Source organism: Pseudomonas sp. GW456-L13, from assembly GCF_017350115.1.
Classification (GTDB): Bacteria; Pseudomonadota; Gammaproteobacteria; order Pseudomonadales; family Pseudomonadaceae; genus Aquipseudomonas; species Aquipseudomonas jessenii.
In genome coordinates, this window is record NZ_JACNAS010000001.1 from 2,095,012 (window position 1) to 2,210,354 (window position 115,343).

Consider the following 115,343-nt stretch of genomic DNA (forward strand, 5'->3'; position numbering starts at 1 on the left):
CCGGTGCTTGCCGCCAGGTCGACAGGCCGACATCGCGATTGTCATAGCGGATCACCCGGAACCCCTGCTGGCACAGGGCGACAACCACTTCGTCCGGCCAGTGAATCAATTGCCCGCCCAGCCCCATCACCAGCAGCAATGCAGGATCCGACGCACGGCCAATGCTCTGGTACGCCAGGCTTACCTGGGCCAGATCCACCCGTTCGGTCGGAACATTGACATCGCAACGAGACGCCGCCAATGACGGCAGGCCGAATAAAAAGGCGGCCAAAAAAACAAATCTTGATAAGAAAACACGCATGAAGAAACACCGAAACGCAGAACCCCAGTAGAGCGCGAGTCTGATGAAGTTTGTTCAAGCGCGCTGCCACAGTTACGTGACAGTTTGATGAAGAGTGCCGGACGGTCATCAGACCAGACAGCGGCACGCGATAACTATGTACCACCATGCCGCTTCTCGAACGAACTTTAATGGCCCCGATTTTTCACCCATCGGAGTCCTTCTTCATGCACGAATCACCTGCCGCACCGCTGGCCGACTTCGGCCTCGTCTCCTCATTGGCCCAAGACACGGATGAAAACCTGTACCTGAGCGCCTCGGCGCGCTGGAACGACTGCCGCGATCAATGGCTGGCCCTCATGGCGCAAAACCCTCAAGCCACCTTGACCTCGAACTGGTGGCAGGCACGCGCACGCGGTACCGACGTTTCACGCCAGGCACAGGCCCTTCGCTTGTATCGCCAGCATTTCGAAGCGTCGTGCCAATTGGCATTTGCCCAAGGCACCTTGAATGCCGAGCAGCTCGGCGTACTGCTGGATCTCGTCAACCCGGCAGCGCAGACAACCTCCGCCGAGATCCTGATTTACGTCGAGACCCTGTCGCTCAGGGGCAACAGCGGTCTGACTGACGAACTGCCGGGTGCCCTGGTCATTACCCGCAATACCGACCAACCGGTCACCCAGTTGCTGTATCTGCCGTCTCGGCAAGCGCCCTGGATGACCTTTGAAAATCGCAACAGTCTGGAACGCTGGTTGACCCAGCAGCAACCTGAACCCGAGGGCAGCCGCGTCACGGTCGATTACACCGTATTGGACACCCCGCAGCTGACGAAAAGTGGGGAGTCCCTTTTAGCGGGATTGGCCGCAGCCCCTGCCGAGCGGCAACGCAACGACCGTGTTTTTGCCTCGCCCACCGACCTGCCCCTGCCGGATACAAGCAACGACATCGCCCCGTTCGGGCAACTGAGCCCCGACGTTCCCTTCAGCCTGCGCCACAGCGCTTTAGTGCAACAGCAAACGGCACTGCAAAACTTTCTGGGGCTGGACTTTGCAGGCACCACCGACGACCCGCGCATGCAGAGGCTGCAACAGCAATTCGACGCTCTGCGCGCCGCCGAACAGGCCAGCAGCGAGGCCGCAAGTGCCCTGTTAAGCGCCGACGATGCACCGCAACTGCTGGAACTGCGCCACTCGTCGGGCACACATTACAAGGCCCTGTACCAGGCGCGCCTGAGTGGCCTGCGTGCCGAAGCCGACCTGCAATTGAACCTGAATCAGATCAGCAGCGATGAATATCAGTGGCTGACGGCCGTGCTCGACGCGCCCGAAAAACCTCGACCGGTCGATGTGGTGGTCGCCCGACTGGTGTTGACCGCGACTGACAGCGAAGGCGACACCCTCCGCACGCAGACCCAGGAGCTCGACGGTGTACTGCTGTTTGCCCGGCCATCGGCATTGCTGCCGTCCGCCAGTGACAGCGTGTTGCTCTACTGGCCCGGACATTTCGGCGGCCTGCAACGGTTCGCCTCCCGCCTGGCACTGGAGCAGAAGATGTTCAGGCAGCCGGCCAACGAGGACACGCAAGCGCTGCAGCTTTTGCCGTTGGCCGGCAACCCGTTCGAGTACGCCCTGCAAACCCAGCTTCACAGTTGTGAACAGCATGCGACGCGGCTGATGACCGCCAACCCCGTGCCCTCCCATGCCGGCCAACGCGCGGCGGAACTGGAAAACCTGCGTGAACAGACGCTCGCCCGCCTGACCGTCCCCACTGTCTCCGCGCGGGAGCTGGCCTTCGCACAAATCGTCGAGCAAAACCGCAGCGCCACGCTGGCAACACGCTTGCCGTCCTCCCTCAGCGCACTGTCCGCGGCCGAACGCGATCGGCTCAAGGCGTTGTTCACCGCCTACATCGCGGCGATGAAGCGCTCCCATCAACTGCTTGAACGGGAACTGCCACTGCGCGAGTCATTCAGCAAAAAGGCCATCGACGCCCGCCTGCGTAAAGACTTCGCCCTGACGCAAACCGCTGAAGTGATGCTGGACATCCCCGACACCACCACGTGGCGCAAGGTGCTGATCGAGGGCGCAGCGCCGGGAACTCCGCAAAAGAATGTACTGACCGGCAGCGAACAGCGCAGCTTGTTGTCCCTCGCCGAACTGGCGCAAGGCAATATCGATCAGTCGATGTGGTATCGGGTGTCGTTGATGCGGGTCCAGATCAGCGGCGCCGACGAGGCGCAACGGCAGAAACTGAAAACCGGCATCACCCAGGACTACCTGCGCAACATGGTCACCGAGCTGGATCTGGCCGGGAAATACGAAAGGCTGATTCGCGAGACCTTCCTTGGCGCCCCTAGCGCCTCGGCCTTCAGCAATGAATTTCGTCGTGAATGCCTGAACGAACCGTGGCGGTTGATGCTCCAGTTGCACGGCGAATTCGCCCTGCTGGTCAAGGACATCGACGTCTCGGGCCAGCGCGTGCTGCAGATCGCCATCGACGCCAACAGTCGTGAAGCCTTTGCGGTCGACGGCAAGCGCATCGTGTTGTTGCCCGCGCACCTGACCGTTGGCGGCACGGACACGCCGGGCGAGGGGGCGAGCACCCTGGCCGGGGTGACCTTTATCGTCGAGCAGATCAGCGGCCTGACCCTGCTCTATCGGCCTGACTGCCCCGATGGGGTGTTTGTGCGTCAGTTCGACAGCCTTGAACAGGCGCGGACGTTCCTCTTCAACCAATGCCTGAACAGCACGATGGTCAACTACTTGGCCGGTCGCGCCCTGACCGGGGAATTTGCCTCGCACGTCAGCCGGATCAACCAGGCCCGGGTGAAAAACTTCGATGCCCTGATCGGCGTCGGCACCGCCTGGCCGGCCAGCACATCCCTGGCAGCGCATCTGCTCAATGTGCACATGGGCCGTTTGCTGGAGGCGCATCGGTCGACATCGCGCTCCAACGATGCCTTGTATCTTGAGCACGTCGCGCTGCACTCCGGGGCCATGTTCAATTACCTGAAAATGGCGCTGGGCGTCGTGCCTTTCATCGGTACCGCCATTGCCCTGTACGACGCCTGGAACAGCGCCAACCAGGCAGCGGCGGCCTTCCTGCGCGGTGATGTCGGCCATGGCCTGGCCGAGGTGGAAGCCGTGTTGCTGTCGTTGATCGACGCGGCCATGGATGTACTGCCCGTTGTTGGCGCCACTTCCAGTGCCGCGCGCGCCGCCACGCGCGGGCGACAATTGCGCGCCCTGACCAAACAACCGGGCGCCTTGCAGGTCTCGACCCCGCAGCAGGTCCGACGCACCCTCGAACGCTTCAGGGGCTATGAGTACGAACACGAGATTTCCTTCGCCGGCCTGCAACCGGGCACCGAAGGGATTTATCGCAACGTTTATCGCCACGCCGACGGCGACTTCATGGTCAGCCAAGGTCGTATCTATCGCATCGAATTGACCGACAACCCACCGCAATGGCGCTTGAGTGCAACCAGCACCCGAACCTACAAACAACCCATCGCCCTGGATGAAACCGGCAACTGGAAAACCCATTACGCGGTGTACGGCACCGTGACGGCAGGCGGCGGTGCCGGTGGCGGCGCGGTGCTCGGTCATATGGCTGACGGCCTCGACCCGCTCTGGCCCGCCGCCATTCGCCGCTGGCTGCCACGCTGGTGGACGGATCGGGCGTTGCGACGCCAGTTGACGCTGACCAACACTGCCGATGCCTACTCCCGGCGCATCGGGACCCAGACCCGTAATTCCAACGCCCTGCTGGAGCATTATTTCGGCCTTGATTTGAACCAGCGCCCCCCCCTGCGCGCCAATGCCGAAATCGCTTGCGTGAACGACATCGAGCTTGCACAGGCACAGTACCTGAACCTTAAAGAGCTGATGTTATTCAGCCATGGCCGAAGACGCACGCATATCGAAGACACTCAAAGCCGCTGCGCCTGGATTGTCGTCAATCGGACGGTGCGGCGGATCGGTTTTTACAAGGATCGACTGTTGGAACATCTCGACCGTATCGATCAGTTGGTTGCCCGTTCAGACGCCACGCCCTACAGCGATACAGCCGCACAGGTGCAATTGATGGCGCAACGCAAGGAAATACGAATCGAGTTTCTCAAGGACTTCGACCAGCTTCACACGCAGGTCGCAGAAGCCAATCGATGGAACGGCCAGATCACCAACCGTGTGCAAAAATCGAAGATGGCCCCGGATATCGCCAACGTTAACGAAAAATTCAGCGATGCCAATCATTACTACCTGAAAACAGCCCATGAACTGGAGATCATCACTCACTACCACGCCGTCACCGACCAGTCCTGGGTCTACTTCCACGTACAGTTGAAACAGGCCCGCAACAAGGTCGGGCGAGCGTTGCTGACCCAACATCAATTGCCTGAAGTACAGGCCACGTTTACCCAGCGCAACAAAGTGCTCGAAGATTGCCTGGCAACCTATGCCGAGTTTCGTCGCAACCTCGAATCCTGGTCGCTGGGCTATCCCCAGCATCTGGATCTTGCGCAAGTCACTGCGTTTCTCGACGACCTGGAAAAAGTCGAAGCGTTCGCTCGCAACGCCATCAAGACACGCCCATCCAACAGTGCAAAAGCGGGAAGCGCGGCGAAGCAACTGTTCGAGACTGAAGACAACCAGTTACTCATCGGCGTCGCCAGCACTGACGCCGTAACCCGACAACAGCGCTTCACCATCAAGGGTGTCGATGGTCACAGGGAAACCTGGTTACCCCGCTCCTCCAGCGGCAAGTACCACCTCAGTGAACCCGTGGCGGCAGCGCCAACGGAACTTGTGACCGATATCACGCCGTTGCTGGTGGAGGCCAGGAAAAGGCTCGGCACCGTGGACGCCTACAAAAGCAAAGTCGAAGGCCACGCCCGTCAGGACATGTTGCCGGTCGATCTGGAACACATGATGATCAGTGAAGCCGAGGAACTGAACATGCGAGCCCGGGCCATCGAACGCCTGTCGCCCACGGAGACGGTCGCGCTGCAATTGCGCAATCGCGCGAATGAATTGACCCGTGCCGGCCGCACGTTGCGTATTGAGCAGACCCTGAACAGCAAAACCCCGACCGAGGGCTATCTGGACTATCTGCTTGAACAACGTGTGGTGGACATCCGCAAGGAGGGCGGCCTGCGCGATCTGGGCAAACGCGCAGACGGACGAAGGGATTTCCTCCAGGAGTACGAGGTGCGCGACCTGCGCAGCGAACCGGCGCAAACCCTGTGGTACGCACACTTCCACTACACCTCGGCCAAGCCTCAGTTCAGCGACTTCGTCAAAGGCCATCTGAAACTGCCGGAACAACGCAACCTGGGCCTGCAATGGCAGAAGGACGTGGCCGCCAGTGGCGGTACGGTCGAGGCAATCTGGCGCGGAGACATTGGCAAACCGCTGGGCAACAAACACTTTTCCTCGCTGTAAAGTAACAACGGCGGAGCATGCCATGTGCTCCGCCGTGCTTGTGGTCGACAGCGGCATCAACATGAGACAAACTCAACCTTTTCGATTTATCGACAAGTTTTCCTCATGGAGCCTCCGGTGCTTGAAATCCGTCACCTCAAGACCCTGCACGCCTTGCGCGAAGCCGACAGCCTGGTGGATGCGGCCGATCGCCTGCACCTGACCCAGTCAGCCCTGTCCCACCAGTTCAAGGAGCTGGAGGAGCGCATGGGCATGCCGCTGTTCGTGCGCAAGACCAAACCGGTGCGCTTCACCAGCGCCGGTTTGCGCCTGCTGCAACTGGCCGACGCTACCCTGCCGCTGCTGCGCGCCGCCGAGCGTGACATCAGTCGCCTGGCCGGTGGCACCGCCGGTCGTCTGCACATGGCGATCGAGTGCCACAGTTGCTTCCAGTGGCTGATGCCGACCATCGACCAGTTCCGCGACGCCTGGCCGGAAGTCGAACTGGACCTGGCCTCGGGGTTTTCCTTCGCCCCGCTGCCTGCCCTGGCCCGTGGCGACCTGGACCTGGTGGTGACCTCCGATCCGGTGGACCTGGCCGGGATCACCTATGTCCCCCTGTTCACTTATGAAGCGATGCTCGCGGTGGCCAACCAGCACCGCCTGGCCAGCAAGGCTTATATCGTCCCCGAAGACCTGCTCCCGGAAACCTTGATCACCTACCCGGTGGAACGCGACCGGCTGGACATCTTCACCCGCTTCCTCGAACCCGCCGACATCGAACCGGCCCAGGTCCGCACCTCGGAACTGACAGTGATGATGATGCAACTGGTGGCCAGCGGTCGCGGCGTTTGCGGCATGCCCCATTGGGCACTGCATGAATACAGCTCGCGAGGCTATGTGAAAGCCAAGCGGCTGGGTGAGAAAGGTTTGTTCGCCACACTGTATGCGGCGATCCGCGCCGACATGCTCGATGCGCCGTACATGCGCGACTTCTTGCTGACGGCCAAGGACACGTCGTTTTCGACGCTGGATGGGGTCAGCGCCGTTCGCTAAAACAATCAGACGATGCGGTCTTTGTGGCGAGGGGGCTTGCCCCCGTTCGGCTGCGAAGCAGTCGCGAAAACTGCAAGCGCAATGTGTCTGAAGAAAGGCTGGGGGAGCGCTTCGCACTCCAACGGGGGCAAGCCCCCTCGCCACAAAAGCTCGCTCCTACAGGGGATCTATGTGATGGTTAGATCTCGCGCCACATGTGGATCTTGTCGAAGTAATCCTCGCCCACTCGCACGGCCATCGGCTCCAGGCCGAACTGGACGAAACCGCAGCGCTGGTAGAGGTTGAACGCGGCATCGTTGCCGGCGGTGATGGTCAACTGGATCAGGCGCAAACCCGCATGGTTCTGCGCCTCGGCCAATGCCGCCTGAACCAGTTGATAGCCGAGCCCACGCTGGCGGACCTTGGCGGTCACGTACATGCCAAACAGTGTCACCTTGTGCCGGGCCTTTTCCCGAGGCTCGAACGCGAGGCCGACAATGCCGGCCAACCGGCCCTCTTCGAACGCCCCGAGCACCACGTCCAGCTTGCCGGTCAGGCGCGACTCCCACCAACTCAGCGGCATCGCTGCCCGCTCACGCACGCTCGAGGTAAAGGCCTGCGGGTGCAGGTCGTAGGCTTCGAGCATCAGTGCCCGGTAGTCCAGGGCATGGCTGGCATCAAGTCGTTCGATCCACATCCTCAGGCCATCCGTTTTTGCTCAAGCATCAGCCGCAGCGCCAGCCCCGACAATACAAAGCCCATGAAGTAGCGCTGCATCGCCAGCCAGGTCGGATTGTTGACGAACCACGAGGCGATGCCCGCGGCAAACATGGCGATCAGCAGGTTGACGCAGAAACTGACGCTGATCTGGGTCAGGCCGAGGATGATGCTCTGGGTGAACACCGATCCGTGCTCCGGGGTGATGAACTGCGGAAACACCGACAGATAGAACACCGCGATTTTCGGGTTCAGGGCGCTGGTCAGAAAGCCCATGGTGATCAGCTTGCGCGACGAATCCGGGGGCAACTGCTGTGCCTCGAACGGCGAGCGCGCACCGGGTTTGACCGCCTGCCAGGCCAGCCACAACAGGTACAGCGCACCGGCCCACTTCAACACCTCATAAGCCATCGGCACCGCCAGGAACACTGCAGTCAAACCCGCAGCGGCGGCAAACAGGTGCACGAAGAATCCGGCGACCACCCCAAGCAGCGAGATCACCCCGGCCTTGCGCCCCTGGCAGATCGAACGGGAGATCAGGTAGATCATGTTCGGCCCCGGTGTCACTACCATCAGCAACGCGGCAGCAGCAAAAATCAGCAGGTCTTGAAGCGGGATCATGGGCGAGGTCCTTTGCGTGATGATCAGGCGATCGCGGTCAGCGATGCTCGATAAAACGGCAGAATCAGGTCCCGTGTCAATGGCGCCAGGCTGACATCGCCGTCGGTGGCCGGGTCGATCCAGAGCACCTCTTCGATCTCCGCCGCCGGGGTGACATCGCAATGAATATTCAGTTGAAAGAGCTCGGCGTGTACGACAAACCCCGGTTCGTTGGCGGCCGGTGCCGAAAAGTGACCGAGGTAAACGGCCTGCGCCGGGTCGATGTCCAGACCCAGCTCTTCTTCCAGCTCCCGGGCCAGGGCGTGGACCGGCAATTCATGGGGCTCGATCTTGCCACCCGGCTGCATGAACGCCGTGGTGCCGCGTTTGCGCACCAGCAACGTGCGGCCGTCAGGGCCGATCAACAGGGCGGCGGCGATGCGGATAATCCCGGAGGCAGGCATGGAAAACGTCGACATAAACAGAAGGCCCTTGACTCAAAAACGCTAAGGATCACATGTCCGCCCTGTAGGAGCGAGCTTGCTCGCGATGGTCGTAAACAAAAACGCGTAAAACCAGATGCCCATCGGCGCCCTCAGGTTTATCGCGAGCAAGCTCGCTCCTACAGTTTCCTTTATGCGGCTTCCTGGAAATCCATCTCCGGCGGCTGCCGACGGAAACCACCGGTCAATACCGCCAGGTACACCACGCCAATCGCCAGCCAGCTCAACCCCAGATAAACCGCCAGATGATCGAGGCTGACCATCAACCACAAATCCGCTGACAGGCCGATGAACGGAAACAACAGGAACAGCACGAATTCGCGCGGGCCCTTTTTCTCGCCACCGATCCAGTAATGGAAGATCACCGACAGGTTGACCAGACTGAATGCCAGGAACGCGCCGAAGTTGATGAACGAGGTCGAGGTGGTGACGTCCAGTTTCAGTGCCAGCAACGCCACCACCGCGCACAGCAGAATGCTGTTGATCGGCGTACCGAAGCGTTCGTGCAAGGTCCCGAAAAACGACTTCGGCAACACGCCGTCGCGGCCCATGGCGTACAGCAGCCGCGAACCGCTGGCCTGGGCTGACAGCCCCGAGGCGAACTGGCCGACGATCAGGCCGATCAAAAAGATCGACACGAACAGGTCACCACCGATGTTGCGGGCAATTTCATAGGCCGCCGAGTCGACGCTGTCGAACTGGAACGACGGATGAGCGATCTGCACGAAGTACGACACGCCGACGAAAATCAGCCCGCCGATCAGGGTGATCAGCATGATCGCCCGGGGAATGGTGCGGCGTGGATCGCGGGTTTCTTCGGTCAGGGTGCTGACCGCGTCGAAGCCCAGGAACGAGTAACAGGCGATGGCCGCGCCGCTCATGATCAACGGCATCTGCATGTCGCCATTGAAGAACGGCTTGATCGACCACAACGGCGTGCTTGCATCACCGCCGACGTAATGCACGCACAGCGCGACGAAGGCGATCAGCACCAGGAACTGCACCAGCATCAACAGGGCGTTGATGCCGTTGGCCAGTTTCAGGCCGACGATGTTGATCGCGCTGGTGATGCTGATGAACGCCAGTACCCAGACCCACTGCGGCACCGCCGGGAATGCAGAGTTGAGGTAGGCCGCGCCGATCAGCCAGATCGCCATGGGCAGGAACAGATAATCGAGCAGCACCGCCCAACCGGCGATGAACCCGAGTTTCGGGCTGATGGCCTTGCGCACGTAGCTGTAGGCCGAGCCGGCCACCGGGAACGCCGAAGCCATGCGCCCATAGCTCATGGCAGTGAAGAACATCGCCACCAGCGCCGCGAGGTACGCGGCCGGGACCATGCCGGCGGTGGATTGAGCGAGGATGCCAAAGGTGCCGAGCACAATGATCGGCGTCATGTAGGCGATGCCAAACAGCACCACCGACCCCAGTGACAGGGTGCGTTGCAAACGAGCCATGAGCGACTACTCCGGATTTTATTGGATTTATGGCAGAGCCGAGTTCGGCGCAGGATTTTCGGGTGTTGCGTTGTTGTTCTTGGGTGAATGGTCAAACAGGTGTGTCGTCTGTCAGGGCCTCATCGCGAGCAAGCTCGCTCCCACAGGATTTGTGTCGATTACAAAATCCGAATCCACTGGAGCCCACCCCTGTGGGAGCGAGCTTGCTCGCGATGGCGTCAGCCCAGCCAGCACAGGGCCCAGATCAGCGCACAGGAATCAGCAGCTCCCGCAGCCCACCCGCCTGCTCAACCACCTCCCCCGGCAACCTCAGCCGCTGATCGTCCAGATAGCGGTAATCCTGGCGCGCCACCGTCAGCTGGTTCAGGTCCAGTTCGACCGCAAACTGCCCTTCCTCGCGTCCGGCTTCGAACAACAAGGTGCCCAGCGGATCAACCAATGCGCTGCCGCCGGCAAACAACAAACCGCCATCGCCCTCTTCCACCCGGTTGACCATCAGCGCAAACGCCTGGTTTTCCTGGGCGCGGGCCATGATGGCGGTGCGATGGGTCGGACCGTAGGGGTCCATGTTGCCGTTGGTGACGATCAACAGTTCAGCCCCCAGTTGCGCCAGGGCGCGGGCGCTCTCGGGGAATTCGATGTCGTAGCAAATCAGCAGGCCCACACGCACGCCGTTCCACAGGCAGGTGGCGTAGCGATCGCCCGCCTCGTAGACACCGCGATCCGAGGCCCACAAGTGAGTCTTGCGGTACTTCAGCGCGATGCCTTCAGGAGTGATCAGCAGCGTGGTGTTGTAGAAGCGGCCGTTGTCGTTTTCGGCCATGCCGATGGCCACGGAGATATTGTGCTGGCGGGCGGCGGCGATTACCGCGCTGACGGACGGGCCGTCCAGCGGCTCGGCCACCTCGGCCACGGACTCGGCCGAAGGGAAGCCCATCAAGTGGCCTTCGGGGAACAGGATCAGCTGCGAATCGGCTGCGCATGCAGCCATTGCCGCCAGAGTGCGTTCGAGGTTGTAGGCCGTGTCGTTGTCACGGCCTGCCAATTGGGCGAGTTCGACCTTCATGGGTATTCCTTGCTATGCGCCGGGCGGCAGAAAGATTGCCCGGTCGGTGTCTGTGCGCCAGTATGCGCAGCAAGCAACCGGGCGGGGAATTACGCCGCCGGGGTAACACGATAGGGGTAGATGCATGACACTCTCGTTGGACGACATCGCCTGGCACCGCTCGGTGGGGCAACTGATCGACGCCCTGGACAAGCCCAATTTCTGGACCCAGCTTGTGCGCCTGCTGGACCAGTACGTGCCCTTCGACAGCTGGGTGGCGCTGCTTTTCAGCGCCGATCAGCGCCCCCAGGTGTTCGCCGAATGCCCCGGCGAAGACGGCAGCCCTGACCAGTTGTTCCAGGATTACCTGCGTGGCCTGTACCTGCTCGACCCCTTCTACATCGCCTGTCGCGAGCAGTCGCGCACCGGGCTGTATCGCCTGTCGGAAGTGGCCCCGGAGCACTTTGAGCTGACTGAGTATTACCAGCGCTACTTTCGTCTGAATGTGGTGGCCGACGAAATCCAGTTCAATTGCCAGCTCGAAGGCGACCGCACGCTGTGCCTGTCCCTGGGCAGCACCCAGCGTTTCAGCGGCCAGCAGATCGCCTTGCTGTCGTTGATCCAGCCGTGGGTGCTCGGCCTGTTGCGCCAGCGTCTACCCTATGAAATCAACGAAGTCGTAGCCTTGGCCCCCGCACCGCCGCAAGCTGATTGGCGGGTACAACTGGAAGCCTCGGTGCAGCAACTCAAAGGCGCGCAGTTGACGGCCCGGGAGCTGGATGTCGGGCGATTGATGCTCAGCGGTTGCTCCAGTAAAGAAATCGCCCGCAAGCTGGAAATCTCGGTCGAAACCGTGAAAGTCCACAAGAAACACATGTACAGCAAGCTGGGGATCAAATCCCAGTCCGAGCTGTTTTCGATTTTTCTCCAGGCACAAAATGCCTGAATGACCTGTGGAGCACTTTGCTTTTATGTGGGAGCGAGCTTGCCCGCGATAGCGGTTTCATATTCAGCATTGATGTTGACTGACCCGCCGCCATCGCGAGCAAGCTCGCTCCCACAGTGTTTTGTGTTTTGCCCAAATATTGAGTCCGAACCCAAGGAAACCGTATGAGCCTGTCACTCCTGAGCCGCTACGCCTTCTTTGCCGTCTGTGTGATCTTCACCCTCGCCAGCCTGCCTTTTCTTGACAATGACTGGCTCTGGCCGATTACCGCCGTCACCGCCGTCCTCAGTCTGATCGGCCTGTTGGATCTGCTGCAAAGCCCCCACGCGGTGCGCCGCAATTACCCGATCCTGGGCAATATCCGCTACCTGGTCGAAGGCATCCGCCCGGAAATCCGCCAGTACCTGCTCGAATCCGACAGCGACGCCCTGCCCTTCTCCCGGGCTCAGCGCTCGCTGGTCTACTCCCGGGCCAAGAATGAAACCGCCGACAAACCCTTCGGCACGCTGATTGATGTGTATCAGTCGGGTTTCGAATTCATCGGCCACTCCATGCGCCCCGCGCCCTTGAGCGACCCGAGCAGTTTCCGGGTGACGGTCGGCGGCCCGCAATGCACCCAGCCGTATTCGGCGTCGGTATTCAATATCTCGGCCATGAGTTTCGGCTCCCTCAGTGCCAACGCCATCCGTGCCTTGAACCAGGGTGCCAAGCTCGGCAATTTCGCCCATGACACCGGCGAAGGCAGCATCAGCCCCTATCACCGGGAAAACGGCGGCGACCTGACCTGGGAACTGGGCAGCGGTTACTTCGGCTGTCGCACCAGCGACGGCCGCTTCGACCCGGAACGCTTCGCGGCGCAAGCCCGGACGCCACAGGTACGGATGATCGAAATCAAGATGAGCCAGGGCGCCAAGCCCGGCCACGGCGGCATCCTGCCCAAACACAAGGTCACCAAAGAGATCGCCGAAACCCGCGGTATCCTGATGGGCGAGGACTGCGTGTCACCGTCGCGCCACACCGCGTTTTCCACGCCGATCGAAATGATGCATTTCATCGCGCAACTGCGCGAGTTGTCCGGCGGTAAACCGGTGGGCTTCAAGTTCTGCCTTGGCCATCCGTGGGAGTTCATGGGCATCGCCAAGGCCATGCTGGAAACCGGCATCCTCCCGGACTTCATCGTGGTGGACGGCAAGGAAGGCGGCACTGGCGCCGCGCCCGTGGAGTTCACCGACCACATCGGCGTGCCGATGCGCGAGGGCCTGTTGTTCGTGCACAACACTCTCGTTGGGCTGAACCTGCGGGACAAGATCAAACTCGGCGCCAGCGGCAAGATCGTCAGCGCCTTCGACATCGCCAGCGTGCTGGCCATCGGCGCCGACTGGGCCAACTCGGCGCGCGGCTTCATGTTCGCCATCGGCTGCATCCAGTCGCAGAGCTGCCACACCAACAAATGCCCGACTGGCGTCGCCACCCAGGACACCCTGCGCCAGCGCGCGCTGGTGGTACCGGACAAAGCCCAACGCGTGTTCAACTTCCACCGCAACACCCTCAAGGCCCTGGCGGAAATGCTCGCCGCCGCCGGCCTCGAACATCCATCGCAGTTGTCCGCCAAGCATCTGGTGCGACGTATGTCGGCGACCGAGATCAAGCTGTTCTCGCAGTTGCACGTGTTCCTCAAACCGGGTGAGTTGCTGACCGGCGAAGTGAACGGTGAGTTCTACTCGCGGATGTGGCAGATGGCCCGGGCCGATAGTTTCGAGCCCAGTGAAATAGCGGCGGCATGACCTCGCCACCCCGAGCAGAATCGCGCGTCACCAGCGCAGTGTTTTGCTCGGGGCCGGTTCCTTCATCACGATAAAACCGTAATCGCCGATCAGGTAAATCCGGTAGAACCGGCTTTCGACCAACGCCGGATAGCCCTGATAGCCGACCCGCGTCGCATTACGCCGCTCCTGCTCCGCCACCACGTTGGTGATGCCTGCTTTCGGCAGATTTTCGGCCAGCATGTAAAAGTCGGTATTGAGCAAGTAGTGCAGCACTGGCAGCTGTTTGAATGTGCCTGCCGCCGCCACCAACCAATAGTCGGAGTAACTCACCGAGAGGTAGATCCGCCTGGCCTCGCGCAGCGACTGATGGCTGGCGATGTCGTACGCAAGACCGGCCAGTGCCGTGGACGCAAAGGTTTTCTGCACCGTCAGCACCCGGCCATAAGCGAACGACAACGACAACATGGCCAGCAGGGGAATCATCAACAGCAGCGGCAACCGCTCATGGATCGACGCCAGCGCCAGATGCCCCAGGTAGAACAGCAACACCAGCAGCACGGCGAAGCCCATCAAGGTGCGGGCACCTTCGTTGAAGTCGCGGAAAAACAACGCGACACCGGACACCAGCAGCGTCACGACGGGCAAAGTCAGCAAACACATCAGGCCGATCAACAGCTTCTTCGGCCCGCTGTCCTGGCGCGCCGCTACGTTCAATCCCAACCGCACCGCCCCGGCTATCGCGAGCAACAGCAACCCGCCGGACACCCAGAGCCATCCGCCATGGAACAGCAGCACGACTTTTTCCAGGACCCGGCCAATGTTGATCTGGATCTGCAATGAGGGATGCGCCGTCCAATCGAGCAGCAATGTGCGATTGGAGCCCATGAATGGATAAGCACTGACGCTGTAGATCAACCCGCCGAGGATGACCTGAGCGGCTTTCCAGCCCAGCAGGTCACGCCATGGTACCGGGGTGGTTTTATCGTTGGCGGCCCTGAGCAACTCCAGGCAACACAGACCCAGGAACACATTCAGGCTGACTTGATACAGCCCCAGCGCTAAGGCAATCAGGAACGACGGCACCAGCCACTGCACGCCGCGCCAAGGGTGGCGAAAGGTGATCGCGTAGATCACCGCCACCAGGCTCAGGGTCGTGGTGGGACCGTCGTATTGATAAGACAGGTTCTGCAGAAAGAACGGGTTGTACCAGAGCGGCAACAGCACCAGGCAGCAAGCAACGGTGGGCCGACGGAAGTAATGGAACGTCAGGCTTGTCAGCGCCGACGCCATGGCCAGCGTGGCGATCAACAAGGGCAAGGGAAAGATGTTCGGCGCGGCATGGCTGAAGGTCAGCGCGTTGTAGAAAAGCTGGGCGAAGAGTCGGCCCTGTTCGGCCCAGGCCATGCCCGCCGCCAGCGAGCGCCAGTTGTCATCGATGTAGGGATAATCGGCGAGGATCAACGGCAGGACATACACCAGAGTGGCGGCCAGAAAAAACCGCCAGACCTGATGCCGGCTGAGCTCGCGAACGAAGACGTCGCTGAACCGCCCCATTCTAACGCCCGCCCCGGTCTTTACCGCCGACGATGTCCTTGATCACATAACGCGGCCGGTGCTTGGCCTCGATATAGATGCGACCGATATACTCGCCGAGGATGCCGATGCCGATCAGTTGCACTCCGCCGAGAAACAGGATCGCAGTCATCAGCGACGGATAACCGGGAACGCTGTTGCCGAAGAAAATCTTGTCCAGCACCATGTACACCGCATAGAGCACCGCGAACATCGAAATGCCGCCACCGACGTAAGTCCACAAGCGCAGCGGCACGGTACTGAACGAGGTCACGCCTTCCAGGGCCAGGTTCCACAGTTTCCAGACATTGAACTTGCTGCTCCCCACCACCCTTCCTGGCCGCTCGAACTCCACCACTACGGTGTTGAACCCGGCCCACGACAGCACGCCTTTCATGAATAACTGGTGCTCCGGCAAGGAACGGATCACATCGACCACCTTGCGATCCATCAGCCGGAAGTCCCCGACGTTTTCCTCGATGCGGGTGTAGGCGATGCGATTGAGCACACGGTAGAAAATCGATGCGCTGTGGCGCCTGAGGTAGCCGTCGGCGGCCCGGTTGCGGCGCTTGGCGAGTACCACGTCGGCACCCTTTTGCCATTGCTCGATCAACAACGGAATGACGTTGATCGGGTCCTGCAGGTCGACATCCATGGGAATCACGGCATCGCCGCTGGCATGCTCCAGGCCGGCAAACAGTGCCGGTTCCTTGCCGAAGTTGCGCGAGAAATTGATCAGCATGACCTGATCATCCGCCTGGGCAAGTGCCATAGCCTGTTCGGCCGTGTTGTCGGAGCTGCCGTCGTTGATGAATACGATCTCGACTTCGGTGTCGCCTAATCTCAACTCCCTTCGTACCGCCTGATAAAACAGGTTGATGGACTGCTCTTCGTTGAAGACCGGGACAATGAGCGAGATTTTCATTGATCACGTCCGCGAAACACCACGTATTTGGAATATAGAAAACCGAACACCAGGCTCAACGCCGAAAACAGGACCACCGTGAGCAAGCCGTGCAACCGCCAGAGGTCACCCAGATGGCCGATACCCAGGCTCAGTGCCCCCATGCCCAAAAGAAACAGCAGATAACCCGCGACCGTGGCACTGGCGGCGAAAGTAAATTGCGCGTTCATGTAGAAGGAAAATGACGCGGCCACGCAGAAGGCGGCCAGGTTGCTGATCGCCTGACTGAGGCCGGCTGCCACGCTCAACAGGAAAAAGATCTGCCAGTGAATCAGGGTGTTGGCGACCCCGATCACCGTGTAACTGGACAGCCCTTTCCACAACAGTCTCATGTGAGGCTCCCGTTTCAAGAACGTTGCACTTATTGATATTTGAGCCTGTTTACTGTCATAAATCGCAGGTCAAGCGGTCTTTCAGACCAGCGGTTGAGCCTTGGGGCAATGCCCGAGACATCCGGTAATATCCCGGTTTTGCAATTGCCCGCGAATCAGTCCACCCTGCGCGCCGCCGATTGGGCGCGTGGCCTTTGCGCCAGCGGCCAATCCCATTTTTACCCGCTGTTACGAGCCTGCTGTCATGACCTTAGCGCGCGATCACCGGATCGACTTTTTTCGTGGTCTGGCACTGATCTTCATCTTTTGGGATCACGTGCCCCACAACCCTTTGGGGCAAATCACCCTGCGTAACTTCGGTTTCAGCGATGCAGCCGAGGTCTTCGTGTTTCTGGCAGGTTTCGCATCCGTATTGGCGTACGGCAAAGTCCTGGCGCGCGAAGGCTTTCTGATCGCCTGCGTAAAAATCCTGCGCCGGGCGTGGGTGCTCTACGTGGTGCATATCTTCCTGCTGGCGATGCTGATGGGCATTGTGTTTTTCGCCAACAGCCACGTGGAAACACGGGATCTGGTGGAAGAAATGGGCATGCATCACTTCATCAGCAACCCGCAGCAGGCCCTGATCGATGAACTGCTGTTGCGCTTCAAGCCGAACCTGATGGACCCGTTGCCGCTGTACATCGTGCTGTTGGCGGGCTTGCCCCTGGTGCTGCCGCTGCTGGTGCGCAAGGCCTGGGTGGTGGTCTCGATGTCATTGGCGCTGTACCTGATGGTGCCGCTGGCTGGCTGGAACCTGGCGGCCATCAAGGACGGCGTGTGGTATTTCAACCCGGTCGCCTGGCAGCTGCTGTTCGTACTCGGCGGTGCCGCTGCGATTCACAGCCAGCGCCCGCGCCTGCCCCAGACCCGCCCATTGGTTCGCCAGCCGCTGTTTGTCGGTGCGGCGCTGTATGTCGTGGTCGCGGGTGTGTTGACCGTGCTGTGGCGTTGGCCGGACCTACACGATGCCGTGGTGCCGGCGAGCCTGCAAAACATCCTGTACCCCATCAGCAAGACCGACCTTTCCCCCGTGCGCCTGCTGCACTTCCTGGCACTGGCCTACGTCACGGCGAAACTGATTCCCGACAGCGGATGGACACAAAACTGGCTCGCGCAGCAAAGTTGCCGCATGGGCCGTTTCTCGCTGGAGATTTTCTGTCTGGGCGTGCTGTTGGCGCCATTGGCGGACATGGTCAATGCGTTGACCGACGATGCTTTTGCCATGCAGATCTTCACGGCGTTGGTGGGTGCCGGGTTGATGGCGTTGCTGGCGGCGTGGCTGGAGTTCAACAAGCGGTTGACTGGTCCAAAGCAGGTGGTAGTCGCTTGACTGATACCTGTGGCGAGGGGGCTTGTCGGATCGCCGCACCGCCCCGTTCGGCTGCGAAGCAGTCGCAAATCCGATATTTGCGGTGTGTCTGGCACAACTTTAGGGCCTGATCTAGGGACTGCTTTGCAGTCCAACGGGGGCAAGCCCCCTCGCCACAAAAGCCCCGGTTCGCAGATAAATGACTTTCAACAAAAAGCCCCGGCCAATCGACCGGGGCTTTGGCTTTTCAAGCGTTACAACTTACGAAACCGAACGCGCCGCACCTTGCGAAACATTGGTCGGTTGCAGCTTGAACACGTAGAACAGCACCGTCAGCAGCACCAGGAACGCAGGCCCCACATACAGCGCCACGCGGGTGTCCGGGAAGTACGCCATCAGGCCGACCACCAGCACCAGGAACGCCAGCGCCAGGTACGAACTGACCGGGTACAGCCACATGCGATATTTCAGGCCGGCCGCTTCGCTGGCGCTCAGGCCTTTGCGGAATTTCAGCTGGGCCAGCAGGATCATCACCCAGGTCCAGATCGCGCCGAAGGTGGCAATTGCCGTCACCCAGACAAACACCTTTTCCGGCACCAGATAGTTCAGCAGTACGCCCAACAGCAACGCGCCAATCGACAGCAGCAATGCACGACGCGGCACGCCGTTGTTCGAGGTCTTGGCAAAGCCCGCCGGAGCCTGGCCGTTCTGCGCCAGGCTGTAGAGCATGCGCCCGGTGCTGAAGATGCCACCGTTGCAGGACGATAGTGCCGCGGTGATCACCACGAAGTTGATGATGCCGGCGGCGGTCTTGATGCCCAGTCGCTCGAAAGTCATCACGAACGGGCTGCCCTGGGTGCCGATTTCGTTCCAAGGGTAGATCGACAGGATCACGAACAGCGCACCGACGTAGAACAGCAGGATGCGCCAGAACACCGAGCCGATCGCGTTCGGAATGGTCTTCTGCGGGTTCTTCGCTTCACCGGCGGTCAGGCCGATCATCTCCACGCCCAGGTAGGCGAACATCACCATTTGCAGCGACATCAACACACCCTGTACACCGTTAGGCATGAAGCCGCCGTGGGTCCACAGGTTGGAAATACCTAGGGCCACGCCGTCGTTGCCGAAACCGAAGGCGATGATGCCGATACCGCCGAGCACCATCGCAATGATGGTGACGATCTTGATCAAGGCAAACCAGAACTCGAACTCACCGAAGGCCTTGACCGCGATCAGGTTGATCGAGCCCATGCTGATCAACGCAGCGAGCGCCCAGATCCAGCGTGGTACATCGGGGAACCAGATACCCATGTACACCGCCACGGCAGTGATTTCCGCGACGCAGGTCACCAGCCACAGGAACCAGTAGTTCCAGCCGGTCAGGAAGCCCGCCAGCGGGCCGAGGTAGTCTTGGGCATAACGGCTGAACGAGCCGGCGACGGGATTGTGCACGGCCATCTCACCGAGAGCGCGCATGATCACCAGGATCGCCAGACCGCCAATGATGTAAGACAGCATGATGGCCGGACCGGCCATTTCAATGGCCTTGGCCGAGCCCAGGAACAGGCCGACGCCGATACAGGCACCGAGTGCCATCAGGCGAATATGCCGCTCGCCGAGTTCACGTTTGAGCGGACCGCCCTGAGCGGTCTCGCCTTGGGGCAGGTGATTGCCTACGGGCATGGGGGACAACCTCGTCTTGTTATTGGATATGACCACCGAGTGGCGAAGCGCTGACCGATAAGCCATCGCTTCCCGAACCGGTTCTGCTTCGTGGGCAGAGTCGTCTTGTAGGAAAAACCCGCAAGATCAGTGGGAAAAACGGCGCCGAGTATTGCACAACAATGGTGCATCGTCATGCCCCTGCCAAAGTCGTACTTACCCTCGAAAAGGCTCTACTTCAGCCATTACAGACCGCCCCCTTTCTCCAGGTGCGATCACAACTGTGGCGAGGGGGCTCGCCCCCGTTCGGCTGCGCAGCAGTCGCAAAACAGGAAAACGCTGTGTGCCAGACAACCACCAGTCGCAGGTTTTAGCGCTGCTTCGCAGCGCAACGGGGGCAAGCCCCCTCGCCACAAAAACAACAACAGCTTTCTCGCGCCGTCATTCCTTCACGGGTATCAGAGCTTTCACTCAACACATGCAGATCTACCCTGGACAACCGGGTACTAGCCTTGAAGGTGCAATTGATACCCTCAAGGGAAGCAATGGAATGCCAACTCAACCCAACTCCCACCGCTTGCGTCTGGGCCGATATTCCGAGAGCGGTCGGGCATATCTCGTCACCGCCGTTGTTCATGGTCGCCAACCGATCTTTTCGGATTGGCATTTGGGACGCTTACTTGTTTCAGAACTACGTCGAGCTCATGAAACCAACGTAGTGAACTCCATCGCATGGGTGGTCATGCCCGATCACTTTCATTGGCTGATGCAGTTGGAGGAAGGCAATCTTGGGCGTGTCATCGGAGCCATCAAGTCACGTTGCACCCGTGGAGTGAACGAAATCACTGGCCGCCGTGGCCCACTCTGGCAAACCGGCTACCACGACCGGGCCATTCGCGATGGAGAAGATCTTCTGCCGTTCGCTCGCTACATCGTTGCCAATCCACTCAGGGCGGGACTTGTGGATAAAATTGGCGACTACCCGCTCTGGGATGCGTGCTGGCTGTAAACGGACGCCCCTGCACCAAACACTTTGTGGCGAGGGGGCTTGCCCCCGTTGGACTGCGAAGCAGGCCCCTCAATCAGGCAACCCCTGTTGTATCAGACACACCGCAAATACCGGATTTGCGACTGCTTCGCAGCCGAACGGGGGCAAGCCCCCTCGCCACAAGTGCTTCAATCAGCCTGATTATCGGTGCGTCCGTGCATCATTTTGCCCTTCACATTTTCTTCACCCTCGCCAACCACCGTCTAAGCTTGAGTCAAGTCCGATCAATCTGCGTGAATGGATCAGTCGACTATGGGCGCTTTGTGGCAAACAGATTCGAGTAAAACCGTGGTTCCGAATGAAAGTGAGGATGAAGCGCCGTTACCTGAAAAACCCCGTCGTTCCAGACACGGATGGGGTGCGTTCTGGCTATTGCTGTTGATTATCGCGATTGTCGTGGGGCTGGCCGCCATGAGGGAGATGCGCACCTCGAAGTTCCAGGCCCAGGAAGTCAGCAAATACGCCGCGTCACTGAGCTATGAGCTCAAACCCGGCCCCAGCGATGCGATTCGCTATCCGGGGGAAGGTCCATTCGATCGGCGCCTGGGCTACAGCTCATTGGGTGAGTTCCTGCCGCGCCTGATCAAGCGCAATTTCATCGTTGAGGCGCAAACCCGCTTTTCTCCGGCGTTGCTGAAGTACAGCGACAAGGGCCTGTTCGTGCCTTATGCCGAGAAAATCCAGGCCGGGCTGTCGATCACCGACTGCCGCGCAGCGCCGCTGTACCAGTACCACTATCCGCAGCAGCTTTATTCAACCTTTGCCTCGATCCCGCCAGTGGTGGTCAACAGCCTGCTGTTCATCGAAAACCGCTTCCTGCTCGACCCCAGGCAACCGCTGGCCAACCCGGCGGTGGACTGGCCGCGGTTCGGCATGGCGGCGTGGTCCCAGCTGGCGAAGATGTTGCACGTGCCCGGCCAATCCGCCGGTGGCAGTACCCTGGCCACGCAGTTGGAGAAGTACCGGCATTCCCCCGATGGCTTGACAGTCAATGGCGCGGAAAAGATTCGCCAGATGGTTTCCGCCACCGTACGCGCCTATCAGGCCGGGCCACAAACCCTCGAAATCCGGCAGAACGTGGTTCGTGACTACCTCAACAGCGTGCCGTTGTCAGCTGTACCGGGCCACGGTGAAGTGCACGGCATGGCTGAAGGGTTGCGCGTGTGGTACGGCTCCGACTTCAAACAGGCCAACGAAGCACTGTCCAGCACCGCTACGGATCCAAAAACCATGGCGGAAAAAGGCCTGGCCCTGCGTGAAATGCTGTCGTTGATGATTGCCCAGCGCCGCCCGTCGCACTACCTGACCAAGGGTCACGATGAACTGGCCGACCTCACCGACAGCCATATACGCCTGCTGGCACAAAACCATGTGATCGACGCCGAGTTCGCCGCCGCCGCCCTGGCCAGCAAAGTGATCTACCGCGACTGGGCCACCCAGCCGACCATTCAACCGATTGAAACCAACAAGGGCATCAGTGTCGCGCGCAGCCGTCTGGCCGGCATGCTCAATCGCCCGCTGTATGATCTCGACCGCCTTGACCTCTCCGCCACCAGCACCCTGCAAGGCCAGCTGCAAAGCGAGGCCACCGAGTACCTGAAAAAACTGGCCGACCCTGAGTTTGCCACGCAAATCGGCCTGATCGGCGAACGCCTCCTGACCACCACCAGCACCACCCAGGTACGCTACAGCTTCACCTTGTTCGAACTGACCCCGGACGGCTCGCGGGTGCGGGTGCAGACCGACAGCACCGACCAGCCATTCGACATCAACGAAGGCAGCAAACTGGAACTGGGCTCCACCGCGAAAATGCGCGTGCTGACCACCTACCTGCAAATCATCGCCGAGTTGCACGACAAATACGCCGGCATGGCCGTTCCGGAACTGAAGAAAGTCGACGTGCCGGATCAGGATCGCCTGAGCCGCTGGGCGGTCGACTACCTGATCGAAAACAAGGACCGCGACCTGCAAAAAATGCTCGGCGCCGCCCTGGACCGCAAATACTCCGCCGGCCCCGGCGAGGCGTTTTTCACCGGGGGTGGCCTGCACACGTTCCACAACTTCCGCAAGGAAGACAACGGCCGGATACCGCCCCTGCGCGACGCTTTGCGCGAATCGATCAACCTGCCGTTCATTCGCCTGATGCGTGATCTGGTGCGCTACACCACCTACTCCGGCCCGAACAGCAGTGCCGAACTGCTCAAGGATGACCGCAACCCGCGGCGTCAGGAGTACCTGGCCGAATTCGCCGACCGCGAGGGCACTTCGTTCCTGCTCAAGTTCTGGAAGAAGTACAAGAACAAGGACACCCAGGACCGCCTCGACACCTTCCTCGACAGCATGCGCCCGACCCCGATCCGCATGGCCGCCGTGCACCGCTACCTGCTGCCGCAGGCCAGCCAGGAAAGCTTCAACGCCTTTGTGCGCTCGCACCTCAAAGGCGCCAAGCTCACGGAAAAGCTCACCGACGAACGTCTTGTGCGGCTCTACGAGGCCTACGGTCCAGGCTCCTACGACTTGCCGGACCAGGGCTTCATCGCCAAGGTCCACCCCCTGGACCTGTGGCTGATGGGCTACCTGCTCAATCACCCCGACGCCAAGTGGAGCGACATCGTCAAAGCCAGCCAGTTCGAGCGCCAGGAGGTCTATAGCTGGCTGTTCAAAAGCCGGCACAAGGGCGCCCGCGACAGTCGCATCCGCACCATGCTGGAGATCGAAGCGTTCCTCGACATCCACCAGCGCTGGCAGAAAGTCGGCTATCCGTTCGACCACCTGGTACCGTCGCTGGCCACCGCCATCGGCAGCTCCGGCGACCGTCCCGCAGCCCTGGCCGAATTGATCGGCACCATCCTCAACGATGGCGTGCGCATGCCGACCCTGCGCATTGACAGCCTGCATTTTGCCGCGAACACCCCCTTTGAAACCCAGCTGATCAATGACCCGGACGTCGGCAAACGGGTGATGCCGTCCGAAGTAGCCACCGCCATGCGCGAGGCCCTGTCGCAAGTGGTCGACGCCGGTACCGCCAAACGCGTGGCCGGCAGTTTCAAACTGCCCGACGGCAGCCCGCTTGCGATGGGAGGCAAGACCGGTACCGGTGACAACCGCATCGAGGCCATCGGGTCCGGTGGGCGAATCTTGAGTTCCAAATCGCTCAACCGCACGGCGACCTTCGTGTTCTACATAGGCGATCACCATTTCGGCACCCTGACGGCGTTCGTGCCAGGCCGCTCGGCGGAAAGCTTTACCTTCACCTCGGCGTTGCCGGTGCAGGTGCTCAAGGGCATGGCACCGATCCTCACGCCTTACCTGCAACCGGGCACCCACACGATGTGCCAGCCAACCGAGGTGGCGGCGAGCCGCTAAGCCCGACTCAACGAAATGGAACGATGGCGGTACATATGTATTTTTCACTCTTTGATTTTTGGAGAATCGAGTCGCACCCGGCACCTTTAACAACCAATCTTTGCGCTTTTTTTAGGCTACATGCTTACCTAGTCTGGTCGTCCCCGGTACTGATCAAAGGACGATCAAACAATGCCCATTACCCCCTCGGCGATTCAAGGATCAGACCCGATCGCCATCGCCCCATTCGATAAAAGCATCCACTTCCATCAGGTCAGAAAGGCGATTCCGTCCTGGCTGTTGAACACCTCCCCATCTCGTGTCGATGCGCTGAAATCTGTCAGGCTGACGCTGCCCGACTGGCACAGGACCGCGTCGACAACCGCTCACCGCAAGTTGAAAAAAGCCAACCAGCTTAACTGGACCTCGCAGAACACCGTGGATCAGGCCCTGCGCGATCTGCTGGATATTTCAGCCTTTGCCAAACCCCTGCTGCAGCAAAAACTGAGGGACCGCTTCGGCGTCGAAGACGATGTCGAGGAAACCTGGCTGCGCCTGTATGCCCCGGTTAAGACGGCCTGGTGGGTCCATGACTTTTCCGCAGGAACCACCAGTCGCACCATCTCGCTGCTGGATGCCGCGCTGCACAACTTTTCCCAAGACGAGGCGTTCACCCAAGATTCCGAATTCATCACCCGCCCCGACGCACGTGGGCATTTCAACGTCAAACAGCTCAAGCACAAACTGAGCATCGAGCAGTTCAAGTCCGTGTGTCGCGAACTGGACATCGGCGCCCGCTATCAACAGCACCTGCAAGACACTTTAAAGCCGAGCGACAAGGCAGCGAGCAATGTCCTGCGCCAAAAAGTCGTTCTCAGCCAGAAAAGCGCACTGAATGTCGCCGCGCAAATGGCCCTGATGAAGCACGACATCGACCAGGATGCCTATGACGTGGTGCAAGGCATGCTCGAGGATCGTTCACGGCTGAAGTGGAACGGCAAACCCGTCGACTATTACAACCTGGCGATGATGGACACGCGCCTGAGCGGCATCATCCTGATCGCGGCGGATACAGCCAGTGCCAGCGGCCCGGTCCCGGTGATTGCCTATGTGCCCCATGACCCGCAGCACCCGCTCAAGCAATACCCTTCGTCTCTGGAATTCATGGCGGAACTGACACGTCAGTTGCGCGATGGCGCATCGGTTAAAAGCTATCAACAGTTCTTCAGCCAGTTCGTGCCCCATGAGCAACGCGGGCATTTTTTTGCCGGATTGAACACGCGTCTCAGCATGGTGAAATGGCAACCGGTTGCCGCCGGTTCCAGCTTGCCGAGCTGGCGCGAAACGCCTGTGGATAAACCCGATCTGCATTTCAGTGTGTCGAGCATCAAGACCGACCGCGCGACGACCTTCAACAATGACCTGTGGGGCTACCGCTACCGGCAGACCCTCAACAAGATTTTCAACGATGCCCGGGAGATCGCCATCTCCACCGAATACGCCGACCGCATGGCCCGCTGGGCCTGGTGGGACAACCTGGAAAAAATGCTCTCGGACATCCTCACGATCGTCTTGCTGGTGGCGACCCCATTTGTGCCTGTCCTGGGCCCACTGATGCTGGCGTACACGGCCTATCAATTGACCGATGGCGTGGTCGAAGGCCTTGTCGACCTGGCCGAGGGACGCTTGGCCGAGGCCGGCGAGCAGACCCTCGGCGTCCTGGAAAGCGTGGTCCAGTTGGGCGTATTCGCGGCGGCAGGCGCCGTCGGCAATGTTGCACAGGCGAAGCTTTCGCCGTTTTTCGAAGGCCTGAAACCGGTGCAACTGGCAAACGGTGAGACGCGATTGTGGAACCCTGATCTCAACCCTTATCAACGCACCGACGTGGAATTACCCGCGGATGCCCGGCCTGATGATCAGGGCATTCACCAGCACCAAGGCCGGCGCATAGTGCGCCTGAACGATCAACACTTCGAAGTGCTGGAAGACCCGGTGACCGGGCAACAACGCATCCGCCATCCGCAGCGTTTCGATGCCTATGCACCGACCCTGCGCCACAATGGCCGTGGGGCCTGGGTCTGCGAAACCGAAAACCCGCGGGAATGGGAAGGTCCGAGCCTGATGCGCCGTCTCGGCCACAGCACCGATGGTTTCAACGACGAACAACTGGAGCAGATTCGCCAGATCAGCGGCACCGATGAAGCCGAGCTGCGCAGGGTGCACGTTGAAAGCGCCCCGCCGCCACCGCTGCTGACCGATACCCTGCAACGCCTGGCTTCACCGCCAATCGCGCCCGCCGCGGTACCCGCTGAAATCGCGCCGCTGTTCAGCGATTTCCCCGAGCTGCCGGCGACCGTTGCGGAACAAATCCATACGCGTGCCAGCGCCGCGGAACGTCAACGGATTACCCAGGAAAACCGCCTGCCTTTGCGCATGAGGACCCAGGCCCGAGAGCTGCAATTCGAAACACAAACAGTACGAGCGGCCCAGGGTCTGTACCCGAGCGCATCAATCACTCCCGACACCGAGCGCCTGGTGCTGGGCACCTTGCGCTTTAACACCGATACCTTCGGCGACCTGCGTCTCGAGATTCGTCAGGGCACATTCGATGGCGAGTTGCGTTACAGCGTCGGCCCCGAAGACGCCACGCGGGTGCGGGTGTTGATTCGCGATGATGCCGGGCAGTATCAGGTGCGTGATCGCGAGGATCAGCCGATCCATGAAGCCGATGACTTTTTCGAAGCCGTCCTGCAAGCCACGCAGGAGAATGGCCGAAACAGCCTGGGCTACAAACCGGGTGACGGCGACAGGTTCCGCCAATGGGTCATGGTCAAATCGGCCCAGCCCAGCGAACGCCGGACCGTACTCGCCGACCCGCCCGTTCGCCCGGTGGCCGAGCATGAAACGATGTTGCTGGTGCGTGGAGGCTGGCTCAGCAGGGAAGGCCTGACACTGCACGAACGCATCCAGGATCTTTATCCGCATTTCAGCGAGGCCGAGGTCGACAATTTCGCCACTGCCCTGACCAACCAGGGTGAACCGCTGAGGCTTCTGGAGGAACAGGAAAACGATCTCAACCAGCTGCGCAATCTCATCGATTTGTGGAGGGCGGAGTCCGCCGGGCTGGATGCCGATAATCCGATGCCTTTGCGCGGTGTTCGACAACACATTGCCGAGCGTTTACTCGCCTGTTTCGAACGAAAGAATACCGAGCTCGGCAGCCGTACCGAACTCCATGGCTATGCGTTGGATCTGTCTCGGGAGCTGCTTCCGATAGATCTGGAGTCCGAATGGCCGAAACGACCGCAACTGAAAAGGTTTCTGGACAAGGTCACCATCCTGAAACTCGATAACACACTGTTTTCCACCAAGGCGAATGGCTTGCTGAAAGATTTCCCCAACCTGCGCGAACTCAGCGCCAACCGATGCTACCTGACGCAACTGCCGGAAAACATCGGCGCCATGCATCGGCTCGAACGCCTGCGTTTGAGTGACAATCACATCGCGCTGGACGCCGCCGCCGTCGAGAAACTCAAACACCTGACCTACCTGGAAATTCTGCGTCTGGACAAAAATCCTCTGGGCAGGCCTGTCGATATCTCGCGCATGCCCCGGCTGAAGGTCGTCGGGCTGCGCAACACGGGCATTACCACCTGGCCCGAAGGTACGCTGAGCAAAACCAGGCCCCGCGGTTTTCTGCTGGATCTTCGGGATAACCCGATCAGCGTGATCCCCGAGGTGGTACCCGGCTCACCGCAGGCCTGGGTCGTGGCACGCACCCGGCTGGACGTCGGCAACCTGTCGGAAGCAAACCAGGTTCACTATCAGGCGGTTCGCCGCTCGGTGGCGCTGCCTCCGGAGCCCATCGTGCCCTACAACAGCCAGGCCGAGTGGGTGGTCAGCTCGGATTACAGCGCGAATCACTGGAGCGATGTTCCCAGCTGGGGCATGGACCGGACCAATCTCTGGTCGGAGCTGGCCGATGAGCCTCAGGCACAGGGTTTCCTGAACGTATTGCTCGATACCCGCCTGAGCCGCGACTTCCAGAACCCCGGCCCGGCCCGGGATCAACTGGTGCAGCGTGTCTGGCGCATGCTCGATGCCGTCTACGTCGACACGCCTCTGCGGGAGAAGCTGTTCACCATGGCCGTCGCGCCGGTGGATGGCGCCGACGCCGGTGCGCAGTTGTTCAATCACATGGGCATTGATGTGCTCGCCTATGAGGCCCACGCGTATTCCACCGACCCGGCGCAGCAGGAGCAGAAGCTGGTGACCCTGGCCAAAGGCGCGGCGCGGCTGGAACAGGTCAACGACATTGCCCGTGCCGATGTCGCCAGTCGTGGCGGCAACCCGGACGAAGTCGAGGTCTACCTGGCCTATCAGACCGGATTGGCAGAGCGCCTCGACCTGCCCTGGCAATCGAAGGGCATGTTGTTCCGGCCGGTGTCCGGCGTCACTGACGCGATGATCGATCAAGCTTTTGACACGGTGCTGGCACTGGGTGAAGGCGATGGACTGGTCGATCGAATGCTCGAACAGGACTTTTGGCAAAACCATTTGAACGAGCGCTATGCGACCGACATGGAAGCCAATAAACGTCGCTATCAGGGCCTGTCGGATCAACTGGACACTTTGCGCACGACCCAGCGCGAATGGGCTGAATCGACGTCGGATACTCAGCGAGCTGCCCTGCGCAGCCGGCTCAGGGAACTGATGAACGATCTGCCGGCGCCGGACACGGTGGTCTTTGCCGATGAGCCATTGAGCGATGGAATTTTCGATCGCCTGCTGGTCGACCTCGGTGATGCAGAGAAAGAACTGTCGAGGCGCTTGACCCGTCAAGCCATGAAGCGCGCCGGCCAGTAAAAAGCATAAACATGAGTGTCAGGCGGCATTGATGCTGGATGTGCCTGCCTCATCGCGAGCAAGCTCGCTCCCACAGGGGATCGGTGGTCACCACAAGATCTGTGTACGACACCCATCCACTGTGGGAGCTGGCCTGCCAGCGATGGCGGCAGTCCCGGGCCTCAGACTTCGGAATCCCAGATCACGGTGACCTTGCCCTGGTAATAGGGACCGACACCGGGCGACAGCATGAATTGCATCTGTCTCTCCGGTACTTCGAAGTGCAGAACACCCGGCGCCCTGTCGACGTAGAAGCCCGGCTGGAAATTCAGCGCATTAGTCGCTCCCGCTCGCAAACGCATCCGCCTGACGGGTTGTCCGCTCATGTCGGTCAGGCCATTGGGCAGGGTGACATAGACCTGCAGCTCCACCCCCCGCCTGGAAACGCGATCATCGAGCATGCAGTCGTATGAAAAGGTGCTCCACTCACACTCCATGTACATCTTGAAACGCGAGGAGGCCGAGATGTTGAAGGTCTGGTCACGGAACAACCGCACCGGTTTGCGCCCCGCCTGCAACCAGCTCTGCCAGCCACCGGCCGGTACCAATTGGACTTTCTCACCACCGGGCGGAATGTCGACCTTGAGGGTGTGTTGAACGTCGAGGTTGAAGTTCATGGTCAACACCGGACTGCTCGGCAGCATGACATCGCCGAAATCGAAGTCGCCGTTGGGACCGACCGTATAGGTCAGCGAGCCTGTGTAATTGCCTGCCAACATGCCCAATGGATTGGGCGTGACCAGTTCATAGGAAAAATCCAGATGGTCGTAGCGCAACCAGGGGACATCGAACTTCGCCTGTTTATTACACGCGGCCTGCTCCGGTGCTTTCCAGAAAAAACCATAGGAGGTGGGGCGGTAGTAACCCACACCGCTGTAAACACACGGCGACGGCGCGTACACCCAACTCTGCCCCCACAACAGGTTATGCGCATTCCGGGAGTCATCGTTGGTGTCCCCTGTCAACTTCCGAACATCCTCGGTCACATACTTGGAGCCCACCCCGGTAATCCGCATTCTTACCTGTTCCACCGCTCCGGATTCATGACGCACTGACAGCTCACGCCATTGCGCTGGCACCGTGATTGTTGCGCCCTGCCGCGGTGATGCATGGTTGGCCGGAATCGCGCGACTGGATTCGAATCGAATCGGAACTTGCAGGCTGAACGTCTTGTTTTCCTCACATTGCTCCGGATACAGCTGACAGTAGCCACTGGGTGGCGTGGTGTTCTTGAATTGGTTGATGTGCGGATACGCTGAATCGGGCTTGAACAAAGCTGTAATTGATACGTCTTGCGCCAACGCCTGGGGCATCAGCCACCACACCATTAAAAGGCTCCATAACCAAAAAATCCGTCTTGAAAACAAAACACCTGTGACATTCATCTGTATCCATCTCCGAAAAGCCGCCCTGCTCCCTGGGTGGCGATATCCACTCGACATTCAAACGCTGCAACACCCGTGTGCTCTCACACTTTTGGGCCCTGTCAAAAACAGATCAGGGTGCCGCGGCACTGAAAATCAATTGCACCGTTCCGTAGTAAGTGCCGGGTTTGTAACCACCCACCGGCTCTTTCGGCTGGACTTCCAAAGCAAAGCGCCCGCCTGCCATGGCCTGCGCCGCCGATACCACTTCGCGCGGCGTCGCCTCGTGGCTCAACTCCTGGCCATTGAAGGTGACCCGCAAGTAGATGTTCTGGTCCTCCCGCCCGTTGAACAGATAGGGCTCGGCGTCCAGCCGCGCTTCGATCGCACTGGTGTCGTGCTTGACGTCGAAATTCTTGCGCAACCCTTCGAGCTTCGACGTGTTGCGATTCCACGGCAGGGTCTGTTCCAGATGAATCCAGTTCGTCTCGGCCGGTAGCACGTAAAAGCCCAGGGTCGGAATATCCGCCCACACTTCGAACGTGCGCTCTTCCCGTGCCGCGAAAACCTGGGCACACGTCATCACGCCCACACAGAGGGCGATGGCCGATTGCTTGATCATGTCAGTTACCTGTTGCGAGAAAAAAAGCGGCGAGTCTTCCAGGGCGACCCGCCTTTGGCGGTGTTACTGGCTGGCAACGCGCAACGCTTTTTTGTCGGCGCCTTCAATCAGGTTGAAGCGGTATTCGCGACCGGGTTTCTTCTCGAACTCGAACGACTTGCCCGCCAGAACGTGATGCTTGGTGGTCGGCTCGCACTCGGTTTCATTCTTCAGCGAGCAATTGCGAAACTCATCGATCACCACCACGGTGTTGCCGTTGTTGCGCAGTCGATAAACACCGGCGCTGTCATCGATCACGCTGTCGAAACGGCTGTTCTTGGGACGGACAAAAAACACCGTGCCAAACCCGGTCATCACGTTGACCCCCGCCGACAGGTTCTCCTTGTAGGTTTCGCGCTCTTCACTGGACACCGCGAAGTCATCTTCCTTTTCCGGAACCACCGGCACGAAGCGCACGCGGAAATAACGCTCGGTGTCACGGGCGCCCATGTGCAGCAAACGCGTACCCTGCATGCCATTGGCCGGCACGATCAGCCGTGCGGGGCTGGCCATCAAGCCATCCCGACCGCTGCCATCCGCTTGCGTTGCGACCGGTATTTCGCGATGTGTGCCATCGGCGTCGTAGATGATTTCCAGGATGTTGACCTTGACGAACGCGGTGCTGTCGCCGCTGTTGAATACGCGTTTGAGGTAAGTGCTCTTGTCGCCGTCCAGATAGTCGTACACCGTTCCGACGTTGATCTGCGGACCGGCCTGAACCGCCAGAGAAAACCCGCTCAAACCCAACAGCAACCACAGACGTTTCATACCTTTGAACCTCATGACATTGAACACAACACAGGCGCGGTCCATCGATAGGCGGCCCATCAGATTTCCGAATCCCAGATCACGGTGACCTTGCCCTTGTAGTAAGGACCGGCACCCGGTTCGAGCATGAATGCCATTTGACTCTGGGGCACTTCAAAGTGCAGAACACCCGGCGCCCTGTCGACGTAGAAGCCCGGCTGGAAATTCAACGCATTGGCCGCGCCCGCTCGCAAACGCATGTGCCTGACGGGTTGCCCGCTCGTGTCGGTCAGGCCATTGGGCAGGGTGACAAAGACCTGCAGCTCCACCCCCCGCTTGGAGACGCGGTCATCGAGCATGCAGTCGTAGGCAGTGCTCCACTCACACTCCATGTGCATCTTGAAACGCGATGAGGCCGAGATGTTGAAGGTCTGGTCACGGAACAACCGCACGGGTTTTCGCCCCGCATGCAACCACCTCTGCCAGCCGCCAGCCGGGACCAGCTGAATTTTTTCACCGCCGGGGGGGATGTCGATTTTCAACACATGTTCAACGTCGAGAAGAAAATCAAGAACGATGACGTTGTCCTGAGGAATCATCACATCGCCCAAATCAAAATCCTGGCTTGGCCCAACTCGAAAAATATGCTGTCCGGTGTATTGCCCCGAAACCATGTCTTGGGGATTGGGAGTATCAAGCTCATAAGTAATGTCGAACGTTTCATATTTGAAGGGTTGTGGAATATCGAAAACAGCCTTCTTGGCGCAAATCTCGGCGCTAACCGGGTGCCGCCAGAAACTATTGAAACCAATGTCATTACCCGCCCCCATTAAACCGGTGCACGGTGGACCGGCATAACTCCAGGTACCGCCCTCAAACAGATAGTTATGGCCTAACCCGCCGGTCAGTTCGGGTGCCGGCAGAGGTAATTTGTAGGCCACGCCCATGCCGGCCACCCGGAACCTGACGGTTTGAGGGGGCGCCGTTGGGTGGCTGACGGTCACGTCTTGCCATTGCGAAGGAATGTTAAACATCGCCCCCAAACGCTTGTTGGTATGACCGCCCACAATGGTTGCATTCGAGTAAGAGAGAATAGGCAGGCGTAAGCTGAACAGGTTTTCAGCGTGGCATTGAGGTGGGTTATCCAAGCAAAAACCACTTAACGGCGTTCTATTTTCGAACTTATTGAATTGAGGGTTAGATGCATCAGGGTAAAACACTGCCCTGATTTGTTGGGTGACCGCTGCGGCTGAAGCAGGGAACAGCGCCACGACTACTCCAACAACAGCGGCTGCATATATGGCTGACCTTTTAACTTGTGAAATATCTAACATTTGACATGACCTCAAAAATCCCTTGAACCGGATATCCGTCATCCCGCCGTCTCAGCCGTGCGATTGGCGTCCGCCAAGGTGTCCGGCGAACAGCGCAAATCACCGATCATCAGCACGTTGTTTTCATTGCGGTGTTTGTCGGTATCGAGACGGAACTGGCAGAGCAACTGGTCGGCATATCGCACTTGCAGGGTCGGTGAACCCGCGTTCATTTCCATCGAGAAGAAACCGTCGACCTCGCTGACCCCACGGCTGGCGTGGTTGATCACGTGGTGGCCCTTGAGCGGCCGCCCCTGCGGATCGATCAGGCGCCCGAGCACGGTCAGGGTTTTCATCACCCGCACCTTGCGGTACTCCACACCGCCCTTGTTCAGGTGATAGCGAGTGCGCGCCGGTTCGATGCTGGCCGCCGGCACGTGATTGCCTTCGAAGTCGAAGCTCACCGAACTGTTTTTGTAGGCCGTGAGCGGAATGAAATTGCGCCCCGGCCGCAGCGCCGCGCTGCCACCACTGAGGTCGTCGGCGCGCAAGGCGATACCGTCGATGTCGGACTCGACGTCGACAATCATCCCGGCGCCGCGCCCTTGATGCTGGCTGGTCAACGCCATGCGCTGCGCGCCGACCACCAGGGTGCTGTCGAGGTTCAGGCCACCGGTGAATTTGTTGTTGAACGAAGAGCGTTGAATGAAACCGTCGCCGTTGATTTCGTCGGTACGAAAATTCGCCAGGCTCGACAGGCCGACGCCATAGGTGTCGGTGAGCGCAGTCACCGAGACGCTCTGCAACACGTGGTCTTGCAGGTCCTTGCGGTAACCGAGCGAGGCGTTGTTGTCGCGACCGCCCTCACGGGCGGTGCGGCTGCCGATGCTGCCGGAAATCTGCTGGCCCGGACCGCCGAGCGCCATGTTGATGCTCAGGTCGACCCCGCGATTGCGCGCATCGCCGCTGCTGTAGCTGCCCGGACGGTCGAACAACGACAGGCGCCAATTGGCATCGCTGCCAAACAGCTGGGTCCGTTGGGTCCAGCCGAGGTCGACGCCGACGCCCTCGACATTGCCCTCACTGTGGGACACCCGCGCGTTGAGCGAACTCTTGCGACTGATGCGGTGGTTCAGCGCCAGCGACGAGTTGCTGGTCTGGCCGGTGAACACATTGCGTTGGCGTACGCGGGTGCCGTCGGGCAGGGTGTCATAAGTGTTGGTGGTGTCGAGCCAGCTACGGTTGTGGCTGATCACCAGACTGCCAGAGCCGTAGTTGTACAGGCCTTGCAGATCGGCGCCGGTGCCGTGGTCTTCGGTCTGGTAAAGATTGGCGTAGACGTTGGTGCTGTTGCCCAGGGTCCAGTCAATGGAGCTGCCGTACTGGAGTTTTTCGCGCACCTGGCGTGCCGACAGTCCGAGAATCACCCGTGGGTGCAGCAGGTAATTGATCGAGGCGCCCGCCGTGGCATCGCCACTGCTCTGTTGATCCCAGTTGCTGAGCAGTTTGCTTTCCTGCCCGGCGAACAGGTTGTAGCGCCAGCGCTCATCGTGGTTGCGCCAGTTGTTCGGCTTATAGATCAGCTCCTGGGTGGTCGAGGTGATTTGACCATCTTCGATCAACCGCACTTCCACCTCGTAAATACCGCCCGGCAATGGCCGTGTGTCGAGGGTCTGCAACCCGGCTGGCACTGACTGTGTATTGATCAGCAGGCCATCGCGATAGATTTCCACGGAACCCTGACGGTTGGCCGTGACGTAAACCGGGTACACGCTGGGTTTCGGGCTGTCGATGGCCAGGCTGTCGGAACTGCCGTACATCACGCCGACGGCGGTGTCGGGGCTGGTACCGAACGAACGGGGCTGGCGAGTCAAGCCTTCGGAGTTGGGCGTGAAGTACCCCAGCCGGAAAAAACTGCCCTCCAGTTCGCGCTGGGTGAAGAGCTCATGCACGGCGTGATAGGTCTTGTCGTCCGGTCCACCCAGACGCGCCAGTTGCATGTTGAAGGTCTGGCTCCAGTTGCCCAGGCTGCCGCTGGCTTCCAGACCGAAACGACCGCCCAGGTCTTGATCCTGGCCGCCGTTGAGATTGAGTTGATTGCGCACCATCAGGCCGCTGCTGCCGCCTTCAGGCTGATCGTAGAAACGCTTGGCTTCGCTGTCGCGTTCGGCATTTTCGGTGACGATCGACAGCAATGAATTTTCCAGGTTGTAGTGCACCGCCAGCATCTGCTCCGGGCATTGACCGCTGCAGGCGCCCAGCGCCACGCCGGGTTTGAGGATATCCGCCCAAGTCTCGCGTTCGCTGGCGCCGAAGCGGCTTTCACTGGTGTCGGTGAAATCGAGCAACGTCACCCGGTCATCGCGGGACAATACAATCATCGCCTCGCCCAACGGTTGCTGATCGAGTTCGACCCGAACCGCCAACGGAACGTCGAAAAAATGTTCCTCGAACTCTGCCGGCAAGCCTTTGGCCTGGGCCAGCAAACTTCGCGGCGTATTATCAACGGAAGCGGGCGCCGCAAATGCACTGCTACATAACAGCAACGCAAGCGCTGCCGCGATGGGCGTCATCGGGAACATGAACGAATACTCTAATATCAAAGAAGTTGAAACCCGACCGGCAACTTTTAATATTGCCGGTCGGTCACGTTACTTATACAAGTAAGCGCTTATGACTCTTGATCAAGTTCAAAGAGCAACCGGAGGAACAGCGTCGAACATCATGGTGACGGCACCGGTGTAATCACCTGGTGCAAAGGTGGTGCCTTGTGCCTTGATGTTGAGTGGGGCACGGTAATTGACATTCGATTCGGTCTCGCCAACCACCATTTGCGGAGTCGTGGTGAGCACTACATTGTTGAGTGCCACTTGCAGGCCAATTTTGGATGCACCACTGATCAGCTCCGGCACACTTTCAAGGCTGGCATGCACCGAGCCGTTGTTGTTGCGTACGTCGAAGAAACCGTTGACCTCATCCATGGTGCCCTTGCTTGGAATGTAATCCATTCTCTGATCCTTGTTGACCAGATCCGGATCGACCGGTACCACGTAGAAACCGTTGGTCGGTACATGCGCGACAAGGTTGATGGAGTGACGGGCTTCACCCGCGGCAAATACGGCGGAAGAACTCAGAGCCAGAACAGCCAGAGGAGCAGCAAACGCGATTTTCTTGAACATCTTTCAGTACCTGTCTTTTAAAAGGATAAGCGCAGAAAGTTCAAGTTGAGCAAAACCGTCACGAGCAGCTATTTGCTCAGCTGAACTTTCAACGCCGAAAGATGATCGATCAATTTATCTGGAAAGTAAGCAGGAACGTTCCTGCAAGTGCGTAGCCAAAGTGCTATCACCCGAGAAAGAAAAAACCTGAAATAACTTAAAAATCAATGTCTGACTGTAAGAGAAATACTACAAACCGCACACTAACGGCAATGACAAGCAGAAACTAACGAAGTTACTTCTGTAAGACCAATACCACAAACCCCGCATTTAACAGGCCAAAACCCAACATTAGAGAGTTAACACTAATTTCAGGTTTTTCACCCGCACTGATTACCACTATTTTTGCGGTTTTGGCGGGGTCATCGGCTCGACGCTCGGAACGGCCACCGGTCAGGGGGGCTTGCTTTCTCGTTAAGATATATCTTAAGTTGTATCTAAACACGACGAGAGAAAGCAGAAATGAGAGACCATCATTCCCCCCACCGTGAACACGGCGACGGCCGCGACGGCTTCGAGAAACGCCCCGGACGTGAGCGCGGTGGTCGCGGCCCCCGGGTCTTCGCCCCCGGTGACCTGAAATTGCTGTTGCTGGCGCTGATCGCCGAACAGCCTTGCCACGGCTACGACCTGATCCGCCAGATCGAAGGCATGTTCGACGGTGCCTACAGCCCCAGCCCTGGTGTGATCTACCCGACCCTGACCTTTCTGGAAGAGAGCGAAATGATCCAGGGCGACGCCGAAGGCGGAAAAAAACGCTACAGCGTGACCGACGCCGGACGTCTGTCCCTGAAAGAGCAAGCCATCGCCCTTGAAGGTGTGCGGGTGCGCATCGATGTCAGCAAACGCTCGCTGCGCGGCCATGATCGCCCGCCCGAAATTCACGAAGCCGTGCATAACCTGCGCCACGCGCTGCAACTGCACCACGGCCGCTGGAGCAAGGAAGAAATCCGGCGCGTCGCTGTCCTGCTCAACGACACCGCCAAAGCCATCGTCGACGGCCCCGCCGTTCAACCCGTTCAGGAGAACGCCGAATGACTGAAGTTATCACCTCAACCATTCACCGTGTCATGCACGAAATCAAACGCCGTCGCCTGGAAGTGTTGCGCGTGGTCGACCTGACTCCGCGCATGCGCCGGATTACTTTGGGTGGCCCTGAATTGGCAGGCTTTGTCAGCCTCGGCACGGACGATCACGTCAAACTGTTGTTCCCGCAAAATGCCGAACAGGCCGCGGCGCTGGAAACCCTGGTGCTGGGCGCCGGCAAGGACAATGGTCCGCTGCCTGAGATGCGCGACTACACCCCGCGTCGCTACGATCTGGACGCCCTGGAACTGGACATCGACTTCGTACTGCACGGCGACGGCCCTGCCTCGACCTGGGCCGAACAGGCCAAACCGGGGCAGTTCCTGCACATCGGCGGGCCACGGGGTTCGATGATCGTTCCTGACATGTTCGACAGCTATCTGCTGATCGGCGACGAAACCGCCCTGCCCGCCATTGCCCGACGCCTCGAAGGCTTGGCAGCCAATCGACGCGCATTGGTGATTGTCGAAGTGGAAAACGGAAAGGAGCAGCAAGTGCTGGAGAGCGCTGCCGAGGTCAATGTGATCTGGGTGCTGCGCGAAGGCGGCAAAGATCATTTGTTGAGCACGGTGCGCCAGATCCAGGTGCCAACCGGCAGCCTGTACGCATGGGTGGCGACCGAGAGCAAAGTGTCGCGGCAGATTCGTCGGGTGCTGCTGGATGAGCACGGGCTGGACGAGCAGTTCGTCAAGGCGGTGGGTTACTGGAAACTGGGGGACAGTGACGAGGAGTGATCTGCTCGCTCAATCGCTGGTTGAAGACTTTGTGGCGAGGGGGCTTGCCCCCGTTCGGCTGCGAAGCAGTCGTAAAATCTGCTGATGCGGTGTTTCAGATAAATACTCATTGCAGCTTTTAGCACTGCTTCGCAGCGCAACGGGGGCAAGCCCCCTCACCACAATCAGCGTTCACTTCCGGGCGGTACGCCACCGATCCAGCCCAATCACCAGCAAGGCAATCACCACAAACCCCACCAACAATCCCCCGGCATTGATAAACACCTGTGGATAACCCAGCTTCTCGACATCAATGAACGGGTAGGGATAAACCGCCAGCAAATGCCCGCGCAGCAGCGAATAGGCGAAGTAGACCAGCGGATAGATCACCCACAACCCGATGTGTCCCACCCGCAGCCTGCCCTTGGGCACGCAACTCCACCAATACACCAGAAACAGCAGCGGCATGACGTCGTGCAACAGTTCGTCGGCCAGCCATTGCCAGCCCTCGGGATGCCACAAGTGGCGCAGCAGCAGGTTGTAAGCGAGGCTCACCACGGCGATGCTCACGGCAATGCCACTACTGACCCACGGCTGCAAGAACCAGCGACGCGCCGCCGACTCGCGGGATGTCACTGCACAGGTCAGCACGGTCGCCACCAAGGTGTTGCTCAGCACGGTGAAATAGCTGAAAAAACTCACCAGCCCACCGATCAGGCTGGCGCCCAGCGTCCAGCGCGAATGGAAAATCAGGTACATCTGGATGCTCAACCCCGCCCAGCCGAGCATGGCAGCCACGACCACAAAACGACGGTGTAACGCAGAAGGGTTGACCATGTTCAAAGCGGTCGTTTGGTGCGCATCAACTTCACATACAGGCGCTCGACCTTCTCCCGCGCCCACGGGGTTTTGCGCAGGAATGTCAGGCTCGACTTGATGCTCGGGTCGCTCTTGAAGCAGCGGATATCGATGCGCTCGGCCAGCCCCGACCACTCGTAGTGTTCAACCAGCGCGTTGAGGATCTGTTCCAGCGTCACGCCATGCAGCGGATCAGTGTTGTGTTCGGTCATGCCGGGCCTTCAGCGATGTTGGAATGGGAAAGCCGCGCACCTTAGCCGAGGGCTTCTTCGGGTGGAAGCGGTCTGTTAAATGTAGGTGATCTTGGAGTCCTGGAATCCTGTAGGAGCGAGCTTGCTCGCGAAAAACGCAACGACGCCGCTGGGTATCTGGTTTGACGCGTTATTGTTCACGACCATCGCGAGCAAGCTCGCTCCTACAAAGAGCTGACTGTTACAAAATCCGAAACGATGCATGTCATCAAAAGCCCTTTCTCTATTTGTAACGGAACATTATCCTTGCGCACGCTTTAGCTGAAACGCTTCTGCCAGTCACTTCTTCCGCTCATCCCCCAGAAAAAGATCAAGAATTTCTTCCCTATGCCTGATTTGCGATTTTCGAAAGACAGCGCTGTCTTTAAGACTGTCTCTTGCCACAACGCCCTCAAACTGATCGGCGGGTTCACCGCGTTCGGCCTCGCCACCTGTGTCCAGGCCGCTCCGGCATTCGATAGCGACTCACCGTGGATGCTCGGCGACTGGAACGGCACACGTACGGAGCTGGCGGAAAAAGGCTATGACTTCAAACTGGATTACACCGGCGAAATGGGCAGCAACCTTCACGGCGGCTACGACCACGACCGCACCGCGCGCTACAGCGACCAGTTCGGCCTGGGCACCCACCTGGACTTGCAGAAGATCCTCGGCTGGGACGATGCTGAATTTCAGCTAACCATCACCGAACGCAGCGGCAACAACATCAGCAACGACCGCATCAATGACCCGCGTGTCGGCGGCTTCACATCGGCCCAGGAAGTCTGGGGCCGCGGCCAGACCTGGCGCCTGACGCAGATGTGGTATCAGCAGAAGTTCTTCGATGAAAAGCTCGACATCAAGGTCGGCCGCTTCGGCGAAGGTGAAGACTTCAACAGCTTCCCCTGCGACTTCCAAAACCTGGCGTTCTGCGGCTCCCAGGTCGGCAACTGGGCCGGTGACATCTGGTACAACTGGCCGGTCAGCCAGTGGGCGCTGCGGGTCAAATATCACCTGACGCCAGAGTTGTACGCGCAGATCGGCGCGTATGAGCAGAACCCGTCGAACCTTGACCGCGACAACGGTTTCAAGCTCAGCGGCAGCGGCACCCAGGGCGCAGTCCTGCCGGTAGAGCTGGTGTGGACGCCGAAACTCAACGGCCTGCCGGGTGAATACCGCGCCGGTTACTACTACAGCAGCGCCAACGCCACCGACGTCTACAAGGACAGCAATGGCCAGCCTGCCGCCCTGAGTGGCGAAGCCTATCGCAGCGCGTCGAGCAAACACGGTGTGTGGCTGGGCCTTCAGCAGCAAGTCACCAGCCTCGCCAGCGACCACTCTCGCGGCTTGAGCCTGTTCGCCAACGGCACGATGCACGACAAGAAGACCAACGCCATCGACAACTACGTCCAGGCGGGTCTTGTCTACAAAGGCTTGCTCGACGCGCGCGCCAGGGACGACATCGGCTTTGCCATGGCCCGCGTCCACGTCAACCCGGCCTATCGCAAGAATGCCGAGGCGACCAACCAGGCCAATGTTGTTTTCGACTACGACAATCCGTCCTACCTGCCGCCTCAGGACACCGAATACAGCGCCGAACTCTATTACGGCGTGCACGTGACCAACTGGCTGACCGTGCGCCCGAACCTGCAATACATCCGCCATCCCGGTGGCGTGGACGAGGTCGATGACGCGCTGATCGGCGGGATCAAGGTCCAGTCGTCGTTCTAAAAAACACCACACCCCCCCCTGTAGGAGCGAGCTTGCTCGCGATGGACGTGAACGATAACGCTTGGAGCCTGACACCCCGCGGTGTTCTCAGGCTTCTCGCGAGCAAGCTCGCTCCTACAGGGACTGCGTCAGCCAAACCCGTTTTATATGAACCCTGCCCGCACAAGATCGTCATCTACAGTGAACTTGCGCGGGACTACTTGAAACGTCACGGAGAATCACACTATGAGCACTGATGGTGCCTTGAGCCGAAGCCGTCTATTGCCGACCCTGCTCGGCATATTGCTTCTGCTGATGGGCCTGGCCATGCTGGCCGGGGGGATCAAGCTGAGCATGCTTGGCGGCTCGCTGTATTACCTGCTGGCCGGTATCGGCATCGCGCTGAGCGGCGTCCTGCTGATCGCTGCCCGCCGCGCGGCGCTGGGCCTGTACGCACTGGTACTGTTCGCCAGCACCGTTTGGGCACTGTGGGAAGTTGGCCTCGACTGGTGGCAACTGGTGCCGCGCCTGGCGCTGTGGTTCGCCCTCGGTGTGGTGATGCTGCTGCCGTGGTTCCGTCGTCCATTGCTGATCAACGGCCCTGCCCCTATGGGTACTGGTGCCTTGAGCGTGGCCGTGGTCCTGGCCGGCGCCACCGCCGTGGCCAGCCAGTTCACCCATCCTGGCGAAACCTTCGGCGAACTGGGCCGCGACACCGCGGACATGACCAGCACCGCGCCGCAGATGCCCGAAGGCGACTGGCAGGCCTATGGCCGCAGCGAATTCGGTGACCGCTACTCGCCGCTCAAGCAGATCACCCCGGCCAACGTCGGCAAGCTGCAAGAAGCCTGGCGTATTCAGACCGGCGATCTGCCAACCGCTGATGACCCGGTGGAACTGACCAACGAAAACACCCCGCTCAAGGCCAACGGCATGCTCTATGCCTGCACCGCCCATAGCAAGGTGCTGGCGCTGGACCCGGACACCGGCAAGGAACTGTGGCGTTTCGACCCGCAGATCAAGAGCCCGGTGGGCTTCAAGGGCTTCGCCCACATGACCTGCCGTGGCGTGTCGTACTACGACGAAGCGGCCTACGCCAAGTCTGAAAGCGCTGCCTCCGCAGTGATTTCCGAGGCCGGCAAAGCCGTTGCCCAGGCTTGCCCGCGTCGTCTGTACCTGCCAACCGCCGATGCACGCCTGATTGCGCTCAACGCCGACACCGGCAAGATCTGCGAAGGTTTCGGTAAAAACGGTGTGGTTGACCTGACCCAAGGCATCGGCCCGTTCACCGCCGGCGGCTACTACTCCACCTCGCCAGCAGCGATCACTCGTGATCTGGTGATCATGGGCGGCCACGTCACCGACAACGAGTCGACCAACGAGCCATCCGGCGTGATCCGTGCCTTTGACGTACACGACGGTCATCTGGTGTGGAACTGGGACAGCAACAATCCCGACGCGACCGAACCGCTGCCAGAGGGCGAACACTACAGCCGCAACTCGGCCAACATGTGGTCGCTGGCCAGCGTCGACGAAAAACTCGGCATGGTCTACCTGCCACTGGGCAACCAGACCCCTGACCAGTGGGGTGCAGACCGCACTCCAGGCGCCGAGAAATTCAGCGCCGGCCTGGTCGCGCTGGATCTGGCCACCGGCAAGGTGCGCTGGAACTACCAGTTCACTCACCACGACCTGTGGGACATGGACGTCGGCAGCCAGCCAACCCTGCTGGACATGAAAACCGCCGACGGCGTGAAACCTGCGCTGATCGCCCCGACCAAACAGGGCAGCCTGTACGTCCTCGACCGTCGTGACGGCACGCCGATCATCCCGATCAAGGAGATTCCGGCTCCGCAAGGTGCCGTAAAAGGTGACCGCACCGCGCCGACCCAGGCTCGTTCGGACCTGAACCTGCTGGCCCCGGAACTGACCGAAAAAGCCATGTGGGGCGCCAGCCCGTTCGATCAGATGCTGTGCCGCATCCAGTTCAAGGAACTGCGCTACGAAGGCCAGTACACCCCGCCGTCGGAACAGGGCAGCCTGATCTATCCGGGTAACGTCGGCGTCTTCAACTGGGGCGGTGTTTCGGTCGACCCGGTTCGCCAGATGCTGTTCACCAGCCCGAACTACATGGCTTTCGTCTCGAAGATGGTGCCTCGTGCCGAAGTCGCAGCCGACAGCAAGCGCGAGAGCGAAACCGCGGGTGTGCAACCGAACACGGGCGCACCTTACGCGGTGATCATGCACCCGTTCATGTCGCCGTTAGGCGTACCGTGCCAGGCGCCGGCCTGGGGCTACGTGGCCGGCATCGACCTGACCACGAGCAAAGTCGTGTGGAAACGCAAGAACGGCACCAGCCGCGACAGCTCGCCATTGCCTATCGGCCTGCCACTCGGCGTGCCAAGCATGGGCGGCTCGATGGTCACCGCCGGCGGCGTCGGCTTCCTCAGCGGTACGCTGGACCAGTACTTGCGCGCCTATGACGTCAACACCGGCAACGAGCTGTGGAAATCGCGCCTGCCGGCTGGCGGTCAGGCTACACCGATGACCTACACCGGCAAGGACGGCAAGCAGTACGTGCTGTTGGTCGTCGGTGGTCACGGCTCACTGGGCACCAAAATGGGTGACTATGTGATTGCTTACAAACTGTCCGAGTAAGTTTTAGCGGCAGTCAGAACAAAGGCGACGTCCGTGAGGACGTCGCCTTTTTTGTTATCGCAGATTTCAAATCACCCCCGCCCCCTGTGGGAGCGAGCTTGCTCGCGATAGCGGTCTGACAGTCACTTCAAGGGTGTCTGTCCTTGCCTCATCGTCGGAACGCCGCCCGGAGCAAGCTCGCTCCCACAGGGGATAGTGTCGCCGCGAAATCCAGCTAACCTGTCTCTGCGCTGAACACACCTGCGAAACACCGCGTCGCAGAAAATGACCGTTGAAACCACCGCCAACCTGCCCCATCTAAGACCCATACCCATTGCGCAGGTGCCCCCATGAGCGACCAGCAGGAATTCCCCGAAGACCCGAGTGAATACGCCGATCCGGAAAACGCCCAGCAGCACAAACCTGGCAAAGGCCTGGCCCTGCCTGGCCAGAACCTGCCGGACAAGGTCTACGTCATCCCGATCCATAACCGACCGTTCTTCCCGGCCCAGGTGCTGCCGGTCATCGTCAACGAAGAACCGTGGGCCGAAACCCTCGATCTGGTCAGCAAATCCGATCACCACTCCCTGGCCCTGTTCTACATGGACACGCCCCAGGAAGACCCGCGCCACTTCGACACATCGGCCCTGCCGCTCTACGGCACGCTGGTCAAGGTGCACCACGCCAGCCGCGAAAACGGCAAGCTGCAGTTCGTCGCCCAAGGCCTGACCCGCGTACGCCTCAAGACCTGGCTCAAGCACCACCGCCCGCCGTACCTGGTGGAAGTCGAATACCCGCACCAGCCCACCGAGCCGACCGACGAGGTCAAGGCCTACGGCATGGCGCTGATCAATGCGATCAAGGAACTGCTGCCGCTCAACCCGCTGTACAGCGAAGAGCTGAAGAACTACCTCAACCGCTTCAGCCCCAACGATCCGTCGCCGCTGACCGACTTCGCCGCCGCGCTCACCTCGGCCACCGGCAGCGAGTTGCAGGAAGTGCTCGACTGCGTGCCGATGCTCAAGCGCATGGAAAAAGTCCTGCCGATGCTGCGCAAGGAAGTCGAAGTCGCGCGCCTGCAAAAAGAGATTTCCGCCGAAGTTAACCGAAAGATCGGCGAACATCAGCGCGAGTTTTTCCTCAAGGAACAACTCAAGGTTATCCAGCAGGAGCTGGGGTTGACCAAGGACGACCGCAGCGCCGACCTCGAACAGTTCGAGCAGCGGCTGGTGGGCAAAGTCCTGCCGACGCAGGTGCAGAAACGCCTCGAAGAAGAAATGAACAAGCTGTCGATCCTCGAGACCGGCTCGCCGGAATATGCGGTGACCCGCAATTACATCGACTGGGCGACCTCGGTGCCGTGGGGCGTGTACGGCGAGGACAAACTCGACCTCAAGCACGCGCGCAAGGTGCTGGACAAACACCACGCCGGCCTCGATGACATCAAGGACCGTATCCTCGAATTTCTCGCGGTCGGCGCCTACAAAGGCGAGATCAGCGGTTCCATCGTATTGCTGGTGGGCCCGCCGGGCGTGGGCAAGACCAGCGTCGGCAAATCCATCGCCGAATCCCTGGGCCGGCCGTTCTACCGCTTCAGCCTTGGCGGCATGCGCGACGAAGCCGAGATCAAGGGCCATCGCCGCACCTACATCGGCGCGCAGCCGGGCAAACTGGTGCAGGCGTTGAAAGACGTCGAAGTGATGAACCCGGTGATCATGCTCGACGAAATCGACAAGATGGGCCAGAGCTACCAGGGCGACCCGGCCTCGGCGCTGCTGGAAACCCTCGATCCGGAGCAGAACGTCGAGTTCCTCGACCACTACCTCGATCTGCGGATGGACCTGTCGAAAGTGCTGTTCGTCTGTACCGCCAACACCCTGGATTCGATCCCCGGCCCGCTGCTGGACCGGATGGAAGTGATCCGCCTGTCGGGTTACATCACCCAGGAAAAAGTCGCCATCGCCAAACGTCACCTGTGGCCCAAGCAGCTTGAGAAAGCCGGTGTGTCCAAGAGCAGCCTGAGCATCAGCGACAGCGCGCTCAAGGCGTTGATCGACGGTTATGCCCGTGAAGCCGGCGTACGGCAGCTGGAAAAAAACCTCGGCAAACTGGTGCGCAAAGCGGTGATGAAACTGCTCGACGAGCCGCAAGCCGTGATCAAGCTCGGGCCGAAAGACCTGGAGGCCTCTCTCGGCAAACCGGTGTTCCGCAACGAGCAGGTACTGGCGGGGGTCGGCGTGATCACAGGGCTGGCCTGGACCAGCATGGGCGGTGCAACCCTGCCGATCGAAGCCACGCGCATCCACACCCTCAACCGTGGGTTCAAGCTCACCGGGCAATTGGGTGATGTGATGAAAGAGTCGGCGGAAATCGCCTATAGCTATGTCAGCTCGCACCTGAAGTCCTATGGCGGCGATCCGAAATTCTTTGACGAAGCCTTCGTCCATCTGCACGTGCCGGAAGGCGCGACGCCAAAAGACGGCCCGAGCGCCGGCGTGACCATGGCCAGCGCCCTGCTGTCGCTGGCACGCAATCAGCCACCGAAAAAAGGCGTGGCCATGACCGGCGAACTGACGTTGACCGGGCATGTGCTGCCGATTGGCGGGGTACGGGAAAAAGTGATTGCGGCGCGGCGGCAGAAGATTTTCGAACTGATTCTGCCAGAGGCCAACCGCGGGAATTTCGAGGAGCTGCCGGAATACCTGAAGGAAGGCATTACCGTGCACTTCGCCAAGCGCTTTGCGGATGTGGCGAAGGTGTTGTTCTGATTAAACAGTGTGATTTCGAAATGGTCAGGCTCGTAACCTGACCATTTTTTCGAGGCCAGCAATAACTCAAAATACATAATTAATAGGTTTGTAATCCTATCAGAACAGAGAGTACATCCAGGCACTTCGGCTCTATATCCTCAAGGTTCAAATCATTCGTGCGAAAAGCACAAAGGAGAGAACCCCATGGATATCAAACAACGAAGAAATGGTGTCGACGAGCGCATTAATGACAATGTCAAATTTCGCCGTTGCTGCCCAAACAACCACTTGAATGCAACCCTTCAGAATCGTGAAGACTTCCGGTCCGAAGAATTTTTCGCCAGCGTCGGAAACAGGGAAATCCTCGCCATTTTCAAGGCCGGAGAAAAAAACACCCCGCGCGACCGGGCCTTTGACATTTACATGCCCAAGCATATCGAGACGGGAATCTACACACTGAACTCTCTGGACTATTTGATAGAAATTGCCTATACCGAAAACTTCCCTACCTACACCAGCCATTGGGCATTGGAAGGTGTCATGAACTTGACCGTGAGTAACGAAACACAACAGTACTCTGGCAACGTCGTTATGAAGTTCAAAGATCTGCATGGCATCGAATTTACATCAGAAAGCGATTTCTGTTTTTCTCTTGTGAGTTAACCGTTAAGCACTACCAGTAAATATTTTCTTTATCCCGAGCAGGTCGCTCTCACGAGGTTACCTCTACCCCCTGTGTGTGGCCCGCTCGCGATAGCGTCAACTCTTACACCCCCATTGCGGGCGACTGTCACACTTTGTCTCATCTCGGTTATGCTCGCCGTTCGTCGTGAACGCCGGAGCCACTAACCACATGTCCCCCATTCGCCTGCTTGTCCCCCTCGCCCTCGCCTTGCTGGCCGCGTGTGCCACGCAACCGAAACAAAACGTGACCGTGGAAAAACAAAGCGAATGTCCGGTGAAACTCAGCAACGGGCAAAACCTGATCCTGACCCTGCCGAGCAATCCGACCACGGGTTATCGCTGGGCGATCCAGGATTCGGCCGGCGGTGTGTTGCACGCCTTGGGCCCAGAGGTTTATCGAAATCCGGAAGATGCCGGCATCGTCGGCGCGGCCGGGGTCTCGACCTGGCGCTTTCAGGCTTTCGCGCCCGGCACCGGACGCTTGCGCCTGACCTCGCAACAGCCATGGGCGCCGGAAGTGCTGCCGGTGGATTCGTTCGACTGCGCGATCTCGGTCAACTGACCGTGGGCTGGCTGATTCTGGCGCTGATGGGCGCAGTGACCTTCCTTTATGGCCTGAGCGTGCATGCGTCCCTGCTGTGCCTGCTGGTCAAGCCGCTGCCGGTGCTGGCCCTGCTTGGCTGGTTGCATGACGCACCGCCAGGCGAATATCGGCGCTGGATCAGCCTGGGGTTGATTTTCTCCCTGGTCGGCGACGTGTTGCTGGCATGGCCGGGGGATTTGTTCGTGTTCGGCCTTGGGGCGTTTCTGGTTGCGCATCTGGCCTATCTGAAAGCGTATTTGAGCGATTGCCGGCGTCTGGCATTGCTGCCACTGGTGCTGGCCCTCGGCGTCGGCGCCGTCCTGTTGGGAATTCTGATTTCCAACGGCCTCGGGCCATTGTTGGTGCCTGTGATTGTCTATGGCACGGCGATCAGCGCCATGCTCTGGCGCGCCCTGGCCCGACTCGGGACCGATGTGCCCAAACGCTCGGCGCTACTGGCGGCGGCGGGCGCAGTGGCATTCGTGTTCTCCGACAGCGTGATCGGCATCAGCCGGTTTGTGGTGCCGTTCGACGCGGCGCCTTACGTGATCATCCTCAGCTATTGGCTGGGGCAATGGGGGATCACGGCATCGGCGTTCACTCAGAAACCGCGCTGACCCCATCGCGAGCAAGCTCGCTCCCACAGGTATTGCACAGCCCTTGTGGGAGCGAGCTTGCTCGCGATAGCAATATCACTGAACACACAGACTTTGCAGGCTGCTTGGCGGTTTATCAGACAACCCGCGCATCCCCGCGCCAACTTGGCTAAAATGCCGGCCTTTTCCACCTACACCGCTGGAACCGCCGTGAGCAAAGAACCCGATCGCCTTTTCGCCCAGCCTCTGGCCCAGGTGCCTGACTTCGCCTTCAACGAGGACGTGGTGCGGGTGTTCCCGGACATGATCAAGCGCTCGGTGCCGGGTTATCCGACCATCGTTGAAAACCTCGGCGTGCTCGCCGCGCAGTTCGCCCAGCCGGGCAGCGTGCTGTATGACCTGGGCTCGTCGCTCGGTGCCGTGACCCAGGCCTTGCGCCGGCACGTGCGCACCGATGGCTGCCGGGTGATCGCTGTGGATAACTCGGCGGCGATGGTCGAGCGCTGCCGCGAGTACCTCAACGGGCAGGATTCGATGTTCCAGGAGTTGCTGCCGGTGGAGGTGATCGAAGGCGACATCCTGGCGCTGGAGTTCCAGCCGGCCTCGGTGGTGGCGCTGAACTTCACCCTGCAGTTCATCGCCCGGGACCAACGCACAGCATTGCTGTCGCGCATCCGTCAGTCACTGTTGCCCGGCGGCGCCCTGATCCTCTCGGAAAAACTGCGTTTCGAAGACGAGCAGGAACACGCGTTGCTCACCGACCTGCATATCGCCTTCAAACGCGCCAACGGCTACAGCGAACTGGAAATCGCCCAGAAGCGCAGCGCCATCGAAAACGTCATGAAGCCCGACAGCCTCGAAGAACACCGCGAACGCCTGTTGGCCGCCGGGTTCTCGAAAGTCGTGCCGTGGTTCCAGTGTCTTAACTTTGCCTCGTTGATTGCCTTGCCATGATTGATCTGTCCCCCCTCGCCCGCCGCCTGGCCGGCACGCCGCTGGCCGAATGGGCCAACACTCTGCAAGCGCAACTCGACAAGAAAATGGAAAAGGGCCATGGCGACCTGGAACGCTGGCAAAGCGCGCTGGACGCCCTGCCGAAGATCCAGCCGAGCGAAGTCGATTTGCTCAATGGCTTGAAGCTCGATACCGATTGCAGCGACGAGACCCGTGCGCAAATGCGTACCGCGCTGATGGGCCTGTCGCCATGGCGCAAAGGGCCGTTCGACCTGTTCGGCGTGCACGTCGACACCGAATGGCGCTCGGACTGGAAGTGGTCACGGGTCGCCCCGCACCTGAACCTGAAAGGCAAGCGCATCCTCGATGTCGGCTGTGGCAACGGTTATTACATGTGGCGCATGCTTGGCGCCGGCGCGGACAGCGTGATCGGTGTCGACCCGAACTGGCTGTTCTTCTGCCAGTTCCAGGCGGTGCAACGCTACCTGTCCGAGCCGAACGCCTGGCACCTGCCCTTCCCGTTCGAAGACCTGCCGCCGAACCTCGAAGGGTTCGACACAGTGTTTTCCATGGGTGTGTTCTACCACCGCCGTTCGCCCATCGAACATTTGCTGGCGCTGAAGGATTGCCTGGTCAAGGGCGGTGAGCTGGTGCTGGAAACCCTGGTGGTCGAAGGCGACAAACATCAGGTGCTGGTGCCGGAGGACCGCTACGCGCAGATGCGCAACGTGTGGTTCCTGCCGTCGGTGCCGGCGCTGGAGTTGTGGTTGCGACGTGCCGGGTTCACAGACGTGAAGTGCGTGGACGTGAGCACCACCACGATCGAGGAACAGCGCGGGACGGAGTGGATGAAGTATCAGTCGCTCAGTGACTTCCTCGATCCGGAAGATCACAGCAAGACCATTGAAGGGTTGCCGGCGCCGATGCGGGCCGTAATCGTCGCCAGAAAGTAACGCAAGAACCTGTAGGAGCGAGCTTGCTCGCGATGGTGTGTCAGTCGACACCACTTAGCCTGACACTCCATCGCGAGCAAGCTCGCTCCTACAGGGGGGCCGGTGTTCAGTCTGAAGGTTTTGCGCGCCGGGCCTTGAAGAATTCACTGAGCACCGCCCCGCATTCCTCCGCCAACACCCCACCTTCATGCAGTACCCGATGATTCAGGAAGCCCTGGGTAAAGAACTGCCCCTGGCTCTGCACGATCCCCGCCTTGGGCTCCAGCGCGCCGTACACCACCCGGGCAATCCGCGAATGCACGATCAGGCCCGCGCACATGCTGCACGGCTCCAGCGTCACGTAAAGCGTACTGCCGGTTAGTCGGTAATTGCTGACGGCCTGGGCGGCGGCGCGGATTGCGACCATCTCGGCGTGGGCGCTGGGGTCGTTGCCACTGATCGGGCAGTTGAAGCCGCGACCGATGATTTCCCCATCCTGGACCAGTACCGCACCCACCGGCACTTCGCCGAGGGCCGCGCCTTGGGCCGCCAGTGCCAGGGCCTCACGCATGAATTCGCGATCACGACTGCGGTCGATGATGGCGGCGGGACGAATCTGACGCATCACGCCACCTCGATAGCGGCCATCAGGCCGGTTTCCATGTGGTCGATCACATGGCAGTGGAACATCCATACACCCGGATTATCCGCCACCAACGCTACCTGCGCGCGCTCGTTCTTGCCCAGCAGGTAGGTGTCGGTGAAATACGGAATGACCTTGTGCCGATTCGAGGCGATGACCTTGAAACTCATGCCGTGCAGGTGAATCGGGTGCTGATACTGGGTCATGTTTTTCAATTCGAAAATGTAGCTCTTGCCCTTTTCCAGTTTGGCGATCGGGCGGTCGGCACAGGTTTTGTCGGTGATGTCCCAGGCCTTGCCATTGATCTGCCACAGGCTTGGCGGCTTACCATTATCGACGTTCACCGACACCGAACCGACCCATTCGAAATTGAAGTTGAGTTTCTCGGCATTGGCCAGGTCCGGCTCGGCCACCGGGTTGGCGGGCAGCGCGGGCGGCCACTCGGTCGGGGCGTCGGTGTTGGCCACCGAACGCAGCGTACCCAAGCGCACCGGGCCGTTGCGCAGGGACAACTCTTCACCGGCCGGCGGCGCCTTGATCGCCAGGCAGATACGCATGCCGGGGCCGAGCCAGTATTCCTTGCCGAGCGGGCGCGGTTCGATGGGGTTGCCATCCAGCGCATAGATCTGCGCTTCGACGCCGGGAATATTCAGGCGATAGGTCAAGGTGTTATCGAGGTTGAGCAAACGTACACGGGTGATCTGCCCGGCCGGCAAATCAATCACCGCTTGCGGGATGCCGTTGATGGTCGACAGACGCCCCGCCGTGCCGCCACGGGCCGCTTCCCGGGGAATACTGAAGTCGACGAAAGCGCCCTGCTCATCGATGTGCCAGTTCTTCAGGCTCAAGGTTTTTTCGTACTTGAAGCCGGTGGGCTCACGCTCCTCGACAATCAGCGGGCCGACCAGGCCGCGACCGAGTTCCTCGCTGCTGCTCACATGGGGGTGATACCAGTAGCTGCCGGCATCAGGCACGCGGAATTTGTAATCGAAGTATTCGCCCGGCAGCACCGGCAACTGCGAGACGTAAGGCACACCGTCCATTTCCAGTGGCAGGCGGATGCCATGCCAGTGAATGGTGGTCGCGACCGGCAGGTGGTTGATGAAGCGCACCCGCAGCCATTCACCCTGGCGCACCCGCAACTCGGTGCCCGGCGCCGAAGGGCCGAAGGCCCAGGCCTCGGTCTTGTGCCCGGGCACCAGCTCGACATCCAGCGGTGCGGCAATCAGTTCATAGTCGTGACCGGCATCTGCGTCGGCCATCTTGCCCAGCCAGTAGCGCGACGCGCCCCCTGCACCGACACCAACGACAACAAGACCGGCCAGGCCACCGAGGATTTGGCGACGGGTAAACGACATGAACTCAACTACCTCACGTATCAACGACAGGCCCGGGGCCTGCAAAAGGCGAATACGATACACCTGCAACTGCGAAACGGTAAGGGTGACCTGTGGCCGCACATCAGCTGTGGGCATAACTATGTAGTGCACTTGCCTTGAAAAAACCGGCCATCCTCGACATCCCGTTTTCTCAAGGAAAGAGAGTGCATGAACCCGAACGAAACACGCCCGCTGCCCAATGCCGCCGACAAGGCCGCGCTCAAGGCGATCGCCACCACCGTGATCCAGACTTGCCCGAGCCTGCAAGACACGGCGCACGAAGTCGCCAGCGACTTACTGAAAAAATCCGGCATTACCGACCTCGATCCGGATCAGGTGTACTTCCACCGTTTCGACACAGCCCAAAGCAGTTCGAAAACGTTCACTGGTTGGGAGCATGTCAAAGCAACGCCGACGTCAACCACGACCCTGACACAGCTGGTGATCCAGCGCTTTCGCACCAGCGATCAGGACAACGCCGACCTGCTTGACGTCTATGCAGGCTTTTATACCGCCGGCCCGAACGCCGGGAGGTTCAACGAAACCAACGAAGTACGCCTGCACGGCAACGAGGTGTTGAAGGCGTTCTGGAACATCGATTTCAGCACACTCTATACCGACAAATTAACCGCGTTCTGGAAGCAGTCCGGCACCGACTTCCGAACCCTGGCCAAATGCAATTTTCTGATACAAGCCGTAAAGGCCAGGGACAAACGGCAGTTGAGCGACGATGACTTCCAGTTCGTCACGAACGCCGTAATGGGCCCGATTACCTGGCCCGTCGACCTGCAGATGCTGCGGGCTCAGCACCCTTGCACTGACATTGTTCGAGCTCTGGACGTCGACGGGTACCTTGCCACCAACATCCTGCGTTTCGTCGCACCCAAGGGGCGCCAGATCGTGTACCTGCCCGGTGAAAACGTCGCTTTCAAAGTGCTGGAAACCGCGACGGACATGCACTACTGGATGTTGCAGCAGATGAACGAAGAAGAGGCTCGCCGAGGCTTCATGACGCATTTTTCCTTGGCCGATCGTCAAACCATCGACAAGAACATCACCGATATCATGAACCGGCTGGTCAGCACCTGGGGCAAGTACGACCATCACCTGATCAATCAAAAAAACCAGATCATCACCGGCGACGCATTCAGTTGGTTGAGCAACTCGACCAAAAGCGCAATGTTTGCCGAAGCCGAACTCTCGCTGACGTCCAATGGCGATCTGCGCAAAAAACTGTGGATCGGTTACCTCAGCGCCGGTTTAAAAGTATTTGGCCCCATGGCGGTGGTCGGTTGGCCGATTGCCCTGCCGGTGGTCGGCGCCAGTATCGCCAGCCTGGGTTTGAACATCGATCAGGCGGTCAATGGCAAAACCGCCAAGGAACGCAAGGCCGGCGTTCTTGGCGCCGTGCTCAGCGGTATCGATTTGCTGTTCAACCTCCTGGTGCTCAAAGGTCCAGGATCGCTGGAGGAAATCGGCCCGGACATCGACGCCGCCGAAGCCAAAGAAATGGCTGATCTGATTGAATCAACCACACCTGCCGAAACCGCCGGGTCGAAGGTCGGAACCATCGAAGGAGAATCAGAGGCTGTCACGGGCTCGACTGAGGACAGGCCAGCGTCATCAGTGCCGGACACCTTCAGGATTAATGATGTGCTCAGCGATGACGCCCTGGTTCGTGAGTCTGGCAAGTTCCAGGGTACATATCGGCTCGCCTCGAATCCTTCGTCCGCCATCAAACTCAACGGCAACGCCTATTACGTGCGTTATGAAAACAGCCTCAACGGGCGTGGGTACTGGGCAATCATCGACCCGGCCAATCCCGACTCCTTCACGGATTCGATTCCAGTACGGTTTATGAATGATTCGGGGGAATGGGAAGTCGTTCCCAAATTGGGCCTCAGAGGCGGGATGCAAGCAGCGGACGCCGCCTCCCCCGCCGTCGAGGAGTGGTCACAACGGCCAGGCGTTCACGTGCCGGGCCTTGACGACCCTGAAATGCGGGCATGGGCGCTGGGTGGACCCGACGTACGCAGCCCGTTCAGACGGATCTGGTCAGTGGCAGACATCGACGTCCACAGCGTACTCATGTCCGATGCCGACCAAGAGGTCATCACCCTCAGCGAATTCGAGATGGCCCAGGAAGAACCTCGTCGCAACCTGGTCAGCGACGCCAGGGCCTGGTACGAGCTTCACCCTCCGACGCCGAGCCAACCGGCGCCCTCTGCACAAGCGTTTGCCACGCCTGGCGAACTGTTTGAAGCGGCCTACGCAGAAAAACCGGGGCTGGTCGTCGGCGAGAGCCGGGGCAGCATCGGCAGCAAACAGTTCCTGATCGAAAACATGCCAACGCTCGCGCAACAGGGCGTCAAGACCCTGTACTTGCAGGAGCTGCTGGCCAACGTCAATCAACTCGAATTGGACACCTTCGCGCGCACCGGTGAAATGCCCGTCGAGCTGGAAAACTACCTGAAAAAACTCGACATCAAGGCCGGCAACGACCCAACAGGCCAATTCAATCTGCTGGCGCTGGCCAAAGCCGCCAATGCCCAACAGATCCGGGTTCAGGCCCTCGACATGTCGACGACCTACAACATCAACAAAGAAGCGATTAACTGGGAATCCGATTACCAGATGGCCAGGAGTTTTTTTGCCAGCGAGGTCATCCGGTTCAACGAAGCATTGAAAGAACCGGGCAAATGGGTTGCCTTGGTCAATCAGGAAAACATGGCGACATTCAGAGGCTATCGCGGCATTAGCGAACAGACCGATGCCCTGAGCATTCGTATCGATGACGTAGCGCCGGGGCAAGCGCAACCCATCAACTCCGATCCGGGGTTGGCTGTGGAGCATGCGGACTATCCGGATTCCCCTGTTTTTTACGTATCTGATGGCATGGACTTCGACAGCGTCCATGCACTGATCAAAGGCGACTGGCGCGTGCAGATGCAAACCCCGTGGGCATACAGGACTCCGCAACAACTGCGAGCGCTGCTGCCTGAACCGGGGATGTTCACCTTCCAGCGCTACCGCAGCAGCGTCCTTGTGGTTTATCGCAATGCCAACAACGGGATGGCAGACAGCGTCATCAGATCCACGCCGGGTGGACGGCTGAATCTGGATACCCCGCTTCGGCCAGCCTACGAGTCCATGACAGTGGACAACCTCGAAGAACTCAAGCAAGCGTTGGTTGTAAAGGGCATGAAGCCCATGGGCTGGCCCGTCGAGCTGGCAAGTGAACTCGATTCACCCTTGTCAGGAACCTCTCAACCCATCGAAATACCGGACCACTGGCAAGCCAATGAACTGCTCGAGGGGCGGACACCCGTGAGTGAAGCCGGAAAATTCCAGGGCATCTATCAACTCGACTCCAACCCTTCCTCCGCGATCTTGCTCGATGACAGGGCCTATTACGTGCGCTACGAAGCCGATCCCAACGGAGGCGGCACCTGGGCCATCATCGACCCTGAAAATCCCAACGCGTTTTCAGGTTCACTCCCTGTGCGTCTCAATGCCGAGGGCGAATGGGAGCTGACACCCCGAGCCGGGCTCAGGGGCGGTGGAAACCGGCATCCGGGCGGGTCCCGCGTTCCGCCGTCTACATCTGCTCCGGCCTCTACGCCTGCTCCCGCCTCTGCGTCTGCCTCTGCTCAAGAGCCAACACAGGCCATCCTGCGCCGCCCGGCCACGCAATACGATGCAACTAACCGATTCAGTATCAGACTACTGGCGATGGGCGAGAGAGAAACCCATATCAAACTGGTCCGTCAGCCAGACGGAAGCTTTCGCGCAGAGTCCACTTACGCACGATACGTCGCGGCCCCGCGCGCCACGCTGTCACAAGACGCCCGTCAATTCTTTTCCCGCAGTGGATTTTTCGCTTCATTACCCCCTCGTCCGCAGCTTCCAGTCGTGACGCCATCAACCACTGCCGCAGAACTGCTCCCGAAGATATTTGAAGCGGCACCGGGCCTGGTCATCGGTGAAAGCCAGGACCGCATTGCCAGCATGCGGTTTCTCATCGAGAACATGCCGATCCTTGCCCAACAGGAAGTCAAGACGATCTATTTCCATCGCCTGCTCAACGATTTCAACCAGGTGGAACTCGATCAATTCTTCAAGACCGGGTCAATGCCCGATGATCTCAAGGCGTATTTGCAAAAGCTGAAAAGCGATCCCTCCGGCAGATTCACCCCGCTTGAAGTGGTCAAGGCGGCTCAACAAAATGGTATTCGGATTCAGGCAACCGACTGCCTGGCCAGTTACCGTTTCCCCGGCCCATCACTTCCCGACATGCATGAGCAAGCCATCAAGACCTACCTCACCCACACCATCATGGAGGCCGACAAAACGCTCAACGGAGCGGGCAGATGGGTGGTGCTGACGGATCAGGAAAACATCAACACCTTTCGTGGAATGTCCGGCATCAGCGAAATGCAGGGCGGTATTGGTTTGCGTATCGAAGAAGTGCTGCCGGAAGAAAGCCTGCTGATTGAAACGGATCGAGGCATTGAGGTAGGCCGCGGCTTTGCCACCCAACCCGAATTAACCGACGGAAACTTCGACACCCTGCACGCTGACTTGAGCTTGCAGATGCCACTGCCGTTGCTTGAAAAGACACCGGAAGCACTTGATCGACTGCTATATCGGCAAGGCATGTTCACTTTCGAGAAGTCAAACGGAAACTGGACACTGATCCATCGCAGCAGAGTCGGTCAACTGGCAAGAACACCGGTCGAGCGCACGGCTGACGGCAGCTACCTGATCAATCGCCCCGCATGGACCGACGTGAATCAGGTGCCTTATGCCAGCATCGACGAGCTGTCCTGGGGTCTTAGCCGTATGGGCATGAACCTCGAAGGGCGCTTGCCGGTGTAAATCAAGCTATTCGCGATGGCGGCGTGTCAGGCGCGGGAGATGTTGGATGTGCTGGCCTCATCGCGAGCAAGCTCGCTCCCACAGGGGATTTGGGGCGAACACAACTGAAACGCAAGAAGCCCCGGGTCTCACAACCCGGGGCTTCTTTTTGCCGCTATCGTTTTGAGCCTGCGTTCACAGGCTCATACGATCATTCCCACTCAATGGTCGCTGGCGGCTTGCTCGACACGTCGTAGGTGACGCGGGAGATGCCTTCGATTTCATTGATGATACGGCCGGAAACGGTTTCCAGCAGCTCGTAAGGCAGATGAGCCCAACGCGCGGTCATGAAGTCGATGGTTTCCACGGCACGCAGGGCCACAACCCAGGCGTAACGACGGCCATCACCCACCACGCCTACGGATTTCACCGGCTGGAACACCACGAACGCCTGGCTGACCTTGTGGTACCAGTCGGCCTTGCGCAGTTCTTCGATGAAGATGTGGTCGGCGCGACGCAGCAGGTCGGCGTATTCCTTCTTCACTTCACCGAGGATGCGCACGCCCAGGCCCGGGCCCGGGAACGGGTGACGGTAGACCATGTCGTACGGCAGGCCCAGTTCCAGGCCCAGACGACGGACCTCGTCCTTGAACAGCTCGCGCAGGGGTTCAACCAGCTTGAGGTTCATTTCTTCCGGCAGGCCACCCACGTTGTGGTGCGACTTGATCACGTGGGCCTTGCCGCTTTTCGCGCCAGCCGACTCGATCACGTCCGGGTAGATGGTGCCCTGGGCCAGGTACTTGATGTTGTCCAGCTTGCAGGATTCGGCATCGAACACGTCGATGAAGGTACGGCCGATGATCTTGCGCTTCTTCTCCGGGTCGGCTTCGCCGGCCAGGTTACCGAGGAACTGCTCTTCGGCGTTGGCGCGGATCACCTTGACACCCATGTTCTCGGCGAACATGGCCATCACTTGCTCGCCTTCGTGCAGGCGCAGCAGGCCGTTGTCGACGAACACGCAGGTCAGTTGGTCACCGATGGCTTTGTGCAGCAGCGCGGCAACCACGGACGAGTCCACACCGCCGGACAGGCCGAGCAGGACGTTGTCGGTGCCGACCTGGGCGCGAACCTGGGCGATGGCGTCTTCAGCGATTTTCGACGGGGTCCACAGGGCTTCACACTCGCAGATGTCGAGGATGAAGCGCGACAGGATGCGACCGCCCTGCTTGGTGTGGGTCACTTCCGGGTGGAACTGCACGCCGTAGTAACGACGCTCGTCGCTAAACATGCCGGCGATCGGGCAGCTCGGAGTGCTGGCCAGGATGTGGAAGTCTTCCGGCATGCGGGTGACCTTGTCACCGTGGCTCATCCACACGTCGAGGCCGAACAGGCCGTCAGCGTCGATGTGGTCTTCGATGCCGTCCAGCAGGCGGCTCTTGCCGACTACATCAACACGGGCATAACCGAACTCACGCAGCTCGGAACCTTCAACCTTGCCGCCCAGTTGCTCGGCCATGGTCTGCATGCCGTAGCAGATACCGAAGACCGGCACGCCCAGGTCGAAAACGGCTTGCGGGCAGCGAGGGCTGTTGGCTTCGTGAACCGACTCTGGGCCGCCGGCGAGGATGACGCCTTTAGGAGCGAATTCGCGGATCGCATCTTCGTCCATATCGAACGGGTGCAGCTCGCAGTACACGCCGATTTCACGCACGCGGCGGGCGATCAGCTGGGTGTACTGGGAACCGAAGTCGAGGATCAGGATGCGGTGAGCGTGAATGTCGAGGGCCATGATTCAGTCTCGTCTAAAAAATTCGGAAACAGTCGTGATTCAGAAACAACTCGGGGCTGAATAAAACAGCCCCGGTTGCTTAGCTTGTTGCTTGAAGGCTCAACCTACGCGGTAGTTTGGCGCTTCCTTGGTGATCTGCACGTCGTGAACGTGGGATTCGGCCATGCCGGCGCCGGTGATCCGCACGAACTCAGGCTTGGTGCGCATCTCATCGATGTCGGCACTGCCGGTGTAACCCATCGAGGAGCGCAGGCCGCCCATCAACTGGTGGATGATCGCGCTCAGAGTGCCCTTGTACGGAACACGCCCTTCGATGCCTTCCGGAACCAACTTCTCGGCGCCTGCCGAGGAGTCCTGGAAGTAACGGTCGGAGGAACCTTGAGCCTGGGACATGGCACCCAGCGAACCCATGCCGCGATAAGCCTTGTACGAACGGCCCTGGAACAGTTCGATCTCGCCCGGCGCTTCTTCGGTACCGGCGAACATCGAGCCCATCATCACGCAGGAAGCACCGGCCACGATGGCCTTGGACAGGTCACCGGAGAAACGGATGCCTCCGTCGGCGATCAACGGTACGCCAGTGCCTTCGAGGGCAGCGGCAACGTTGGCGATGGCGCTGATTTGCGGCACGCCGACACCGGCGACGATACGGGTGGTGCAGATCGAGCCAGGGCCGATACCGACCTTGACTGCGTCGGCGCCAGCTTCGGCCAGGGCCTTGGCGGCGGCGCCGGTGGCGATGTTGCCGCCGATGACCTGCACTTCAGGGAAGTTCTGCTTGACCCAGCGAACGCGGTCGATCACGCCCTTGGAGTGACCGTGAGCGGTGTCGACCACCACCACGTCAACGCCGGCGGCGACCAGTGCGGCAACGCGATCACCGGTGTCTTTACCGGTACCGACTGCAGCACCCACGCGCAGACGACCTTGATCGTCCTTGCTGGCCAGCGGGTAAGCCTTGGCTTTTTCGATGTCATTGACGGTCATCATGCCCTTGAGGGCGAATTTGTCGTCGACGATCAGCACGCGTTCGATGCGGTGCTTGTGCAGCAGTTCACGCACATCGTTCTTGTCGGCGCCTTCCTTGACCGTGACCAGACGCTCTTTAGGCGTCATCACTTCACGGACAGTGGCTTCCAGACGGTTCTCGAAACGCACGTCACGGGAGGTGACAATGCCGACCAGGTCGCCATTGTGCAGCACCGGAACGCCGGAGATGTTGTGCATGCGGGTCAATTCGAACAACTCGCGCACGGTGGCGTCGGCGACGATGGTGATCGGGTCTTTGACCACACCAGCTTCGTAACGCTTGACCTTGCGGACTTCGGCAGCTTGCTGCTCGATGGTCATGTTCTTGTGGATGATACCGATACCACCTTCCTGAGCCATGGCGATTGCCAGACGGGCTTCAGTGACGGTGTCCATGGCAGCGGAAACCAGTGGAATATTCAGCTCGATGCCACGGGTAAGGCGGGTCTTGAGACTGACTTCGTTAGGAAGCACCTCGGAATAACCGGGCACTAGGAGAATGTCGTCGAATGTCAGAGCTTCTTGGCTGATACGCAGCATCGCGGGGGCTCCCGAGCGGGAAAATGGAAGCGCGCCATTATAGTCAGACACCCCTTCGGGTTCAATGTAAAACTCTGTCTATTATTGGCATTACTGACATACGGGGATTATGGCGTTACGGATTGCTGCTTTTTTGTGGGAGCGAGCTTGCTCGCGATGGTCGTGAGCGATGACGCGTGCTTTCTGGAAACCAACGTCGCCTTCAAGTTCATCGCGAGCAAGCTCGCTCCTACAACTCGACTTTCACCCAACTGACCGGCTGATCCAGCCAATCGGCGAATTCATCGATAAAGCTCTGTTTGAACCCGGCTTCGGCCCAGTTATTGAAGATGAAACCGAGGTTGGAGAAGCCGCACTCCTGCAGGAACAGGAAGCCGTTGATGTCGTCTTCATGCCCGCATTCGGGGCAGGTGAAGTTGTCGGTACGCCCCGGCATCCAGTCTTCCAGGCTTTCGAACAGGGCTTCACCCACTTCCTTGCGGCACTCGGCGCAGCCCGCTTCGCCAAGAAAACCCTTGGCCGGCGTATAGATGCAGCGCTTGGTGATGATCTCCAGGCCATTGATCGACTCGCCGAACGGCAGCGCGTCCGGGTGCAGGACCACCTCACGGGCACCTTCGGCGATCGCATGGCCCATGCGATTGCCGGTGCGGCCGCACGTGGTCAGCTCTTCCTGGATGATGTTCTTGCGCACCAGCCAGCGCACAACGGCCCGGGCCCGGGGTTCGTGTACCGGCAGGGTGGAGATTTTCGGGACGATGATGCTTTGGGAATTCATGGGGTACAGGCCTGGAGCGCTGATAAAAGATCGGACGCGAATTACCTGTGGGAGCGAGCTTGCTCGCGATGGTCGTTAACGATAACGCGTACTTTCTGATTGAACGCGTCGCCCTCTAGTCCATCGCGAGCAAGCTCGCTCCTACAAGGATCAGTAGGCGAGCCTTTAGAAGGTATAGGCCCGCCGCAGCTGTTTTTACAGCTCGACAACAACCGCCTGCGAAGCACGGGTCGCCTTGGCGCGGGCGGCTTCGATCGATTCGTCGCGCGCCAGGGCCACGCCCATGCGGCGCTGGCCGTTGACTTCAGGCTTACCGAACAGGCGCAGCGCGGTATCCGGCTCGCTCAACGCAGCGCCCAGGTTGGCGAAAGCGGTCTGGGTCGACTGCCCTTCCACCAGGATCACCGCCGAGGCCGAAGGCCCGAACTGACGGATCAACGGGATCGGCAGACCGAGAATGGCCCGCGCGTGCAAGGCGAACTGCGACAGGTCCTGGGAAATCAGCGTGACCAGGCCGGTGTCATGCGGGCGCGGCGAGACTTCGCTGAACCACACCTGATCACCCTTGATGAACAGCTCGACGCCGAACAGACCACGGCCACCCAAGGCTTCGGTCACGGCTTTGGCGACACGCTCGGACTCAGCCAGAGCAACCGGGCTCATGGCTTGCGGCTGCCAGGATTCCTGGTAGTCGCCCTTCTCCTGACGGTGACCGACCGGCGCGCAGAAGGTGGTGCCGCCGACGTGGCGCACGGTCAGCAGGGTGATTTCGTAGTCGAAATCGATGAAGCCCTCGATGATCACCCGACCTTTACCGGCACGGCCACCTTCCTGGGCGTAGTCCCAGGCCTTCTGCACGTCATCGACGCTACGCAGCAGACTCTGGCCCTTGCCCGAAGAACTCATGACCGGCTTGACCACGCACGGGAACCCGAGGTCTTCAACAGCTTTGCTGTAATCCTCGAAGGTGTCGGCGAAGTGGTACGGCGAGGTTGGCAGGTCCAGCTCTTCAGCGGCCAGGCGACGGATGCCTTCACGGTTCATGGTCAGCTGCGCAGCACGGGCGGTCGGGATAACGGTGAAGCCTTCGGCCTCCAGTTCCACCAGGGTCGCGGTGGCGATGGCTTCGATTTCCGGCACGATGAAGTGCGGCTTTTCGGCTTCGATCACGGAACGCAGGGCAGCACCATCGAGCATGTTGATCACGTGGCTGCGGTGCGCCACCTGCATGGCCGGCGCATTCGCGTAGCGGTCCACGGCAATCACTTCAACGCCCAGGCGTTGCAGCTCGATCACCACTTCCTTGCCCAACTCGCCACAGCCACACATCAATACGCGGGTCGCGGTCGGCGACAATGGAGTTCCGATACGGGTCATCTGAAGGTCCTCAAGGAGCGGATCATCGAGGGAAGCACGCTTCCCATGGGGAGAAAGCGCGGCATTTTACATGAACTTCAGCTGACGACAGCCTGTTTGCGCAGGCGCCAGGCCATGATCAGCCATACGGCGGTGACCCCGGCGAATTTCGAGCCCAGGGCGGTGAGGATCACGCCCGGCGTCAGAGCGTCGATCATGCCGAAAAAGATAAAGGTATCGAGGGGAATGCTCAGGGCCGAACTTATCCACAGGCGATCATGCAGCGGGCGCCGGGTGATGCTGAACACCAGCCAGTCGATGCACTCGGAAACGGCGAACGCCGTGGCGCTGGCCAGGGCGATGGACGGATCGGAGGTGACATAGGACAACACCAGCGCCACCAGCATCGCTGCGAGGGCGCCATGCCCGAATCGGGCTTGCACCATATCGCGCAACACAAACACCAGCCCACCCCAGGCCGACCAGATGATGTCCAGGTGCGGGGCGGTGGAAAAGGCGTAATTGATCAGCACGACGCTGCTGATGTAGGCGATCAGGAAGAGCATGGGCGTGGAAGTACCTGTAATTTTGCCGCACAGGATACTGTAGGAGCGAGCCCGCTCGCGATGGTCGTTAACGATAACGCGGGACGTCTGGTTCCCGGCGGTGCTCTTGAGTCCATCGCGAGCAAGCTCGCTCCCACAGTCGAACGCATTCCCATGTGGGAGCGAGCTTGCTCGCGATGGTCGTTAACGATAACGCGGGAGGTCTGGTTCCCCGCGGTGTTCTTGAGTCCATCGCGAGCAAGCTCGCTCCTACAGTCAAACGCATTCCCATGTGGGAGCGAGCTTGCTCGCGATGGTCGTTAACGATAACGCGGGACGTCTGGCTCCCCGTGGTGTTCTTGAGTCCATCGCGAGCAAGCTCGCTCCTACAGTCGAACGCATTCCCATGTGGGAGCGAGCTTGCTCGCGATGGTCGTTAACGATAACGCGGGACGTCTGGCTCCCCGCGGTGCTCTTGAGTCCATCGCGAGCAAGCTCGCTCCTACAGTCAAACGCATTCCCATGTGGGAGCGAGCCCGCTCGCGATGGTCGTTAACGATAACGCGGGACGTCTGGCTCCCCGTGGTGTTCTTGAGTCCATCGCGAGCAAGCTCGCTCCTACAGTCGAACGCATTCCCATGTGGGAGCGAGCTTGCTCGCGATGGTCGTTAACGATAACGCGGGACGTCTGGCTCCCCGCGGTGTTCTTGAGTCCATCGCGAGCAGGCTGAACTGGCCTAATAATTCCGGACACCTCTTAAGGGCGATATGATTTCGCCAACTTGGAGGTTCCATGAACGAAAGAAAGGTCTATACACGCGAGTTCAAGCTGCATGCTGCCAGCATGGTGCTTGATGATAACTGCCCGGTTCCAGACGTTTGTGCATCGCTGGATATCGGGCCCACCGCTTTACGGCGTTGGGTCGATCAGGTTCGCAAGGAGCGCGAGGGGCAGCCAGTCAAAGGCACCAAGGCGATTACCGAAGATCAGCGCCAGATCCAGGAACTAAAGGCCAAGATCAAGCGCATGGAAATGGAAGCCGAGATCTTAAAAAAGGCTACCGCTCTCTTGATGTCGGATCCCGATCGTTTTCGATGATTGCGGAACTAAGAGAGTCGTTCCCGACAGCTGTCGTGTGTCGTGTTTTCGATGTGAAGCGCAGCAGCTTTTACGAGTGGCTTCAGCGGCGAGCCAAACCGCGGATCAGGCGCGAAGAGCTCAAGCTCAAAGTGGTTGAACTGCACAGCGAAAGCCGCGAAGCCATGGGCTCCAGAATGATCAGCAAGAACCTGAAGTCCCAAAACATCGCGATCGGAAGAGGCCTTGTCCGAGCGCTGATGAGGGAGGCCAACATTGTCAGTAAACAACGCCAGCCGCACCCATTCAGATCCAAGGGAGTGGAAGCGTTTGTCGCGCCCAATCGGCTCAAGCGCAACTTCAAACCGGCTGCAGTCGATCAGGTCTGGTGTGGCGACGTGACCAGCTTGATGGTGGGCGAGCGCTGGGTTCATCTGGCCATCGTCATCGATTTGTTTGCTCGCCGGGTCATCGGTTGGGCATTTTCGCTGGTCAATGACGCCAACTTGGTCAGCAAGGCGCTACGCATGGCGACAGAGGTTCGAACGTGCCCTGCGGGACTGATGTTTCACTCGGATCAGGGCTGTCAGTACACCAGCCGCAAGTTTCAGGAAGAACTGAAGCGTCGTGACATATTGCAAAGCATGAGCCATCGCGGGCAGTGCTGGGACAACGCTCCAACAGAGCGATTTTTCGGCACGCTGAAATCAGAATGGGTGCCTCGTAGTGGCTACAGCAAGATCGAGGAAGCCAAAACCGATATGGTGCGCTTCTTCATGTACTACAACCGCACCAGGCTCCACAGCTACAACAACTATCTGTCGCCAATAGCCATGGAGCAAAAAGCGGCATAAACACCGTAACCGGTGTCCGGGATTACTTGACCAGTTCAGGCTCGCTCCTACAGTCAAACGCATTCCCATGTGGGAGCGAGCTTGCTCGCGATAAAGTGCGAAGCACTTTCTGGGGGCAATTCAGTTATCGGATTTGGAAGGTAACATCCAGATCAACCCACTGGCCTTGGCCCGCTCATGACACAACCCCAACACCGTGCGGCGCTCGTCGTTGGTCATGCGGCTCCAGCGGGTAATCTCCTCCACCGTGCGTTGGCAACCGGTGCAGATGTCATCGTCGTCCAGCGCACAAATATTCACGCAGGGCGATGTAACCGGGCGTTCGCTGGCAGTCATTCTTCCTGCTCGGCCAGGTCGCGGGCATAGCGCTGCGAGTTGTGCACGTAGTGAGCAGCGCTGGCTTCCAGCATCCTGATTTGCGGCTCGGTCAATTCACGCACCACTTTGCCGGGCGACCCCATGACCAGCGATCCGTCCGGAATCTCCTTGCCTTCGCCGATCAGCGAGTTGGCGCCGATGATGCAGTTCTTGCCGATCTTCGCACCGTTGAGAATCACCGCGTTGATGCCGATCAGGCTGTAGTCGCCGACGGTGCAGCCGTGGAGCATGGCGTTGTGGCCGATGGTCACGCCGGTACCGATGGTCAGTGGGTAGCCCATGTCGGTGTGCATCACGGTGCCGTCCTGGACGTTGCTGTTCTTGCCGATCAGGATCAATTCATTGTCGCCGCGCAATACGGCGTTGAACCAGACGTTGGCGCCCTCTTCCAGCTTGACCTTGCCCACCAGCACGGCATTGGGTGCGACCCAGCTCTGTGGATGGGTTTCGACGCGGGCGTCGCCCAGGCGGTATTTCATTGTTGTATTCCTCAAGGCTCAGGCAGGCTTTTTTCAGCAAAACCAGTATTCAGGCCATTCGAACGATGGCTTCAGATACTGATAAAGCTTTTGGGAGGCTGATGCAGGCTGATTTTGGCGTCATACAGCAGGTTGATCAACTCGACGATCATGATCGCCGTCAGCCCCCAGATCTTGTATTCGCCATAGCGATAGCTCGGCACGTACCAGCTGCGGCCCTGATAGTCGATGCGGTGGGTATGTTCGCGAGGGTCTTTACGGAAGAACTCCAGAGGCACGCTGAACACCGCGGCGATCTCGGCGTCGTTGGCCCGGTATTCGACAAAATCCGGGATCACCCCGACATAGGGCGTGACCTTGATGCCATGCAGGCTGATCAGCGGGCTGAGCGGTCCGATCACCTCGACCAGCCCCGGCGGCAAGCCGATCTCTTCTTCGGCTTCACGCAGGGCGGTGAAAATCAGGTCGGGGTCTTCGGGATCACGGCGCCCGCCGGGGAAGGCAACTTCGCCGCCATGGGTCGACAGGCCGCTGGCACGCAGGGTCAACACCAGCTCGGGCTCGTCACTGCGGGTGATGGGCACCAGCACCGCGGCCTCGGGAAAACGACGATCGGTCTCCAGTGTGCGTGGAGTGTGGTTACTAACCCGATGCAGTAGCTCGTCCAGCATGAGTGTTCTCGATTTGTGCCTTACCCGGCATCATGCACCAATCGCTGCGGTCGCCCAACCCCCGCAACCGCCCCATGTCGCGAAACGACAACTTGCCGACCGGCACTGCCGCACGCCAAGATAGGCGCAGCATTCAGGAACCCCAGCATGAAATTTTGCAGCCAGTGCGGTAACCCGGTGACCCAGCGCATTCCCGAAGGCGATTCGCGCCTGCGCTTTGTCTGCGACAGTTGTCACGCCATTCACTACCAGAACCCCAACATCGTCGCCGGCTGCGTGGCGACCTGGGGCACCCAGGTATTGCTGTGCCGGCGGGCCATCGAGCCGCGACGCGGTTACTGGACCCTGCCCGCCGGTTTCATGGAGAACGGCGAGACCATCGAACAGGCTGCCATTCGCGAGACGGCCGAGGAAGCCTGCGCCCGGGTGCGCAACCTGAACATCTATACCCTGATCGACGTGCCGCACATCAGCCAGGTGCATGTGTTCTTCCGTGCCGAACTGGTGGACCTGGACTTTTGCGCCGGCCCCGAGAGCCTGGAAGTGCAACTATTCGACGAAGCGGACATTCCATGGGATGAGCTGGCTTTCCGCACGGTGGGCCGTACCTTAGAATGCTTCTTCGCTGACCGGCGGACCGAAATCTATCCCGTTCGGTCTGAATCGATCCCACCGCTTGCTCAGCCTGCCATTATCTGATGTCATCTCGGCATCACCGGGAGGCGCCGAAAGATTGTCCGAATGCGGCCCGAGCCAGCGGCAGCTCCTGCAAAAACTTCTATACATAAATAGTCGCGACACCTCCTGGGGAATCGTTTCAATGCGCTGGTTGCTTGCCCTGTTCTGTTTGTCGTTTGTCACGGTGTCCCAGGCTTCTGCCGTGGAAACCCTGGACGGCAAGGTCATCGAGAAAATCCTGATTCTCAAGTCTTCCCATCAATTGCAATTGATCAATGACGGCAAGCCGCTCAAAACCTATCGCATTTCCCTGGGCAAGCGTCCCAAGGGGCCGAAGCTGATGGAAGGCGACAAGCGCACCCCGGAAGGCTTCTACTGGGTCGACTGGCGCAAGATCAGCGACCGTTTCAACCTGGCGATGCACATTTCCTACCCGAACATCAGCGACTCCGCCCGCGCCCGTCGTGAAGGCGTCGAGCCCGGCGGCATGATCATGATCCACGGCACCCCGGACAGCGAGGACACCCCGGAAGACCTGTTCCACACCCTGGACTGGACCGACGGCTGCATCGCCATGCGCAACATGGACATGCGCGAAGTCTGGAACCTGGTGCCGGATGGCACGATGATCGAGATTCGCCCGTAAATCCCACGACCTTTGGTCGCCCCCGCAAAAAAAATCAAAAAAATTCCAGCCTTCGGCAGCTCCTGCAGGGTGAATACCATTTCCCCCTGTAGAAGCTGCCGAAGGCTGCGATCTTTGCTTTAAATCCTCCCGCCGCTAATACCACTTCAATCCAGCCTCTTTCCACTGCGCCCCATAAGGCCTGTTTACCGCACCTGCAGCCTGAGAGGTGCATTGACATGGTATTCAAGTGGTATTAGTTTTTTGTCCTACAGCGAACAAGTAACTTTCCTACAGACGCGTCGGACAATAATTAAATGAACGACCTTTCAGCCCTGCGCCCCGACGACACCCAACCCACGCCGTTGTACCTGCAACTGGCACGCAATCTGGAAGCGGCGATCCATGCCGGCCAGTGGAAAGCCGAACAGGCCATGCCGTCGGAGCGCAATCTGAGCGAGGCGCTGGGCATCTCCCGCGTCACTGCACGCAAGGCTCTGGAAGTGTTGTTCGAACAAGGCCTGATCCGCCGCAACCAGGGCTCCGGCACCTTCATCACGCCGCGCCTCGAACAACCGTTGTCGCGCCTTTCCGGTTTCAGTGAAATGCTCCGCCTCAAGGGTTTCGTGCCCGGATCGCAATGGCTGGAGCGGGAAATCACCCTGCCGACCCACGAAGAACTGATCCGCCTCGGCCTGTCGCCCAACGACAAAGTCGCGCGCCTCAAACGCCTGCGCAAGGCCGACGACACGGTGATGGCCATCGAGATGAGCACCCTGCCCGCCTCGATCATTCCCAAGCCGCAGGCGGTGGGCGATTCCCTCTACGAATACCTCGACGGCATCGGCAAACCGGTTGTCCGCGCCCTGCAGCACATCCAGGCGATCAACGCCTCGGACGAATTCGCAGCCCTGGTGGGCATCGCCCCCGGCACCGCCATGTTGCTGATGACCCGGGTCGGCTACCTGGAAGACAACACGCCCATCGAAGTCACCGACACCTATTGCCGTAACGACTACTACGACTTTGTCGCAGAGCTTCGCCGCTAGAACGCTGCACCGCGAAACCGCCCACCCAGAGAACCGATCATGTCCGAAGACAATATCCTCACCGCCCACGGCTGGGTTCGCGGCCGACTGGTCCATGAGCACGGCAAAGTCGTGTCGATCGAAGGCCAGCCCTGCGATCCGGCGGACAACGATCTGCCGTACCTGCTGCCGGGCTTCATCGACCTGCACGTTCACGGCGGCGGCGGCAAAGACATCATGGAAGGTGCGCCGGCCTTCGAAACCATTACCCGAACCCACGTGCGATTCGGCACTACGTCGTTGCTGGCCACCACCATGACGGCACCGAGCGAAGAGATATCCAGCGTGCTCCAGGCCGTCGGCGAATTCTGTGAGCTGCGGCCCCAAGGCTGCGCCCGGGTGCTTGGCGTACACCTCGAAGGCCCCTACATCAACCCGGGCAAACTCGGCGCGCAACCCAACTTCGCCCACACCGCGCTGATGGCCGAAGTCGAAGCGTACCTGGCGCTCGCACCGATCCGGGTGATCACCATTGCCCCGGAAATCGCCGGTCACGATACCTTGATCCGCGACCTCAGCAGCCGCGGCATTCGCATGCAGATCGGCCACACCCTGGGCAGTTATGAGGAAGGCGTGGCCGCGCTGGAGGCCGGCGCCAGCAGTTTCACCCACCTCTACAACGCCATGAGCCCACTGCATCACCGCGAACCCGGGATCGTCGGCGCTGCCCTGGCTCACGCCAAATACGCCGAACTGATCCCGGATTTGCTGCACGTGCACCCCGGCGCCATCCGCGTGGCCCTGCGTTCGATTCCTTGCCTGTATTGCGTCACCGACTCGACCGCCGCCGCCGGCATGCCCGATGGCGAGTACAAACTCGGCAGCCACACCGTGACCAAATGCCTCGGTGGCGTGCGCCTGCCCGACGGCACGCTGGCCGGCAGCACCCTGACCATGGATCAGGCTCTGCGCAACCTGGTGAAAATCGGCCTGCCCATCGCCGAAGCCTCGCAGCGCCTGTCGCAATTCCCCGCCGACTACCTCGGCATCACCGAACGCGGGCGCCTGCAACCGGGGGCCTGGGCCGACTGCGTGCGGCTGGATCGCTCACTGAAACTGACCGCCGTCATGGTCGAAGGAGAAGACATTGACTTCAAAAATGCTTGAAGAGGCGCTGTCCTCGTTCGAGGCCGTGCAAGCCCAATTACAGCAACTCGACCCGCAGATGATCGAGATCGCCGGGCGCCTGCGTCGTCAGCCGCCGCAAGTGGCCATGACCGTGGCGCGTGGCAGCTCCGACCATGCCGCCAGTTACTTCGCCTACCTGACCATGCAACTGCTGGGCATCCCGGTGGCGTCGCTGCCGATGTCGGTGGTGACCATGCAACAGGCACCGTTGAAGGTCAGCGGCCAGGTGGCATTCGCCTTTTCGCAATCGGGGCAAAGCCCGGACCTGGTCAACAGCCTGCGCCTGTTGCGCAAGCGCGGCGCCTTGAGCATTTCGCTGGTCAATGCCGAAGACTCGCCCCTGGAAGCCGCCTGCGAATTCAGCCTGCCGCTGTGTGCCGGCACCGAAAGCAGCGTCGCGGCGACCAAGAGCTTTATCGCTACCCTCAGCGCCAGCGCCCGGCTGATTGGCCACTGGAAAGAAGACACCGAACTGCTCGACGCCTGCCGCGCCTTGCCCGAAGGCCTGCGTGACGCCGCGCAACAGGACTGGAGCCAGGCCATCGACGCCTTGCGCGATTGTCAGCGGCTGATGGTGATCGGCCGTGGCGCCGGTTTCGCCATCGCCCAGGAAGCGGCGCTCAAGTTCAAGGAGACCTCGGCGATCCAGGCCGAAGCCTTCAGCAGCGCCGAAGTCCGTCACGGTCCGATGGCCTTGATTGGCGACAACTACCCGCTGCTGGTGTTTGCCCCACGGGGCGCCGAACAGGCCGGTTTGCTGAGCCTGGCCGCCGACATGCGCCAACGCGGCGCCCTTGTCCTGCTGGCCGCGCCGGATGACGTGCTTGAACGCGACCTGACGCTGACCCGCGCCGAACACCCGGCCCTCGACCCGATTCTCGCGATCCAGAGTTTCTACGTGATGGCCGCCGGCCTGGCCGTGGCCCGAGGCATGGACCCGGACCAGCCACGGCACCTGAGCAAAGTGACGCGTACACACTAACCACCCTTGTAGGAGCGAGCTTGCTCGCGATGGTCGTCAACGAAAACGCGCGTTTGCTGGATAAACGCGGCGTTCTTTAGTCCATCGCGAGCGAGCTCGCTCCTACAGAGGGGGGCGCGTTGATCCGAACCGAAGTTTTCCTGATGAGACCGAGCCATGCATAACAACAATAAAGAGCTGACTTTAAGCGCCCCGCTCAGCGGCCCGGTGCTCACGCTCGCCAAAGTCCCGGATGCGGTGTTTGCCAGCGGCGCCATGGGCGACGGGATCGCCATCGACCCGTTGAACGATACCCTTCATGCGCCGTGCGCGGGCGTGGTGGTGCATGTCGCCCGCACCGGCCATGCGGTGACCCTGCGTGCCGACAACGGTGCGGAGCTGCTGCTGCACCTGGGCCTTGATACCGTCGAACTGCAAGGCCAGGGCTTTTCGATGCTGGTCAAGGAAGGCGCGCGCGTCTCCAATGGCCAGCCGCTGCTGCGCTACGACCTGGACAAGGTCGCGCAACAGTGCAAAAGCCTGGTCAGCCTGCTGATCCTCACCAACAGCCAGGACTTTCAGGCACGGCCCATCACCCTCAAGTCGGTAAAGGTCGGCGAGCCGCTGCTACACATCATTCGCCGCCAGGGCGTGGGCGCGCAGGCGGACGTGGAGCTTGCTGGCGAAGAAGTGGTCGGCCACATCCGCATCGCCCATCGTGGCGGTCTGCACGCACGGCCGGCCGCGTTGATCCGTCAGACCGCGCAAGGATTCAAAAGCAAATCGCAGCTGCATTTCGCCGGCAAGTCGGCCACCTGCGACAGCCTGATCGGCCTGATGGGGCTGGCCATCGGCGAACAGGCAGAAGTCCAGGTCAGTTGCCAGGGCCCGGACGCCGAAGCCGCGCTGCAAGCCTTGCTGACCGCGTTATCCACAGCCCTGGCCGAAGACAGCCATGCCGCCGCGCCGACCACGATTGCCCAACGCAATCGCCCCGCCGAAGCCGGTGTATTGCACGGCGTCTGTGCGGCGCCCGGCCTGGTCGGCGGGCCGCTGTTCCACCTGAATGCGATCAGCCTGCCGGTGGATGCCGGCCATCATGATCCCCAGCAACAGCAGCAAGTACTGGACGCGGCACTGAGCCAGGTGCGCAGCGAAATCGAACGCACGCTGGTCCTGGCGAAAAAACACAAGGACACCGCTGAAGAGGCGATCTTCGCCGCACACCTGGCGCTGCTGGAAGACCCGGCCCTGCTGGACGCCGCCATACAAACCGTCGCCCAGGGCACGGCCGCGACCCACGCCTGGAGCCAGGCCATCGACGTGCAGTGCGAAGTCCTCCAGCAAACCGGCAGCACGCTGCTGGCCGAACGCGCCAACGACCTGCGCGACCTCAAGCAACGGGTGCTGCGCGCATTGCTCGGCGACACCTGGCATTACGACGTGCCGGCCGGCGCCATCGTCGCGGCGCATGAACTGACGCCCTCCGATTTACTGCAACTGAGCCAGCAAGGCGTCGCCGGACTGTGCATGGCCGAAGGTGGCGCGACCTCCCACGTGGCGATTCTGGCCCGGGGCAAAGGCCTGCCGTGCATGGTGGCGCTGGGTTCGACGCTGCTCGACCAGCAACAGGGGCAACCGGTGGTGCTGGACGCCGACGGCGGCCGCCTCGAACTGACACCCAGTGCCGAGCGCCTGGCCGACGTGCGCCAGCTGCAACAGCAACAGCAACAACGCCGGGCCGAACAACAGGCCCAGGCGCACACCCCCGCACTGACCACCGATGGCCTGCGCATCGAAGTCGCCGCCAATGTGGCATCCAGCACGGAAGCGGCAGACGCGTTGGCCAATGGCGCCGACGGCGTCGGCTTGCTGCGCACCGAGTTTCTCTTCGTCGACCGCCACACCGCGCCGGACGAACAGGAACAACACCACGCCTATCAAGCGGTGCTTGATGCCATGGGCGATAAGTCAGTGATCATCCGCACCATCGACGTCGGCGGCGACAAGCAACTGGACTACCTGCCACTGCCCGCCGAGGCCAATCCGGTGCTCGGCCTGCGCGGCATTCGCCTGGCCCAGGCGCGCCCTGAACTGCTCGACCAGCAATTGCGCGCGCTGCTGCACCTGCGCCCGTTGTCACGCTGCCGGATCCTGCTGCCGATGGTCACGGAAGTCGATGAGCTGCTGCACATCCACCAGCGCCTCGACGCCTTGTGCGGTGAACTCGGCCTGGCGCAACGCCCGGAACTGGGTGTGATGATCGAAGTTCCGGCCGCCGCGCTGCTGGCCGAGCAACTGGCCGAACACGCGGACTTCCTGTCCATCGGCACCAACGACCTGTCGCAATACACCCTGGCCATGGACCGCGACCACGCCGGGCTCGCCGCTCGCGTCGATGCGCTACACCCGGCACTGCTGCGGCTGATCGCCCAGACCTGCGCCGGTGCGGCGCAGCACAACCGCTGGGTGGGCGTGTGCGGCGCACTGGCGTCCGATCCATTGGCCACGCCGGTGTTGATCGGCCTGGGGGTCAGTGAGTTGTCGGTGAGCCCGGTACAGGTCGGCGAAATCAAGGACCGCGTGCGTCATCTCGACGCCAGCGAATGCCGGCGCATCAGCCAGGGCCTGCTCAAGCTGAGCAGCGCCAGTGCCGTGCGTCACGCCTGTCACCAGCATTGGCCTCTGAGCTGAAGAACAACAAGAATCCACGGAGAACCGCCATGTACCAACTTTTCATCGAAGGCCTGCAACGCCTCGGCCGCGCGCTGATGCTGCCGATCGCGATCCTGCCGATTGCCGGCCTGCTGCTGCGCCTGGGCGATACCGACCTACTGAACATCGCGATCATCCACGACGCCGGCCAGGTGATCTTCGCCAACCTGGCGATGATCTTCGCCATCGGCATTGCGGTCGGCTTCGCCAGGGACAACAACGGTACGGCGGGTCTGGCCGGGGTGATCGGTTACCTGGTGATGATCTCCACCCTCAAGGCGCTCGACCCGAGCATCAACATGGGCATGCTCGCCGGGATCGTCAGCGGACTGATGGCCGGCGCGCTGTACAACCGCTTCAAGGACATCAAGCTGCCGGAATACCTGGCGTTCTTCGGTGGCCGACGGTTCGTGCCGATTGTCACCGGGTTCGCCGCCGTGGGGCTGGGTGTGGTGTTCGGCTACATCTGGCCGCCGATCCAGCACGGCATCAACAGCTTCGGCACACTGATGATGGAAAGCGGCAGCTTCGGCGCGTTCGTCTTCGGCCTGTTCAACCGCCTGCTGATCGTCACCGGCCTGCACCACATCCTCAACAACATGGCGTGGTTCGTGTTCGGCAACTTCACCGACCCCACCACCGGGGCGCTGGTGACTGGCGACCTGTCGCGCTACTTCGCCGGCGATCCGAAGGGTGGCCAGTTCATGACCGGCATGTTCCCGATGATGATCTTCGGCCTGCCCGCCGCCTGCCTGGCGATGTACCGCAACGCCCTGCCGGCACGGCGCAAGGTGATGGGCGGGATCTTCCTGTCGATGGCGTTGACCGCGTTCCTGACCGGCGTCACCGAGCCGATTGAATTCGCCTTCATGTTCCTCGCGCCGTTGCTGTTTGTGCTGCATGCATTGCTGACCGGCCTGTCGATGGCCATCACCAATGCGCTGAACATCCACCTGGGGTTCACCTTCTCCGGCGGCTTCATCGACATGATCCTGGGCTGGGGCAAGTCCACCAACGGCTGGCTGGTGTTCCCGGTGGGCCTGGCGTATGCCGTGATCTATTACGTGGTGTTTGACTTCTGTATCCGCCGCTTCGACCTGAAGACACCGGGCCGCGAAACCAGCGCTGACGTCGAGCAGGTTGCCGTCGCCGACAATGAACGCGCCGGGGCATACATCAAGGCCTTGGGTGGTGCCGAAAACCTGATCACCGTCGGCGCCTGCACCACGCGCTTGCGCCTGGACATGGTGGATCGCAACAAAGCCTCGGATACCGACTTGAAAGCACTCGGTGCCATGGCCGTGGTGCGTCCGGGCAAGGGCGGGAGTTTGCAAGTGGTGGTGGGGCCAATGGCCGACGCGATTGCCGATGAAATTCGCCTGGCGATGCCTGCGCTAGGTCGCGCCATGGTGTCGTCGCCGGCTGCAGAAATCGACGCGCCGCCACCTGCCGCCATGGCGACACCCGAGGCCCAGCAATGGCTCAATGCCCTGGGCGGCGGCGACAATGTGCTGCAACTCGATTGCGTGGCCATGACCCGCATCCGCCTGCAACTGGCCGATGGCAAGGCGTTGTCGGAGTTCGATTTGAAAGCGTTGGGTTGCCAGGGTGTAAGTCAGCTGGATGGCGGTATCTGGCATCTGCTGATTGGCGACAAGGCGCCGACCTTGAGTGATGCACTGGAGGTGTTGGTCAATCGCAGCGAGGTCAGTGCCAAGGTTTAGATCCTCGGTGCCTGATAGGCCGCCATCGCGAGCAAGCTCGCTCCCACATTGGATCTGCATACACCGAACCACTGTGGGAGCGAGCTTGCTCGCGATGAGGCCCTCACTGACACCACAATAGTTTGGGCAACAAAAAAACCGCTGAAATCTCTTTCAGCGGGTTTTTCATTTCAGCACCGGAGAATCAGAAATCCTCCAGCCGCCACACTTCATAAGCCGGTGTCTCATAGGGATGGCTCTGTTTCAGAGCTGCCACTACCGAGCGAATCAACTCATCGGCCACCACCAGCTCAACCTTCCATTCCTCGACCTGTTCGACCTGCCCTGCCTCGCCAATGAACGGCTGGCTGCCGTCCAGTGGACGAAACTGGCCAGTGCCCAACACTTGCCATGCACAGTGGTCATAAGCACCGATTCGCCCACCACCGGCGGCGAATACGGCGCTTTTGACCACCTCGACATGACTGTCGGGAACAAAAAAGCTGAGCTTGTACACGGTGCTTAGTTCACCCACACACGAGCGTTACGGAACATACGCATCAACGGAGCATCTTCGTTCCAGTCATCCGAACGCCACGAGTTCTGCACGGCGCGGAACACTCGTTCCGGGTGCGGCATCATGATGGTCACGCGACCGTCGCGGCTGGTCAAACCGGTGATCCCGCGCGGCGAGCCGTTCGGGTTGGCCGGGTAGCTTTCGGTGACCTTGCCGTGGTTGTCGACGAAACGCATCGCCACGCAACCCGACAGATCGGCTTCCAGCAGTGCTTCTTCGCTGGCGAACTCGGCATGGCCTTCACCGTGAGCAATGGCGATCGGCATGCGCGAACCGGCCATGCCTTGCAGGAAGATCGAGTTCGACTCCTGGATCTGCACCATGGCAACACGGGCTTCGAACTGCTCGGAGCGGTTGCGCACGAAGTGCGGCCAGAACTCGCTGCCCGGGATCAGCTCGTGCAGGTTGGACATCATCTGGCAACCGTTGCACACGCCGAGGGTGAAGCTGTCGTTGCGTTCGAAGAAGCCCTGGAACGCATCGCGGGCACGGCTGTTGAACAGCGCGGATTTCGCCCAGCCTTCACCGGCACCCAATACGTCGCCGTAAGAGAAACCGCCGCAAGCGACCATGCCCTTGAACTCGTTCAGGTCGACCCGGCCGGCCAGAATGTCGCTCATGTGCACGTCGATCGCGTTGAAACCGGCGCGGTCGAACGCGGCAGCCATTTCCACCTGACCGTTGACGCCCTGCTCACGCAGTACGGCAACCTGTGGGCGAATGCCTTTCTTGATGTAAGGCGCGGCGATGTCCTGGTTGATGTCGTAGCTCAGCTTGACGCTCAGGCCCGGGTTTTCTTCTTCCAGCAGCACGTCGAACTCTTGCTCGGCGCAGTCGGCGTTGTCACGCAGACGCTGGATCTGGTAGCTGGTCTCGGCCCACTGGCGTTGCAGCAGACGACGCTGGCCTTCGAACACAGTGTCGCCGTTGAAGGTGATGCCGATCTCGCCATTGTTGATTGGCTGACCGATCACCGACACGCAGTCACCCAGGCCGGCAGCGCTGAACTGCGCGAGGATGTCCGGGGTCGCGTCCTGGCGAACCTGGATCACGGCACCCAGTTCTTCGTTGAACAGGATGGCGGCGATGTCGGCAGAGGTTTCTGCCAGACCGTCGAGGTTCAGGCTCAGGCCACAGTGACCGGCGAACGCCATCTCGACAACGCTGGTCAGCAGACCACCGTCGGAGCGGTCGTGGTAAGCCAGCAGGTGGCCGTCGGCGTTGAGGCCCTGGATCACCGCGAAGAAGGCTTTGAGGTCTTCGGCGTCATCGACGTCCGGAGCCTGCTTGCCGAGCTTGCCGTGAACCTGCGCCAGGATCGAGGCGCCCATGCGGTTCTGGCCGCGGCCCAGGTCGATCAGGATCAGGTCGGTGGTGCCCTTGTCCATGCGCAGTTGCGGGGTCAGGGTCTGACGGATGTCAGTCACTGGCGCGAAACCGGTCACGATCAGGGACATCGGCGAAGTCACGGACTTGTCCACGCCTTCATCGTTCCAGCGTGTAGCCATGGACATCGAGTCCTTGCCCACAGGAATGGTGATGCCCAGTTCAGGGCACAACTCCATGCCGACCGCTTTCACGGTGTCGTACAGGCGTGCATCTTCACCCGGGTGACCGGCAGCCGACATCCAGTTCGCCGACAGTTTGATGTCGGAGATCTTGCCGATGCGCGAGGCCGCGATGTTGGTCAGGGTTTCGCCGATGGCCATGCGGCCCGACGCCGGAGCGTCCAGCAGTGCCAGCGGAGTACGCTCGCCCATGGCCATGGCTTCACCGGTGTAGACGTCGAAGCTGGTGGCGGTGACGGCAACGTCGGCCACCGGAACCTGCCACGGGCCGACCATCTGGTCACGGGCCACGAGGCCGGTGATGGTGCGGTCGCCGATGGTGATCAGGAAGCTTTTGCTCGCCACGGCCGGGTGATGCAGGACGCGCTCGACGCAGTCGGCGATGCTCAGGGTCGACGGATCGAAATCGTCGCCCAGTTCGTTCTCGCGAACCACCGAACGGTGCATGCGCGGGGCTTTGCCCAGCAGCACTTCCAGCGGCATGTCCACCGGGCTGTTGCCGAAGTGGCTGTCGGTCACAGTCAGTTGTGGCTCGGCAGTGGCTTCGCCGACGACGGCAAACGGGCAACGCTCACGCTCGCAGATCGCCTTGAAGCGTTCGAAATCTGCCGGGCCGACGGCCAGAACGTAACGTTCCTGGGATTCGTTGGACCAGATTTCGTGCGGGGCCATGCCCGGCTCGTCGTTTGGAATGTTGCGCAGTTCGAAACGGCCACCGCGGTCGCCGTCGTTGACCAGTTCCGGGAAGGCGTTGGACAGACCGCCCGCACCCACGTCGTGGATGAAGCTGATCGGGTTCTTGTCGCCCAGTTGCCAGCAACGGTCGATGACTTCCTGGCAGCGACGTTCCATTTCCGGGTTTTCGCGCTGTACGGAAGCGAAGTCCAGGTCTGCCGAGCTGGTGCCGGTGGCCATGGAGGAAGCGGCGCCGCCGCCCAGGCCGATCAGCATCGCCGGGCCGCCGAGCACGATCAGCTTGGAGCCGACGACGATCTCGCCTTTCTTGACGTGTTCTTCACGGATGTTGCCCATGCCGCCAGCCAGCATGATCGGTTTGTGGTAGCCGCGAACTTCGTCACCGTGCGGGGTGGTGATCGACTGTTCGAAGGTACGGAAGTAGCCGGTCAGTGCCGGACGACCGAATTCGTTGTTGAACGCAGCGCCGCCCAGCGGGCCTTCGATCATGATGTCCAGCGCGGTGACGATGCGCTCGGGCTTGCCGTACGGCACTTCCCACGGCTGTTCGAAGCCCGGGATCTGCAGGTTCGACACGGTGAAACCGGTCAGGCCAGCCTTCGGCTTGGCACCGCGACCGGTGGCGCCTTCGTCACGGATCTCGCCACCGGAACCGGTGGATGCGCCCGGGAACGGGGCAATCGCGGTCGGGTGGTTGTGGGTTTCAACCTTCATCAGGATGTGCACCGGCTCCTGCACCGCGCCGTACTGGCGGGTCTCAGGGTCCGGGAAGAAGCGACCGGCCACGGAGCCGACGATCACCGAAGCGTTGTCCTTATAAGCCGACAGAACGCCTTCGCTATGCATCACGTAGGTGTTCTTGATCATGCCGAACAGGCTTTTTTCCTGGCTCTCGCCGTCGATGTCCCAACTGGCGTTGAAGATCTTGTGACGGCAGTGCTCGGAGTTCGCCTGGGCGAACATCATCAGTTCGATGTCATGCGGGTTGCGCTTCAAGCCGACGAAGGCGTTGACCAGATAGTCGATCTCGTCTTCGGCCAGGGCCAGGCCCAGCTCGGTGTTGGCTTTTTCCAGCGCGGCGCGGCCGCCACCCAACACGTCGATGGCGGTCAGGGGCTTCGGTTCGGCGTGGCTGAACAGGCCGGCGGCCTGCTCGAGGTTACCCAGGACGATCTGGGTCATGCGGTCGTGCAGACCGTCGGCGATCAGCTGGGCTTCAGCGTCGCTGAACTGGCCGGCCACGTAGAACGCGATGCCGCGCTCCAGGCGCTGGATTTTCGCCAGGCCACAGTTACGGGCGATGTCGCTGGCCTTGCTCGACCACGGCGAGATGGTGCCGAAACGCGGCAGCACCAGAAACAGACGACCGGTCGGTTCCTGTACCGGAACGCTTGGACCGTACTTCAGAAGGCGCGCGAGCACCTGCTGTTCGTCGCCGGTCAGGACGCCGGTAACTTCGGCGAAGTGAGCGAATTCAGCATACAGGCCGCTGACAGCCGGAACCTTCTGGCTCAGTTGCTCAAGGAGCTTGCTGTGGCGAAAGGCAGAAAGGGCAGGAGCGCCGCGCAGGATCAACATCTTCGGGACAGCCTCGGGAAGGGGTGTGCTTTGAGGCCGTGCATTCTAGCCTAAACAGCCCGCGACATCACCCGAAACGCTACGCACGGTTGCACTCGGGCGTCGATCTGTGTTTCTGCCTCGAAAGTCAGGTTAACCGGGCGTGCAGCAACAGCTTATTTTTACTGTAACAAAATGCAGGCAAGGCCCATTCCTGCGGGGTTTCGGCCGGTTTTGTGATCGCTAGCAGACAAGCCCCTCACTGTCGAGATATGGCGCTCGTGGTCCTTTGCGTATACTGCGCAGATGTTTTTCCCAACGGCTTTGCGTCCGCGGTACGCCAAATGGCTGATCGCAACCGGACTCTTCCTGATGCTCGGTGGCTGTGTTGATAAACCCAACACGCTCGAGCGCGTAAAGGAGGATGGTGTGCTGCGGGTGGTTACCCGAAACAGCCCCGCCACCTACTTTCAGGATCGCAACGGTGAGACCGGCTTCGAATACGAGCTGGTGAAGCGCTTCGCCGACGATCTGGGGGTCGAGCTCAAGATCGAGACCGCCGACAACCTCGATGACCTGTTCAACCAGGTCGGCAAGCCCAATGGCCCGGTGCTGGCGGCTGCCGGTCTGGTCAGCAGCGAAGAGCGCAAGAAGCAGGTGCGCTTCTCCCACTCCTACCTGGAAGTCACCCCGCAGATCATCTACCGCAACGGCCAGTCCCGGCCGACCGATGCGAAGGATCTGGTGGGCAAGAAGATCATGGTGCTCAAGGGCAGCACCCACGCCGAACAACTGGCGCAGCTGAAACAGAAGTTTCCCGGCATCGAATACGAAGAGTCTGACGCGGTCGAGGTCGTCGATCTCCTGCGCATGGTGGATGAAGGTCAGATCGACCTGACCCTGGTCGACTCCAACGAAGTGGCGATGAACCAGGTGTACTTCACCAACATCCGGGTCGCCTTCGACCTCGGCGACGCCAGCAACCAGAGCTGGGCCGTCGCCCCGGGCGACGACAACAGCCTGCTCAACGAAATCAACGATTACCTCGACAAGGTCAAGAAGAACGGCACCCTGCAACGCCTCAAGGACCGCTACTACGGGCATGTCGACGTCCTCGGCTACATGGGCGCCACCACGTTTGCCCAACACTTGCAGCAACGCCTGCCCAAGTACGAACAGCACTTCAAGGCCTACGCCAAGAAGGAGAAAGTCGACTGGCGCCTGCTGGCGGCCATCGGGTACCAGGAGTCGTTGTGGCAACCGACGGTCACGTCCAAGACCGGCGTGCGCGGCCTGATGATGCTGACCCAGAACACCGCGCAGGCCATGGGCGTGTCCAACCGCCTGGACCCCAGGCAGAGCATCATGGGCGGCGCCAAGTACCTGGCCTACATGAAAGACCAGCTCGACGACTCGATTCAGGAGCCGGACCGGACCTGGTTTGCCCTGGCGGCCTACAACGTCGGCAGCGGCCACCTGGATGACGCACGCAAACTGGCGGCCAAGGAAGGGTTGAACCCGGACAAATGGCTGGACGTAAAGAAGATCCTGCCGCGCCTGTCGGAAAAGAAGTGGTACAGCAAAACCCGTTACGGCTACGCCCGTGGCGGCGAACCGGTGCATTTCGTGGCGAACATCCGTCGCTACTACGACATCCTGACCTGGGTCACGCAGCCGCAGCTTGAAGGCGACCAGGTCGCCGAAGGCAAACTGCTTGTTCCGGGGATCGACAAGAGCAAGCCATCGCAGGAACCTGCCCCGCTCTGACAGCCACCCAAAATCAAATGTGGGAGCGAGCTTGCTCGCGATGAGGCCCTGTCAGTCACATCAATTGTGTCTGTCAGACCGCTATCGCGAGCAAGCTCGCTCCCACAGGGTTTTGTGTTGGTTTTAAGCCTTGGCAGCCGCCGTCAGAATCAGCGCCTTCATCTCCGAAACAGCCGACTTGAAGCCAACGAACAGCGCATGGGCCACCAGCGCATGGCCGATGTTCAGTTCGTTGATGCCCTTGATCGCCGCCACGGCTTCGACGTTGTGATAGTGCAGGCCATGACCGGCATTGACGATCAGGCCCTGGGCCAGACCGAAGGCCACGCCATCGGCTACACGCTTGAGTTCTTCGGCGACTTCGGTCGGCGTCTCGGCATCGGCATAACGCCCGGTGTGCAACTCGATGGCTGGCGCGCCGACACGACGGGAGGCTTCGATCTGGCGCTCATCGGCGTCAATGAACAGCGACACTTCGGAGCCGATCTTCGACAGACGCTCGACCGCCGCCTTGATCCGCGCCTCCTGCCCCGCCACATCCAGGCCACCTTCGGTGGTCAGCTCCTGACGGGTTTCCGGCACCAGGCAAATGTGCGCCGGGCGGATGCGCTCGGCGAACAACATCATTTCCTCGGTGACACCCATTTCGAAGTTCATGCGGGTTTGCAGCACGTCCTTGAGCAGCAGAACGTCGCGCTCCTGAATGTGCCGACGGTCTTCGCGCAGGTGCACGGTGATGCCGTCGGCGCCCGCCTCTTCCGCGTCCAGTGCAGCCTTGACCGGGTCCGGGTAACGGGTGCCCCGGGCCTGACGCAGGGTGGCAACGTGGTCGATGTTCACGCCAAGAAGAATACGGGTGCTGGTGGTCACGGAAGCGCTCCAGAAGAAGAGAAAGTTCGGTGCACAGCATACGGTGTGATCAGGGCTTGCGAAACAGCTCGCGACTGACAAGTGGACGACCACCCAGGTGAACGGCCAACGCCTGGCGCATCAAGCGCTTGGCGGCAGACAGAGCGCCGGGGGCAGACCAGTCGGCTTCAGCCATGGCCAGCAATTCGGTGCCGTTGAACAGGCCCGGTTGCAGCAGGTAGACACGTTCAAGCCCGGCATCCACTTGCAAACGGTAGAGGCCGTCCGGCGCGATGGGTTGATCATGAATATCAGTCGTCAGGGAAAAACCGTAGCCGAGGTCATCGAGCAAGCGCCACTCGAAGGAGCGCAGCAAGGGCTCCAGAGCACGACCTTCAGCCAGCGCCAGCAAAGTCGCAGCGTAGTGATCGAATACGCCGGGATGAGGATCTTCGGCGGGCAACAGGCGAATCAGCAATTCATTGAGGTAAAGACCGCTGAACAGCGCCTCGCCATTGAGCCAGGTGGAGATGCCAGCACTCTCCATGCGCCCGACATTCTTCAGCTCGCCCTTGCCCCGGAACTCGACTTCCAATGGCACGAACGGCCGCGCCAGTGTCCCGGCCTTGCCCCGTGCACTGCGCAACACCGCCCGCAGCCGACCTTGCGGCGTGAGGAAGTCCACCAGCGCGCTGTTTTCACGGTAGGCGCGGGAGTGCAGGACATAGGCGGGTTGGGCGGGCGCTTGGGACATGGAAATCGCAGTTCTCGATGAAGGAGCGCAGTTTTACATACAACCTGAAACCAATGTGGGAGCGAGCTTGCTCGCGATGAGGGCCTGATATTCAACATTAATGTTGACTGACAGACCGTTATCGCGAGCAAGCTCGCTCCCACAGGGGATCATTGTTGATCCGGAAAACGTATTACAGGTCGCCGTAACCCAACGAACGCAATGCACGCTCGTCATCGGACCAGCCACCCTTAACCTTGACCCACAGGTTGAGCATGATCTTGGAGTCGAACAGCAGCTCCATGTCCTTGCGCGCTTCGGTGCCGATGCGCTTGATGCGCTCGCCCTTGTCGCCAATGATGATTTTCTTCTGGCCATCGCGCTCGACGAGGATCAAGGCATGAATGTGCAGGGTCTTGCCCTGCTGCTTGAACTCTTCGATTTCAACGGTGATCTGGTACGGCAGCTCGGCGCCCAACTGGCGCATGATTTTCTCGCGCACCAGCTCGGCGGCGAGGAAACGGCTGCTGCGGTCGGTGATCTGGTCTTCCGGGAAGAAGTGATCGTTTTCCGGCAGGTGCTCGGCAATCACGCGTTCCAGTGCGTCGAGGTTGTGCCCGTGCTGCGCGGAAATCGGGATGATCTGCGCGTTCGGCAGCTGTTCCTGCAACCAGGACAGGTGCGGCATCAGCTCGGCCTTGTCTTCGATGCGGTCGGTCTTGTTCAACGCCACGATCAGCGGGCCGGTCACGTACTGGACGCGCTCGAGAACCATCTGGTCTTCTTCGGTCCACTTGGTGCGGTCGACCACGAAGATCACCACGTCGACGTCTTTCAGCGCCGCCGAAGCGGTCTTGTTCATGTAGCGGTTCAGGGCCTTTTCGCCGCCCTTGTGCATACCAGGGGTGTCGACGTAGATCGCCTGCACATCGCCCTCGGTCTTGATACCGAGCATGTTGTGACGGGTGGTTTGCGGTTTGCGCGAGGTGATCGCCAGCTTCTGACCCAGGATGTGGTTCAGCAACGTGGACTTGCCCACGTTCGGACGGCCGACGATGGCAACATAGCCACAGCGAGTTGCGTTTGTATCAGTCATTGCCATTCTCCACACCCAGGGCAATCAGTGCTGCGGCGGCCGCTACCTGTTCGGCAATACGACGACTCACACCCTGACCTCGGCTTTTTTCATTCAGTAAGATGATTTCGCATTCGACGAAGAACGTCCGGCAATGCGGCTCACCCTGGATATCCACCACTTCGTAACGCGGCAGCTCACAACCACGGGACTGCAGGAACTCTTGCAGGCGGGTCTTTGGATCTTTGTTGGTGTCGACCAGCGTCAGGCCTTCGAACTCGCCGGCCAGCCAGGCGAGCACACGCTCGCGGGCCATTTCCATGCCAGCATCGAGGTAGATCGCACCGATCAGCGCTTCGAGGGCATCGGCCAGAATCGACTCGCGACGGAAACCGCCGCTTTTCAGCTCGCCCGAGCCCAGGCGCAGGTATTCGCCCAGATCGAAACCACGGGCCAGTACGGCCAGGGTCTCACCTTTGACCAGACGTGCGCGCAAACGCGACAACTGGCCTTCGCGAGCCAGCGGGAAGCGCTCGAACAACGCCTCGCCGGCGACGAAGTTGAGAATGGCGTCACCGAGGAATTCCAGGCGTTCGTTGTTACGCCCGGCAAAGCTGCGGTGAGTCAGGGCCAGGACCATCAGTTCCTGATCCTTGAAGGTGTAGCCGAGCTGACGCTCTAGACGGCTTAAGGAGACGCTCACGGTTTACCCACGCTGAGTTCGTGGCTGGATTCCACCGCCATCGCCGTAAGTTGGCGCAGGCTTGGGACAATTAAAGCTGTGTTCAAAAATAACGTCCTGAATATCATTGTTTTCATGCCTCTGGCGCCCATTGTGCCGGCTCCAGAAATGCATTCGGCGCTGTGTTCAACAGCGCCGTGTCTGATTACTTGATCAGGCCAACCCGCGAGAAATTCGGCAGGTGGCTGAGTTTGGGTTCCGGCCAGCTCATCCAGACCGCAAAGGCCTTGCCGACGATATTCTTGTCGGGAACCATGCCCAGCAGATCCTTGGGAATGTTCGGATCATCCCAGTAGCGACTGTCGTTCGAGTTGTCGCGGTTGTCGCCCATCATGAAGTAGTGCCCGGCCGGCACGGTCCACGAATGGTCCGGCATTGCGCGGTAGCGGCTCATTTCCTTGCGGATCATGTGCTCGGCCACACCGAGTTTTTCCTTGTAGAGCTCAGCGCTGCCCAGCGTGCCCGGCTCGGAGCCGACCAGTTGCTCGGCAATCGATTGACCGTTGACGAACAGGCGCTTGTCGGCGGTGTAGCGAACCGTGTCGCCCGGCAAACCAACCACACGCTTGATGTAGTTGACGTTCGGGTCGCTCGGGTAGCGGAACACCATCACATCGCCGCGCTGCGGATCACCGACTTCGATGACTTTCTTGTCGATCACCGGCAAGCGGATCCCGTAGGAAAACTTGCTCACCAGGATGAAGTCGCCGACATCCAGGGTTGGCTTCATCGAACCGGAAGGAATCTGGAACGGTTCCACCAGGAACGAACGCAGCACCAGCACGATGAACAACACCGGGAAGAACGACTTGCCGTATTCAACCAGCAGCGGCTCTTTGTTCAGCTTCTCGACCACGACCATGTCAGGCTGGCTGACGCTGCCCTGATAGGAAGCGATGGCGGCACGCCGACGCGGGGCCAGGATCAACAGATCGAGCAACGCCAACAGGCCGCAGACGAACACGGCAATGACCAGCAACAGCGGGAAATTTAGCGACATAGGACCTAACTATCCAACCTGAGCACTGCAAGGAAGGCTTCCTGTGGAATCTCCACGTTGCCGACCTGCTTCATGCGTTTCTTACCGGCCTTTTGCTTCTCCAGCAGTTTCTTCTTACGGCTGACGTCACCACCGTAGCATTTGGCCAATACGTTCTTTCTGAGCGCCTTGACGGTTGTCCGCGCCACAATCTGCCCGCCAATGGCGGCCTGGATTGCCACGTCGAACATCTGCCGCGGAATCAGTTCTTTCATCTTCTCGGTCAACTGGCGACCTTTGTAGTGCGAGTTGTCACGGTGCACGATCAGCGCCAGGGCGTCGACCTTGTCACCGTTGATCAGCACGTCCAGTTTCACCAGGCTAGCCGATTGATAACGATCGAAATGGTAGTCCAGCGAAGCATAGCCGCGGCTGGTGGATTTCAGGCGGTCGAAGAAGTCCAGCACCACTTCGTTCATCGGCAGGTCGTAGGTCACTTGTACCTGGGAGCCGAGGAACAGCATGTCAACCTGCACACCACGTTTTTCGATGCACAGGGTAATGACGTTGCCCAGGTGCTCTTGCGGCACAAGAATATTGGCCCGCACGATCGGCTCACGCATGTCTTCGATCGAGGACAGGTCCGGGAGCTTCGACGGGTTATCGACGTAGATCGTCTCGCCGGTCTTGAGCAGCAGCTCGAAGATCACCGTCGGCGCCGTGGTGATCAAGTCCAGGTTGTACTCGCGCTCCAGGCGCTCCTGGATGATTTCCATGTGCAGCATGCCGAGGAAGCCGCAACGGAAGCCGAAGCCCAGTGCGTCAGAGCTTTCCGGCGTGTATTGCAGCGACGAGTCGTTCAGGGTGAGCTTTTGCAGCGCTTCGCGGAAATCTTCGAAGTCGTCGGAGCTGACCGGGAACAGACCGGCGTAAACCTGCGGCTGAATACGCTTGAAGCCTGGCAGTACATCAACGTCCGGCGTCGAGCTCAAGGTCAGGGTATCGCCCACTGGCGCACCGTGAATGTCCTTGATGCTGGCGATGATGAAGCCCACTTCACCGGCCTTGAGGTCAGCGGTAGGGGTGTGCTTCGGGTTGAATACACCGACGCTGTCTACCAGGTGGATCTTGCCGGTGGACTTGACCAGGATCTTGTCGCCCTTCTTCACACGACCGTGGCGCACGCGCACCAGGGAAACAACACCCAGGTAGTTGTCGAACCAGGAGTCGATGATCAACGCTTGCAGCGGATCTTCGTAGTTGCCGGTCGGTGCAGGAATGGTGGCGACCAGGCGCTCGAGCACTTCGTCGACGCCCAGGCCGGTCTTGGCCGAGCACTCGACCGCATCGGTGGCATCGATGCCGATGATTTTTTCGATTTCTTCTTTAACGCGGTCCGGATCGGCCTGTGGCAGGTCGATCTTGTTCAGCACCGGCATCACTTCCAGGCCCTGCTCGATGGCCGTGTAGCAGTTGGCAACCGACTGTGCTTCAACGCCTTGACCGGCATCGACTACCAGCAGCGCGCCTTCACAGGCAGCCAGCGAACGGCTCACCTCATAGGTGAAGTCAACGTGGCCGGGGGTATCAATGAAGTTCAGCTGGTAGTTGATACCGTCGCGAGCCTTGTAATACAAGGTGACGCTGTGCGCCTTGATGGTGATCCCGCGTTCACGCTCAAGGTCCATGGAGTCCAGGACCTGGGCTTCCATTTCGCGCTCGGCGAGGCCGCCACACATCTGGATGAAGCGATCGGCCAGCGTCGACTTGCCATGGTCAATGTGGGCGATGATGGAGAAATTGCGGATATGACTCAAATCACTCACGGATCAACACTCAAAAAGGCTGCAGGCATAGCCCGCCGAAAAATAGCCGGGAATTGTACCTGATCCACGACGCAAGCGTCACGTTCGCAGGTCAGACGGTGCCTACAAAAACGCCCCGGTCTTGCGACAAGGGCGTTTTTTAACGTCAAAGCGGTCGGAAAATGCCCGCCATCAGCCAGCTCGACGCAACAGCCAGAGCCCCGCCACGGCACAAACGCCCGCCGGCACCAGCACCGAAAGCAACGGCGGGAAGCCGAACACCTGGCTCGAAGGCCCCAGCAGATCCTGAACGATGCGGAAGGTGAAGCCCACCAGCACGCCGGTGAACACCCGTTGACCCAGGGTCACCGAGCGCAGCGGACCAAAGATGAAGGAAATCGCCATCAACACCAGAGCGGCAGTCACCAGCGGCTGCAACACCTTGACCCAAAATGCCAGCCAGTAGCGGCCATTGTTCAGCCCCTGGTCCGCCAGATAATGGATGTAACTCCACAGGCCACTGATCGACAGCGACTCGGGCACCATGATCACGGTGTTCAGCAACTGCGGACTCAACGCAACGTCCCAGCGCTCTTGCGGGGTCGAAACCACTTCGGTGCTCCGCTCGTGGAACAGCGTGGTCGTGACATCCGACAACTGCCAGTGATCGTTTTCGAAGTTGGCACGCTTGGCGAAACTCGCCGACAGCATGTGCCGCTCTTTGTCGAAGCGATAACGGGTCACGCCATACAGGATGCCGTTGGGTTGTACCGAGTTGACGTGAATGAACTCATCGCCCTGGCGGTGCCACAAGCCGTGCCTGGCGCTTTGTGCATCACCGCTGCCCTGGGCCAGCGAGCGATTGGCCTGCGCGGCGGTTTCAGCGGGCGGAGCGACGTACTCGCCGACCAGCACGCCGGCCAGCATCAATACCAGCATCGGCTTCATGACCGCCCAGACGATCCGGCCGATCGACACGCCGGCGGCGCGCATGATGGTCAACTCACTGTTGCTGGCCAGGCTGCCCAGACCGATCAGGCAGCCGATCAGCGCAGCCATCGGCAGCATTTCGTACATCCGGCGCGGAGCGGTCAACAACACATAACTCAGCACATCGACCAGGGTGTAGGTATCGCTGATTTCCCCCATCTCGTCGATGAAGGCAAACAGTGTCGCCAGACCAAGAATGATCCCGAGCACCGCCAGGATCGCCATGAACACACTGCTACCAATGTAGCGATCAAGCTTAACCACGGGCCACCTCCAGCGCGCTGCGGCGACTCGCCCTCTTCAAGCTCAAGGGTTCCCAGTAGAGCAAGCCCAGGCCGATGGACAGGAAAATCCCGTGCACCCACCACAAGCCAAACACCGCAGGGATCTTGCCCTTGTCGAGGGCACCGCGGGCGGCAATCAGAATGCTCAGGTAAGCCATATAAAGAAGAATCGCCGGCAGTAACTTGAGGAATCGGCCCTGACGCGGGTTGACCCGTGACAGCGGCACCGCCATCAAGGTCACGATGAACACCAGCAACGGCAGAGACATGCGCCATTGCAGCTCGGCGCGCATGCGAATGTCGTCACTGCCGATCAATGTACGGGTCGGCATTGCGTCACGGTCGGTGACTTCGTCACTGACTTCCGGTTTTGGCAGCAACACACCGTACTCGTCATACTTGATCGCCCGGTAGTCGGCCTGCCCCGGACTACCGTCATAGCGATAGCCGTTATCAAGAATCAGGTAGCGGTTGCCGTCCGGACGAATTTCCTGGCGCCCCTTTTCCGCCACCAGCACAGAAATCCCGCGATCCTTGTTATTGGAACTGATGTTTTTTTGCGAGATGAACACACCACCCAGATTGACGCGGTCATCGGACATGCTCTCGGTGTAGGTGACCCGGGTGCCGTCACGCAAAGCCTGGAAACGCCCTGGCTCCAGGGTATCGAATTCGGTCAGGGCATCCTGCTTGTTCAGCAGCAACTGAAACTGATTGGCCCCCTGTGGCGCCAGGCTCAGGCTCAGCCACGCCACGACGAGCGCAACCAGGGTGGCCGGGAACAGCGTCATGCAAAACAGCCGCTGCTGGCTCATGCCCGTGGCCGAGAGCACGGTCATTTCGCTTTCGAGGTACAGGCGACCGTAGGACAACAGGATCCCGAGAAACAGCCCCAGCGGCAGGATCAGCTGGAGGAAGCCCGGCAGGCGATAGCCCATGATCAGGAACAACGACCCCGGATCCAGCAGGCCCGAAGCCGCCTGGGCGAGGTATTTGATGAAGCGACCGCTCATGATGATGACCAGCAGCACGGCACTGACGGCGCTCAAGGTCAACAGGACTTCGCGGGATAGATAACGGAAGACGATCAAACCAGACACTCCAGAGTTGTCAGGCTAAGGCGGCCGAACAAGCAAACGTATCGGACAGCCCGCAAGGCAGAGCCGCCGAAAAAAGATGGCGCATTATCCTGTGATTGGATGCGCCTGTCACTGCGCAATGCATCCCCCCTTGTAGGAGCGAGCCTGCTCGCGATGGTCGTCAACGATAACGCGGGGAGCCTGACACCCTGCGTCAATCTTGGGTTCTTCGCGAGCAGGCTCGCTCCTACATTCGTGCGGTCGAGGGTTGTCAGCCGCCGGTAGCGAGGTTCAAACTGCGGCCTTTGTCGCCGGTCGATCCTGGCGCCTTTCTGTTTATAAGCAATCGACGCACATAAGGTGTCGGGCGCATGCGTGATAACCATCAATTCAGGGACCCGGACATGGAACTGGTTGTAAAAAGCGTCAACCCCGAAACGTTGAAGACCGCCACTCTCGTGGTCTCCGTTGGCGAAGGCCGCAAGCTCGGCGGTGTTGCCAAACAACTCGACGAACTGAGCGGCGGCGCGATCAGCACTGTGCTCAAGCGCGGCGACCTGACCGGCAAGGTCGGCCAAAGCCTGCTGCTGCACAGCCTGCCGAACCTCAAGGCCGAGCGTGTGCTGCTGGTGGGCGTTGGCAAGGACGACGAACTGGGTGACCGCCCGTTCCGCAAGATCATCGCCGGCATCCTCAACACCCTCAAAAGCCTGGGCGGCAGCGACGCGGTGCTGGCCCTGGATGAAGTGGTCGTCAAAGGCCGCGACAGTTATGGCAAGACCCGCCTGCTGGCCGAAACCCTGGTGGACGGCGAGTACAGCTTCGACCAGTTCAAGAGCCAGAAGGCCGAACCCCGCGCGCTGAAGAAAATCACCCTGCTGACCATCAAGGCCGCCCAGGCTGAAGTGCAACGCGCCGTGACCCACGCCACCGCCATCGCCAACGGCATGGCCTTCACCCGCAACCTGGGTAACCTGCCGCCGAACATCTGTCACCCGACCTTCCTCGGTGAGCAGGCCAAAGACCTGGGCAAAGAATTCAAGGACCTGAAAGTCGAAGTCCTCGACGAGAAGAAGATCAAGGCCCTGGGCATGGGCTCGTTCTACGCCGTCGGCCAGGGCAGCGCCCAGCCTCCGCGCCTGATCGTCATGCAATACAACGGTGGCAAGAAATCCGAGAAGCCGTACGCGCTGGTCGGCAAAGGCATCACCTTCGACACCGGCGGCATCAGCCTCAAGCCGGGTGCCGGCATGGATGAAATGAAGTACGACATGGGCGGCGCCGCCAGCGTGTTCGGTACCCTGCGTGCCGTGCTCGAGCTGAAGCTGCCGATCAACCTGGTGTGCATCCTGGCCTGCGCCGAAAACATGCCGAGCGGCAACGCTTCGCGCCCGGGGGACATCGTCACCACCATGAGCGGTCAGACCGTGGAAATCCTCAACACCGACGCCGAAGGCCGTCTGGTGCTGTGCGACGCCCTGACCTACTCCGAGCGCTTCAAGCCGCAAGCGGTCATCGACATCGCGACCCTGACCGGCGCCTGCGTGGTTGCCCTGGGTTCCCACACCTCGGGCCTGCTGGGCAACAATGACGAACTGATCGGCCAACTGCTGAGCGCCGGCAAGGCTGCCGACGACCGCGCCTGGCAACTGCCGCTGTTCGATGAGTACCAGGAACAGCTGGACAGCCCGTTCGCCGACATCGCCAACATTGGCGGCCCGAAAGCCGGCACCATCACTGCGGCCTGCTTCCTGTCGCGCTTCACCAAGAACCTGAACTGGGCGCACCTGGACATCGCCGGCACGGCCTGGACCAGCGGCGGCAAGGACAAGGGCGCCACTGGCCGTCCGGTTCCCCTGCTGACCCAATACCTGCTGGACCGCGCCAAAGCCTGAAACCGTTGATGGGCGGCGGCGTCACTTTTCGGTGGCGCCGCTTGCCGCTCTGGAACCGCAATGACCAAAGTCGACTTCTATATCCTGCCCAGCGCCGATCCTTCGGCACGCCTGGACTTTGCCTGCAAGCTCACCGAGAAAGCCTGGCGCATGGGCCACCGCATCTACCTGCATTGCAGCGACGCGGCCCAGCGTGACGATCTCGATGCGCGGCTGTGGACGTTCAAGGGCGAAAGCTTCGTGCCCCACGGCCCCGCCGACAGCGAGCCTGAGGGTTTGATTGTCCTGGGGTTGGGCGATGACTGCGGTCAACATCAGGATTTGCTGGTCAATCTCGACCTGAAAGTCCCGGCCTTCGCCAACAGGTTCGCCCGGGTGGCGGAAGTGGTGGTGGAGGATCCGACGATCAGAGCGGCCGCGCGGGAGAGTTTCCGTTTCTACCGCGAACAGGGCTATCCTCTGCAAGATCACCGTTTACAGCGACTCTGAGCCTTCCAATGGACACTCCAAAACCGCTGCAACAGTCCGCGCACCTGCTGGACGACCTTGAGTCGATCCGCCAATTGCTCGGAGATGACAACCTGCAACCGCCTCTGCTGACCGACACGGTCGAGGAAGGTGATCAGGAACAGATTCCCATGTTGTTCGACGCCGTGAGCGAGCCTTCGCCACCCGTCGTACCGACAACGCCTGCCCCGATCGTTGAACCCGTCACCGCGGCAACGTCGGCGCCCGCCCCCAGCAAGAACCCGGATGACTTGCTGCACCTGGACAGCGAATTGCGCGCCGCCGCGCAATTGATCATGCAAGACGTGATCGACGATTTCGCCCCGCACATCGAGACCGAAATCAAACGTCGCCTCAGTGCGCGACTGGAGCGCTTGTTGAACCAGTACAACGACTAACCACAACGCATATGGCTCTACTGTAGGAGCGAGCTTGCTCGCGAAGGACGTTAATGATTACGCGCGCTATCTGGATAAACGCGTCGCCCTCCAGTCTTTCGCGAGCAAGCTCGCTCCTACAGAAGAAGCAGCGTTCAGGTACTCAAGTAGCGTCCGATCAATGCGATCCCGCTGGCCAGCACCAGCCACGTCACCAGGCGCACAAACGCCTCGCGGGACAAGCGCATGGTCAGCCGTCGACCGAACCACAGCCCCAGCACCATCGCCGGCAACAGACAAACCGCCAGCACCAGCAACGGCAAATCGGCATACACACCGGCGATTGCAAACAGGCTCAAACGCACCACCGTACTGCAACTGATCAGCGCACTCTGGGTGGCCCGGGCTGCCTCCTTGGGCAACCGGCTGTTCAAATAGATCGCATAGAGAAAGCCGCCGCTGCCAAACAACGCGCCAAACATTCCGCCCACCGTCCCCATCGGCAGCGCCCACGCGGCGGACAACTGCGCCGGACGGACCTTTATCCACAGGCTGTAAATTGCATAAGCGCTGATAAACAGCCCCATCAGCAGCAGCAACAGGTCGGATTTCAGGTTCAGCAGGAATATCACGCCAAGTGTGCAGCCCACCGCCATGCACGGCAGCAACCGCAACAGCTCCGGCCTCGCCACATCTCGCCGTGACGGCAGCAGATTGCCGAATGCCGCGACAAAATCGAGCAACACCAGCAACGGCACGATCTTCGACAGTGGCATGAACAGAATCAGAATCGGCCCGGCGACCAGCGCGGTGCCGAAACCGGCGATGCCGAACACGATGTAGGCCAGGGCGATGCCCGCACCGATTACCAGCCAGTCCAGCGGGCCAAAGGGCCATTGGTTCAACAGTTCAAACACATTCATCCGAACATCTTCCTTGATCACATGAGGCGACTTTACCTCTGTGGGAGCGAGCTTGCTCGCGATGGCGATCTGTCTGGCACATCAATGCTGAATTTGCTGGCCCCATCGCGAGCAAGCTCGCCCCCACATAAATGCCCTCAATGGATTTGTGAGCAGTCGTGGAGATTGCCAGGCAAATGCCTTTAAACTGCGCCCCATGATTAAAGATCCCTTTGCAAGACTCGGCCTGGACCGCGAAGTCCTGACCGTCAGCCAGCTCAACGGCCGCGCGCGGGTGTTGCTTGAAGACGTGTTCAGCAACATCTGGGTCGAAGGCGAAATCTCCAACCTCGCCCGCCCGGCTTCCGGCCACGTCTATTTCACCCTCAAGGACAGCGGCGCCCAGGTCCGTTGTGCGTTGTTCCGGCAGAACGCAGCACGGGTTCGCCAGGCCTTGAAGGACGGCCTGGCGGTCAAGGTCCGTGGCAAGGTCTCGCTGTTCGAGGGACGCGGTGATTATCAGCTGATCCTCGACACCGTGGAGCCGGCCGGCGACGGCGCCTTGCGCCTGGCGTTCGATGCACTCAAGGAAAGGCTCAGCGCCGAAGGCCTGTTCAGTGCCGAGCGCAAGGTGCCGTTGCCGGCGCATCCGCAACGCATCGGCATCATCAGTTCGCCCACTGGGGCGGTGATCCGCGACATCATCAGCGTGTTCCGCCGTCGTGCACCGCAGGTGCAATTGACCCTGATCCCTACCGCCGTACAGGGCCGCGAAGCCACAGCGCAGATTGTCCGCGCCCTGAAACTGGCCGATGCCCGCGGTTTCGACGCACTGATCCTGGCCCGGGGCGGTGGCTCGCTGGAAGATCTCTGGTGCTTCAACGAAGAAGCCGTGGCCCGCGCCGTAGACGCTTGCGTGACGCCGATTGTCAGCGCGGTCGGCCATGAAACCGACGTGTCGATCAGCGACTTCGTGGCCGACGTACGCGCGCCCACCCCCTCCGCTGCCGCCGAATTGCTGGCACCGGATTCCAGCGACCTGGTGCGTCGGGTCGAAAGCCTGCACCGACGGCTGGTGATGCGCATGCGGGACCGCTTGATGCGCGACCGCCTGCGCCTGGAAGGCGTTTCCCGACGCCTGCGCCATCCCGGCGAGCGCCTGCGCCAGCAAGCGCAACGCCTGGATGACCTGGACATGCGCATGCGCCGCGCGTTCGAGCGCAGCCTCAACACCCGCCGCGAACGCTTGATCCGCCTGGAAACCCGTCTGGCTGCACAACATCCGGGCCGGCAACTGGCAATGCTTCGCCAGCGCCTCGACAGCCTGGCCGAACGCCTGCCGCGCGCGATCCGCGAAGGGCTGAAGAGCCGTCGCCTGCAGTTGCACAGCCAGATGCAGACACTGCATGTGGTCAGCCCGTTGGCGACCCTCGGCCGTGGCTACAGCATCTTGCTGGACGAGCGCGGCAACGCGATCCGCAACGCCGCGCAAACCCATACCGGCCAGCGCCTGAAGGCCAAACTGGGCGAAGGCGAACTGCAAGTGCGGGTCGAAGACAATCACCTGACGCCCGTCACCCTTTCTTTACTGGATTGATCCATGCCGCGTTTCTTTGCTCCGTTGCTGTTGCTGCTCCTGACCTTCAACGCCCATGCCGACAGCTACATTACTCGCCAGTTGAACAAACCGGTGCCGGGAGGCGTTGCGGTGGTGGACCTGGGCACGTCCGCCCAGGCGCCAAAAGCCACTTATCAAGGCAAACCGGTGCTGGTAGTGAAGGAACAGAACAACTGGCTGGCCATTGTCGGCCTGCCGCTGACGGTCAAGCCGGGGATTCAATCGATCAGCAGCGGCGGCCGTAATCTGAATTTTACGGTTGGCAACAAGAAATACCCGGAACAGCGCATCACCCTGAAGAACACCCAACAGGTCAATCCGGACCCGGAAAATCTCAAGCGCATCGAGCGTGAACTGGCTGAGCAGATTACTGCCTACCGCACGTTCAGCCCCAACACCCCGAGCAACCTGCTGCTGGACAAACCGGTGAACGGGCCGCTGTCGAGCAAGTTCGGCGTGCGGCGCTTTTTCAACGGTGAAGAACGCAATCCCCACTCAGGCCTGGACTTCGCCGTACCCGGCGGTACGCCAATCAAGACCCCAGCCGCCGGCAAGGTGATCCTGATCGGTAACTATTTCTTCAATGGCAACACAGTGTTCGTCGACCATGGCCAGGGCTTTATCAGCATGTTCTGCCACATGTCGAAAATCGACGTGAAGGTGGGGCAGCCACTGGCCCGTGGTGACGTGGTCGGCAAAGTCGGCGCGACCGGCCGCGCGACCGGACCGCATATGCACTGGAACATCAGCCTGAACGATGCGCGGGTCGATCCGGCTATCTTCATTGGTGCGTTTCAGCCCTGAATCCTAGCCGAGGCCGATGGCCTCTTCGCGGGCAAGCCCGCTCCCACAGGGATTGCGCTGTACCTGTGGGAGCGGGCTTGCTCGCGATGGCAATATCACAGACACCGAAAGCAGTCCGGCAGTGTCACATCATCAATTGCGCACCACTCAAACCTCGCGCAAACAACAAAACAATCACTGCCAATCGCAGCAATAAAATCTCGATAAATACCCGCTCACGAGTATTCCTCTCAATTTTTTTCGACTGCTTGCCATCTTTCCCCCCCAAGGTTAGGGTTGAAGGCATGAAAACCTCTCACACCCTCATTCAGCTCCGCCAACACCGCAGCCTGTGCCTCGTCAGTGCACGACTGCCGGGCTGAATCGTGGTGCCTCGTCCCAAGCGTTAGTCCAAGAACTTTTGATCCACCGGCAGGCCGCCTTTTTTCGGCCAACACAATAAGGATTTCCTGATGAGCATGCTCAAAGACCCGTCTTCGAAATACCGCGCGTTCCCGACCATCGACATTCCGGACCGCACCTGGCCGTCGAAAACCATCACCGCCGCGCCGATCTGGTGCAGCTCCGACCTGCGCGACGGCAACCAGTCGCTGATCGAACCGATGGACGCCGTCAAGAAGCTGCGTTTCTGGAAAACCCTGGTGCAGGTCGGTGTGAAGGAAATCGAAGCGTCGTTCCCGGCCGCCTCGCAAACCGACTTCGACTTCGTCCGCACCCTGATCGAAGGCAACCACATCCCGGACGACACCACCATCCAGGTGCTGACCCAGGGCCGTGAAGACCTGATCGAGCGCACCTTCGAATCCCTGCGCGGCGCGAAGAAAGCCATCGTTCACCTGTACAACGCGACCTCCCCTTCCTTCCGCCGCATTGTCTTCAACCAGGACAAGGACGGGGTCAAGGCCATCGCCGTGAACGCCGCCAAGCTGTTCGTCAAATACGCGGCCATGCAGCCGGATACCGAGTGGACCTTCGAATACTCGCCGGAAACCTTCAGCGCCACCGAAATGGAGTTCGCCAAGGAAGTCTGCGACGCGGTGATCGAAGTCTGGAACCCGACGCCCGAGCACAAGATGATCCTCAACCTGCCGGCCACGGTGGAATGCGCGACGCCGAACATCTATGCCGACCAGATCGAATGGTTTGGCCGTCACATCAACCGTCGTGACAGCGTGATCATCAGCCTGCACACCCACAACGACCGTGGCACCGGCGTTGCCGCCACCGAACTGGGCCTGATGGCTGGCGCCGACCGTGTCGAAGGCTGCCTGTTCGGCAACGGCGAGCGTACCGGTAACGTCGACCTCGTGACCGTGGCGTTGAACCTCTACACCCAGGGCGTGAACCCTGAGCTGGACTTCTCCGACATCGACGGCGTGCGCAAAGTCGTCGAAGAGTGCAACCAGATCCAGGTGCACCCGCGTCACCCGTACGTCGGCGACCTGGTGCATACCGCGTTCTCCGGCTCGCACCAGGATGCGATCCGCAAGGGCTTTGCCCAGCAGAAACCGGACGCACTGTGGGAAGTACCGTACCTGCCGATCGACCCGGCCGACATCGGCCGCAGCTACGAGGCGGTCATCCGCGTCAACAGCCAGTCGGGCAAGGGCGGTATCGCCTACCTGCTGGAACAGGAATACGGCATCAGCCTGCCGCGTCGCATGCAGATCGAGTTCAGCCAGGTCGTGCAGCGTGAAACCGACCGCCTGGGCCTGGAAATGACCGCCCAGCAGATCCACGCATTGCTGCACAGCGAGTACTTGCAGGCCAACACCCCGTACGCGCTGGTCAGCCATCGCCTGCAGGAAGAAAACGGTCACAGCGCCGTCGAAGTGGAAGTGGCCAGCCAAGGCCAGGGCGAGACTAACCTGCACTGGCGCGGCAAGGGCAACGGCGCCCTGGAGGCGCTGGTGGCCGGCTTGCCGGTACCGGTGGAAATCATGGATTACAACGAGCACGCCATCGGCGCTGGCACCAATGCCAAGGCTGCGGCCTACATTGAACTGCGAGTGAACGGCGAACGCGCGGTGCATGGCGTCGGCATCGACGAAAACATCACCACCGCCAGCTTCAAGGCCCTGTTCAGCGCACTGAACCGCTCGCTGAGCCAGCCGGAAGCGAAAGCGGCGTAACCCATCGCTGAAATGCAAAAGGCCTCAAGGTGCGAACCTTGGGGCCTTTTTGTTTGCCTGCCTGTTTTTGTGTTGCTTGTCCCGGCCCCATCGCGAGCAAGCTCGCTCCCACATTTGATCGGTGTGAACGCGGTCACTGTGGGAGCGAGCTTGCTCGCGATGAGGCCCTGTCAGACAGTAAAGATTTCAGGTGAACTCGAAGGTATCGGCATCCAGATTCGCCGGAAACCGCGTGCGATACGCCGCCAGTTCCGCCGCATCCAGCACCACCTTGAACACCCCGTCAGCCTCTCCGGCACTGAGCAGCGTCTCGCCCTGGAAATCCAGGACCTGGCTGTCACCGGTATACGCAAAACCTTTGCCATCCGTGCCAATACGGTTCACCGCCGCCACATAGCACAGGTTCTCGATCGCCCGCGCCGGCAGCAAACGGTTCCAGTGCTGGCGCCGCGCACCAGGCCAGTTGGCGGTGTACAGCAGCAGGTCGGTGTCCTGGGCGTCACGGCTCCACACCGGGAAGCGCAGGTCGTAGCAAATCAACGGCCGTACTCGCCAGCCCTTGAGCTCGAACTGCACCTGGCGCTCGCCGGGGGTGTAGTGGTTATGCTCACCGGCCATGCGGAACAGATGACGCTTGTCGTAATGCCACACCTCGCCATCCGGGCGTGCCCACAACAGGCGATTGCGATGACTGCCGTCGGCGGCCTGGACGATCACGCTACCGGTGATCACCGCATCAAGCCTCAAAGCCTGAGCCCGCAGCCATTTGCTGGTGGGGCCGTTTTCCGCTTCGGCGAGGGCTTCCGACTCCATGGAGAAACCGGTGGTGAACATCTCCGGCAGAATGATCAGGTCGGCGCCGCGAGCCTGCTCCAGCAACGGTTCGAAATGCTCAAGGTTGGCCTGGCGGTCGTGCCAGGCCAGGGACGTCTGGATCAGCGCAACGGTCAGTTTCGGCAATGCACTCAGATCACGCATAGTTTTTCCGCCGCTTCACGCAGGGTCTCCTCACGCTTGGCAAAGCACAGCCGCACCAGGCGCTGGCCGACCGGTGGCGTCTGGTAGAACACCGAGATCGGGATACTGGCCACGCCGTGCTCGCGAGTCATCCACAGGGCCATCTCGACGTCATTGAGGTCCGGGCGGATCTGCGAGTAATCGACCAACTGGAAATAGGTGCCGGTCACCCGGGTGAAACTGAAACGCGACGGCACCAGCAGATCGCAGAACAGATCACGCTTGGCCTGATAGAAAGCAGGCAGCTCTTCGACGTGCTCGGGATGCTCGGCCATAAAATCGGCCAAGGCGTATTGCAGCGGCGTCACACCACAGAAATTGACGTACTGGTGCACCTTGCGCAATTCCGCCGTCAGGGCCGGCGGTGCGATCACATAACCGGTTTTCCAGCCGGTGACGTGGTAGGTCTTGCCGAACGAACTGACCACGAATGCACGCTGATACAGCTCTTCATGGGCCAGCACGCTGACGTGAGGCACGCCGTCATACACCAGGTGCTCGTAGACTTCGTCGCTGATCACATAGATATCGCGATCACGGATTAATGTCGCCAACTGGTCGAGTTCGTCACGGCTGATCAACGCACCGCTAGGGTTGTGCGGGGTGTTGAGAATGATCATCCGCGTGCGCGGGCTCAGTGCCTGAGCAAGCTTCTCGAAGTCGATACTGAAATCGTTCAGGCCCAGTTGCACATGCACGCAACGGCCGCCTGCCAGCTCCACCGAAGGTTCGTAGCTGTCGTATGCCGGGTCAAACACAATGACTTCGTCACCGCTGTGGATAACCGCCTGAATGGCACAGAAAATCGCCTCGGTCGCGCCGGGGGTAACCGTCACTTCAGTATCCACATCCACCTGCACGCCATAACTGCGGGCGATCTTCGCCGCGATCTGCTGACGCAACACCGGCAGCCCGGTCATTGGCGAATACTGGTTATGGCCGCTGGCGATATGCCGGCCGACCGCATCGCACAGGGCCTGCGGGGCCGCGAAATCGGGAAAACCCTGGGACAGATTGAGCGCGCCGGTCTGAGCCGCGAGCTGAGACATCTGAGTGAAGATAGTGATGCCGACATTCGGCAGCTTGCTGGTGATCATCGGTGGTTCCCTGCTCTACACCCGGCTCTACGGCGGCGCGGGGGAGTCCGAGGATAGCCCAAACGGCAGGCATGAAAAAGGGCGCCTTATAGACGCCCTTCTTCAATTGATCACCGCCGTACCTTGTGGCGAGCGGGCTTGCCCGCGTTGGGTCGCGAAGCGACCCCAATCCTGCGATCTCGGTGTGTCTGGTAGACCGCACTTGCAGGTATTGCGGCTGCTGCGCAACCGAACGGGGGCAAGCCCCCTCGCCACAACAAGCCCACCCCAAAAGAGTGAGCAAGCGCTGAATCAGCGCTTGTCGCGACGCTTCTTGTCGGCCTTCTTGTGGTGCGACATCAAGCGACGCTTCTTGTTGACCTGACGGTCGGTGAGCGTGTTCTTGTTGCCTTCGTACGGGTTCTCGCCACCCTTGAACTCGATGCGGATCGGCGTACCGACCAGCTTCAGCACACGGCGGTAGGTGTTTTCCAGGTAACGCACGTAGGACTTCGGCACCTTCTCGATCTGGTTGCCGTGGATCACGATGATCGGCGGGTTCGCGCCACCGAGGTGGGCATAACGCAGCTTGATCCGGCGGCTGTTGACCATCGGCGGCTGGTGCTCGCTGACCGCGTCTTCCAGGATCTGGGTCAGGCGACTGGTCGGCCAACGGGTAACCGCGGACTTGAACGAGTTCTGTACCGACGCGTAGAGGTTGCCCACGCCGGTGCCGTGCAGTGCCGAGATAAAGTGAATATCGGCAAACTCGACGAAAAACAGACGACGCTGCAACTCGATCTTGACGAAGTCGCGCTCGCTCGGCGTCATGCCGTCCCACTTGTTGATCGCGATGACCAATGCACGACCGGCCTCAAGGGCAAAGCCCAGCAGGTTGAGGTCGTGATCCACCACGCCTTCACGGGCGTCCATCACGAAGATCACCACGTTGGCGTCTTTGATCGCTTGCAGGGTTTTGACCACGGAGAACTTTTCGACTTCTTCGTGGATCTTGCCGCGCTTGCGCACACCGGCGGTGTCGATCAGCGTGTACTTCTCGTCGTTACGCTCGAACGGGATGTAGATACTGTCGCGGGTGGTGCCGGGTTGGTCATAGACGATTACCCGGTCTTCCCCGAGCATGCGGTTGACCAGGGTCGACTTGCCGACGTTCGGACGGCCGATGATGGCGATCTTGATCCCGTCTTTTTCGCTTGGGCCAGGAATGCGCTTGGCTTCCTCGCCTTCGGCTACATCTTCTTCCTCGCCTTCTTCCAGCTCGTCTTCGTCTTTCGGGAAGTCACTCAGTGCGATTTCCAGCAACTGGGTGATACCACGGCCGTGGGCACCGGCGATCGGGATCGCGTGGCCCATGCCCAACGGGGCGAATTCGGCGCGGGCCATTTCCGGGTCGATATTGTCGACCTTGTTGGCCACCACATGGGAACGCTTGTTACGTTTGCGCAAATGCTCGGCGATCATCTGGTCGGCGGCGGTGAAACCGGCCTTGGCATCTACCAGGAACAGAACGACATCCGCTTCTTCAATGGCCAGCAGCGACTGCTCGGCCATCTTTTCGTCCATACCGTGCTCGTCACCGGAGATACCGCCGGTGTCGATCAGAATGTAGGAACGCCCTTGCCACTTGGCCTCACCGTACTGGCGATCACGGGTCAGACCGGACAAGTCGCCGACGATGGCGTCACGAGTCCTGGTCAGGCGGTTGAACAAGGTGGACTTGCCGACGTTCGGTCGGCCCACCAGGGCGATTACGGGAACCATGCGGCTCTCCACTTCGTTATTTCAGAAAATACAAAAGCCGCTGCGAGGCAGCGGCTGGTGCTCGGGGCAATCACCGTGTGTTTTTTTGCAGGAGCGAGCTTGCTCGCGAAAAACGCAAAGACACCGCGTTTATCCAGATTGCCAACGTAATCGTTGACGTCCATCGCGAGCAAGCTCGCTCCTACACTCTTACAAACGGTGAAGCAGCCTGGGGGGTTAACCCCAAGCATAGTCAAACCTTTACTTAATGGTCAGGGCTTCCAGTTTGCCGCTGTTGCCATATACATAAATCGTGTCACCCACCACCAGCGGACGGGCACGCAGGCCGTCGCTGTCGATGCGCTCGCGGCCGACGAAACGACCGTCCACCTGACTCAGCAGGTGCAGGTAACCTTCCAGGTCACCGACTGCAACGTAGCTGGAGAACACTTCCGGAGCCGACAGTTGACGGCGGGCCAGCGAGTCGTTGCTCCACAAGGCTGTGGTGGAACGCTCGTCGACGCCTTCAACGGTGCCCGAAGACAGGGTCACATAAACGGTACCGAAACCCTGGGCGACACCGGCATAGCTGGAAGCATCACGCTGCCAGAGCTGACGGCCGCTTTGCAGGTCCAGAGCAGCAACGCGCCCCTGATAGCTGGCGACATACAGCGTCTCGCCCGACAGCAGCAAGCCACCGTCGATGTCGACCACGCGCTCCAGCTCCGAACGACCTTGCGGGATCGCTACGCGCTGTTCCCACACCGGTACGCCGTTGGAGATGTCCACGGCAACCACTTTACCGGTCGACAGGCCAGCCACCGCGAGGCGGTTGGTCACGATCGGCGCACTGGTGCCACGCAGGGTCAGTACCGCAGGCGTGCTGTCATAGATCCAGCGACGGTCACCGGTGGAGGCATCCAGGCCGATCAGACGATCGTCCTGGGTCTGAACCACCACGACGTCACCGTTGTTGGCTGGCGGCGCCAGTACTTCGCTGGACACGCGAGCGCGCCACTTTTCTTCACCGTTGATCGCGTCCAGGGCAACGATTTCACCCTTGATCGTACCAATGGTGACCAGACCGTAACCTACGCCAACGGCGCCGGAAACAGGCAACTCGAGGTCTTTCTTCCATTTGACGTCGCCGGTGTTGCGGTCCATCGCCATCAACACGCCAGTGACGTCTGCGGCATAGATGGTATCGCCATCGATGGCCGGAACCAGCATGTTGTAGGTTTCGCCCTGACCGTCACCGATCGAACGACTCCACTGCTTGTGCAGAACCACTTCTTCCTTGAAGTCGACCAGTTCGGCCGGAGGCAGTTCTTTTTTGCTGTTGCTGCTGCAACCCGCGGCCAAAATGGCCAGGGCCAGCAATGCTGCATGTTTCCAACGAATCACGTCACGCATCCCCTTTGGCCAGGTCGTCCAGCTTGATTTGCAGGCCACCGACCGCCGCTTCATCCGACAGCGCCGCCTTGGCTTTTTGATACGCCGCGCTCGCCTCGTCGGTACGACCCAGCTGCACCAGCAGGTCACCCTTGAGCTCTTCGCGAGTGGCCAGGAATGCCTTGTCGGCATCGCCTTCGAGCAGCTTCAGTGCTTCGTCGGCCTTGTTCTGCGCGCCGAGTACCTGGGCCAGACGCTGACGGGCGATTTCGCCCAGCGCCGGGTTGGCCGGTTTGGCGACAATGGCCTTGAGCTCGGTGACCGCGTCGTCCAGCTTGCCGCTGTCGACCGCTACCTTGGCCACGAACAGGCTGCCGTACTGCGCATAGGCGCTGCCGCCGAACTCGCTGTTGAGCTTGCCGGCCAGGTCCGAAACACGGGCCGCATCAGGCTTGCCGTCAGGCGTCAGCGTGGTTTCGAGCAATTGCTGATAGAGAATCGAGGCGCCTTGCGACTGATTGCTCTGATACTTCTGGAACGCCTGCCAGCCGAACACGATGACCAGCGCCAACAGGCCGCCAGTGACCAGGGGCTTACCGTTGCGTGACCACCATTCCTTCAATTCCATCAAATGTTCGTCTTCGGTACTCGACACCCCAATACTCCTTAATCGCTAATTCGGCTGTTTAGACAGCTTCAACCCTGCACGACGCAGGTGGCCAGGTGTGCTGCAAGCGCATCCCAGGCAATGCTTTGTTGTTCGCCCTGGCCACGCAGGGGTTTGAAACCTACCACTTGCTGGGCCATTTCGTCGTCACCGAGGATCAGCGCGTACAGCGCGCCGCTCTTGTCGGCCTTCTTGAACTGGCTTTTGAAACTGCCGGCGCCGGCATTCACTTGCAGGCGCAGGTTGGGCAACTGGTCACGCACGCGCTCTGCGAGGGTCAGGCCGGCCAGTTCGGCGGCTTCACCGAAAGCGCAGAGGTAGACGTCGACCTGACGGGAGATCTCTTGCGGGATCTGCTCCAGGGTTTCGAGCAACAGCACCAGGCGTTCGATGCCCATGGCAAAGCCAACGCCAGCGGTCGGCTTGCCGCCCATCTGCTCCACCAGACCGTCGTAGCGGCCACCGGCACACACGGTGCCCTGGGCGCCAAGTTTGTCGGTGACCCATTCGAAAACGGTCTTGCTGTAGTAGTCCAGCCCGCGAACCAGCTTCGGGTTGATCACATAAGGAATACCGGCGGCGTCCAGACGAGCCTTGAGGCCCTCGAAATGCACGCGGGATTCTTCGTCGAGGTAGTCGGCCATTTTCGGCGCATCGACCAGAATCGCCTGCGTCTCGGCGTTCTTGGTGTCCAGGACCCGCAACGGGTTGGTCTTCAGGCGGCGCTGGCTGTCTTCGTCCAGCTTGTCCAGATGCCGGGACAGGAACTCGACCAGTGCCTCGCGATAACGACCGCGAGACTCGCTGGTGCCCAGGCTGTTGAGCTCGAGCTTGACCGCATCGCGGATGCCCAGTTCGCCCCACAGGCGCCAGGTCAGCACGATCAACTCGGCGTCGATGTCCGGACCGTCGAGGTTGAACACTTCGACACCGATCTGGTGGAACTGGCGATAACGGCCTTTTTGCGGACGCTCGTGGCGGAACATCGGACCGATGTACCAGAGTTTCTGAACCTGGCCGCCGCCGGTGATGCCGTGTTCCAGCACCGCGCGCACACAGGCTGCCGTGCCTTCAGGGCGCAGGGTCAGGGAGTCGCCGTTACGGTCGTCGAAGGTGTACATCTCTTTTTCGACGATGTCGGTCACTTCACCGATGGAACGCTTGAACAGTTCGGTGAACTCGACGATCGGCATGCGGATCTGCTTGTAACCGTAGTTATCCAGCAGACGCGAAACGGTGCCTTCAAAATGACGCCACAGGGGAGTCTGTTCGGGCAGGATGTCGTTCATGCCACGAATGGCTTGCAGAGACTTGCTCACTTAAATTCCTTAATTCGTTCGGCTCTTTTTAGCCGGGCTTAGCCGCGCGCAATAACGGCAGCTTCAGCTTCGACCTTTTCGGCCGCTTTCTGGCGGATCAAGCGTTCAAGCTCATCCACCAGATTGTCATTCGTCAGCTTCTGCGACGGCTTGCCGTCGATGTAAATCAGGTTCGGCGTGCCGCCGGTCAAGCCGATATGGGCTTCCTTGGCTTCGCCCGGGCCATTGACCACGCAACCGATAACCGCGACATCCAGCGGCACCAGCAAATCCTCGAGGCGCCCTTCCAGCTCGTTCATGGTCTTGACCACATCGAAGTTCTGCCGCGAGCAGCTCGGGCAGGCGATGAAGTTGATGCCACGGGAACGCAGGTGCAGGGATTTGAGAATGTCGTAGCCGACTTTCACTTCCTCGACCGGGTCGGCCGCCAACGAGATGCGGATAGTATCGCCAATCCCTTCGGCGAGCAGCATACCGAGGCCCACGGCAGATTTCACCGTGCCGGAACGCAAACCACCGGCTTCGGTGATGCCCAGGTGCAGCGGCTGGACGATTTCCTTGGCCAGCAAGCGGTAGGCTTCGACGGCCATGAACACATCGGAGGCTTTCACGCTGACCTTGAAGTCCTGGAAGTTCAGGCGCTCAAGGTGCTCGACGTGGCGCAAGGCAGACTCGACCAGCGCCGCCGGGGTCGGCTCGCCGTATTTCTTTTGCAGGTCTTTTTCCAGGGAACCGGCGTTCACGCCGATACGGATCGGGATCCCGCGGTCACGGGCGGCATCCACCACCGCACGAACGCGGTCTTCGCGACCGATGTTGCCCGGGTTGATCCGCAGGCAATCGACACCCAGTTCGGCTACGCGCAAAGCGATCCGGTAGTCGAAGTGAATGTCGGCAACCAAGGGTACTTTGACCAGTTGCTTGATCTTGCCGAAGGCTTCGGCGGCGTCCATGTCCGGTACGGAGACCCGCACAATATCGACGCCGGCCGCTTCCAGGCGATTGATCTGCGCGACGGTGGCCGCAACATCGTTGGTGTCGCTGTTGGTCATGCTCTGCACAGCGATAGGCGCATCGCCGCCCACAGGCACGTTACCGACCCAGATCTTGCGGGATTCGCGACGTTTGATTGGAGATTCGCCGTGCATGACTTATTGACCCAACTTCAGGCGAGCAGTCTCGCCACTGGTGAACGGAGCGACATCAACCGGCTGGCCGTTGTAGCTGACCTGAGCGCCACGGGCAAAGCCCAGACGCACGGCAAACGGTGGTTTGCCATTGATTGCCAGGCTGTCGCCTTTGCGTTTGAGACCGCTGAACAGCACCTTGCCGCTACCGTCGGTCACTTGTGTCCAGCAATCGGAAGTGAACTGCACCTGAACCTGGCCTTGACCGGCCACCGGCGCGGCTGCCGCTGGAGCCGGAGCGACAGGGGCTACCGGTGCAGTCGCCACCGGGGCCGGGACGGCAGGAGCTGCCGGAGCCGGAGCTGCCGGGGTCACCGGCGCTGCGACAACGGGCGCAGTGGTGTGCGCGGGTGCGGCTGGCGTGGTCGGCGCTACCGGGGCGGCTGGCGCAGTCGCCTGAGCCTGCTCTGGTGCTTCAGCCGGAGCGTCGGCCTGTGGCAGCGCGAGGGCGGTTACGCCTTCGCTCTGACCTTCCACGACGGCCTGGTCTTCCGGCTCGTCCAGCGGGTGAATCTGTGTCGTACCGTCGGCGCCTTCGACTTCTACGTGCTCTGGTGCCAGACCGATCAGGTCCTTGGTGCGCATCGAGGTCTGATCCTGCCACCAGACGAAACCGCCACCGATCACCGCGACCAGCAACAACAGACTGACGATTCGTAAAATGGTGTGGGAAACCCGGACCGGCTCTTCAATACGGCCCAGGCTGTGAACATTGCTGCCCTGGGAGTCGGTACCGGTGGATTGATCGAATTGCTGGACCAGAACGGCCTGGTCCATGCCGAGCAACTTGGCATAGGCGCGAATGTAACCACGGGCAAAAGTATGCCCGGGCAGCTTGTCGAAGGCGCCGGCTTCCAGATTGCTCAGGGAAGTGGTGGTGAGGTTGAGCTTGAGGGCCACTTCGGCCAGCGACCAGCCATTGCTTTCGCGGGCCTGGCGCAAAGTCTCACCGGGGTTTACGCGATTCGCTGCTACAACTTCGGGATGCGCCGCTTTCATCATTGCTCCGACAGGTATTGCTGATATTCCGGCGTACCGGGATAGAGTCTTTTTAGTTGCAGGCCTGCACTTGCGGCCTTGTCGCGGTCTTCGAACACTTTTGCCAGCCGAACGCCGAGCAATAGACTACGTGCATTTTGCTCCGAGAGCTGGCTAAAACGGTCGTAATAGTCACGCGCAGGCACATAATGCCTGTCTTCGTAAGACAACTCAGCCATTTCCAGCAATGCACGTGGTTGTTGGCGGTTCAGGCGCAGGGCTTTTTCCAGTTGCTGCCGGGACAGATCGCGCTGACCGAGCATCGCTGCGGTCATGCCCAGGTTCTCGAACACCCGCGAACGCTCAGGATACAGGGTATCGGCAGCGGCCTGTTCAAAGCGCTCGTAGGCTTCGTTGTAACGCTTCTGCTCGAACAGGAAACTGCCGTAGTTATTGAGGATTCGTGCATCGGCGGGACGGGAAGCCAGCGCCTTGCGAAAATGCTCGTCGGCAAGTTCCGGTTCCATCTCGGCCTGGAACACCAGCCCCAGCGCCGCGTTGGCATCAGGGTCGGAGCCATCCAGCTCCAATGCTTTCTTCAACGGAACCTTGGCGCGCTCGGTCATGCCTTGTTGCAAATACCCGATACCGAGTTGCACATAGGCCTCACGCGCTTCATCACGGCCCTTGCTGGTCTTCATCGGGTTGTAATCACCCGAAAGCACGCAGCCAGCACACAGGCTGGCCAACAGCAAAAGCAGCGCAAAGCGCAGGGACATAGAGATCCTCTCTTGGTTATTTCGCGGCGTCTTGCGCTACATCGTTGTCGGCGTTGAGTTCACGCACGGCGATATAACGTTCGCTGCGACGGGTGCGATCCAGCACCTGCCCTACCAGTTGACCACAGGCCGCATCGATGTCTTCACCACGGGTGGTGCGGACGGTGACGTTGAAACCGGCATGATGAAGCTGATCCTGGAAACGACGAATGGCGTTGTTGCTCGGGCGCTCGTAACCGGAGTGCGGGAACGGGTTGAACGGGATCAGGTTGATCTTGCACGGGATGTTCTTGAGCAGCTCGATCATCTCCACGGCGTGCTCGACCTTGTCGTTGATATCTTTGAGCAAGGTGTACTCGATGGTCAGCACGCGCTTTTCGCCGAGATTCGACATGTAGCGCTGGCACGACTCGAGGAGCATCTTAAGCGGATACTTCTTGTTGATCGGCACCAATTGGTTACGCAATGCGTCATTCGGTGCGTGCAGGGACAACGCCAGGGAGACGTCGATGTGCTTGGAGAGCTCATCGATCATCGGCACCACGCCGGAGGTCGACAGGGTCACACGGCGCTTGGAAATGCCGTAGCCCAGGTCGTCCATCATCAAATGCATGGCCGCGACGACGTTGTCGAAGTTCAGCAGCGGCTCACCCATGCCCATCATCACCACGTTGGTGATGGCACGGTCGACGGTTGCCGGGACGCTGCCAAAGGATTTGTTGGCAATCCACACCTGCCCGATGACTTCGGCGGCGGTGAGGTTGCTGTTGAAGCCTTGCTTGCCGGTGGAGCAGAAACTGCAATCCAGGGCACAGCCTGCCTGGGACGAAACGCACAAGGTGCCGCGCTTGCCCTGGGGAATGTAAACGGTCTCGACGCAGCTGCCGGACGCCACGCGCACCACCCACTTGCGGGTGCCGTCGCTGGAGATGTCCTCGCTGACCACTTCCGGACCACGGACCTCAGCAACAGCCTTGAGCTTTTCGCGCAAGGCCTTGCTGACGTTCGTCATGGCATCGAAATCATCGACACCAAAGTGGTGAATCCATTTCATTACCTGACCGGCACGGAAACGCTTCTCCCCGATTGAGTCGAAGAATTTTTCCATTTCCAGCTGGGTCAGACCCAGCAGGTTAGTTTTTACAGTCGATGTAGTCATGGATTCACCTTCACTCTTAAGCCAATGCTTAGCGAGTGGTTACTTCAGTAGCTGCGAAGAAGTACGAGATTTCGCGAGCGGCAGCGGCTTCGGAGTCCGAACCGTGTACGGCGTTGGCGTCGATGGAATCAGCGAAGTCAGCGCGGATGGTGCCGGCAGCAGCTTCTTTAGGGTTGGTAGCGCCCATCAGCTCACGGTTCAGAGCGATAGCGTTTTCGCCTTCCAGAACCTGAACGACAACCGGACCGGAGATCATGAAAGCAACCAGGTCGTTGAAGAAACCACGAGCGCTGTGCTCAGCGTAGAAGCCTTCAGCTTCGGCTTTGGATAGTTGCTTCAGTTTCGAAGCTACAACGCGCAGGCCAGCTTTTTCGAAACGAGTGGTGATCTCGCCGATAACGTTTTTAGCAACGGCGTCAGGCTTGATGATGGAGAAAGTACGTTGAACAGCCATGGTGTAACTCCAGAAACGGTAATTTACGAAAAATTAAACCCGCGAATTATACGCGGGTTCTCGGGTATTGCCTAACCTGCTCGACAGACTCAGTCTGCCTCTTCGATCCAGGCGGCCTGAATGGCTTCAAGCACTTTCTCGCCGCCGCGGGTCGGATCATCGCTGAACTCCGGCAATGCCAGCACCCATTGGTGCAGATCGACGAAGTTCACGTAACGCGGGTCCACCTCAGGCTTGCTTTCAGCCAACTGGATCGCGATTTCCAGCACATCAACCCATTTCAGACTCATTTCAGATCCTTGAATCAGTGCGGTGCTTCGGCCGCATGGTTGAGCGAATACTTCGGAATCTCGACGGTCAGGTCTTCGGTACCGACCTTGGCCTGGCACCCCAGACGGGACTCACGCTCAAGACCCCAAGCCTTATCAAGGTAGTCCTCTTCCAGCTCGTCAGCCTCTTCCAGCGAGTCGAAACCCTCGCGGATGATGCAGTGGCAAGTGGTGCAGGCACAAACGCCGCCACAGGCACTTTCCATCTCGATGTGGTGCTCGTGGGCCAGTTCGAGGATGGAAATACCCGTCTCAGCCTCAACAACCATGCCTTCGGGGCAAAACTTCTCGTGTGGCAGAAAAATGACCTGCGGCATCGTTATTCCTCAATCTCATTCAGGTTGCGCCCCGCCAGCGCGGCTTTCACCGTCGAGTCCAGGCGGCGGGCAGCAAAGGCGTCGGTCACTTGCGACAGACGCTTGGTCTGCTGCTCGATGGCGTAACCATCGGTACCTTTCATCAGTTCGGTCAGTTCCTGCACCTGCAGGTCGATGACCATGCGCTCGTCGGCGTCGAGCAGTCGGTCGCCGTCGGCCTCCAGAGCAGCCTGCACCGCTTCGATCAGGCGCTGGGCATCGACCTGCTGCTCACGCAGTACGCGGGCAACCTTGTCATCGTTGGCGTGCTGGAACGAATCCTTGAGCATCTTGGCGATTTCGCCGTCGGTCAGACCGTAGGACGGCTTGACCTGGATGCTGGCTTCCACGCCCGAACCCAGTTCGCGGGCGGAAACACTGAGCAAGCCATCGGCATCGACCTGGAAGGTCACGCGAATCTTCGCTGCGCCGGCCACCATCGCTGGAATGCCGCGCAATTCGAAGCGTGCCAGGGAGCGACAGTCGCTGATCAGCTCGCGCTCGCCCTGCAATACGTGGATGGCCATGGCCGACTGGCCGTCTTTGTAAGTGGTGAAGTCCTGGGCACGAGCGACGGGGATGGTGGTGTTGCGTGGAATCACCTTCTCCATCAGGCCGCCCATGGTTTCCAGCCCCAGGGACAACGGAATCACGTCGAGCAGCAGCAGTTCATCGCCATCGCGCTTGTTGCCGGCCAGGGTATCGGCCTGGATCGCAGCACCGATGGCTACCACTTGATCCGGATCGATTTCAGTCAGCGGCTGGCGACCGAAGGCTTCGGCGACAGCTTCACGAACGCGAGGCACGCGAGTCGAACCACCGACCATGACCACGGCATGCACGTCTTCCAGTTCGACACCGGAATCACGCACCGCGCGGCGGCAGGCCTTCAGGCTGCGAGCGACCATCGGCTCGATCAACGCATCAAAGGCTTCACGGGTCAGTTCGGCTTTCCAGGCGCCATGCGCCACTTCGACCGACGAGGCACTGGTCAGCGCTTCTTTGGCGGCACAGGCAGTCTGCAGCAGTTGACGCTGCGCGCCCGGATCAAGGTCGGCCGACAAACCGGCACCCTCAATGATCCAGCCGGCAATCGCGTGGTCGAAGTCATCGCCACCCAGGGCGCTGTCGCCGCCGGTGGCCAACACTTCGAAAACACCGCCGGTCAGGCGCAGAATCGAAATATCGAAGGTGCCGCCGCCCAGGTCGTAAATCGCGACCAAGCCTTCGGCGTGCTGGTCCAGACCGTAAGCCACGGCTGCCGCGGTCGGCTCATTGAGCAAGCGCAACACGTTCAGACCGGCCAGCTTGGCCGCGTCCTTGGTGGCTTGACGCTGAGCGTCGTCGAAATAGGCCGGAACGGTGATCACCGCGCCCACCAGCTCACCGCCCAGGGTCGCCTCGGCACGCTGACGCAGAACCTTGAGGATGTCGGCGGAGACTTCCACCGGGCTTTTCGGCCCCTGGATCGTCTCGATGAACGGCATGTGCGATTCGCCACCGACAAAGCGGTACGGCAGTTGATCGCCCAATTGCTTGACGTCGGACAGACCACGACCCATCAAGCGCTTGACCGACAGCACGGTGTTCAACGGATCGGTGGCGGCGGCCAGCTTGGCGGATTCGCCAACTTCGACGCGATCGGCATGGTAGCGCACGGCAGACGGCAGGATGACCCGCCCTTCTGCGTCAGCCAGAGGCTCGGAAAGTCCACTGCGCAATGCAGCGACCAGCGAATTGGTAGTGCCCAAGTCGATCCCCACAGCCAGACGACGCTGGTGCGGTTGAGGACTTTGGCCGGGTTCGGCGATCTGCAGTAGGGCCATCGTTATCAGGACTTATCTGTATATCAGGCGTGCGACCGGAGCGGCACTGGGTTAATCGTCGAGGCGCTCTTCTAACTGGCGCACTTCGTAGGTGAGCTTGTCGAGGAACTGCATGCGCCGCATCAGGCGTTCGGCCCGTTCACGGTGCGCGGCATCGTTCCAGCAAGCTGCGAAGCTTTGGTTCAGTTCATCCTGGGCAGCCTTGAGGCGGCGCTTGAAGACGGCAACGCCATTCAGGTCGGCGCTGTCCTGCAGGTCTTCGAGCTCTTCGCGCAACTCCATCTGCTGCAGCAGGAACTCCGGATCATGCACCGTGACCTCCAGCGGCAGCTCGCCACCATTCAAGGCGAGCAGGTAACGCGCGCGCTTGGGTGGACTCTTGAGCGTCTGGTAGGCCTCGTTGAGGCTCGCGGATTGTTCCAGCGCCAACCGCTGCTCGCGCTCGGAAGCGTCAGCAAAGCGGTCCGGATGAACGCCGCGCGCCAACTCACGGTAGCGCGTAGCCAGCTGATCGAGATCCAGATCGAAACTCGGTTGCAGCTCAAATAAAGCGAAATGACAAGGAGTACCCACGACAAGCCTCAGATGTTGAAGCTTTCGCCGCAGCCACATTCACCGCGTACGTTGGGGTTGTTGAACTTGAAGCCTTCGTTCAACCCTTCCTTGACGAAATCGAGTTCGGTGCCGTCCAGGTAGGCCAGGCTCTTCGGGTCGATGATCACTTTCTCGCCGTGACTCTCGAACACCTGGTCCTCTGCAACCACCTCGTCGACAAACTCCAGCACGTAGGCAAGGCCGGAACAGCCCGTGGTGCGAACACCCAGACGAATCCCTTCACCTTTGCCGCGCCCGTCGAGGGAGCGCCGCACGTGTCGAGCAGCCGCTTCTGTCATGCTGATAGCCATCGGTGACTCCTTACTCGTCGCCAAAACTCGAAAATCAGATCAAGCCTTTCTTCTGCTTGTAATCGCGAACAGCCGCCTTGATGGCGTCTTCAGCGAGTACCGAGCAGTGGATTTTCACTGGCGGCAGGGCCAGTTCTTCAGCCAGCTGGGTGTTCTTGATGGTTTCCGCTTCGTCCAGGGTCTTGCCCTTCATCCACTCGGTGGCGAGGGAGCTGGAAGCGATAGCCGAACCGCAGCCGTAAGTCTTGAACTTGGCATCTTCGATGATGCCGGCTTCGTTGACCTTGATCTGCAGGCGCATCACGTCGCCGCACGCCGGAGCGCCGACCATGCCGGTGCCGACATCAGGATCTTCCGCGTCCATCTTGCCGACGTTGCGCGGGTTTTCGTAGTGGTCGATGACCTTTTCGCTGTAAGCCATGATTCTCAATCCTCACTCATCAGGGCCGCTCTTGAGACCCTGTAGTTACGCTGCGTGTACCGCCGCGCTGCTACAGGACCCGTATCCGGCGGCTTCTTTGTTTAGTGTGCCGCCCACTCGATCTTCGAGATATCGACGCCGTCTTTGTACATGTCCCACAGCGGCGACAGAGCGCGCAGCTTGGTAACGGCCTCGCAAACTTTCTGCGCGGCGTAATCGATTTCTTCTTCGGTGGTGAAACGGCCGAAGGTGAAGCGGATCGAGCTGTGTGCCAGTTCGTCGTTGCGGCCCAGGGCGCGCAGTACGTACGAAGGCTCAAGGGACGCCGAGGTGCAGGCCGAACCGGACGAAACCGCCAGATCCTTGAGCGCCATGATCAGCGACTCGCCTTCAACGTAGTTGAAGCTCAGGTTCAGGTTGTGCGGAACGCGGGCGGTCATGCTGCCGTTGACGTACAGCTCTTCCAGGTGCTCGACCTGCTTGTAGAAACGGTCGCTCAACGCCTTGATGCGCGCGTTCTCGGCAGCCATGTCTTCCTTGGCTACGCGGAAGGCCTCACCCATGCCGACGATCTGGTGGGTCGCCAGGGTGCCGGAACGCATGCCGCGCTCGTGACCGCCACCGTGCATGGTCGCTTCGATACGCACGCGCGGCTTGCGGCTTACGTACAGGGCGCCGATGCCTTTAGGACCGTAGGTCTTGTGGGCGGAGAACGACATCATGTCGACTTTCAGCTTCTGCAGGTCGATCTCGACCTTGCCGGTGGACTGAGCGGCGTCGACGTGGAACAGGATGCCCTTGGAACGGAGCAGTTCGCCGATCGCTGCGATGTCGTTGACGGTGCCGATTTCGTTGTTCACGTGCATGACCGAAACCAGGATGGTGTCGTCGCGCAGTTCGGCTTCGATCATCTCCGGGGTCACCAGGCCATCGGTACGAGGCTCGATGTAGGTCACTTCGAAGCCTTCACGCTCCAGTTGGCGCATGGTGTCCAGGACAGCCTTGTGCTCAATCTTGGTGGTGATCAGGTGCTTGCCTTTGGTGGCATAGAAATGTGCCGCACCCTTGATTGCCAGGTTGTCGGATTCGGTGGCACCGGAGGTCCAGACGATTTCACGCGGGTCGGCGTTGACCAGGTCAGCGACCTGACGACGAGCGTTTTCAACGGACTCTTCAGCTTTCCAGCCGAACACGTGGGAACGGGACGCCGGGTTACCGAAGTTTCCGTCGACCAGCAGGCATTCACTCATTTTTTGCGCAACACGCGGATCAACCGGGGTGGTCGCAGAGTAATCAAGGTAAATCGGCAATTTCATGGACTATCTCCTAAATCAGGCTGGCTGGCGTGCCGCTAGCTCTTTGGCTGTCATTCGACGGCGGACGCTTCAATCTTGTCCAGGCGTGGCGCCTTGCTGTTGCAACGGCGCTGGTCCTGACGCTGGGCTACTTCTTGTACCTCACGGCGAGTCACAAGGTCAGCCAAGCTGATACCGCTCAGAAATTCGTGAATTTGCAGGCTCAGA

General features: G+C 60.3%; 95 protein-coding genes (2 of these 95 only partly in view). 35 read left to right on the forward strand and 60 right to left on the reverse strand.

Features of this window, described 5'->3' with window-relative positions; all coding sequences use genetic code 11:
• Positions 1–301 carry the 5' end (the start) of an alpha/beta fold hydrolase gene (locus J4D25_RS09565; RefSeq protein ID WP_057716230.1) on the reverse strand. It extends 731 nt beyond the left edge of the window, so the window shows 301 of its 1,032 coding nt (coding positions 1–301); it begins with the start codon at positions 299–301; its stop codon lies off the left edge, out of view.
• A gap of 206 nt (positions 302–507) precedes the next feature.
• Between J4D25_RS09565 and J4D25_RS09570 the strand changes: the two genes are divergently transcribed.
• Both J4D25_RS09570 and metR read left to right on the forward strand, forming a co-directional pair.
• Positions 508–5,724 (forward strand): dermonecrotic toxin domain-containing protein, encoded by a 5,217-nt coding sequence (locus tag J4D25_RS09570; RefSeq protein WP_057716664.1) that lies wholly within the window; start codon positions 508–510, stop codon positions 5,722–5,724.
• A gap of 117 nt (positions 5,725–5,841) precedes the next feature.
• Positions 5,842–6,759, forward strand: a complete 918-nt coding sequence (gene metR, locus J4D25_RS09575; RefSeq protein ID WP_007985733.1) for a transcriptional regulator MetR — start codon at positions 5,842–5,844, stop codon at positions 6,757–6,759.
• Between the two features lie 178 nt (positions 6,760–6,937).
• Here the strand turns inward: metR and J4D25_RS09580 are convergent, their stop codons facing one another.
• The 5 genes from J4D25_RS09580 to J4D25_RS09600 form a co-directional block, all read right to left on the reverse strand.
• Positions 6,938–7,435 (reverse strand): GNAT family N-acetyltransferase, encoded by a 498-nt coding sequence (locus J4D25_RS09580; RefSeq protein WP_057716231.1) that lies wholly within the window; start codon positions 7,433–7,435, stop codon positions 6,938–6,940.
• A 2-nt stretch (positions 7,436–7,437) separates the two neighbouring features.
• Positions 7,438–8,076, reverse strand: coding sequence for a LysE family translocator (locus tag J4D25_RS09585; protein ID WP_057716232.1), 639 nt, complete (start codon positions 8,074–8,076; stop codon positions 7,438–7,440).
• 23 nt (positions 8,077–8,099) lie between these two features.
• Complete coding sequence (locus J4D25_RS09590) at positions 8,100–8,534, reverse strand: NUDIX domain-containing protein (protein WP_057716233.1); 435 nt, start codon at positions 8,532–8,534, stop codon at positions 8,100–8,102.
• 155 nt (positions 8,535–8,689) lie between these two features.
• Positions 8,690–10,015 (reverse strand): APC family permease, encoded by a 1,326-nt coding sequence (locus tag J4D25_RS09595; RefSeq protein ID WP_057716234.1) that lies wholly within the window; start codon positions 10,013–10,015, stop codon positions 8,690–8,692.
• Between the two features lie 244 nt (positions 10,016–10,259).
• The gene (locus tag J4D25_RS09600; protein WP_057716235.1) at positions 10,260–11,081 is read right to left on the reverse strand and encodes a carbon-nitrogen hydrolase family protein; all 822 of its coding nucleotides are present in this window, start codon (positions 11,079–11,081) and stop codon (positions 10,260–10,262) included.
• Positions 11,082–11,205: 124 nt separating this feature from the next.
• Here J4D25_RS09600 and J4D25_RS09605 point away from each other — a divergent pair, with 124 nt between their 5' ends.
• Both J4D25_RS09605 and J4D25_RS09610 read left to right on the forward strand, forming a co-directional pair.
• Positions 11,206–12,006 (forward strand): LuxR C-terminal-related transcriptional regulator, encoded by an 801-nt coding sequence (locus J4D25_RS09605; RefSeq protein WP_057716236.1) that lies wholly within the window; start codon positions 11,206–11,208, stop codon positions 12,004–12,006.
• A 164-nt stretch (positions 12,007–12,170) separates the two neighbouring features.
• The gene (locus J4D25_RS09610; RefSeq protein WP_057716237.1) at positions 12,171–13,790 is read left to right on the forward strand and encodes an FMN-binding glutamate synthase family protein; all 1,620 of its coding nucleotides are present in this window, start codon (positions 12,171–12,173) and stop codon (positions 13,788–13,790) included.
• 27 nt (positions 13,791–13,817) lie between these two features.
• Here J4D25_RS09610 and J4D25_RS09615 read toward each other — a convergent pair whose 3' ends face one another.
• From J4D25_RS09615 to J4D25_RS09625, 3 genes are read right to left on the reverse strand one after another with little or no spacing between them, the layout of a single operon-like run.
• Positions 13,818–15,326 (reverse strand): glucosyltransferase domain-containing protein, encoded by a 1,509-nt coding sequence (locus J4D25_RS09615; protein WP_057716238.1) that lies wholly within the window; start codon positions 15,324–15,326, stop codon positions 13,818–13,820.
• Position 15,327: 1 nt separating this feature from the next.
• A complete protein-coding gene (locus J4D25_RS09620) occupies positions 15,328–16,269 on the reverse strand; it encodes a glycosyltransferase family 2 protein (RefSeq protein WP_057716239.1) in 942 nt (313 codons plus the stop codon).
• Positions 16,266–16,640: a GtrA family protein gene (locus tag J4D25_RS09625; RefSeq protein WP_057716240.1), complete on the reverse strand. Its 375-nt coding sequence runs from the start codon at positions 16,638–16,640 to the stop codon at positions 16,266–16,268. The genes J4D25_RS09620 and J4D25_RS09625 overlap by 4 nt, the downstream gene beginning before the upstream one ends.
• A gap of 244 nt (positions 16,641–16,884) precedes the next feature.
• On the opposite strand from J4D25_RS09625, the gene J4D25_RS09630 reads away from it, so the two are divergent.
• A complete protein-coding gene (locus J4D25_RS09630; RefSeq protein ID WP_057716241.1) occupies positions 16,885–18,009 on the forward strand; it encodes an OpgC family protein in 1,125 nt (374 codons plus the stop codon).
• A gap of 240 nt (positions 18,010–18,249) precedes the next feature.
• Here the strand turns inward: J4D25_RS09630 and J4D25_RS09635 are convergent, their stop codons facing one another.
• Positions 18,250–19,671, reverse strand: a complete 1,422-nt coding sequence (locus J4D25_RS09635) for an amino acid permease (RefSeq protein ID WP_057716242.1) — start codon at positions 19,669–19,671, stop codon at positions 18,250–18,252.
• Between the two features lie 529 nt (positions 19,672–20,200).
• Between J4D25_RS09635 and J4D25_RS09640 the strand changes: the two genes are divergently transcribed.
• From J4D25_RS09640 to J4D25_RS09650, 3 genes are all read left to right on the forward strand, one after another.
• A complete protein-coding gene (locus tag J4D25_RS09640) occupies positions 20,201–20,659 on the forward strand; it encodes a transposase (protein ID WP_057716243.1) in 459 nt (152 codons plus the stop codon).
• A 291-nt stretch (positions 20,660–20,950) separates the two neighbouring features.
• Complete coding sequence (locus J4D25_RS09645) at positions 20,951–24,064, forward strand: transglycosylase domain-containing protein (RefSeq protein WP_057716244.1); 3,114 nt, start codon at positions 20,951–20,953, stop codon at positions 24,062–24,064.
• 171 nt (positions 24,065–24,235) lie between these two features.
• Positions 24,236–28,909, forward strand: coding sequence for a dermonecrotic toxin domain-containing protein (locus J4D25_RS09650; RefSeq protein ID WP_057716245.1), 4,674 nt, complete (start codon positions 24,236–24,238; stop codon positions 28,907–28,909).
• Positions 28,910–29,070: 161 nt separating this feature from the next.
• On the opposite strand, the gene J4D25_RS09655 is transcribed toward J4D25_RS09650, so the two are convergent.
• The 6 genes from J4D25_RS09655 to J4D25_RS09680 form a co-directional block, all read right to left on the reverse strand.
• Positions 29,071–30,333, reverse strand: a complete 1,263-nt coding sequence (locus J4D25_RS09655) for a hypothetical protein (RefSeq protein ID WP_057716246.1) — start codon at positions 30,331–30,333, stop codon at positions 29,071–29,073.
• A 112-nt stretch (positions 30,334–30,445) separates the two neighbouring features.
• Positions 30,446–30,934 carry a CS1 type fimbrial major subunit gene (locus tag J4D25_RS09660; protein WP_057716247.1) on the reverse strand — a complete coding sequence of 163 codons (489 nt, stop codon included), beginning with the start codon at positions 30,932–30,934 and terminating at the stop codon, positions 30,446–30,448.
• A 63-nt stretch (positions 30,935–30,997) separates the two neighbouring features.
• Positions 30,998–31,741: a hypothetical protein gene (locus J4D25_RS09665; RefSeq protein WP_057716248.1), complete on the reverse strand. Its 744-nt coding sequence runs from the start codon at positions 31,739–31,741 to the stop codon at positions 30,998–31,000.
• 59 nt (positions 31,742–31,800) lie between these two features.
• Positions 31,801–32,991, reverse strand: a complete 1,191-nt coding sequence (locus J4D25_RS09670; protein ID WP_241781145.1) for a hypothetical protein — start codon at positions 32,989–32,991, stop codon at positions 31,801–31,803.
• A gap of 101 nt (positions 32,992–33,092) precedes the next feature.
• Positions 33,093–35,615 (reverse strand): CS1-pili formation C-terminal domain-containing protein, encoded by a 2,523-nt coding sequence (locus J4D25_RS09675; protein WP_057716249.1) that lies wholly within the window; start codon positions 35,613–35,615, stop codon positions 33,093–33,095.
• A gap of 108 nt (positions 35,616–35,723) precedes the next feature.
• Positions 35,724–36,212 carry a CS1 type fimbrial major subunit gene (locus tag J4D25_RS09680; RefSeq protein WP_057716250.1) on the reverse strand — a complete coding sequence of 163 codons (489 nt, stop codon included), beginning with the start codon at positions 36,210–36,212 and terminating at the stop codon, positions 35,724–35,726.
• 501 nt (positions 36,213–36,713) lie between these two features.
• On the opposite strand from J4D25_RS09680, the gene J4D25_RS09685 reads away from it, so the two are divergent.
• Both J4D25_RS09685 and J4D25_RS09690 read left to right on the forward strand, forming a co-directional pair.
• Positions 36,714–37,289, forward strand: coding sequence for a PadR family transcriptional regulator (locus J4D25_RS09685; protein ID WP_057716251.1), 576 nt, complete (start codon positions 36,714–36,716; stop codon positions 37,287–37,289).
• Complete coding sequence (locus tag J4D25_RS09690; protein WP_057716252.1) at positions 37,286–38,071, forward strand: siderophore-interacting protein; 786 nt, start codon at positions 37,286–37,288, stop codon at positions 38,069–38,071. Before J4D25_RS09685 ends, J4D25_RS09690 begins: the two co-directional genes overlap by 4 nt.
• A 171-nt stretch (positions 38,072–38,242) precedes the next feature.
• Here J4D25_RS09690 and J4D25_RS09695 read toward each other — a convergent pair whose 3' ends face one another.
• Both J4D25_RS09695 and J4D25_RS09700 read right to left on the reverse strand, forming a co-directional pair.
• Positions 38,243–38,887, reverse strand: coding sequence for a Pr6Pr family membrane protein (locus tag J4D25_RS09695; RefSeq protein WP_057716253.1), 645 nt, complete (start codon positions 38,885–38,887; stop codon positions 38,243–38,245).
• 2 nt (positions 38,888–38,889) lie between these two features.
• Positions 38,890–39,120, reverse strand: a complete 231-nt coding sequence (locus tag J4D25_RS09700; protein ID WP_007985772.1) for a VF530 family DNA-binding protein — start codon at positions 39,118–39,120, stop codon at positions 38,890–38,892.
• 366 nt (positions 39,121–39,486) lie between these two features.
• On the opposite strand from J4D25_RS09700, the gene J4D25_RS09705 reads away from it, so the two are divergent.
• The 8 genes from J4D25_RS09705 to cmoB all read left to right on the forward strand — a co-directional run bounded on the left by J4D25_RS09705 (position 39,487) and on the right by cmoB (position 50,005).
• Positions 39,487–40,869, forward strand: a complete 1,383-nt coding sequence (locus tag J4D25_RS09705) for a carbohydrate porin (protein ID WP_057716254.1) — start codon at positions 39,487–39,489, stop codon at positions 40,867–40,869.
• A 225-nt stretch (positions 40,870–41,094) separates the two neighbouring features.
• Positions 41,095–43,506, forward strand: a complete 2,412-nt coding sequence (locus tag J4D25_RS09710) for a glucose/quinate/shikimate family membrane-bound PQQ-dependent dehydrogenase (RefSeq protein WP_057716255.1) — start codon at positions 41,095–41,097, stop codon at positions 43,504–43,506.
• A 329-nt stretch (positions 43,507–43,835) separates the two neighbouring features.
• Positions 43,836–46,253: an endopeptidase La gene (lon, locus tag J4D25_RS09715; RefSeq protein WP_057716256.1), complete on the forward strand. Its 2,418-nt coding sequence runs from the start codon at positions 43,836–43,838 to the stop codon at positions 46,251–46,253.
• Positions 46,254–46,439: 186 nt separating this feature from the next.
• The gene (locus tag J4D25_RS09720; protein WP_057716257.1) at positions 46,440–46,898 is read left to right on the forward strand and encodes a hypothetical protein; all 459 of its coding nucleotides are present in this window, start codon (positions 46,440–46,442) and stop codon (positions 46,896–46,898) included.
• 190 nt (positions 46,899–47,088) lie between these two features.
• Entirely contained in the window at positions 47,089–47,481 is a 393-nt protein-coding gene (locus tag J4D25_RS09725) for a protease inhibitor I42 family protein (RefSeq protein WP_057716258.1), read from the forward strand.
• Positions 47,482–47,483: 2 nt separating this feature from the next.
• Positions 47,484–48,119 carry a lysoplasmalogenase gene (locus J4D25_RS09730; RefSeq protein WP_057716259.1) on the forward strand — a complete coding sequence of 212 codons (636 nt, stop codon included), beginning with the start codon at positions 47,484–47,486 and terminating at the stop codon, positions 48,117–48,119.
• A 189-nt stretch (positions 48,120–48,308) separates the two neighbouring features.
• Positions 48,309–49,052 (forward strand): carboxy-S-adenosyl-L-methionine synthase CmoA, encoded by a 744-nt coding sequence (gene cmoA, locus J4D25_RS09735; RefSeq protein WP_057716260.1) that lies wholly within the window; start codon positions 48,309–48,311, stop codon positions 49,050–49,052.
• Positions 49,049–50,005 carry a tRNA 5-methoxyuridine(34)/uridine 5-oxyacetic acid(34) synthase CmoB gene (cmoB, locus tag J4D25_RS09740; protein WP_057716261.1) on the forward strand — a complete coding sequence of 319 codons (957 nt, stop codon included), beginning with the start codon at positions 49,049–49,051 and terminating at the stop codon, positions 50,003–50,005. The genes cmoA and cmoB overlap by 4 nt, the downstream gene beginning before the upstream one ends.
• A 106-nt stretch (positions 50,006–50,111) precedes the next feature.
• Here the strand turns inward: cmoB and tadA are convergent, their stop codons facing one another.
• On the reverse strand, positions 50,112–50,609 hold the full coding sequence (gene tadA / locus J4D25_RS09745) for a tRNA adenosine(34) deaminase TadA (protein ID WP_057716262.1): 498 nt from the start codon (positions 50,607–50,609) through the stop codon (positions 50,112–50,114).
• A complete protein-coding gene (locus tag J4D25_RS09750; protein WP_057716666.1) occupies positions 50,609–51,985 on the reverse strand; it encodes a multicopper oxidase family protein in 1,377 nt (458 codons plus the stop codon). Before J4D25_RS09750 ends, tadA begins: the two co-directional genes overlap by 1 nt.
• Before the next feature lie 189 nt (positions 51,986–52,174).
• Between J4D25_RS09750 and J4D25_RS09755 the strand changes: the two genes are divergently transcribed.
• Positions 52,175–56,884 (forward strand): membrane-targeted effector domain-containing toxin, encoded by a 4,710-nt coding sequence (locus J4D25_RS09755; RefSeq protein WP_057716263.1) that lies wholly within the window; start codon positions 52,175–52,177, stop codon positions 56,882–56,884.
• A gap of 190 nt (positions 56,885–57,074) precedes the next feature.
• On the opposite strand, the gene guaA is transcribed toward J4D25_RS09755, so the two are convergent.
• From guaA to J4D25_RS09780, 5 genes are all read right to left on the reverse strand, one after another.
• A complete protein-coding gene (guaA, locus tag J4D25_RS09760) occupies positions 57,075–58,652 on the reverse strand; it encodes a glutamine-hydrolyzing GMP synthase (protein ID WP_008053207.1) in 1,578 nt (525 codons plus the stop codon).
• A gap of 99 nt (positions 58,653–58,751) precedes the next feature.
• The gene (guaB, locus tag J4D25_RS09765) at positions 58,752–60,221 is read right to left on the reverse strand and encodes an IMP dehydrogenase (protein ID WP_057716264.1); all 1,470 of its coding nucleotides are present in this window, start codon (positions 60,219–60,221) and stop codon (positions 58,752–58,754) included.
• A 229-nt stretch (positions 60,222–60,450) separates the two neighbouring features.
• Entirely contained in the window at positions 60,451–60,999 is a 549-nt protein-coding gene (locus J4D25_RS09770; protein ID WP_057716265.1) for a hypothetical protein, read from the reverse strand.
• A 195-nt stretch (positions 61,000–61,194) separates the two neighbouring features.
• Positions 61,195–62,376, reverse strand: a complete 1,182-nt coding sequence (purT, locus tag J4D25_RS09775) for a formate-dependent phosphoribosylglycinamide formyltransferase (protein WP_057716266.1) — start codon at positions 62,374–62,376, stop codon at positions 61,195–61,197.
• A gap of 77 nt (positions 62,377–62,453) precedes the next feature.
• A complete protein-coding gene (locus tag J4D25_RS09780) occupies positions 62,454–62,921 on the reverse strand; it encodes a VUT family protein (protein ID WP_057716267.1) in 468 nt (155 codons plus the stop codon).
• A gap of 772 nt (positions 62,922–63,693) precedes the next feature.
• Between J4D25_RS09780 and J4D25_RS26970 the strand changes: the two genes are divergently transcribed.
• A complete protein-coding gene (locus tag J4D25_RS26970; protein ID WP_008047186.1) occupies positions 63,694–63,999 on the forward strand; it encodes an IS3 family transposase in 306 nt (101 codons plus the stop codon).
• Positions 63,996–64,832: an IS3 family transposase gene (locus J4D25_RS09785; protein ID WP_057713039.1), complete on the forward strand. Its 837-nt coding sequence runs from the start codon at positions 63,996–63,998 to the stop codon at positions 64,830–64,832. The genes J4D25_RS26970 and J4D25_RS09785 overlap by 4 nt, the downstream gene beginning before the upstream one ends.
• A 120-nt stretch (positions 64,833–64,952) precedes the next feature.
• Here the strand turns inward: J4D25_RS09785 and J4D25_RS09790 are convergent, their stop codons facing one another.
• The 3 genes from J4D25_RS09790 to J4D25_RS09800 all read right to left on the reverse strand — a co-directional run bounded on the left by J4D25_RS09790 (position 64,953) and on the right by J4D25_RS09800 (position 66,360).
• On the reverse strand, positions 64,953–65,168 hold the full coding sequence (locus tag J4D25_RS09790; RefSeq protein WP_057716269.1) for a DUF1289 domain-containing protein: 216 nt from the start codon (positions 65,166–65,168) through the stop codon (positions 64,953–64,955).
• Positions 65,165–65,689: a gamma carbonic anhydrase family protein gene (locus J4D25_RS09795; RefSeq protein ID WP_057716270.1), complete on the reverse strand. Its 525-nt coding sequence runs from the start codon at positions 65,687–65,689 to the stop codon at positions 65,165–65,167. Before J4D25_RS09795 ends, J4D25_RS09790 begins: the two co-directional genes overlap by 4 nt.
• A gap of 71 nt (positions 65,690–65,760) precedes the next feature.
• Positions 65,761–66,360, reverse strand: coding sequence for a CoA pyrophosphatase (locus J4D25_RS09800; RefSeq protein ID WP_057716271.1), 600 nt, complete (start codon positions 66,358–66,360; stop codon positions 65,761–65,763).
• Positions 66,361–66,507: 147 nt separating this feature from the next.
• On the opposite strand from J4D25_RS09800, the gene J4D25_RS09805 reads away from it, so the two are divergent.
• From J4D25_RS09805 to nagE, 7 genes are all read left to right on the forward strand, one after another.
• Positions 66,508–67,059 (forward strand): NUDIX hydrolase, encoded by a 552-nt coding sequence (locus J4D25_RS09805; protein ID WP_057716272.1) that lies wholly within the window; start codon positions 66,508–66,510, stop codon positions 67,057–67,059.
• 121 nt (positions 67,060–67,180) lie between these two features.
• Entirely contained in the window at positions 67,181–67,684 is a 504-nt protein-coding gene (locus J4D25_RS09810; RefSeq protein WP_007982819.1) for a murein L,D-transpeptidase family protein, read from the forward strand.
• 296 nt (positions 67,685–67,980) lie between these two features.
• Positions 67,981–68,712: a GntR family transcriptional regulator gene (locus J4D25_RS09815; protein WP_057716273.1), complete on the forward strand. Its 732-nt coding sequence runs from the start codon at positions 67,981–67,983 to the stop codon at positions 68,710–68,712.
• Between the two features lie 39 nt (positions 68,713–68,751).
• Positions 68,752–69,858 carry an N-acetylglucosamine-6-phosphate deacetylase gene (gene nagA / locus J4D25_RS09820; RefSeq protein ID WP_057716274.1) on the forward strand — a complete coding sequence of 369 codons (1,107 nt, stop codon included), beginning with the start codon at positions 68,752–68,754 and terminating at the stop codon, positions 69,856–69,858.
• Entirely contained in the window at positions 69,839–70,861 is a 1,023-nt protein-coding gene (locus J4D25_RS09825; RefSeq protein WP_109790605.1) for an SIS domain-containing protein, read from the forward strand. Before nagA ends, J4D25_RS09825 begins: the two co-directional genes overlap by 20 nt.
• A gap of 156 nt (positions 70,862–71,017) precedes the next feature.
• The gene (gene ptsP, locus J4D25_RS09830; protein WP_057716276.1) at positions 71,018–73,534 is read left to right on the forward strand and encodes a phosphoenolpyruvate--protein phosphotransferase; all 2,517 of its coding nucleotides are present in this window, start codon (positions 71,018–71,020) and stop codon (positions 73,532–73,534) included.
• Positions 73,535–73,563: 29 nt separating this feature from the next.
• Complete coding sequence (nagE, locus tag J4D25_RS09835) at positions 73,564–75,279, forward strand: N-acetylglucosamine-specific PTS transporter subunit IIBC (RefSeq protein ID WP_057716277.1); 1,716 nt, start codon at positions 73,564–73,566, stop codon at positions 75,277–75,279.
• 184 nt (positions 75,280–75,463) lie between these two features.
• Here nagE and J4D25_RS09840 read toward each other — a convergent pair whose 3' ends face one another.
• Both J4D25_RS09840 and purL read right to left on the reverse strand, forming a co-directional pair.
• Positions 75,464–75,775, reverse strand: a complete 312-nt coding sequence (locus tag J4D25_RS09840; protein ID WP_057716278.1) for a YqfO family protein — start codon at positions 75,773–75,775, stop codon at positions 75,464–75,466.
• 5 nt (positions 75,776–75,780) lie between these two features.
• Positions 75,781–79,677, reverse strand: coding sequence for a phosphoribosylformylglycinamidine synthase (gene purL / locus J4D25_RS09845; protein ID WP_057716279.1), 3,897 nt, complete (start codon positions 79,675–79,677; stop codon positions 75,781–75,783).
• Between the two features lie 285 nt (positions 79,678–79,962).
• Between purL and mltF the strand changes: the two genes are divergently transcribed.
• Positions 79,963–81,423, forward strand: a complete 1,461-nt coding sequence (gene mltF / locus J4D25_RS09850; RefSeq protein ID WP_079246808.1) for a membrane-bound lytic murein transglycosylase MltF — start codon at positions 79,963–79,965, stop codon at positions 81,421–81,423.
• Between the two features lie 123 nt (positions 81,424–81,546).
• Here the strand turns inward: mltF and pdxJ are convergent, their stop codons facing one another.
• From pdxJ to lptF, 8 genes are all read right to left on the reverse strand, one after another.
• Positions 81,547–82,293 carry a pyridoxine 5'-phosphate synthase gene (gene pdxJ, locus J4D25_RS09855; RefSeq protein ID WP_057716280.1) on the reverse strand — a complete coding sequence of 249 codons (747 nt, stop codon included), beginning with the start codon at positions 82,291–82,293 and terminating at the stop codon, positions 81,547–81,549.
• Positions 82,294–82,342: 49 nt separating this feature from the next.
• Positions 82,343–83,026: a DNA repair protein RecO gene (gene recO / locus J4D25_RS09860; protein WP_057716281.1), complete on the reverse strand. Its 684-nt coding sequence runs from the start codon at positions 83,024–83,026 to the stop codon at positions 82,343–82,345.
• Between the two features lie 172 nt (positions 83,027–83,198).
• A complete protein-coding gene (era, locus tag J4D25_RS09865; protein WP_057716282.1) occupies positions 83,199–84,101 on the reverse strand; it encodes a GTPase Era in 903 nt (300 codons plus the stop codon).
• On the reverse strand, positions 84,094–84,783 hold the full coding sequence (rnc, locus tag J4D25_RS09870; RefSeq protein ID WP_008053221.1) for a ribonuclease III: 690 nt from the start codon (positions 84,781–84,783) through the stop codon (positions 84,094–84,096). Before rnc ends, era begins: the two co-directional genes overlap by 8 nt.
• Before the next feature lie 184 nt (positions 84,784–84,967).
• Positions 84,968–85,822, reverse strand: coding sequence for a signal peptidase I (gene lepB, locus J4D25_RS09875; protein WP_057716283.1), 855 nt, complete (start codon positions 85,820–85,822; stop codon positions 84,968–84,970).
• A gap of 5 nt (positions 85,823–85,827) precedes the next feature.
• Positions 85,828–87,627 (reverse strand): translation elongation factor 4, encoded by a 1,800-nt coding sequence (gene lepA / locus J4D25_RS09880; protein WP_008053223.1) that lies wholly within the window; start codon positions 87,625–87,627, stop codon positions 85,828–85,830.
• Between the two features lie 171 nt (positions 87,628–87,798).
• Positions 87,799–88,860: an LPS export ABC transporter permease LptG gene (gene lptG, locus J4D25_RS09885; RefSeq protein ID WP_057716284.1), complete on the reverse strand. Its 1,062-nt coding sequence runs from the start codon at positions 88,858–88,860 to the stop codon at positions 87,799–87,801.
• Complete coding sequence (gene lptF, locus J4D25_RS09890; protein ID WP_057716285.1) at positions 88,853–89,971, reverse strand: LPS export ABC transporter permease LptF; 1,119 nt, start codon at positions 89,969–89,971, stop codon at positions 88,853–88,855. Before lptF ends, lptG begins: the two co-directional genes overlap by 8 nt.
• A 392-nt stretch (positions 89,972–90,363) precedes the next feature.
• Between lptF and J4D25_RS09895 the strand changes: the two genes are divergently transcribed.
• From J4D25_RS09895 to J4D25_RS09905, 3 genes are read left to right on the forward strand one after another with little or no spacing between them, the layout of a single operon-like run.
• Entirely contained in the window at positions 90,364–91,854 is a 1,491-nt protein-coding gene (locus tag J4D25_RS09895; RefSeq protein ID WP_057716668.1) for a leucyl aminopeptidase, read from the forward strand.
• A gap of 60 nt (positions 91,855–91,914) precedes the next feature.
• Positions 91,915–92,343 (forward strand): DNA polymerase III subunit chi, encoded by a 429-nt coding sequence (locus J4D25_RS09900; RefSeq protein WP_057716286.1) that lies wholly within the window; start codon positions 91,915–91,917, stop codon positions 92,341–92,343.
• Positions 92,344–92,351: 8 nt separating this feature from the next.
• Entirely contained in the window at positions 92,352–92,759 is a 408-nt protein-coding gene (locus J4D25_RS09905) for a hypothetical protein (protein WP_057716287.1), read from the forward strand.
• Positions 92,760–92,893: 134 nt separating this feature from the next.
• Here the strand turns inward: J4D25_RS09905 and J4D25_RS09910 are convergent, their stop codons facing one another.
• Positions 92,894–93,661, reverse strand: coding sequence for a sulfite exporter TauE/SafE family protein (locus J4D25_RS09910; protein WP_057716288.1), 768 nt, complete (start codon positions 93,659–93,661; stop codon positions 92,894–92,896).
• Between the two features lie 196 nt (positions 93,662–93,857).
• Here J4D25_RS09910 and xseA point away from each other — a divergent pair, with 196 nt between their 5' ends.
• Both xseA and J4D25_RS09920 read left to right on the forward strand, forming a co-directional pair.
• Entirely contained in the window at positions 93,858–95,237 is a 1,380-nt protein-coding gene (xseA, locus tag J4D25_RS09915; protein ID WP_057716289.1) for an exodeoxyribonuclease VII large subunit, read from the forward strand.
• A 3-nt stretch (positions 95,238–95,240) separates the two neighbouring features.
• The gene (locus tag J4D25_RS09920; protein ID WP_057716290.1) at positions 95,241–96,062 is read left to right on the forward strand and encodes a M23 family metallopeptidase; all 822 of its coding nucleotides are present in this window, start codon (positions 95,241–95,243) and stop codon (positions 96,060–96,062) included.
• A 124-nt stretch (positions 96,063–96,186) separates the two neighbouring features.
• Here the strand turns inward: J4D25_RS09920 and J4D25_RS09925 are convergent, their stop codons facing one another.
• The gene (locus J4D25_RS09925; protein WP_167362849.1) at positions 96,187–96,348 is read right to left on the reverse strand and encodes a hypothetical protein; all 162 of its coding nucleotides are present in this window, start codon (positions 96,346–96,348) and stop codon (positions 96,187–96,189) included.
• A gap of 166 nt (positions 96,349–96,514) precedes the next feature.
• Here J4D25_RS09925 and leuA point away from each other — a divergent pair, with 166 nt between their 5' ends.
• On the forward strand, positions 96,515–98,194 hold the full coding sequence (gene leuA, locus J4D25_RS09930; protein WP_057716291.1) for a 2-isopropylmalate synthase: 1,680 nt from the start codon (positions 96,515–96,517) through the stop codon (positions 98,192–98,194).
• A 186-nt stretch (positions 98,195–98,380) separates the two neighbouring features.
• Here the strand turns inward: leuA and J4D25_RS09935 are convergent, their stop codons facing one another.
• The 20 genes from J4D25_RS09935 to iscR all read right to left on the reverse strand — a co-directional run.
• Entirely contained in the window at positions 98,381–99,172 is a 792-nt protein-coding gene (locus tag J4D25_RS09935) for an amidohydrolase (RefSeq protein ID WP_057716292.1), read from the reverse strand.
• Positions 99,160–100,308 (reverse strand): pyridoxal phosphate-dependent aminotransferase, encoded by a 1,149-nt coding sequence (locus tag J4D25_RS09940; protein WP_057716293.1) that lies wholly within the window; start codon positions 100,306–100,308, stop codon positions 99,160–99,162. The genes J4D25_RS09935 and J4D25_RS09940 overlap by 13 nt, the downstream gene beginning before the upstream one ends.
• Before the next feature lie 291 nt (positions 100,309–100,599).
• Positions 100,600–102,069: a ribosome biogenesis GTPase Der gene (der, locus tag J4D25_RS09945; RefSeq protein WP_057716294.1), complete on the reverse strand. Its 1,470-nt coding sequence runs from the start codon at positions 102,067–102,069 to the stop codon at positions 100,600–100,602.
• Entirely contained in the window at positions 102,057–102,233 is a 177-nt protein-coding gene (locus J4D25_RS09950; RefSeq protein ID WP_157858934.1) for a hypothetical protein, read from the reverse strand. The genes der and J4D25_RS09950 overlap by 13 nt, the downstream gene beginning before the upstream one ends.
• Before the next feature lie 76 nt (positions 102,234–102,309).
• Positions 102,310–103,461 (reverse strand): outer membrane protein assembly factor BamB, encoded by a 1,152-nt coding sequence (gene bamB / locus J4D25_RS09955; protein ID WP_057716296.1) that lies wholly within the window; start codon positions 103,459–103,461, stop codon positions 102,310–102,312.
• Complete coding sequence (locus tag J4D25_RS09960; protein WP_057716297.1) at positions 103,454–104,095, reverse strand: tetratricopeptide repeat protein; 642 nt, start codon at positions 104,093–104,095, stop codon at positions 103,454–103,456. The genes bamB and J4D25_RS09960 overlap by 8 nt, the downstream gene beginning before the upstream one ends.
• 41 nt (positions 104,096–104,136) lie before the next feature.
• Positions 104,137–105,426, reverse strand: coding sequence for a histidine--tRNA ligase (hisS, locus tag J4D25_RS09965; protein ID WP_008053247.1), 1,290 nt, complete (start codon positions 105,424–105,426; stop codon positions 104,137–104,139).
• A 38-nt stretch (positions 105,427–105,464) separates the two neighbouring features.
• Positions 105,465–106,574 (reverse strand): flavodoxin-dependent (E)-4-hydroxy-3-methylbut-2-enyl-diphosphate synthase, encoded by a 1,110-nt coding sequence (gene ispG / locus J4D25_RS09970; protein ID WP_008057743.1) that lies wholly within the window; start codon positions 106,572–106,574, stop codon positions 105,465–105,467.
• A 3-nt stretch (positions 106,575–106,577) separates the two neighbouring features.
• Positions 106,578–107,612, reverse strand: a complete 1,035-nt coding sequence (locus J4D25_RS09975; protein ID WP_057716298.1) for a RodZ family helix-turn-helix domain-containing protein — start codon at positions 107,610–107,612, stop codon at positions 106,578–106,580.
• Positions 107,612–108,370, reverse strand: a complete 759-nt coding sequence (pilW, locus tag J4D25_RS09980) for a type IV pilus biogenesis/stability protein PilW (RefSeq protein ID WP_057716299.1) — start codon at positions 108,368–108,370, stop codon at positions 107,612–107,614. The genes J4D25_RS09975 and pilW overlap by 1 nt, the downstream gene beginning before the upstream one ends.
• Before the next feature lie 16 nt (positions 108,371–108,386).
• On the reverse strand, positions 108,387–109,529 hold the full coding sequence (rlmN, locus tag J4D25_RS09985; RefSeq protein ID WP_057716300.1) for a 23S rRNA (adenine(2503)-C(2))-methyltransferase RlmN: 1,143 nt from the start codon (positions 109,527–109,529) through the stop codon (positions 108,387–108,389).
• A 28-nt stretch (positions 109,530–109,557) separates the two neighbouring features.
• Positions 109,558–109,983, reverse strand: a complete 426-nt coding sequence (gene ndk, locus J4D25_RS09990) for a nucleoside-diphosphate kinase (protein WP_007903599.1) — start codon at positions 109,981–109,983, stop codon at positions 109,558–109,560.
• 89 nt (positions 109,984–110,072) lie between these two features.
• Positions 110,073–110,273, reverse strand: coding sequence for a Fe-S cluster assembly protein IscX (gene iscX / locus J4D25_RS09995; RefSeq protein WP_008070969.1), 201 nt, complete (start codon positions 110,271–110,273; stop codon positions 110,073–110,075).
• Positions 110,274–110,287: 14 nt separating this feature from the next.
• Positions 110,288–110,629, reverse strand: coding sequence for an ISC system 2Fe-2S type ferredoxin (fdx, locus tag J4D25_RS10000; RefSeq protein ID WP_007998670.1), 342 nt, complete (start codon positions 110,627–110,629; stop codon positions 110,288–110,290).
• A gap of 2 nt (positions 110,630–110,631) precedes the next feature.
• Positions 110,632–112,494, reverse strand: a complete 1,863-nt coding sequence (gene hscA / locus J4D25_RS10005; RefSeq protein ID WP_057716301.1) for a Fe-S protein assembly chaperone HscA — start codon at positions 112,492–112,494, stop codon at positions 110,632–110,634.
• Positions 112,495–112,545: 51 nt separating this feature from the next.
• A complete protein-coding gene (hscB, locus tag J4D25_RS10010; RefSeq protein WP_057716302.1) occupies positions 112,546–113,067 on the reverse strand; it encodes a co-chaperone HscB in 522 nt (173 codons plus the stop codon).
• A gap of 8 nt (positions 113,068–113,075) precedes the next feature.
• The gene (gene iscA, locus J4D25_RS10015) at positions 113,076–113,399 is read right to left on the reverse strand and encodes an iron-sulfur cluster assembly protein IscA (RefSeq protein ID WP_003227904.1); all 324 of its coding nucleotides are present in this window, start codon (positions 113,397–113,399) and stop codon (positions 113,076–113,078) included.
• Between the two features lie 34 nt (positions 113,400–113,433).
• Positions 113,434–113,820 (reverse strand): Fe-S cluster assembly scaffold IscU, encoded by a 387-nt coding sequence (gene iscU, locus J4D25_RS10020; protein ID WP_028620148.1) that lies wholly within the window; start codon positions 113,818–113,820, stop codon positions 113,434–113,436.
• A 101-nt stretch (positions 113,821–113,921) separates the two neighbouring features.
• Positions 113,922–115,136, reverse strand: a complete 1,215-nt coding sequence (locus tag J4D25_RS10025) for an IscS subfamily cysteine desulfurase (protein WP_057716303.1) — start codon at positions 115,134–115,136, stop codon at positions 113,922–113,924.
• A gap of 50 nt (positions 115,137–115,186) precedes the next feature.
• Positions 115,187–115,343, reverse strand: partial view of a Fe-S cluster assembly transcriptional regulator IscR gene (iscR, locus tag J4D25_RS10030; RefSeq protein ID WP_007903581.1) — the final stretch only. 335 nt of this gene lie beyond the right edge of the window; the window shows 157 of its 492 coding nt (coding positions 336–492); its start codon lies beyond the right edge, outside the window — the gene reads right to left on this strand; the stop codon is at positions 115,187–115,189.

What these genes read in the sequence shown, in the direction of transcription:
- J4D25_RS09570 (WP_057716664.1), top strand. Translation starts at nt 508, where the DNA reads ATGCACGAATCACCTGCCGCACCGCTGGCCGACTTCGGCCTCGTCTCC.
- J4D25_RS09580 (WP_057716231.1), bottom strand. Translation starts at nt 7,435, where the DNA reads ATGTGGATCGAACGACTTGATGCCAGCCATGCCCTGGACTACCGGGCA.
- J4D25_RS09585 (WP_057716232.1), bottom strand. Translation starts at nt 8,076, where the DNA reads ATGATCCCGCTTCAAGACCTGCTGATTTTTGCTGCTGCCGCGTTGCTG.
- J4D25_RS09590 (WP_057716233.1), bottom strand. Translation starts at nt 8,534, where the DNA reads ATGTCGACGTTTTCCATGCCTGCCTCCGGGATTATCCGCATCGCCGCC.
- J4D25_RS09595 (WP_057716234.1), bottom strand. Translation starts at nt 10,015, where the DNA reads ATGGCTCGTTTGCAACGCACCCTGTCACTGGGGTCGGTGGTGCTGTTT.
- J4D25_RS09600 (WP_057716235.1), bottom strand. Translation starts at nt 11,081, where the DNA reads ATGAAGGTCGAACTCGCCCAATTGGCAGGCCGTGACAACGACACGGCC.
- J4D25_RS09605 (WP_057716236.1), top strand. Translation starts at nt 11,206, where the DNA reads ATGACACTCTCGTTGGACGACATCGCCTGGCACCGCTCGGTGGGGCAA.
- J4D25_RS09610 (WP_057716237.1), top strand. Translation starts at nt 12,171, where the DNA reads ATGAGCCTGTCACTCCTGAGCCGCTACGCCTTCTTTGCCGTCTGTGTG.
- J4D25_RS09615 (WP_057716238.1), bottom strand. Translation starts at nt 15,326, where the DNA reads ATGGGGCGGTTCAGCGACGTCTTCGTTCGCGAGCTCAGCCGGCATCAG.
- J4D25_RS09620 (WP_057716239.1), bottom strand. Translation starts at nt 16,269, where the DNA reads ATGAAAATCTCGCTCATTGTCCCGGTCTTCAACGAAGAGCAGTCCATC.
- J4D25_RS09625 (WP_057716240.1), bottom strand. Translation starts at nt 16,640, where the DNA reads ATGAGACTGTTGTGGAAAGGGCTGTCCAGTTACACGGTGATCGGGGTC.
- J4D25_RS09630 (WP_057716241.1), top strand. Translation starts at nt 16,885, where the DNA reads ATGACCTTAGCGCGCGATCACCGGATCGACTTTTTTCGTGGTCTGGCA.
- J4D25_RS09635 (WP_057716242.1), bottom strand. Translation starts at nt 19,671, where the DNA reads ATGCCCGTAGGCAATCACCTGCCCCAAGGCGAGACCGCTCAGGGCGGT.
- J4D25_RS09640 (WP_057716243.1), top strand. Translation starts at nt 20,201, where the DNA reads ATGCCAACTCAACCCAACTCCCACCGCTTGCGTCTGGGCCGATATTCC.
- J4D25_RS09645 (WP_057716244.1), top strand. Translation starts at nt 20,951, where the DNA reads ATGGGCGCTTTGTGGCAAACAGATTCGAGTAAAACCGTGGTTCCGAAT.
- J4D25_RS09650 (WP_057716245.1), top strand. Translation starts at nt 24,236, where the DNA reads ATGCCCATTACCCCCTCGGCGATTCAAGGATCAGACCCGATCGCCATC.
- J4D25_RS09655 (WP_057716246.1), bottom strand. Translation starts at nt 30,333, where the DNA reads ATGAATGTCACAGGTGTTTTGTTTTCAAGACGGATTTTTTGGTTATGG.
- J4D25_RS09660 (WP_057716247.1), bottom strand. Translation starts at nt 30,934, where the DNA reads ATGATCAAGCAATCGGCCATCGCCCTCTGTGTGGGCGTGATGACGTGT.
- J4D25_RS09665 (WP_057716248.1), bottom strand. Translation starts at nt 31,741, where the DNA reads ATGAAACGTCTGTGGTTGCTGTTGGGTTTGAGCGGGTTTTCTCTGGCG.
- J4D25_RS09675 (WP_057716249.1), bottom strand. Translation starts at nt 35,615, where the DNA reads ATGTTCCCGATGACGCCCATCGCGGCAGCGCTTGCGTTGCTGTTATGT.
- J4D25_RS09680 (WP_057716250.1), bottom strand. Translation starts at nt 36,212, where the DNA reads ATGTTCAAGAAAATCGCGTTTGCTGCTCCTCTGGCTGTTCTGGCTCTG.
- J4D25_RS09685 (WP_057716251.1), top strand. Translation starts at nt 36,714, where the DNA reads ATGAGAGACCATCATTCCCCCCACCGTGAACACGGCGACGGCCGCGAC.
- J4D25_RS09690 (WP_057716252.1), top strand. Translation starts at nt 37,286, where the DNA reads ATGACTGAAGTTATCACCTCAACCATTCACCGTGTCATGCACGAAATC.
- J4D25_RS09695 (WP_057716253.1), bottom strand. Translation starts at nt 38,887, where the DNA reads ATGGTCAACCCTTCTGCGTTACACCGTCGTTTTGTGGTCGTGGCTGCC.
- J4D25_RS09700 (WP_007985772.1), bottom strand. Translation starts at nt 39,120, where the DNA reads ATGACCGAACACAACACTGATCCGCTGCATGGCGTGACGCTGGAACAG.
- J4D25_RS09705 (WP_057716254.1), top strand. Translation starts at nt 39,487, where the DNA reads ATGCCTGATTTGCGATTTTCGAAAGACAGCGCTGTCTTTAAGACTGTC.
- J4D25_RS09710 (WP_057716255.1), top strand. Translation starts at nt 41,095, where the DNA reads ATGAGCACTGATGGTGCCTTGAGCCGAAGCCGTCTATTGCCGACCCTG.
- lon (WP_057716256.1), top strand. Translation starts at nt 43,836, where the DNA reads ATGAGCGACCAGCAGGAATTCCCCGAAGACCCGAGTGAATACGCCGAT.
- J4D25_RS09720 (WP_057716257.1), top strand. Translation starts at nt 46,440, where the DNA reads ATGGATATCAAACAACGAAGAAATGGTGTCGACGAGCGCATTAATGAC.
- J4D25_RS09725 (WP_057716258.1), top strand. Translation starts at nt 47,089, where the DNA reads ATGTCCCCCATTCGCCTGCTTGTCCCCCTCGCCCTCGCCTTGCTGGCC.
- cmoB (WP_057716261.1), top strand. Translation starts at nt 49,049, where the DNA reads ATGATTGATCTGTCCCCCCTCGCCCGCCGCCTGGCCGGCACGCCGCTG.
- tadA (WP_057716262.1), bottom strand. Translation starts at nt 50,609, where the DNA reads ATGCGTCAGATTCGTCCCGCCGCCATCATCGACCGCAGTCGTGATCGC.
- J4D25_RS09750 (WP_057716666.1), bottom strand. Translation starts at nt 51,985, where the DNA reads ATGTCGTTTACCCGTCGCCAAATCCTCGGTGGCCTGGCCGGTCTTGTT.
- J4D25_RS09755 (WP_057716263.1), top strand. Translation starts at nt 52,175, where the DNA reads ATGAACCCGAACGAAACACGCCCGCTGCCCAATGCCGCCGACAAGGCC.
- guaA (WP_008053207.1), bottom strand. Translation starts at nt 58,652, where the DNA reads ATGGCCCTCGACATTCACGCTCACCGCATCCTGATCCTCGACTTCGGT.
- guaB (WP_057716264.1), bottom strand. Translation starts at nt 60,221, where the DNA reads ATGCTGCGTATCAGCCAAGAAGCTCTGACATTCGACGACATTCTCCTA.
- J4D25_RS09770 (WP_057716265.1), bottom strand. Translation starts at nt 60,999, where the DNA reads ATGAATTCCCAAAGCATCATCGTCCCGAAAATCTCCACCCTGCCGGTA.
- purT (WP_057716266.1), bottom strand. Translation starts at nt 62,376, where the DNA reads ATGACCCGTATCGGAACTCCATTGTCGCCGACCGCGACCCGCGTATTG.
- J4D25_RS09780 (WP_057716267.1), bottom strand. Translation starts at nt 62,921, where the DNA reads ATGCTCTTCCTGATCGCCTACATCAGCAGCGTCGTGCTGATCAATTAC.
- J4D25_RS26970 (WP_008047186.1), top strand. Translation starts at nt 63,694, where the DNA reads ATGAACGAAAGAAAGGTCTATACACGCGAGTTCAAGCTGCATGCTGCC.
- J4D25_RS09785 (WP_057713039.1), top strand. Translation starts at nt 63,996, where the DNA reads ATGATTGCGGAACTAAGAGAGTCGTTCCCGACAGCTGTCGTGTGTCGT.
- J4D25_RS09790 (WP_057716269.1), bottom strand. Translation starts at nt 65,168, where the DNA reads ATGACTGCCAGCGAACGCCCGGTTACATCGCCCTGCGTGAATATTTGT.
- J4D25_RS09795 (WP_057716270.1), bottom strand. Translation starts at nt 65,689, where the DNA reads ATGAAATACCGCCTGGGCGACGCCCGCGTCGAAACCCATCCACAGAGC.
- J4D25_RS09800 (WP_057716271.1), bottom strand. Translation starts at nt 66,360, where the DNA reads ATGCTGGACGAGCTACTGCATCGGGTTAGTAACCACACTCCACGCACA.
- J4D25_RS09805 (WP_057716272.1), top strand. Translation starts at nt 66,508, where the DNA reads ATGAAATTTTGCAGCCAGTGCGGTAACCCGGTGACCCAGCGCATTCCC.
- J4D25_RS09810 (WP_007982819.1), top strand. Translation starts at nt 67,181, where the DNA reads ATGCGCTGGTTGCTTGCCCTGTTCTGTTTGTCGTTTGTCACGGTGTCC.
- J4D25_RS09815 (WP_057716273.1), top strand. Translation starts at nt 67,981, where the DNA reads ATGAACGACCTTTCAGCCCTGCGCCCCGACGACACCCAACCCACGCCG.
- nagA (WP_057716274.1), top strand. Translation starts at nt 68,752, where the DNA reads ATGTCCGAAGACAATATCCTCACCGCCCACGGCTGGGTTCGCGGCCGA.
- ptsP (WP_057716276.1), top strand. Translation starts at nt 71,018, where the DNA reads ATGCATAACAACAATAAAGAGCTGACTTTAAGCGCCCCGCTCAGCGGC.
- nagE (WP_057716277.1), top strand. Translation starts at nt 73,564, where the DNA reads ATGTACCAACTTTTCATCGAAGGCCTGCAACGCCTCGGCCGCGCGCTG.
- purL (WP_057716279.1), bottom strand. Translation starts at nt 79,677, where the DNA reads ATGTTGATCCTGCGCGGCGCTCCTGCCCTTTCTGCCTTTCGCCACAGC.
- mltF (WP_079246808.1), top strand. Translation starts at nt 79,963, where the DNA reads ATGTTTTTCCCAACGGCTTTGCGTCCGCGGTACGCCAAATGGCTGATC.
- recO (WP_057716281.1), bottom strand. Translation starts at nt 83,026, where the DNA reads ATGTCCCAAGCGCCCGCCCAACCCGCCTATGTCCTGCACTCCCGCGCC.
- era (WP_057716282.1), bottom strand. Translation starts at nt 84,101, where the DNA reads ATGACTGATACAAACGCAACTCGCTGTGGCTATGTTGCCATCGTCGGC.
- lepB (WP_057716283.1), bottom strand. Translation starts at nt 85,822, where the DNA reads ATGTCGCTAAATTTCCCGCTGTTGCTGGTCATTGCCGTGTTCGTCTGC.
- J4D25_RS09895 (WP_057716668.1), top strand. Translation starts at nt 90,364, where the DNA reads ATGGAACTGGTTGTAAAAAGCGTCAACCCCGAAACGTTGAAGACCGCC.
- J4D25_RS09900 (WP_057716286.1), top strand. Translation starts at nt 91,915, where the DNA reads ATGACCAAAGTCGACTTCTATATCCTGCCCAGCGCCGATCCTTCGGCA.
- J4D25_RS09905 (WP_057716287.1), top strand. Translation starts at nt 92,352, where the DNA reads ATGGACACTCCAAAACCGCTGCAACAGTCCGCGCACCTGCTGGACGAC.
- J4D25_RS09910 (WP_057716288.1), bottom strand. Translation starts at nt 93,661, where the DNA reads ATGAATGTGTTTGAACTGTTGAACCAATGGCCCTTTGGCCCGCTGGAC.
- xseA (WP_057716289.1), top strand. Translation starts at nt 93,858, where the DNA reads ATGATTAAAGATCCCTTTGCAAGACTCGGCCTGGACCGCGAAGTCCTG.
- J4D25_RS09920 (WP_057716290.1), top strand. Translation starts at nt 95,241, where the DNA reads ATGCCGCGTTTCTTTGCTCCGTTGCTGTTGCTGCTCCTGACCTTCAAC.
- J4D25_RS09925 (WP_167362849.1), bottom strand. Translation starts at nt 96,348, where the DNA reads ATGCCTTCAACCCTAACCTTGGGGGGGAAAGATGGCAAGCAGTCGAAA.
- leuA (WP_057716291.1), top strand. Translation starts at nt 96,515, where the DNA reads ATGAGCATGCTCAAAGACCCGTCTTCGAAATACCGCGCGTTCCCGACC.
- J4D25_RS09935 (WP_057716292.1), bottom strand. Translation starts at nt 99,172, where the DNA reads ATGCGTGATCTGAGTGCATTGCCGAAACTGACCGTTGCGCTGATCCAG.
- J4D25_RS09940 (WP_057716293.1), bottom strand. Translation starts at nt 100,308, where the DNA reads ATGATCACCAGCAAGCTGCCGAATGTCGGCATCACTATCTTCACTCAG.
- der (WP_057716294.1), bottom strand. Translation starts at nt 102,069, where the DNA reads ATGGTTCCCGTAATCGCCCTGGTGGGCCGACCGAACGTCGGCAAGTCC.
- J4D25_RS09950 (WP_157858934.1), bottom strand. Translation starts at nt 102,233, where the DNA reads ATGGACGTCAACGATTACGTTGGCAATCTGGATAAACGCGGTGTCTTT.
- bamB (WP_057716296.1), bottom strand. Translation starts at nt 103,461, where the DNA reads ATGCGTGACGTGATTCGTTGGAAACATGCAGCATTGCTGGCCCTGGCC.
- ispG (WP_008057743.1), bottom strand. Translation starts at nt 106,574, where the DNA reads ATGCACGGCGAATCTCCAATCAAACGTCGCGAATCCCGCAAGATCTGG.
- J4D25_RS09975 (WP_057716298.1), bottom strand. Translation starts at nt 107,612, where the DNA reads ATGAAAGCGGCGCATCCCGAAGTTGTAGCAGCGAATCGCGTAAACCCC.
- pilW (WP_057716299.1), bottom strand. Translation starts at nt 108,370, where the DNA reads ATGTCCCTGCGCTTTGCGCTGCTTTTGCTGTTGGCCAGCCTGTGTGCT.
- rlmN (WP_057716300.1), bottom strand. Translation starts at nt 109,529, where the DNA reads ATGACTACATCGACTGTAAAAACTAACCTGCTGGGTCTGACCCAGCTG.
- ndk (WP_007903599.1), bottom strand. Translation starts at nt 109,983, where the DNA reads ATGGCTGTTCAACGTACTTTCTCCATCATCAAGCCTGACGCCGTTGCT.
- iscX (WP_008070969.1), bottom strand. Translation starts at nt 110,273, where the DNA reads ATGAGTCTGAAATGGGTTGATGTGCTGGAAATCGCGATCCAGTTGGCT.
- fdx (WP_007998670.1), bottom strand. Translation starts at nt 110,629, where the DNA reads ATGCCGCAGGTCATTTTTCTGCCACACGAGAAGTTTTGCCCCGAAGGC.
- hscA (WP_057716301.1), bottom strand. Translation starts at nt 112,494, where the DNA reads ATGGCCCTACTGCAGATCGCCGAACCCGGCCAAAGTCCTCAACCGCAC.
- iscA (WP_003227904.1), bottom strand. Translation starts at nt 113,399, where the DNA reads ATGGCTATCAGCATGACAGAAGCGGCTGCTCGACACGTGCGGCGCTCC.
- iscU (WP_028620148.1), bottom strand. Translation starts at nt 113,820, where the DNA reads ATGGCTTACAGCGAAAAGGTCATCGACCACTACGAAAACCCGCGCAAC.
- J4D25_RS10025 (WP_057716303.1), bottom strand. Translation starts at nt 115,136, where the DNA reads ATGAAATTGCCGATTTACCTTGATTACTCTGCGACCACCCCGGTTGAT.